The organism is Streptomyces marinisediminis, assembly GCF_026262575.1.
Taxonomy (GTDB): domain Bacteria; phylum Actinomycetota; class Actinomycetes; order Streptomycetales; family Streptomycetaceae; genus Streptomyces; species Streptomyces marinisediminis.
Genome location: NZ_JAPKFL010000001.1, coordinates 228,302 through 343,074, shown reverse-complemented (window position 1 = coordinate 343,074; position 114,773 = coordinate 228,302). Strand labels below are relative to the sequence as shown.

99 protein-coding genes, 3 tRNA genes and 2 pseudogenes (2 of these 104 running past the window's edge) are annotated in these 114,773 nt (G+C 74.3%); 25 read left to right on the top strand and 79 right to left on the bottom strand.

The features are described 5' to 3' along the window. The 7 genes from OSB71_RS01500 to dxr all read right to left on the bottom strand — a co-directional run. On the bottom strand, nt 1–295 hold the 5' portion of the coding sequence (locus tag OSB71_RS01500) for a GNAT family N-acetyltransferase (RefSeq protein ID WP_265943253.1). It extends 272 nt beyond the left edge of the window; 295 of the gene's 567 nt are visible here — the first part of the coding sequence; it begins with the start codon at nt 293–295; its stop codon lies beyond the left edge, outside the window. Between the two features lie 32 nt (nt 296–327). Continuing rightward, nucleotides 328–1,854, bottom strand: coding sequence for an FAD-dependent monooxygenase (locus tag OSB71_RS01495; RefSeq protein WP_265943251.1), 1,527 nt, complete (start codon nt 1,852–1,854; stop codon nt 328–330). Nucleotides 1,855–2,235: 381 nt separating this feature from the next. Then, the gene (locus tag OSB71_RS01490; protein ID WP_265943248.1) at nt 2,236–2,868 is read right to left on the bottom strand and encodes a TetR/AcrR family transcriptional regulator; all 633 of its coding nucleotides are present in this window, start codon (nt 2,866–2,868) and stop codon (nt 2,236–2,238) included. Between the two features lie 81 nt (nt 2,869–2,949). Continuing rightward, a complete protein-coding gene (locus OSB71_RS01485; protein ID WP_265943246.1) occupies nt 2,950–3,795 on the bottom strand; it encodes a GNAT family N-acetyltransferase in 846 nt (281 codons plus the stop codon). A 787-nt stretch (nt 3,796–4,582) separates the two neighbouring features. Further along, nucleotides 4,583–5,737: a flavodoxin-dependent (E)-4-hydroxy-3-methylbut-2-enyl-diphosphate synthase gene (gene ispG, locus OSB71_RS01480; RefSeq protein ID WP_265943244.1), complete on the bottom strand. Its 1,155-nt coding sequence runs from the start codon at nt 5,735–5,737 to the stop codon at nt 4,583–4,585. Nucleotides 5,738–5,885: 148 nt separating this feature from the next. After that, nucleotides 5,886–7,190 carry a M50 family metallopeptidase gene (locus OSB71_RS01475; protein WP_265943242.1) on the bottom strand — a complete coding sequence of 435 codons (1,305 nt, stop codon included), beginning with the start codon at nt 7,188–7,190 and terminating at the stop codon, nt 5,886–5,888. Continuing rightward, nucleotides 7,187–8,449 (bottom strand): 1-deoxy-D-xylulose-5-phosphate reductoisomerase, encoded by a 1,263-nt coding sequence (gene dxr, locus OSB71_RS01470; protein ID WP_265943240.1) that lies wholly within the window; start codon nt 8,447–8,449, stop codon nt 7,187–7,189. Before dxr ends, OSB71_RS01475 begins: the two co-directional genes overlap by 4 nt. 680 nt (nt 8,450–9,129) lie before the next feature. Here dxr and OSB71_RS01465 point away from each other — a divergent pair. The 6 genes from OSB71_RS01465 to OSB71_RS01440 all read left to right on the top strand — a co-directional run bounded on the left by OSB71_RS01465 (nt 9,130) and on the right by OSB71_RS01440 (nt 14,247). Continuing rightward, nucleotides 9,130–9,321 carry a DUF2795 domain-containing protein gene (locus tag OSB71_RS01465; RefSeq protein ID WP_265943238.1) on the top strand — a complete coding sequence of 64 codons (192 nt, stop codon included), beginning with the start codon at nt 9,130–9,132 and terminating at the stop codon, nt 9,319–9,321. A 204-nt stretch (nt 9,322–9,525) separates the two neighbouring features. Continuing rightward, nucleotides 9,526–9,981, top strand: coding sequence for a hypothetical protein (locus tag OSB71_RS01460; RefSeq protein ID WP_265943236.1), 456 nt, complete (start codon nt 9,526–9,528; stop codon nt 9,979–9,981). Nucleotides 9,982–9,997: 16 nt separating this feature from the next. Beyond that, on the top strand, nt 9,998–12,244 hold the full coding sequence (locus tag OSB71_RS01455) for a hypothetical protein (protein WP_265943234.1): 2,247 nt from the start codon (nt 9,998–10,000) through the stop codon (nt 12,242–12,244). Between the two features lie 8 nt (nt 12,245–12,252). Next, complete coding sequence (locus OSB71_RS01450; protein WP_265943232.1) at nt 12,253–12,774, top strand: hypothetical protein; 522 nt, start codon at nt 12,253–12,255, stop codon at nt 12,772–12,774. 215 nt (nt 12,775–12,989) lie between these two features. Next, a complete protein-coding gene (locus OSB71_RS01445) occupies nt 12,990–13,505 on the top strand; it encodes a hypothetical protein (RefSeq protein ID WP_265943230.1) in 516 nt (171 codons plus the stop codon). Nucleotides 13,506–13,713: 208 nt separating this feature from the next. Further along, nucleotides 13,714–14,247 carry a hypothetical protein gene (locus OSB71_RS01440; RefSeq protein ID WP_265943228.1) on the top strand — a complete coding sequence of 178 codons (534 nt, stop codon included), beginning with the start codon at nt 13,714–13,716 and terminating at the stop codon, nt 14,245–14,247. Nucleotides 14,248–14,923: 676 nt separating this feature from the next. On the opposite strand, the gene OSB71_RS01435 is transcribed toward OSB71_RS01440, so the two are convergent. Then, a complete protein-coding gene (locus OSB71_RS01435; protein ID WP_265943226.1) occupies nt 14,924–16,855 on the bottom strand; it encodes an acyl-CoA dehydrogenase family protein in 1,932 nt (643 codons plus the stop codon). Between the two features lie 259 nt (nt 16,856–17,114). Further along, nucleotides 17,115–18,569, bottom strand: a complete 1,455-nt coding sequence (locus OSB71_RS01430) for an aldehyde dehydrogenase family protein (protein ID WP_265943224.1) — start codon at nt 18,567–18,569, stop codon at nt 17,115–17,117. A gap of 239 nt (nt 18,570–18,808) precedes the next feature. Between OSB71_RS01430 and OSB71_RS01425 the strand changes: the two genes are divergently transcribed. Next, nucleotides 18,809–20,143, top strand: coding sequence for a M14 family metallopeptidase (locus OSB71_RS01425; protein ID WP_265943222.1), 1,335 nt, complete (start codon nt 18,809–18,811; stop codon nt 20,141–20,143). 336 nt (nt 20,144–20,479) lie between these two features. Here OSB71_RS01425 and OSB71_RS01420 read toward each other — a convergent pair whose 3' ends face one another. Together OSB71_RS01420 and OSB71_RS01415 are read right to left on the bottom strand one after the other, a co-directional pair. After that, entirely contained in the window at nt 20,480–22,120 is a 1,641-nt protein-coding gene (locus tag OSB71_RS01420) for a PucR family transcriptional regulator (RefSeq protein ID WP_265943363.1), read from the bottom strand. 100 nt (nt 22,121–22,220) lie between these two features. Further along, the gene (locus OSB71_RS01415) at nt 22,221–24,611 is read right to left on the bottom strand and encodes a type IV secretory system conjugative DNA transfer family protein (RefSeq protein WP_265943220.1); all 2,391 of its coding nucleotides are present in this window, start codon (nt 24,609–24,611) and stop codon (nt 22,221–22,223) included. 635 nt (nt 24,612–25,246) lie between these two features. Between OSB71_RS01415 and gabT the strand changes: the two genes are divergently transcribed. The 3 genes from gabT (at nt 25,247) to OSB71_RS01400 (ending at nt 29,581) form a co-directional block, all read left to right on the top strand. Then, nucleotides 25,247–26,617 (top strand): 4-aminobutyrate--2-oxoglutarate transaminase, encoded by a 1,371-nt coding sequence (gabT, locus tag OSB71_RS01410; protein WP_265943218.1) that lies wholly within the window; start codon nt 25,247–25,249, stop codon nt 26,615–26,617. 381 nt (nt 26,618–26,998) lie between these two features. Continuing rightward, nucleotides 26,999–27,700, top strand: coding sequence for a phosphatase PAP2 family protein (locus OSB71_RS01405; RefSeq protein ID WP_265943216.1), 702 nt, complete (start codon nt 26,999–27,001; stop codon nt 27,698–27,700). Between the two features lie 318 nt (nt 27,701–28,018). Further along, nucleotides 28,019–29,581 carry an APC family permease gene (locus OSB71_RS01400; RefSeq protein ID WP_416237172.1) on the top strand — a complete coding sequence of 521 codons (1,563 nt, stop codon included), beginning with the start codon at nt 28,019–28,021 and terminating at the stop codon, nt 29,579–29,581. Nucleotides 29,582–29,759: 178 nt separating this feature from the next. Here the strand turns inward: OSB71_RS01400 and OSB71_RS01395 are convergent, their stop codons facing one another. After that, entirely contained in the window at nt 29,760–30,560 is an 801-nt protein-coding gene (locus OSB71_RS01395; protein ID WP_265943214.1) for a DUF4190 domain-containing protein, read from the bottom strand. On the opposite strand from OSB71_RS01395, the gene OSB71_RS01390 reads away from it, so the two are divergent. Together OSB71_RS01390 and OSB71_RS01385 are read left to right on the top strand one after the other, a co-directional pair. Beyond that, the gene (locus tag OSB71_RS01390) at nt 30,559–31,740 is read left to right on the top strand and encodes an adenosine deaminase (RefSeq protein WP_416237171.1); all 1,182 of its coding nucleotides are present in this window, start codon (nt 30,559–30,561) and stop codon (nt 31,738–31,740) included. The genes OSB71_RS01395 and OSB71_RS01390 overlap by 2 nt on opposite strands. Nucleotides 31,741–32,048: 308 nt before the next feature. Then, nucleotides 32,049–33,125 carry a glutamate--cysteine ligase gene (locus OSB71_RS01385; RefSeq protein ID WP_265943210.1) on the top strand — a complete coding sequence of 359 codons (1,077 nt, stop codon included), beginning with the start codon at nt 32,049–32,051 and terminating at the stop codon, nt 33,123–33,125. Between the two features lie 136 nt (nt 33,126–33,261). Here OSB71_RS01385 and OSB71_RS01380 read toward each other — a convergent pair whose 3' ends face one another. Continuing rightward, nucleotides 33,262–34,695: a gamma-aminobutyraldehyde dehydrogenase gene (locus tag OSB71_RS01380; RefSeq protein WP_265943208.1), complete on the bottom strand. Its 1,434-nt coding sequence runs from the start codon at nt 34,693–34,695 to the stop codon at nt 33,262–33,264. A 174-nt stretch (nt 34,696–34,869) separates the two neighbouring features. Between OSB71_RS01380 and OSB71_RS01375 the strand changes: the two genes are divergently transcribed. The 3 genes from OSB71_RS01375 (at nt 34,870) to OSB71_RS01365 (ending at nt 37,628) form a co-directional block, all read left to right on the top strand. Continuing rightward, complete coding sequence (locus OSB71_RS01375) at nt 34,870–35,355, top strand: Lrp/AsnC family transcriptional regulator (protein WP_265943360.1); 486 nt, start codon at nt 34,870–34,872, stop codon at nt 35,353–35,355. Further along, a complete protein-coding gene (locus OSB71_RS01370) occupies nt 35,340–36,719 on the top strand; it encodes an aspartate aminotransferase family protein (protein WP_265943359.1) in 1,380 nt (459 codons plus the stop codon). The genes OSB71_RS01375 and OSB71_RS01370 overlap by 16 nt, the downstream gene beginning before the upstream one ends. Nucleotides 36,720–36,917: 198 nt before the next feature. Next, nucleotides 36,918–37,628 carry a hypothetical protein gene (locus OSB71_RS01365; RefSeq protein ID WP_265943206.1) on the top strand — a complete coding sequence of 237 codons (711 nt, stop codon included), beginning with the start codon at nt 36,918–36,920 and terminating at the stop codon, nt 37,626–37,628. A gap of 43 nt (nt 37,629–37,671) precedes the next feature. Here OSB71_RS01365 and OSB71_RS01360 read toward each other — a convergent pair whose 3' ends face one another. The 9 genes from OSB71_RS01360 to rpsB form a co-directional block, all read right to left on the bottom strand. Further along, nucleotides 37,672–38,712, bottom strand: a complete 1,041-nt coding sequence (locus tag OSB71_RS01360; RefSeq protein WP_265943203.1) for an ABC transporter ATP-binding protein — start codon at nt 38,710–38,712, stop codon at nt 37,672–37,674. Continuing rightward, nucleotides 38,713–40,326 (bottom strand): ABC transporter permease, encoded by a 1,614-nt coding sequence (locus OSB71_RS01355; RefSeq protein WP_265943201.1) that lies wholly within the window; start codon nt 40,324–40,326, stop codon nt 38,713–38,715. Between the two features lie 209 nt (nt 40,327–40,535). Next, complete coding sequence (locus tag OSB71_RS01350) at nt 40,536–41,609, bottom strand: thiamine ABC transporter substrate-binding protein (RefSeq protein ID WP_265943199.1); 1,074 nt, start codon at nt 41,607–41,609, stop codon at nt 40,536–40,538. A gap of 282 nt (nt 41,610–41,891) precedes the next feature. Beyond that, complete coding sequence (gene rlmN, locus OSB71_RS01345) at nt 41,892–42,998, bottom strand: dual-specificity RNA methyltransferase RlmN (RefSeq protein WP_265943197.1); 1,107 nt, start codon at nt 42,996–42,998, stop codon at nt 41,892–41,894. Nucleotides 42,999–43,083: 85 nt separating this feature from the next. Further along, nucleotides 43,084–44,208 (bottom strand): phosphatidate cytidylyltransferase, encoded by a 1,125-nt coding sequence (locus OSB71_RS01340; RefSeq protein ID WP_416237170.1) that lies wholly within the window; start codon nt 44,206–44,208, stop codon nt 43,084–43,086. Between the two features lie 32 nt (nt 44,209–44,240). After that, on the bottom strand, nt 44,241–44,798 hold the full coding sequence (frr, locus tag OSB71_RS01335) for a ribosome recycling factor (RefSeq protein WP_265943195.1): 558 nt from the start codon (nt 44,796–44,798) through the stop codon (nt 44,241–44,243). A gap of 73 nt (nt 44,799–44,871) precedes the next feature. Beyond that, on the bottom strand, nt 44,872–45,621 hold the full coding sequence (gene pyrH / locus OSB71_RS01330) for a UMP kinase (protein WP_265943194.1): 750 nt from the start codon (nt 45,619–45,621) through the stop codon (nt 44,872–44,874). 170 nt (nt 45,622–45,791) lie between these two features. Next, complete coding sequence (gene tsf, locus OSB71_RS01325; RefSeq protein WP_265943192.1) at nt 45,792–46,628, bottom strand: translation elongation factor Ts; 837 nt, start codon at nt 46,626–46,628, stop codon at nt 45,792–45,794. Nucleotides 46,629–46,800: 172 nt separating this feature from the next. Continuing rightward, nucleotides 46,801–47,718, bottom strand: coding sequence for a 30S ribosomal protein S2 (rpsB, locus tag OSB71_RS01320; protein WP_265943190.1), 918 nt, complete (start codon nt 47,716–47,718; stop codon nt 46,801–46,803). Nucleotides 47,719–48,022: 304 nt separating this feature from the next. Between rpsB and OSB71_RS01315 the strand changes: the two genes are divergently transcribed. Then, on the top strand, nt 48,023–48,634 hold the full coding sequence (locus OSB71_RS01315; RefSeq protein ID WP_265943188.1) for a murein hydrolase activator EnvC family protein: 612 nt from the start codon (nt 48,023–48,025) through the stop codon (nt 48,632–48,634). 102 nt (nt 48,635–48,736) lie between these two features. Here the strand turns inward: OSB71_RS01315 and OSB71_RS01310 are convergent, their stop codons facing one another. The 17 genes and pseudogenes from OSB71_RS01310 to proS all read right to left on the bottom strand — a co-directional run bounded on the left by OSB71_RS01310 (nt 48,737) and on the right by proS (nt 63,299). Next, nucleotides 48,737–49,294 carry a TetR/AcrR family transcriptional regulator gene (locus OSB71_RS01310; protein WP_265943357.1) on the bottom strand — a complete coding sequence of 186 codons (558 nt, stop codon included), beginning with the start codon at nt 49,292–49,294 and terminating at the stop codon, nt 48,737–48,739. A gap of 76 nt (nt 49,295–49,370) precedes the next feature. Beyond that, a complete protein-coding gene (gene whiG, locus OSB71_RS01305; protein ID WP_265943186.1) occupies nt 49,371–50,213 on the bottom strand; it encodes an RNA polymerase sigma factor WhiG in 843 nt (280 codons plus the stop codon). A 276-nt stretch (nt 50,214–50,489) separates the two neighbouring features. Beyond that, nucleotides 50,490–51,674, bottom strand: coding sequence for a DNA-processing protein DprA (gene dprA, locus OSB71_RS01300; RefSeq protein WP_416237169.1), 1,185 nt, complete (start codon nt 51,672–51,674; stop codon nt 50,490–50,492). Then, nucleotides 51,671–53,281, bottom strand: a complete 1,611-nt coding sequence (locus tag OSB71_RS01295) for a YifB family Mg chelatase-like AAA ATPase (protein WP_265943184.1) — start codon at nt 53,279–53,281, stop codon at nt 51,671–51,673. The genes dprA and OSB71_RS01295 overlap by 4 nt, the downstream gene beginning before the upstream one ends. Before the next feature lies 1 nt (nt 53,282). Continuing rightward, nucleotides 53,283–53,657, bottom strand: a complete 375-nt coding sequence (locus OSB71_RS01290; protein WP_265943182.1) for a YraN family protein — start codon at nt 53,655–53,657, stop codon at nt 53,283–53,285. Nucleotides 53,658–54,032: 375 nt separating this feature from the next. Further along, the gene (locus OSB71_RS01285) at nt 54,033–54,356 is read right to left on the bottom strand and encodes a DUF2469 domain-containing protein (protein WP_265943180.1); all 324 of its coding nucleotides are present in this window, start codon (nt 54,354–54,356) and stop codon (nt 54,033–54,035) included. Between the two features lie 39 nt (nt 54,357–54,395). After that, a complete protein-coding gene (gene lepB, locus OSB71_RS01280) occupies nt 54,396–55,124 on the bottom strand; it encodes a signal peptidase I (protein WP_265943178.1) in 729 nt (242 codons plus the stop codon). Between the two features lie 74 nt (nt 55,125–55,198). Continuing rightward, nucleotides 55,199–56,197, bottom strand: coding sequence for a signal peptidase I (gene lepB / locus OSB71_RS01275; RefSeq protein WP_265943354.1), 999 nt, complete (start codon nt 56,195–56,197; stop codon nt 55,199–55,201). A 283-nt stretch (nt 56,198–56,480) separates the two neighbouring features. Continuing rightward, nucleotides 56,481–56,957 (bottom strand): annotated as a pseudogene (gene lepB / locus OSB71_RS01270) (signal peptidase I); the annotation flags it as partial. A 199-nt stretch (nt 56,958–57,156) separates the two neighbouring features. Then, complete coding sequence (gene lepB, locus OSB71_RS01265) at nt 57,157–57,855, bottom strand: signal peptidase I (protein WP_265943176.1); 699 nt, start codon at nt 57,853–57,855, stop codon at nt 57,157–57,159. A gap of 144 nt (nt 57,856–57,999) precedes the next feature. Further along, nucleotides 58,000–58,350 (bottom strand): 50S ribosomal protein L19, encoded by a 351-nt coding sequence (gene rplS, locus OSB71_RS01260; RefSeq protein WP_265943174.1) that lies wholly within the window; start codon nt 58,348–58,350, stop codon nt 58,000–58,002. 128 nt (nt 58,351–58,478) lie between these two features. Beyond that, nucleotides 58,479–59,303, bottom strand: coding sequence for a tRNA (guanosine(37)-N1)-methyltransferase TrmD (gene trmD, locus OSB71_RS01255; protein ID WP_265943172.1), 825 nt, complete (start codon nt 59,301–59,303; stop codon nt 58,479–58,481). Further along, entirely contained in the window at nt 59,300–59,965 is a 666-nt protein-coding gene (gene rimM, locus OSB71_RS01250) for a ribosome maturation factor RimM (RefSeq protein WP_265943170.1), read from the bottom strand. Before rimM ends, trmD begins: the two co-directional genes overlap by 4 nt. Nucleotides 59,966–60,062: 97 nt before the next feature. Then, nucleotides 60,063–60,302: an RNA-binding protein gene (locus OSB71_RS01245; RefSeq protein ID WP_219091427.1), complete on the bottom strand. Its 240-nt coding sequence runs from the start codon at nt 60,300–60,302 to the stop codon at nt 60,063–60,065. Nucleotides 60,303–60,304: 2 nt separating this feature from the next. Beyond that, entirely contained in the window at nt 60,305–60,754 is a 450-nt protein-coding gene (gene rpsP, locus OSB71_RS01240; protein WP_265943167.1) for a 30S ribosomal protein S16, read from the bottom strand. A gap of 375 nt (nt 60,755–61,129) precedes the next feature. After that, nucleotides 61,130–61,720 carry a hypothetical protein gene (locus OSB71_RS01235; RefSeq protein WP_265943164.1) on the bottom strand — a complete coding sequence of 197 codons (591 nt, stop codon included), beginning with the start codon at nt 61,718–61,720 and terminating at the stop codon, nt 61,130–61,132. Nucleotides 61,721–61,883: 163 nt separating this feature from the next. After that, entirely contained in the window at nt 61,884–63,299 is a 1,416-nt protein-coding gene (gene proS, locus OSB71_RS01230; RefSeq protein ID WP_265943162.1) for a proline--tRNA ligase, read from the bottom strand. Between the two features lie 299 nt (nt 63,300–63,598). Here proS and OSB71_RS01225 point away from each other — a divergent pair, with 299 nt between their 5' ends. Next, nucleotides 63,599–64,381 carry a methyltransferase domain-containing protein gene (locus tag OSB71_RS01225; protein ID WP_265943160.1) on the top strand — a complete coding sequence of 261 codons (783 nt, stop codon included), beginning with the start codon at nt 63,599–63,601 and terminating at the stop codon, nt 64,379–64,381. A 215-nt stretch (nt 64,382–64,596) separates the two neighbouring features. On the opposite strand, the gene ffh is transcribed toward OSB71_RS01225, so the two are convergent. From ffh to nsdA, 5 genes are all read right to left on the bottom strand, one after another. Further along, nucleotides 64,597–66,171: a signal recognition particle protein gene (gene ffh, locus OSB71_RS01220; protein WP_265943158.1), complete on the bottom strand. Its 1,575-nt coding sequence runs from the start codon at nt 66,169–66,171 to the stop codon at nt 64,597–64,599. A 131-nt stretch (nt 66,172–66,302) separates the two neighbouring features. After that, complete coding sequence (locus OSB71_RS01215) at nt 66,303–68,831, bottom strand: [protein-PII] uridylyltransferase (RefSeq protein ID WP_265943156.1); 2,529 nt, start codon at nt 68,829–68,831, stop codon at nt 66,303–66,305. 106 nt (nt 68,832–68,937) lie between these two features. Beyond that, the gene (locus OSB71_RS01210; protein WP_265943154.1) at nt 68,938–69,276 is read right to left on the bottom strand and encodes a P-II family nitrogen regulator; all 339 of its coding nucleotides are present in this window, start codon (nt 69,274–69,276) and stop codon (nt 68,938–68,940) included. Further along, nucleotides 69,273–70,553, bottom strand: a complete 1,281-nt coding sequence (locus tag OSB71_RS01205) for an ammonium transporter (protein WP_265943152.1) — start codon at nt 70,551–70,553, stop codon at nt 69,273–69,275. Before OSB71_RS01205 ends, OSB71_RS01210 begins: the two co-directional genes overlap by 4 nt. A 489-nt stretch (nt 70,554–71,042) precedes the next feature. Continuing rightward, entirely contained in the window at nt 71,043–72,545 is a 1,503-nt protein-coding gene (gene nsdA / locus OSB71_RS01200) for a transcriptional repressor NsdA (RefSeq protein WP_265943150.1), read from the bottom strand. Between the two features lie 316 nt (nt 72,546–72,861). Between nsdA and OSB71_RS01195 the strand changes: the two genes are divergently transcribed. After that, complete coding sequence (locus tag OSB71_RS01195) at nt 72,862–73,545, top strand: bifunctional DNA primase/polymerase (RefSeq protein WP_265943148.1); 684 nt, start codon at nt 72,862–72,864, stop codon at nt 73,543–73,545. Between the two features lie 94 nt (nt 73,546–73,639). On the opposite strand, the gene ftsY is transcribed toward OSB71_RS01195, so the two are convergent. The 5 genes and pseudogenes from ftsY to OSB71_RS01170 form a co-directional block, all read right to left on the bottom strand. Next, on the bottom strand, nt 73,640–74,848 hold the full coding sequence (gene ftsY, locus OSB71_RS01190; RefSeq protein ID WP_265943146.1) for a signal recognition particle-docking protein FtsY: 1,209 nt from the start codon (nt 74,846–74,848) through the stop codon (nt 73,640–73,642). Between the two features lie 117 nt (nt 74,849–74,965). Next, nucleotides 74,966–76,387 (bottom strand): sugar porter family MFS transporter, encoded by a 1,422-nt coding sequence (locus OSB71_RS01185; protein ID WP_265943144.1) that lies wholly within the window; start codon nt 76,385–76,387, stop codon nt 74,966–74,968. Nucleotides 76,388–76,681: 294 nt separating this feature from the next. After that, on the bottom strand, nt 76,682–80,251 hold the full coding sequence (smc, locus tag OSB71_RS01180) for a chromosome segregation protein SMC (protein ID WP_265943142.1): 3,570 nt from the start codon (nt 80,249–80,251) through the stop codon (nt 76,682–76,684). 259 nt (nt 80,252–80,510) lie between these two features. Next, the gene (locus OSB71_RS01175) at nt 80,511–80,717 is read right to left on the bottom strand and encodes a hypothetical protein (RefSeq protein WP_265943140.1); all 207 of its coding nucleotides are present in this window, start codon (nt 80,715–80,717) and stop codon (nt 80,511–80,513) included. 329 nt (nt 80,718–81,046) lie between these two features. Continuing rightward, a pseudogene (locus OSB71_RS01170) lies at nt 81,047–81,322 on the bottom strand (acylphosphatase); the annotation flags it as partial. 306 nt (nt 81,323–81,628) lie between these two features. Between OSB71_RS01170 and OSB71_RS01165 the strand changes: the two are divergent. Beyond that, nucleotides 81,629–82,591: a CAP domain-containing protein gene (locus tag OSB71_RS01165; RefSeq protein ID WP_265943138.1), complete on the top strand. Its 963-nt coding sequence runs from the start codon at nt 81,629–81,631 to the stop codon at nt 82,589–82,591. Between the two features lie 100 nt (nt 82,592–82,691). On the opposite strand, the gene mutM is transcribed toward OSB71_RS01165, so the two are convergent. The 10 genes from mutM to OSB71_RS01115 form a co-directional block, all read right to left on the bottom strand. Continuing rightward, nucleotides 82,692–83,564 (bottom strand): bifunctional DNA-formamidopyrimidine glycosylase/DNA-(apurinic or apyrimidinic site) lyase, encoded by an 873-nt coding sequence (gene mutM / locus OSB71_RS01160; RefSeq protein WP_265943136.1) that lies wholly within the window; start codon nt 83,562–83,564, stop codon nt 82,692–82,694. Between the two features lie 125 nt (nt 83,565–83,689). Then, on the bottom strand, nt 83,690–84,520 hold the full coding sequence (gene rnc, locus OSB71_RS01155; protein ID WP_265943134.1) for a ribonuclease III: 831 nt from the start codon (nt 84,518–84,520) through the stop codon (nt 83,690–83,692). A gap of 19 nt (nt 84,521–84,539) precedes the next feature. Further along, nucleotides 84,540–84,713 (bottom strand): 50S ribosomal protein L32, encoded by a 174-nt coding sequence (rpmF, locus tag OSB71_RS01150; RefSeq protein ID WP_023527756.1) that lies wholly within the window; start codon nt 84,711–84,713, stop codon nt 84,540–84,542. A 2-nt stretch (nt 84,714–84,715) separates the two neighbouring features. Further along, nucleotides 84,716–85,318 (bottom strand): YceD family protein, encoded by a 603-nt coding sequence (locus tag OSB71_RS01145; RefSeq protein ID WP_265943128.1) that lies wholly within the window; start codon nt 85,316–85,318, stop codon nt 84,716–84,718. 263 nt (nt 85,319–85,581) lie between these two features. After that, the gene (locus OSB71_RS01140) at nt 85,582–86,808 is read right to left on the bottom strand and encodes a F0F1 ATP synthase subunit B (RefSeq protein ID WP_265943126.1); all 1,227 of its coding nucleotides are present in this window, start codon (nt 86,806–86,808) and stop codon (nt 85,582–85,584) included. 53 nt (nt 86,809–86,861) lie between these two features. After that, a complete protein-coding gene (gene coaD, locus OSB71_RS01135) occupies nt 86,862–87,338 on the bottom strand; it encodes a pantetheine-phosphate adenylyltransferase (RefSeq protein ID WP_265943352.1) in 477 nt (158 codons plus the stop codon). 26 nt (nt 87,339–87,364) lie between these two features. Beyond that, the gene (gene rsmD / locus OSB71_RS01130) at nt 87,365–87,949 is read right to left on the bottom strand and encodes a 16S rRNA (guanine(966)-N(2))-methyltransferase RsmD (protein ID WP_265943124.1); all 585 of its coding nucleotides are present in this window, start codon (nt 87,947–87,949) and stop codon (nt 87,365–87,367) included. 201 nt (nt 87,950–88,150) lie between these two features. Continuing rightward, nucleotides 88,151–88,669, bottom strand: coding sequence for a hypothetical protein (locus OSB71_RS01125; protein WP_265943122.1), 519 nt, complete (start codon nt 88,667–88,669; stop codon nt 88,151–88,153). 273 nt (nt 88,670–88,942) lie between these two features. Then, nucleotides 88,943–91,168 carry an ATP-dependent DNA helicase RecG gene (gene recG / locus OSB71_RS01120; RefSeq protein WP_265943120.1) on the bottom strand — a complete coding sequence of 742 codons (2,226 nt, stop codon included), beginning with the start codon at nt 91,166–91,168 and terminating at the stop codon, nt 88,943–88,945. A gap of 79 nt (nt 91,169–91,247) precedes the next feature. Then, on the bottom strand, nt 91,248–92,873 hold the full coding sequence (locus OSB71_RS01115) for a DAK2 domain-containing protein (RefSeq protein ID WP_265943118.1): 1,626 nt from the start codon (nt 92,871–92,873) through the stop codon (nt 91,248–91,250). 344 nt (nt 92,874–93,217) lie between these two features. Between OSB71_RS01115 and rpmB the strand changes: the two genes are divergently transcribed. After that, complete coding sequence (gene rpmB, locus OSB71_RS01110) at nt 93,218–93,403, top strand: 50S ribosomal protein L28 (protein WP_028426177.1); 186 nt, start codon at nt 93,218–93,220, stop codon at nt 93,401–93,403. Nucleotides 93,404–93,621: 218 nt separating this feature from the next. Here rpmB and thiD read toward each other — a convergent pair whose 3' ends face one another. Both thiD and OSB71_RS01100 read right to left on the bottom strand, forming a co-directional pair. Continuing rightward, nucleotides 93,622–94,410 carry a bifunctional hydroxymethylpyrimidine kinase/phosphomethylpyrimidine kinase gene (thiD, locus tag OSB71_RS01105; protein ID WP_265943111.1) on the bottom strand — a complete coding sequence of 263 codons (789 nt, stop codon included), beginning with the start codon at nt 94,408–94,410 and terminating at the stop codon, nt 93,622–93,624. Continuing rightward, nucleotides 94,407–95,369 (bottom strand): thiamine-phosphate kinase, encoded by a 963-nt coding sequence (locus OSB71_RS01100; protein ID WP_265943350.1) that lies wholly within the window; start codon nt 95,367–95,369, stop codon nt 94,407–94,409. The genes thiD and OSB71_RS01100 overlap by 4 nt, the downstream gene beginning before the upstream one ends. Nucleotides 95,370–95,497: 128 nt before the next feature. Here OSB71_RS01100 and OSB71_RS01095 point away from each other — a divergent pair, with 128 nt between their 5' ends. Together OSB71_RS01095 and OSB71_RS01090 are read left to right on the top strand one after the other, a co-directional pair. After that, nucleotides 95,498–95,731 (top strand): Lrp/AsnC family transcriptional regulator, encoded by a 234-nt coding sequence (locus OSB71_RS01095; RefSeq protein ID WP_265943109.1) that lies wholly within the window; start codon nt 95,498–95,500, stop codon nt 95,729–95,731. 19 nt (nt 95,732–95,750) lie between these two features. Then, nucleotides 95,751–96,236, top strand: coding sequence for a DUF3515 domain-containing protein (locus OSB71_RS01090; protein ID WP_265943107.1), 486 nt, complete (start codon nt 95,751–95,753; stop codon nt 96,234–96,236). A gap of 125 nt (nt 96,237–96,361) precedes the next feature. On the opposite strand, the gene OSB71_RS01085 is transcribed toward OSB71_RS01090, so the two are convergent. The 3 genes from OSB71_RS01085 to OSB71_RS01075 form a co-directional block, all read right to left on the bottom strand. Further along, complete coding sequence (locus tag OSB71_RS01085; RefSeq protein ID WP_265943105.1) at nt 96,362–97,516, bottom strand: D-alanine--D-alanine ligase family protein; 1,155 nt, start codon at nt 97,514–97,516, stop codon at nt 96,362–96,364. A 120-nt stretch (nt 97,517–97,636) separates the two neighbouring features. Further along, nucleotides 97,637–98,638, bottom strand: coding sequence for an NAD(P)H-dependent glycerol-3-phosphate dehydrogenase (locus OSB71_RS01080; protein WP_265943103.1), 1,002 nt, complete (start codon nt 98,636–98,638; stop codon nt 97,637–97,639). Next, on the bottom strand, nt 98,635–99,420 hold the full coding sequence (locus tag OSB71_RS01075; protein WP_265943101.1) for a lysophospholipid acyltransferase family protein: 786 nt from the start codon (nt 99,418–99,420) through the stop codon (nt 98,635–98,637). Before OSB71_RS01075 ends, OSB71_RS01080 begins: the two co-directional genes overlap by 4 nt. Before the next feature lie 175 nt (nt 99,421–99,595). Between OSB71_RS01075 and cofC the strand changes: the two genes are divergently transcribed. Beyond that, nucleotides 99,596–100,255 (top strand): 2-phospho-L-lactate guanylyltransferase, encoded by a 660-nt coding sequence (cofC, locus tag OSB71_RS01070; protein WP_265943096.1) that lies wholly within the window; start codon nt 99,596–99,598, stop codon nt 100,253–100,255. On the opposite strand, the gene OSB71_RS01065 is transcribed toward cofC, so the two are convergent. From OSB71_RS01065 to leuC, 5 genes are all read right to left on the bottom strand, one after another. Next, nucleotides 100,227–100,430, bottom strand: a complete 204-nt coding sequence (locus OSB71_RS01065; protein ID WP_265943093.1) for a hypothetical protein — start codon at nt 100,428–100,430, stop codon at nt 100,227–100,229. The two genes, cofC and OSB71_RS01065, sit on opposite strands and share 29 nt — an antisense overlap. A 231-nt stretch (nt 100,431–100,661) precedes the next feature. After that, a complete protein-coding gene (locus tag OSB71_RS01060; RefSeq protein ID WP_265943091.1) occupies nt 100,662–101,303 on the bottom strand; it encodes an HU family DNA-binding protein in 642 nt (213 codons plus the stop codon). Between the two features lie 126 nt (nt 101,304–101,429). Continuing rightward, nucleotides 101,430–101,654: an SCO5555 family protein gene (locus OSB71_RS01055; protein WP_265943089.1), complete on the bottom strand. Its 225-nt coding sequence runs from the start codon at nt 101,652–101,654 to the stop codon at nt 101,430–101,432. Between the two features lie 274 nt (nt 101,655–101,928). After that, nucleotides 101,929–102,522, bottom strand: coding sequence for a 3-isopropylmalate dehydratase small subunit (gene leuD / locus OSB71_RS01050; protein WP_265943087.1), 594 nt, complete (start codon nt 102,520–102,522; stop codon nt 101,929–101,931). Between the two features lie 3 nt (nt 102,523–102,525). Next, nucleotides 102,526–103,959 (bottom strand): 3-isopropylmalate dehydratase large subunit, encoded by a 1,434-nt coding sequence (leuC, locus tag OSB71_RS01045; RefSeq protein WP_265943085.1) that lies wholly within the window; start codon nt 103,957–103,959, stop codon nt 102,526–102,528. Nucleotides 103,960–104,110: 151 nt separating this feature from the next. Between leuC and ndgR the strand changes: the two genes are divergently transcribed. Further along, complete coding sequence (gene ndgR / locus OSB71_RS01040) at nt 104,111–104,836, top strand: IclR family transcriptional regulator NdgR (RefSeq protein WP_265943083.1); 726 nt, start codon at nt 104,111–104,113, stop codon at nt 104,834–104,836. Nucleotides 104,837–104,848: 12 nt separating this feature from the next. Here the strand turns inward: ndgR and OSB71_RS01035 are convergent, their stop codons facing one another. After that, nucleotides 104,849–105,346: a DUF4188 domain-containing protein gene (locus tag OSB71_RS01035; protein ID WP_265943081.1), complete on the bottom strand. Its 498-nt coding sequence runs from the start codon at nt 105,344–105,346 to the stop codon at nt 104,849–104,851. 165 nt (nt 105,347–105,511) lie between these two features. On the opposite strand from OSB71_RS01035, the gene OSB71_RS01030 reads away from it, so the two are divergent. Then, a complete protein-coding gene (locus tag OSB71_RS01030; protein WP_265943079.1) occupies nt 105,512–106,165 on the top strand; it encodes a MerR family transcriptional regulator in 654 nt (217 codons plus the stop codon). A 207-nt stretch (nt 106,166–106,372) separates the two neighbouring features. Here the strand turns inward: OSB71_RS01030 and OSB71_RS01025 are convergent. The 9 genes from OSB71_RS01025 to OSB71_RS00985 form a co-directional block, all read right to left on the bottom strand. Beyond that, nucleotides 106,373–106,445, bottom strand: a tRNA-Glu gene (locus tag OSB71_RS01025). 27 nt (nt 106,446–106,472) lie between these two features. Beyond that, nucleotides 106,473–106,545 (bottom strand) — tRNA-Glu (locus OSB71_RS01020). A 26-nt stretch (nt 106,546–106,571) separates the two neighbouring features. After that, nucleotides 106,572–106,643: transfer RNA gene (locus OSB71_RS01015), tRNA-Gln, on the bottom strand. Between the two features lie 505 nt (nt 106,644–107,148). Continuing rightward, nucleotides 107,149–108,657: a glutamate--tRNA ligase gene (gene gltX, locus OSB71_RS01010; RefSeq protein WP_265943077.1), complete on the bottom strand. Its 1,509-nt coding sequence runs from the start codon at nt 108,655–108,657 to the stop codon at nt 107,149–107,151. Beyond that, nucleotides 108,650–109,438: a fumarylacetoacetate hydrolase family protein gene (locus OSB71_RS01005; protein WP_265943075.1), complete on the bottom strand. Its 789-nt coding sequence runs from the start codon at nt 109,436–109,438 to the stop codon at nt 108,650–108,652. Before OSB71_RS01005 ends, gltX begins: the two co-directional genes overlap by 8 nt. Before the next feature lie 384 nt (nt 109,439–109,822). Next, on the bottom strand, nt 109,823–110,401 hold the full coding sequence (locus tag OSB71_RS01000) for a GTP-binding protein (RefSeq protein WP_265943073.1): 579 nt from the start codon (nt 110,399–110,401) through the stop codon (nt 109,823–109,825). Continuing rightward, the gene (locus tag OSB71_RS00995) at nt 110,382–110,948 is read right to left on the bottom strand and encodes a DUF742 domain-containing protein (protein WP_265943071.1); all 567 of its coding nucleotides are present in this window, start codon (nt 110,946–110,948) and stop codon (nt 110,382–110,384) included. Before OSB71_RS00995 ends, OSB71_RS01000 begins: the two co-directional genes overlap by 20 nt. 117 nt (nt 110,949–111,065) lie before the next feature. Then, nucleotides 111,066–111,479, bottom strand: a complete 414-nt coding sequence (locus tag OSB71_RS00990; RefSeq protein WP_265943348.1) for a roadblock/LC7 domain-containing protein — start codon at nt 111,477–111,479, stop codon at nt 111,066–111,068. 10 nt (nt 111,480–111,489) lie between these two features. Further along, a protein-coding gene (locus tag OSB71_RS00985) for a sensor histidine kinase (RefSeq protein WP_416237168.1) crosses the window boundary here: on the bottom strand, nt 111,490–114,773 show its 3' portion. The gene runs 217 nt beyond the window's last position; only the last 3,284 of its 3,501 coding nucleotides appear in the window; the start codon falls outside the window, past its right edge — the gene reads right to left on this strand; the stop codon is at nt 111,490–111,492.

The window sequence follows — 114,773 nt, the reverse complement described above, 5'->3', positions numbered from 1 at the left end:
TGGTGAAGGCGCCGTCCAGCCAGGCGTCGTGGCCCGCCCGGCGCAGGTAGGGCTCGACGACGGTCGACCACCACTGGGCCCGGTCGTTGGGCATGCCGTACACGAAGCCGACCAGCCGGCCGTCCGGGGTGAGGGCACCCAGGGAGCGGGCGCCCGGCGCCGTGAGGTGGCGCAGCACGATCGGGCGGCGGATGGCCACCTCGTCCTCGCTGAGCCCGAACGCGCGCGCCTGCACCGCCAGCGCCTCGTCCACCCGTCCGGCCAGGTCCAGCGCTTCCACCACCACGTCTGCCATGGTCCGAGCGTACGTCGGCGGCGTCGGCCGGATCAGTCCCCCGCGGCCTTCGGCGCTCCGGTCGGCGCCGCGCCCCAGCGGCGCGAGAGGGCGGCGACCGCGGCGGCGGCCCGCTCGCGGGGACCGGCCCAGGCGCAGTAGCCGTCGGGCCGCACCAGAATGGCCTCGCAGCGCGGCCACGGGCCCTCGGCCGCGCCGATCCGCCCGCGGACGACGGTGGTCAGGTCGTCCCACGGCGCGGGGAGCTCCACGGGGTCCCCCTCCCCCTGGTCGAGCAGGACGAACCGGCCGGCGCGCAGCGCGCGGTGCAGGTGCTCGTCCGCCCCGGAGGCGGTGCGCACGCTCAGGTCCGGGACGCGGTGCCCGGCGGTGCCCCGGGGGCTGTGCGGGTCGGCCGCACTGCGGTAGGCGACGGCGAGCCCGGAGAACTGCCGGACGGCGCGCCGGCGCAGGGCCGGGACGCCCGTGACCGCGGACAGGCCGGCCCAGCGGGCGAGGCGGGCGGGCGGCGCGCCGGAGGTGAGCAGCCGGGTGGCGCGGTCGGTGGCCGCGATGACGCCGGCGGCGACCGGGTACCGCTCCTCCTCGTAGGTGTCCAGCAGGCTCTCCGGCAGCGTGCCCCGGGCGACGGCGGCCAGCTTCCAGCCCAGGTTCACCGCGTCCGCGAGCCCGAGGTTCAGCCCCTGGCCGCCGAGCGGGGAGTGCACGTGGGCGGCGTCCCCGGCCAGGAGCACGCGGCCCCGGCGGTAGGCGGTGGCCTGACGCTCGTGGAGCCGGAAGCGGGACGTCCAGCGGGGCTCGCCCGGCGCGAGGTCGCGGCCGAAGAAGCCGGTCAGCGCCGTCCGCAGCTCCCCGGGCTCGACCGGGCGCTCCGACCAGCGCCCGGCGGGGTCGACGAGGGCCACCCGGTGCCAGCCGTCGCCGAAGGCGACGCACACCACCGCGCCCGCGCGCCCCACCTGGACGAGCAGGTCCTCCGGCGGCGGCGCCCCCAGCCGCACGTCGGCGACGACGATCGGGAACGGGTACGTCTCCCCCGCGAACCCGACGCCCATCGCCTCGCGGACGCGGCTCTTCGCGCCGTCGCAGCCGACCACCCAGGCGGCCCGCTCCTCCCACCGCCGGTCGCCGGACTCCAGCCGGCAGACCACCTCGTCCCCCTCCTGGGCGCAGCCGGTGAGCGTGACGCCCCGTTCGATCGTGACCCCGAGCTCCCGGGCCCGGGCCTCCAGGACCTCCTCCGTCTCGCCCTGCGGAAGAACCGTCACGTGCCGGTAGCGGCTGGGCAGCCGGCCCAGGTCGAGCGGTGAGTCGACCACGCTGACGCGCAGCTGGGGCACCACGTTGCCCCGCGCCAGCACGGTGTCGGCCAGCCCGCGCTGGTCGAGCAGCTCCATGGTGCGGGCTTGCAGGCCGAGGGCCCGGGACTCCCGGCTGCGGTGGGTACGGCGTTCGACGACCGTGCAGCGGACGCCGGCGAGCGCCAGTTCGCCGGCCAGGCACAGGCCGGTCGGCCCGGCTCCGGCGATGAGGACGTGCTCACCTCGGGTGGATGCCACGGGAGTGCTCCTCTCCAGGACGGGGGTCTCCGCGTCCTCTCGGCGCGGAAACTCACCACGTGATGAACTCTACAAGTGTTGAGTTTCCGGGGCAACAACCGGCACCGGGTCGGCCGGGTGGCGCCCGGCGCCATTCGGGGAGGCCGGCACGACGCCGGACACCGGGCGGCCGGCGCGCCCCGGAACCGGGGGTGGGCGGGCGCCGGTCTCAGGCGACGGGCAGCGACGAGCGGCGGGCACGGGCGGGGCGGCGCGCACGGCCGCTCAGGCGGCAGCCGCGAACCCGGAGACGGTGCCCGCCCGGCGCCCACGACGGGACCAGGCCCGTCGAGCGAGCGCGGTGGCAGGCGGCGCCCGCCGGGCAGGCGACGGGCGGCGGGCTCAGGCGTCGGGGGCGGGGCCGGGGAGGGGGCCGGTGAGGTAGCGCTGGAGCGTGGGGGCGACGGCCGCGACGACCTGGTCCGGGGACATCGCCGTCAGGGGCTCGACGCGGACCAGGTAGCGCGTCATCGCCAGCCCGACGAGCTGCGAGGCCACCAGCGACGCCCGCACCTCCGGCTCGTCCTTCCCCGCCGCCCGCGCGATGGGGGCGAGGACCTCCCCGGTGAGGAACTCGCGCAGCATCCGGGCCGCGGCCTCGTGCGAGACGGCCGAGCGCAGGATGCCGCGCATCTGCCGGGACGTCGGCTCGCCCTCCCAGAGCCCGAGGAACGCGCGCAGCAGCCGCTCCCCCGTGCCCCGCACCCCGCCGTCGAGCACCGCCGCGACGACGACCCGCGGGTGCAGCGCGTCGTGGATCGACGCCGTGAACAGCCCCTCCTTGGAGCCGAAGAAGTGGTGCACCAGGGCCGCGTCCACCCCGGCGTCCTGCGCGATCCCCCGGACCGAGGCCCCGCCGTAGCCCTGCTCAGCGAAGCGCGACTGGGCGGCCTGGAGGATCGCCTGCCGGCTCACGGTCGCACCGGGCCTGCGACCGGTGCGCTTGGGCGCGGCCCCGCGCTCGTCGGCAGCCACCGCGGGTCACCTCCGTGCGGGTCGACAAGGAATTCAACGGTACCGGACTTCAGCGGGCCGGACGCCGCCTCCGCCACCCGCTCAGAACAGCACGCTCATGAACGCGCCGACCTCGCGGAACCCCACCCGCCGGTAGGCGGCCCGGGCGGCGGTGTTGAAGTCGTTGACGTAGAGGCTGGCGACCGGTGCGAACTCGGCCAGCGCGAACCGCAGCACGGCCGCCATGCCCGGCACGGACAACCGCTCCCCGCGCCGCTCCGGGGCCACCCACACGCCCTGGATCTGGCAGGCCTCGGCGGTGACGGCGCCGATCTCCGCCTTGAACACCACCCTGCCGTCCTCGAACCGCGCGAAGGCCCGCCCGGAGCCGACCAGCTCGGCGACCCGCGCCTGGTAGACCAGGCCGCCGTCCCCGGCCAGCGGGGAGACGCCCACCTCCTCGGTGAACATCGCGACGCACGCGGGCAGCACGCTCTCCAGCTCGTCCTTGCGCACCCGGCGCACCCCGGGGTCCGGTGCCACCGTCGCGGAGGGCACCTCGGCCACCATCAGCGGCTGGTGGGCGCGGACCGCGCGGGCCGGGCCCCAGTGCGGCTCCAGGTGCCGCCAGAGCGCGGCGGTGGCGGTGGCGGGGCCGACGATCGACGAACACCGCCGACCCTGGCGGCGGGCCCGCTCGGCGAACGCCGCCACGGCCTCCGGCCCGGCGCACACGGGGACGAGGTTGGCGCCCGCGTAGCACAGCGAGGTCAGCCGTCCGCCGCTGTACCAGCCCCACATCTCCCCACCGAGCCGCCACGGGTCCAGCCCCGAGGCGCGCACCCGGGCGGCGACGAAGGCGTTGGCGACGGGTTCCCGGCCCAGCACGGCCAGCGCCTCGTCGAGATCCCCGGGCGTCAGTGGCCGGGTCGAAGTCGTCGTCAACACGTGCGAAAAGGTGCCTCACAGTGCGGGGCCCTGCCGGGGGCCGGGCCGGGAAACGAACCCTCACGGGGAGATTCTCCGCACTGTACCCCTGCCGGGCACCCCACCGCTCCCGGCCCGAACCAGCCACTCGCCTCGCTCGCCTGGGCGGGCGACGGGCGTCCCGCACGCCCCGCACGGCGCAACCGGCGCGTGCCGCACCGGCGTCCGCCCGCGCCCGCCCCCGGCGTGCGCCCCCGGCGTGCGCCGTCCCGGGCCCCACCGGTCCGCGACGCGCACGGCGCCCACTCGACCCGCTCGCACGCACAGGGCGGCGCGCCCCGGCTTCATGGTTCCGGGTGCGCCCAGCGCGCGGTGCTGCGGCCCACGAGACGGCGCGCCCGGCCCGGCACCCCGCGGAGGCGTCCGTCACGCCACGCCGCGGCCCACGGCGACCCACGGCAGGGCACAGGGGGCGGCGCGAGACGCGGCGCAGAGCGCGTGTGTGCCCCAGACACAGCGCGTGCAGCCCGCAACGCGCCGCGGAGCACACGCCCCGGCACAAGGACGCGCCCCGGCCCGCACCGCACGGCACAGAGCCGCGCCCCCCACGCACCCCAGGCACGGCACAGCGCACACGGCCCGCCGCACGCCGCGCGCGCCGCGCGGGCGAGGGCGCGCCTCCGCCCGCGCGGCGCGCGGCTCCGGGCCACGGGGCACGGCAAGCGCACGCCGACCGCGCGCGCGGCTCCGGGCGCGGCACCACCCGGCGCGGGTCGCCCCGTCGCGCCGCGCCGCCCGGCGCCGTGCGTCAGGCGACCGTGACCTCGGGCGGGCCGGAGGGCTCGCCCTCGGCCTCCATCGCCTCGGCGATCTTCATCGCCTCCTCGATCAGCGTCTCGACGATCTTCGACTCGGGCACCGTCTTGATGACCTCGCCCTTGACGAAGATCTGCCCCTTGCCGTTGCCGGAGGCGACGCCGAGGTCGGCCTCGCGCGCCTCACCGGGGCCGTTGACGACGCAGCCCATCACGGCGACGCGCAGCGGCACCTCCATGCCGGTGAGCCCGGCCGTCACCTCCTCGGCCAGCTTGTAGACGTCGACCTGGGCCCGGCCGCAGGAGGGGCAGGAGACGATCTCCAGCCCGCGCTCGCGCAGCCCGAGCGACTCCAGGATCTGGGCGCCGACCTTGACCTCCTCCACCGGCGGCGCGGAGAGGGAGACGCGGATGGTGTCGCCGATGCCCTCGCTGAGCAGCGCGCCGAAGGCGACGGCCGACTTGATGGTGCCCTGGAACGCGGGACCGGCCTCGGTGACGCCCAGGTGCAGCGGGTAGTCGCAGCGCTCGGCGAGCAGCCGGTAGGCGTTGACCATGACGACCGGGTCGTTGTGCTTGACGGAGATCTTGATGTCCCGGAAGCCGTGCTCCTCGAACAGCGAGCACTCCCACAGCGCGGACTCCACCAGCGCCTCCGGCGTCGCCTTGCCGTACTTGCGCAGCAGGCGCTGGTCCAGCGAGCCGGCGTTGACGCCGATGCGGATGGGCGTGCCGGTCTGGGACGCGGCGCGCGCGATCTCCTTGACCTTGTCGTCGAACTGCTTGATGTTGCCCGGGTTCACCCGCACCGCGGCGCAGCCCGCGTCGATCGCGGCGAACACGTACTTCGGCTGGAAGTGGATGTCGGCGATGACCGGGATCTGCGACTTGCGCGCGATGGTCGCCAGCGCGTCGGCGTCGTCCTGCGTCGGGCAGGCCACCCGCACGATCTGGCAGCCGGAGGCGGTCAGCTCGGCGATCTGCTGGAGCGTGGCGCCCACGTCCGAGGTGCGGGTGGTCGTCATCGACTGGACGGACACCGGCGCGTCCCCGCCGACGGCGACCGAGCCGACCTGGATCTGGCGGCTCGGGCGCCGCTCGGCGAGCTTGATCGGTACGGACGGCATTCCCAGCGCGATCGCTGTCATCTGGCGCAACCCCAAGGTGTGGTACTACGTGCCGAGATCGGCAGGCTCCAGCCCCGAGATTACGGCACGTAGCGCCCCCTCAGCACACCGAGCCCGGCGCTGCGCCCGAAGGGGGACAGCGCCGGGCCCAAACCCCGTGCGCTCCGCGCTACCCCGCGAGCCGGACCGGGTTCACCACGTCCGCGACGAGCACGAGCAGCGTGAAGCAGATGAACACCCCGGCCACCACGTAGGCGACGGGCATGAGCGTGGCCACGTCGAACGGGCCGGGGTCCGGACGCCGCAGCAGCTTGGCGGAGAACCGCCGCACCGACTCCCACAGCGCCCCGGCGACGTGCCCGCCGTCCAGCGGCAGCAGCGGCAGCATGTTGAACAGGAACAGCGACAGGTTGAACGCGGCCACCAGCAGGAGCATGATCGCCACGCGCTGGGTGGCCGGGATCTCCAGGGCGAAGATGTCCCCGCTGACCCGGGCGGCGCCGACCACGCCCACCGGCGAGTCCTGGGCGCGTTCGCCGCCGTTGAACGCGGCCTCCCACAGTCCCGGGATCTTGGACGGCACGGCGAGGAGCGCCTCGAAGCCGTCGGCCATCATCTCGCCCATGCGGTCCACGGCCTGCGGGAAGTCGTGCTGGACCACGCCCGTCGCGGGGGCGAAGCCCAGGAAGCTGGCGGTGACGTACTCGCCGACGACGTAGTTGCCCTGGTCGTCGATCCTGGTGACCTTGTTCTGGATCGGCTCGGCCGACAGGGTGAGGCGCTCGCCGTCGCGCAGGACGGTGAGCGTCACGGTGCCCTCGGCGTCGCGGATGCGCTGCTGGAGGTCGTCCCACCGGTCGATCTCGGCGCCGTTGAAGCCGACGATCTGGTCTCCGGCCCGCAGTCCGGCGGCGTTGGCCGGGGTGGGGGGCGCGTCCCGCGGGCAGGTGTCGGTGGACGCGTCGGCGGCCACGACGCACTCCGAGACGGTGCTGACCGTCGTCGTCGTGGTGTTCATGCCGAACGTCATCAGCACGCCGAGGAAGATCGCCACGGCCAGGATCAGGTTCATGAACGGCCCGGCGAACATCACGATCACGCGCTTCCACGGCTTGCGCGTGTAGAACAGCCGCTTCTCGTCGCCCGGGCGCAGCTCCTCGTAGGCCGCGGCGCGGGCGTCCTCGATCATGCCGCGGAACGGCGAGGTGGAGCGCTGGCGCAGTTTGCCGTCGTCACCGGGCGGGAACATGCCGATCATGCGGATGTAGCCGCCGAGCGGGATCGCCTTGATGCCGTACTCGGTCTCGCCCCTGCGCCGGGAGAAGAGCGTCGGGCCGAAGCCGACCATGTACTGCGGCACGCGGATGCCGAACATCTTCGCCGTGCTCAGGTGGCCCAGCTCGTGCCAGGCGATCGAGAACAGCAGGCCGAAGACGAAGACGACTATCCCCAGGATGGTCATGAGTGCCGTCATGCGCGGGCCTCCGCTGTCGTGGTCCGGTGCTGTGCCGCCAGCTCGCGGGCGCGTGCGCGCGCCCACGTCTCCGCGTCGAGGACGGCGTCCAGCGTCAGGTCCGCCTCGGACGGACGGCCGTGCTCCTCGACCACAGCCGCCACCGTATCCATGATGGCGGGGAACGGCAGCCTGCCGGAGAGGAAGGCCTCCACGCTCTCCTCGTTGGCGGCGTTGTAGACGGCCGGGGCGGTGCCGCCCAGCGCGCCGACGTGCGCGGCCAGCTCCACCGCCGGGAAGGCCCGCGCGTCCAGTGGGTGGAAGTCCCAGCTCATGGCCCGCGTCCAGTCGAAGACGGGGCCGGCGTCCGGCACCCGCCGGGGCCAGCCGAGCGCGAGGGCGATCGGCAGCCGCATGTCCGGGGGGCCGCACTGGGCGAGGGTGGAGCCGTCGGTGAACTCCACCATCGAGTGGATCGCCGACTGCGGGTGGACGACCACCTGGATGCGCTCGAACGGGACGTCGTAGAGCAGGTGGGCCTCGATGACCTCGAGCCCCTTGTTGACGAGCGTCGCCGAGTTGACCGTGATCACCGGGCCCATCGCCCAGGTGGGGTGGGCGAGCGCCTCCTTCGGGGTGACGTGCGCCAGCTCCGCGCGCGTGCGCCCGCGGAACGGACCACCCGAAGCGGTGACGAGCAGCTTGCGCACCTCGCGCCGCGCGCCCCCCATCAGCGCCTGGAACAGCGCCGAGTGCTCGGAGTCGACGGGGATGATCTGACCCGGCCTGGCCACCGCCTTCACCAGCGGGCCGCCCACGATCAGCGACTCCTTGTTGGCCAGCGCCAGCAGGCGCCCGGCCTCCAGCGCGGCGAGGGTGGGACGCAGGCCGATGGAACCGGTGATGCCGTTGAGCACGGTGTGGCACGGCGAGCCGGCCAGCTCCGTGGCGGCGTCCGGCCCGGCCAGCACCTCGGGGATCGGCTCCCCCGGGCCGTACTCCGCGCGCAGCGCCTGCCGCAGCTCCGGGGCCTTGTCCGCCTGGGCGATGGCCACGGTGCGGACCTGCAGGCGGTGCGCCTGACCCGCGAGCAGCCCGATCCGGCCCCCGTGCGCGGACAGCCCCGTCACCCGCAGGCGCTCCGGGTTGGCCAGCACCACGTCGATGGCCTGCGTTCCGATCGACCCCGTCGACCCGAGGATCACCACGTCCCGTGGCCCCTCGTCCGTACCGTGCTCCACGGGGTAGCTGACATGCGGGTCAGCGAGCATCTCCGTCATGCCCCCATTGTGTCCGCTGGACGAGACGCGGTGGACGCCGCCTCCGCCTCGCCCCCGCACCCGGCTCCGCCCACCGCCACGGGACGCGCGCCCCGGGTGCCGGCCACCGCCCCGGCGCGGGTGCCGCCGTCCCCCCGGCGGTGGGCCCACGTCTCCTCGCCTTCGCGTGGCCCGGGGGGGGAGGAGAGGCCGCCAGCCGAGAGACGCCGCTCACGCCGCTGGACAGGCGCGGCCCCGAAAGGGTGTAAGGCGCGCGGTGTGCCCTCGACGCGTGAGGTGCCGCCGCGCTGAGCCCCGCCACGCGCACGCAGCGGTCAGCGGGCTTTCGGCCGGAGGGGAAGGAGGGCCTCCGGCGCCGGCCGGCGAGCCGAGCACCGACGCGGCGACCACGCGGTGCCGCTCCAGCCGCAGCGCCGGGGACGGCGACCGGGTGCACGCGGCGCCCCGGGCGTCACGAGGCGACGGCGCCGGGCTCCACGGCGTGGGGGCGGAGCCGTACTGCGCCGCGCGGGACGCTGCCGGGCGGGCCCGCGTCACGGCCTGCGCGGGGACCGGCTGGCGGCAGGGACCAGGGCGCCCGCGGTCACCCGAGTGGACCAGGCGCCGGTTTTCCGGGCGGAGGCCCGGGTACCCCCGGCTTCCGTCCGCCCGCACCCGGGGCGGCGGGACAGGAGAAGACTATGGCGCAGCCCAACCCCATCGATCTGCAGAAGGCCCTCAAGGGCGTGGAGTACCCGTCCTCGCGGGACGAGCTGGTGAAGAAGGCCAAGGACAACGGCGCCGACAAGGGCCTCGTCGACCAGATCTCCCAGCTCAAGGAGAACTCCTTCGACGGCCCCGACAAGGTGCAGAAGGCCGTCTTCGACCAGTAGCCCGCACCCCGCGACCCAGCGCGAGCGCCCGGCACCCCGCCGCGGCGCTCGCCGCGCGTCCGGCGGCGGACCCCGGGCCCCTCCAGGGCTCCCACCTGGCCGGAAACCGCCGCTCCACGCCGTCGGCGCCGAGACCACGTCCCCACCTGCTGGTAACTTCACGCTCGCACAGCGTGGCGAGCCAAGGGGAGGGGCGCGGGACACGTGTCGTTCGACGACGAGTGGGCGCGGGCGAGCGCCGCCGCGGCGGAGAAGAACCAGACCGCCATGCGGCTGAACACGCTGGACCCCGGCGGAGGCACCCACGGCGGGCCGCACGACCTGGTCGTCCGCCAGGATGACCTCGGGGCCGTCGGCAACGCCGCCTTCGCACTCTTCCAGCGGTTCGACAGGGACGGCGACGTCGCCTCGGAGTCCACCGCGAAGGCCGGCCGCACGCTGGACTCGCACGGCTTCGACCTCGGCCGCGGCCTCACCATGACGGCGGGTGTATGGAACAGCCAGCGCACGGCGCTCCTGCAGGCCTGCGCGCACATCTCCAACCACCTGGACTACACCAAGCAGCGCCACGCCGAGGACGAGGCCGAGATCGAGGCGGTCATGCGCAGGCGCGACGGCTCCGCGTCCCCGATCGCCTGGCTCGACCGCGAGTTCCGGTGAGGCGACCGTGGCCAAAGTGACGTACACGGACCTGCGCGAAGTCCCCCTGACCACCCTGAGCCACGCGGTGGACGACTGGAAGGACATGGTCGACCGCCTCGGCACGCTGGACGACGCCGCACGGGACGACATGCTCGCCAAGTCGGAACGCGCGGAGTGGGCCGGAGTCAACGCCACCGTCACCCGCGAGTTCGTGCGGAAGACGGCGAAGGAGTTCGGCGACGCGCTCGCCGAGGCCCGCAGCGTCTACAACGTGCTCAACGAGACGTACACGGATCTCTCCGGCCTTCAGTCCGACCTCAGGACCGTCGCGCGGGAGGCCGGATCGAGCAGCGTGCGCATCACCGACAACGGCGATGGCACGGTGACCTGCAGCGCCGCACTGACCGGCCCTTACACGGACGAGGCCCTCAAGGCGTGCGAGGCTGACGCCAAGGGGTTCCAGAAACGCATCAACGACGTGCTCAGCCGCGCCGAGGAGATCGACACCACCGCCGCCCAGGCCCTGCGCCGGAGCTACGGCGGCGCGGACATGTACAACTTCGGCCACACCGAGTACGACTCCCTCGACCACGCCGAGGCCGAACGAGCACTGGAACTGGCCGCGCTCGGCCCGAAGATGACCGACCGGCAGCTCGCTGAGTTCAACCGCCTCGTGAAGTACAACGGCACCGAACCCGACGGCGAGTTCGCCACCCGCTTCTACAAGGGGCTCGGCGGCCCGAAGGAGTCGCTGGAGTTCTACGCGCGGATGGTGCGCGACGATCCGCACGAGGCGAGCGAGACCCGCACCAAGGCCCTCGCCGAGATGCAGCGCAACCTGGGCCACACCCTGGCCAACGCCACGGAGCCGGACGCCCCGCCCGGCCTGGACGGCCCCAAGCACCACCTGCCCGAAAGCTGGAGCGAGGAGTTCCGCAGGCTGGGCACGCAGCAGATCGAGCTGAGCACGACCTACGCCCACGAGAACCCCTACGGCTACCAGGTCCTCGGCGGCCTCCTCCGCTACGGCGACTACGACCCGGGCTTCCTGAACCCGATCGCCGAGCACGTCGTCCAGCTCCACGACACGAACCCCTCGCTCTTCGCCCGGAACGCCCCGCTCACGGACGACCCCCTGGGCTTCAACCCCTCCGGCGACCTCGGCAGCGGCTTCGTCCCCCTGACCAGCGTCCTGGAGGCCCTCGGCAACAGCCCGGAGGCCGCGGAACGCTTCTTCACCGACCCCCCGACCGCCTACCGCGAAGACGGCACCCCCGCCCCGAAGGGCACCCTGGGGTTCGACAACTACTTCGATCTCATGGCGAACAAGGACTTCCACTGGCCGGCCGACCAGGCATCCGAAGCCCTGTTCAACGACAGCCTCGACCACGGCCCCGACGCCTTCGGCCACGCCCTCGAAGCCGCCACCACCGGCCGCCCCCACGACGCTGACCTCACCGCGGGAGCGCCTTGGCACTCCGCCGACGCCGCACAGCTCACCCAAAGGATCGTCGAGATGTTCGGCAGTCAGCCCGCACTTATCGACGACGGAGCCCCTTTGGCCGCACTCCGCGACAGTTTCGGCGAGATGACCTCTGACTACATGCCCGACTTCCAGCGTGTCATGTACATGGGCCAGACGGGCGATACATCGACCTATCCACCCTTTGGCAGCGCAGCATCGTTCGATCCGTCCAAGGCTCAGAACTTTTTGTCCGTCGTCGGCAAGGAGCCTGACGCCTACGGAGCCATCACCAACGCGCAACAAGCTTATACCGGGGTCTTGGTGGATCAGGCACTCAACGGACCTTCGAAGTCTACGCTGGACATGAATGACCGAGTAACCAACGCGGTCACCTCGGGCTCCGTTATCGCGGGCATCATGAGCGAGGCACGAGCCAATTCAGCCTACGAGTCACACGAGGAATTCGTAAAAGCAACCCAGGAAAAAGCGAAATGGACAGAACGCATCATCGGAGGAGCTGCGGGACTCATTCCCGTAGCCGGAGAGCCGATTGGCTGGATCGTCGAAGAAGTGACGAACAGCGTTGTCGAGAAGGCAGAAAAAGACAGTCTTAACGAAGCCAAAGAAAAGGGCGACGCGGATTACAACAGCGGTCGCCATGGGACCATTTCAGCAGCAGAACTTGCTGTCGATCGCGCCGCCCGGAGCAATGCAAACATCAATGAGGACACTCTGCGCGATCTCAAAACCAGCGCCCGAGTTGCGGCGGGAGACAGCTTCAACACTGGAGCCGCTTGGAACGAGGGTGGACAGTGAAGTGCTCCATGGCCAAAGTGCTGGCATCGGTGTCCTTGTTGATCCTCGTCACCGCCGCGTGTTCCGCCCAGCGCGAGTACGCGCTTCCCGATGACTTGTGTGGGATTCCAGTGCCGACGGAGCTCATGAAACCGTTCCTGCCAGCCGGTGACACGCTAGAACAGCAGGAAACGGAAAGTTTCGGGGGCGGCATGCTGTACGGCTGCAGTCTCATCGTCGACAGGTCAGCGACCCTCACCGTGCGAGGCCAGTGGCGAGATACTGGCTTCACCGTGCAGGACGCCGCAGCGGAGAAACTCGTCCACAGGCCCGACCGGCCACGAGGAAGCAGCCACGCCGTGTGGAACACGGGGGCTGCCGCAGTGCTCTCCTGTCGAAACCAAGAGAAAGAGGCTCACTCGTATTCTGTCATTCTCGCCACCCCGCATCCCGATAAGGAAGAGACCGAGCAACACAAGGACGCACTCCTGCGGTTCATCGACGTATACAGTGAGGCCCTGGTCGACAGTTTGCCTTGCGCCGAGAAGTGACGCTCATCACCACAGCGGCAGGCCAGGTAGATGACGAAAGGCCCTGCCCTACCTCTTTCTCTGAGTGGCAGCCCCCTGTGCGCGGCGAAGAATCGCGACACGGCATGCGAATACTTCCTGCCATGAGATCTCTGCGGAGCCCCTGTGGAAACTGAGCTACTCAAGTCACCCGTAGCCGGCGCCCAGCCGAATTCCTGGAGGACACACTGAGAGCAATGCTCCGCTCAGTTCTTGGATTGTCAGCCATTTCGATAGTCGTTCTCGGCTGTAGCGAACAGAGGCAGTACGAGATTCCACGCAGTTTGTGCGGAAGCACTGTAGAGCACAGGCTTGTCACACCGTTCTTGCCTCCCGGAGAAGAATTAGCCCAAGAAGAAAGAACGAGCAACCGGAAAGGGTTGCGAGGGTGCGGACTGCGCGTCGACAACGTCACCGTTTTGTACGCAGATGTCAAGCCGCACGAGAAGAACGTGACGCCCACCGAAGTCGCGAAGCGGCTGCTCGCCTTCAACGTAGAAGAGCTGCCCGGGAAGAACGCGGCTATGTGGGACACGGGCGCAGCCACTGTTTTCTCTTGCATGGACGAGAACAACCAGAAAAAGCAGTACTCACTCGTCATCGAAGCGTCCCACCCGCAAGATGAAGACGCGCGGAAGAAGGCATTGAGCGATTTTCTACCGCACTACCTGAAGGCGGTACGCGAGGCCACGTGCACGCACGCGCGACCTTGAATCGTGCGCCAGGGTTGCGCCGGGAGATCGCGTCGGGATCACGAGCGAGGCACGCGCAAACTCGGAGTGCGCGTAGCACGAAAAGCACATGGAACCCGCGCAAGATAACGGCAAGTGTGTGGAGCGCCTCGCGCGACTTCACGATAAGCGCGCAGGGCGCGGCCGGGGACAGCTTCAATACAGGGGCGTCTTGGGAAGAGGGCGGACAGTGAAGCTTCGGCGTTCGGCTCTTTCCGTAGTCGGCGCGGCAGCTCTTCTTGCTGTCAGCGCCTGCGGAGGACAGCGTGACTACGCACTTCCGGAGGACCTTTGCGGGGTGCCGGTGAAGGGCGCCCTCATCGATCCCTTCCTGCCGCCGGGTGAAACACTGAGGCAAGTGGAATCCGATGGCTACGGAGATGGGTTGCACTACGGTTGCACGCTTTTCGTCGACGACGTGGGACCCCTGCTCGTCCGAGGGCAGTGGAGAGAAGAGGGATTCACCGTTGAGGACGCGGCGGAGGAGAGACTCGTACACAGCCCGGACATGGTCGCCGATGGGCGGTACGCCGTGTGGAGAAGCGGGGCCGCAGTTGTTGTCCCATGCCGCAACGAGCAGAGGGGGGCCGCGCTGTACTCGATCGCTCTCCGCACCTCCGGGCCCGAAGAGGGAGAAGTCGAGGAGTACAAAGGTGCCATGGTTGAGCTTCTTGGCGCGTACAGCGAGGCGTTCGTCGCAACCCTGCCGTGCGAAGGGAAGTGAGCTTCACTGGCCCGGACGGGCTCCCGGGTGAGAAAGGCGTGGCGGCGAAGGCCGGAAACACCGTTCGTGCCGCTCTCAGGAAGGCGGAACGCAAAATACCTGCGTGGCGAACTGACCGGTACTCACGTTGCTTCGCCAGGCTCCTGTCCCGAGGCTCCTGTCCCGCCGCTCACACCCGAACCCATACCTCTCACCAGAAGAACGCGTCTCGTTGCGGCGAATGCTGGTCTGGCGGTTTCTTCGGCTGCGGAGCAATGAGACCTTCTTCGCTCGCCTGCACTGGCGCTGGCGCTCCTGAGCACCGCCCGCGGAAAGCAACAGGAATACGAGACGCCCCGGAGCATCTGCGACCTGCCCGTTCAGCCGGAAACTATCGGACCGTTCCTCCGCTCCAGAGGACACACTGGTGGAAGAAAAGCGGACCGGCAACGTAGCTGGGCTTGAGCGGTGTGGGTTGCACGTAGGCAACGTGACCGTCCTCCGAGCTGACGTTCAGCCCGTCGAACACCCCTTGTCCCCCGCCGCCGTAGCTGAAAAGCCCCTTGTTTTCGACGTGGAGGAACTGCCCGGTGAGGACGTTGCCCCTGTGGGACAGCGGCGCCTCTGCTGCGGCCGCAGGAGGGTGGTGGGTGCGGTGCTGCCCTGGTTCGGTGACCAGGGCAGCACCGGGCGGGGGTCAGGGGATGGGGCGGTGGAGGTTGTCGTGGGGGGTGGGGGGCGGGGTGGTGGAGGCGATCCAGGGGCCGTCGGTGGAGGGGTCGGTGATGCCGGCTTCGAGCCAGGTGTAGGCGCCGTCGAGGACGCCGCGGACGACCTTGTGGTCGAGGTCGTCGGTGTTCTTCCACAGGCGGGTGAAGAGTTCCTCGACGCGCAGCCGGGACTGGTGGCAGAAGGCGTCGGCGAGCTGGTGGGCCTCGCGGCCGTGGTCGTTGTCCTGGGAGAGCTTCTCGGCGCGGACGCAGGCGGCGCTCATCGCGAAGAGTTCGGCGCCGATGTCGACGATCCGGCCGAGGAAGCCCTGTTTGGACTCCATCTTCCCCTGCCAGCGCGACATGGCGTAGAAGGTGGCGCGGGCGAGCCGGCGGGAGTGCCGCTCGACGTAGCGCAGGTGTTCGGCGAGCGGGCCGAAGTCGCTGTAGGCGTGCGGGAGTTGGCCGGGCCCGGCCAGGAGGCGGGGGAGCCAGCGGGCGTAGAAGCCGCCGGCGCGGGCGCCGGCCCTGGCCTTGTCGGCGAGCGCCTTCTCCGGGTCGATGAGGTCTCCGGCGGCCTTGAGGTGGGCGTCGACCGCCTCGCGGGCGATGAGCAGGTGCATGATCTCCGTGGAGCCCTCGAAGATGCGGTTGATGCGCAGGTCCCGCAGCATCTGTTCGGCGGGGACGCCGCGTTCGCCGCGGGCGGCGAGGGAGTCGGCCGTCTCGTAGCCGCGTCCGCCGCGGATCTGCACGAGTTCGTCGGCCATGAGCCAGGCCATCTCGGAGCCGTAGAGCTTGGCGAGCGCGGCCTCGATGCGGATGTCGTTGCGTTCCTCGTCGGCCATCTGGGAGGAGAGGTCGAGGACGGCCTCGAGGGCGAAGGTGGTGGCGGCGATGAAGGACATCTTGGCGCCGACGGCCTCGTGCCGGGCCACCGGTTTGCCCCACTGCACGCGCTCGGCCGACCACTCGCGGGCGATCTTCAGGCACCACTTGCCGGCGCCGACGCACAGTGCGGGCAGGGACAGGCGGCCGGTGTTGAGCGTGGTGAGCGCGATCTTCAGGCCGGCGCCCTCTCCGCCGACGAGGTTGGCGGCCGGGACGCGCACCTGGTGGAAGCGGGTGACGCCGTTCTCGATGCCGCGCAGGCCCATGAACCGGTTGCGGTTCTCCACGGTGATGCCCGGGGAGTCGGCCTCGACGACGAACGCGCTGATGCCGCCGGGGTGGCCGTCGGACTCCGGTACCCGGGCCATGACGACGAGCAGGTCGGCGATGACCCCGTTGGTGGTCCACAGCTTGACGCCGTCGAGCAGGTAGTCGTCGCCGTCGGGCGTCGCGGTGGTGGCCAGCCGCGCGGGGTCGGAGCCGACGTCGGGCTCGGTGAGCAGGAAGGCGGAGATGTCGGTGGTGGCGCAGCGCGGGAGGAAGCGGTCGCGCTGCTCCTGGGTGCCGAAGGCCTTCAGCGGCTGCGGGACGCCGATCGACTGGTGCGCCGAGAGCAGGGCGCCGATGGCGGGGCTGGCCGAACCGGCCAGGGCGAGCGCCTTGTTGTAGTAGAGCTGGCTCAGGCCCAGACCGCCGTACCGGGTGTCGATCTTCATGCCGAGTGCGCCGAGTTCGCGCAGTCCGGCCACGACCTCGTCGGGGATGCGGGCCTCGCGTTCGATGAGGCCGCCGTCCACCCGCGTCTCGCAGAAGTCGCGCAGGGCGGCGAGGAACTCTTCGCCGCGGCGGACGCTGTCGGCGTCGGGCCGCGGGTGGGGGTGGACGAGGTCGAGGCGGAAGCGGCCGAGGAAGAGCTCCTTGGCGAAGCTCGGCTTGCGCCAGTCCTGTTCGCGCGCGGCCTCGGCCACGTCGCGCGCCTCGCGTTCGGAGACGTCGCGGGGGCTGGAGCTGGAGGGTGCGGCGGACATCGGCTCACCTCGTCGGGTCGCAGGGTTCCCGGTCGCCTACCGGCCGGTGCTACTGAGGCGTATGTACCCGATTCGGTGTGTTCATGCGGGAGGCGCCGCAGGTTGTGGTCCGAACGGCGGGCGCGGGGCGACCGCGGCCCGCGCGGCCCGTGCGCCCACCCGGCGTCGCCCGGTGTCCCGTGCCCGCCGCGTCCCACCCGCCGCCCGCCCACCCGCCGCGCGGGCGGGTGGCGGGCGGGCGCCGGTGGGGCGGTGCCGGTTACAGGTCGAGGCCGGTGAGGACGAGGACGCGCTCGTAGGTGTAGTCCTCCATGGCGAACCGCACGCCCTCACGGCCGACGCCGGACTGCTTGGCACCGCCGTAGGGCATCTGGTCCGCGCGGTAGGAGGGCACGTCGCCGACGATGACGCCGCCGACCTCCAGCGCGCGGTGGGCGCGGAAGGCGGCCTGCACGTCGTGCGTGAACACGCCCGCCTGGAGGCCGTACTTGGAGTTGTTGGCCGCCGCGAAGGCGGCCTCCTCGCCCTCGACCCGGGTGAAGCTCATGACGGGCCCGAAGACCTCCTCGCAGCCGAGCTGGGTGTCGGCCGGGACGTTCTCCAGCACGGTCGGCGCGAAGGTGGCGCCGTCGCGCTTGCCACCGGTGAGCAGGCGGGCCCCGGCGTCGACGGCCTCGTTCACCCAGGACTCCACGCGCTGTGCGGCGGCCTCGTTCACCAGCGGGCCGACGTCCGTGGCCGCGTCGGAGGGGTCGCCCACGCCCAGCGCCTCGACGGCCGCGACGACCTTGGGCACCAGCCGGTCGTACACGGCGGCGTCGGCGATGACGCGCTGCACGGAGATGCAGGACTGCCCGCCCTGGTAGTTGGAGAAGGTGGCGATGCGCTGCGCGGCCCAGTCCAGGTCCGCCTCGGAGCCGTAGTCGCCCAGCACGACGGCCGCGCCGTTGCCGCCGAGCTCCAGGGTGACGCGCTTGCGCGGCACGGAGTCGAGGATGGCGAAGCCGACCGGCTCGCTGCCGGTGAAGGAGATGACGGGCAGCCGCTCGTCCTGGACGAGAGCGGGCATCTTCTCGTTGGCGACCGGCAGCACCGACCAGGAGCCGGCGGGCAGCTCGGTCTCGGCCAGCAGCTCGCCGAGGAGGAGCGCGGACAGCGGGGTGGCGGGGGCGGGCTTGAGGATGATCGGCGTGCCGACGGCGATCGCGGGGGCCACCTTGTGGGCGCACAGGTTCAGCGGGAAGTTGAACGGCGCGATGCCGAGGACGGGGCCGTGCGGGAAGCGGCGGGTGAGCGCCAGGCGGCCGACGCCGCCCGCGTCGGAGTCCAGGCGCTGGACCTCGCCGCCGTTGAAGCGGCGGGCCTCGTCGGCGGCCCACCGGAAGACGGACACGCACCGGCCGACCTCGCCGCGGGCCCATTTGACGGGCTTGCCGTTCTCGGCGGAGATGAGCTGGGCGATCTCCTCGGCCCGCTCGCCCAGGCGGCGCACCACGTGGTCGAGCGCGGCGGCGCGGACGTGGGCGGGGGTGGCGGAGAACTCGGCCGTGGCGGCGGCGGCCGCGGCGACCGCCTCCTCGACCTGCGCGTCGGTGGGCACGCCGGCCCGGCCGACGGTCCGGCCGTCCCAGGGGGAGGTGACCTCAAGGGTGTCGTCACCGGTCGCCTCGCGGCCGGCGAGCCAGAACGGGTGCGTGGAAGTCGCTGTGGTCACTGCGAGTACCGGCCTTCCGGATCGTCATGGAACGGGTCGATGAACGGGTGGGTGGACGAAAGCCACGGTAGGGGCAGCGCGACGCGGGGTGTCTTGTCCGGCGCGGCGTAGTGGGCGCGCGTGTCGCTCCGCTTCGTCAGGGATCCGCGTTGGTCATTGACCTAGGCATGTCAGCGCGTCAGGATGGCGCCGCACAGCGCTACCCCCACCGTCTCGTTCTGGACACCCCAGGAGATTCGATGCGCCTGACCAAAGCCGGCAGGTGGACCACCTCCACCGCCGCACTCATCGCCCTCGCCCTGGCCGTACCGCTCGGTGCGCAGGCGACCGCCTCCACCGCGGGCGGCGCGGACAGCGCCACCCCGCGCACGGCGGCCGCCTCGCCCGCGGACCGGCAGACCCAACGGCAGTACGAGATCAGCGGCGTCAGCACGCCCGCCGAACGGACCGCGGTGACGCGGCTGGGCACGGCGATCGACGAGGTCCGCGCGGACTCCGTCGTCGTCACCGCCAGCACCGCGGAGGCCGCGCGGCTCAAGCAGCACGGCTACCGGATCACCCCGCTGACCGCCGCCGCCGAGGAGACCGTGCACGCGCAGGGCCCCTCGGACTACCACAGCTACGCCCAGACCATGGCGGCCGTGGACCGGTTCGTGCGGCAGTACCCGCAGCTGATGACCAAGAAGGTCATCGGGAAGTCCTACCAGGGCCGGGACATCGTCGCCGTCAAGGTGAGCGACAACGCCGCCAGGGACGAGGACGAGCCCGAGGTCCTGTTCACCCACAACATCCACGCCCGCGAACACCTGACGGCCGAGATGGCCCTGTACGCCCTGGAGGAGTTCGGCAGCCGCTACGGCAGCGACCGGGAGGTCACCTCGCTGCTCGACAGCCGGGAGCTGTGGATCGTGCCGGTGCTCAACCCGGACGGCAAGGTCTACGACATGGAGTCCGGCCAGTTCCGGATGTGGCGCAAGAACCGCCAGCCGGCGGGCTGGGGCTACGTCGGCACCGACCTGAACCGGAACTTCCCCTACCAGTGGGGCTGCTGCGGCGGCTCCTCCGGCTCGCCGTACTCGGAGACCTACCGGGGCAGCAGCCCGGGTTCGGCCCCGGAGACCAAGGTCATCACCGACTTCGTGCGCAGCCGGGTCGTCGGCGGTGAGCAGCAGATCACCGCGCACATCGACTGGCACACCTACAGCGAGCTGGTGCTGTGGCCCTACGGCTACACCTACAGCGACACCGCGCCCGGCCTGGACCGGGACGACGCGGCCGCCTTCCGCGCCGTGGGCACCGCGATGGCGCGCAGCAACGGGTACACCCCGCAGCAGTCCAGCGACCTGTACATCACCGACGGTGGCTTCAACGACTGGATGTGGGCCGACCAGGGCATCTTCTCGTACACCTTCGAGATGTACCCGCGCTCCAGCAGCGGGGGCGGCTTCTACCCGCCGGGCAGCGTCATCGACCGGGAGACCTCCCGCAACCGCGAGGCGATGCTGATCCTGCTGGAGAACGCGGACTGCATGTACCGCTCGATCGGCAAGGAGCAGCAGTACTGCACGCAGTGACGCCCGGCGACGGCTCGGGCGGACGGCCGCCGGGCCGGTGACGGAGCGCGCGGGGGCGGACCCACCGGGTCCGCCCCCGTCGGCCCGTCCGGGGCCGGGAGCGCGCGGACCCGGCGTGCCGGACGCACCCGGCGCGCCGGACCCCGGCAGGTCGCAGCCCGACCCGTCCACCGCCCCGCCGCGTCCACCACCAGGCCGCGTCCACCGCCAGGCCGCGCCGGACGCCCGGCGCCCGTCCCCCCGTCCGGCCCCGGGCCGCGCCCGGCGCCGCAGCCCGCCGCGCGCCCCGGGGGCGTCCGGGCGTCCCCCGGGTCGCGCGCCGCGGCGTCCGCGGGGTCAGCGGCGGTCCGCCGGGGGCGCGGGGGCGGTCTTCAGGGCGAGCCAGAGCTCCATGCGCACGTCCGGATCGTCCAGGGAGCGGCCGAGTATCTCCTCCACGCGCCGCATCCGGTAGCGCAGGGTGTGCCGGTGCACGCCCAGGTCGGCCGCCGCGGCGTCCCACTGGCCGTGCCGGGACAGCCAGGCGCGCAGCGAGGCCACCAGGTCGCCCCGGCCGCTGGCGTCGTGCTCGCGCAGGGGCCGCAGCACGCCGTCGGCGAACGCCCGCACCGCGTCGTCGGCCAGCAGTGGCAGCACCGAACCGGCGGCCATCTCCTCGTGCTCCACCAGCGCGGCGCCGCGCCGCCGGGCCACCGACAGCGCCTGCTCGGCCTGCTTGAAGGCGGTGGCGGTGGCGGAGATGCCGGTCGGGGCGGAGACGCCGACGGCGACCGGCCCCTCCCCCTCACCCCCGGCCGTGCGCACCTGCTCGGCGCAGGCGGCGATCGCGGCGCCGCCGTCCACCGCGAGCACCACCAGCCGGGCGCCGTCGGGCACCGCGAGCACCGACTCGCCGCTGCGCGCGGCGGCGGCCTCCACCGCGTCGGCGAGCGCGGCCAGCGGCTCCGGGGCGGCGCCGGAGCCTTCACCGGCGCGCGGGCCCGACCCGCGCGCGGCGCTCTTCGCGGCGCCGTTGCCGAAGGTCCGCTCGGCGACGGCCAGGCGCAGCGGGACGTCCAGCAGTCCGCCGTAGAGCGTGCCCGCGACGGCGCGGGCGTGCTCGGCCTCACCGGCCATCAGCATGCGCAGCACCGCGCCGCCCAGGCGCTGTTCGGCCTCCTGGAGCGCGCGGGAGCGCTCGGTGGTCAGCGTCAGCAGGGCGATCGCGGAGTTGACGGCGTAGCGCTCGGCGGTGCCGGGCGGCGCGCCCGTGCCGACGGCGAGGACGGCCCGGATGCGGCGGCCGGAGCCGATGGACTGGAGCTCCACCCGGTCGTCGGCGTCCTCGGCGGCCGCGGGGGCGCTGACCACGGCGCTGGCCGGGGCCGGCCGGTCGCGCAGCCGCTCCACGTCGGCGGTGAGCCGCCCGGCGCGGCGCGCCGCCCACGCCGGAGCGGCGGCGACGAGCGCCCCGGAGACGTCGAACAGGGCCGCCCAGCCGCGCACGTGGGCGGCGAGCCGGCCCAGCAGCGCGGTGGGCCCCTCGGCGGCGAGGGCGGCCCGGGTCAGCTCCCGCTGGGCCTCGAACCCGGCGGTCACCGAGCGGTACTGCTCGGCGGCGATGGCCGCGGACACCGCCTTGGTGATCGCGATGAACGGGGTGCGCCGGGGCACTTCCAGGAGCGGGAAGTCGGCGGCGCGGGCCGCGTCGACAAGGGCGTCCGGCACCCGCTCGTAGTTGACCCCGGCGGCGAAGCCGAGGCCGACCACGCCGGCGCGGGTCAGCCGCCGCACGTAGCGGCGCATCGCCGCCGGGTCCTCGGCGTCCAGCTTCATCGCCGTGACGAGCAGCAGTTCCCCGCCGTCGAGGTACGGGACCGGGTCCTCCAGCTCGCTGACCTGCGCCCAGCGGACGGGCACGTCCAGCCGGTCCGACCCGGTCAGGACGGCCAGCTTCAGCGCCGAGTGCTGGACGAGGCTGCGGAGTGTGGGCTGCATGGCGGCGGACCCGTTCTGCGGCCTGCTGCGGCCGTCGACTGCGGAGGACAACATGGCTGGTTTTAGCCGTAGAGTAGCGCGGCCGTCCCCCGCATGCGCCTCACTGTACAGGGCCGGTGTCTCCGAGGCGGGCCAGTACGGGCGGCCCGGCCGCCCCGGTGACGGAGGTGACCGAGAGCACGGCGTGGCCCGGCGGGACCTGGTGGGCCAGGTCGGACGCGGACCACCGCTCGCGGCGCTCCCGGCGCACCGTCACCGACGTGGTGGTGGCCCGCACGCCGGTGAACGCGGAGCGCACCGCGCGCAGTCCGCGGCGCAGGGTGCCGCCGGAGAAGTCGGGGTTGCGGGTGACGGACTCCGCCTCCACCCACTCCTGGCCCCACGCCTGGGCGAAGACCTCGCCGTCCCACGTGGTGACCCCGGCCAGCGACACCTTGCAGCCGACGGTGCCCAACAGCGCCGTGCGCAGCTCACGCGGCACGTCGTCCAGCGTGCGCAGGGCCAGCAGGACGCCGGCGTTGGCCGAGCGCAGCCGCCGCAGCCCGCGCACCGCGTCGGCGGTGACGGTGTGCTCGGCGTCGTCCAGGACCAGGCAGGCGAAGCGCGAGCGGTCCTCGCGCGCGGTGACGGCGGCGGTGAACTGGGCCAGCACCAGGCGGGCGAGGATGCGCGACGCCTCGGCGTGGCCGCGCTCGGGCAGGTCCACGCGCACCCGCAGCGGGTGCTCCAGCGCGCGCAGGGAGAACGGGTGCGGCCCGCTGCCCGGCGGCGCGCTGCCGAAGAAGCCGTCGAAGGCCGGGCGCAGCAGCACGGCGATGCGGTCGGCCAGCAGGGCGCCGACGTCGTCGGGGCGCCCGGCGCCGCGGGTGCGCGCGTCCAGCTCCCGCTGCTGGCCGAACTCCCCGGCGGCGTCCAGCGCTTCGCGCAGCGCGGCGACGGCGACGGGGTTGCCGTCGAGCAGGTCGCGCAGGGCGCGCAGGGCGGGGAAGCGGCCGTGGGCGGCCTGGTAGGGCCCGAGCACCTGGGCGAGCGCGGCCGCCGCCGCCCGCCCGGTGCGCTGGGCGCCCTCGCGGCGGTCGTCGGCGTCCGGGCCGAGCAGGGCCTCGGTGAGCAGGGCGGCGGCCTCGTCGGGGTCGGTGCTGCCGCCGTAGGGGTCGAGGTCGTGGGTGGAGCGCGGGTCGCCGGGGCGCACGACGACGTCGAAGGCGTCGTCGGGGGCGAGCGCGGCGCGGGCGGTGCCGACGGCGACGACGGCGGCCTGGCCGGTCAGTGCCCGCAGGCACAGCGCCTCGACGGCCGGGCGCACGATGCGGCCGGTCTTGCCCGAACCGGGCGGCCCGACGGCCAGCAGGGAGGTGCCCAGCAGCGACGGGTCCAGGGCGAGCGCGCAGCCGCGGAACCGGTAGGGGTTGCGCCGGTCGTCCACGGCCGCCCCGATGCGCACCTGGCCGGTCAGCACGTCGTGCCGCGCCGTGCGCACGGGCAGGTCGCGGGCCCGGGAGGGGTGGGCGAACGCGGCGGCGCCCTGGTCGAGCACGGCGCGGGCGAAGCCGGGCAGCGCGTCGGGCCGGGCGCGTGCCCCGTGCCACGCCCGTTCCACGCGCACGTAGTCCAGGTCGGTGGCGCGCCCGGAGTGCACGTCGGCGGTGAGCCGGTCGGCGGCGTCGGCGAGGCCGGCCGCGCGCAGTTCCGGCCACTCCTCCAGGCGGGCCCGCGGATCGCGCTCGGGCATCGGCGTCCAGGGCCGCCCGGCCTCCGGCGTGCCCTGGGCACGGCGCCGCAGCAGCGCGCGCCAGCCGCCGACCCGGGCGGCGAGAACCAGCAGGGCGAGGGTGAACAGCGCGTAGTAGACGTTGTAGGCGACGACGTACGGCGTGATCTCCACCGGCTCCCGCCAGCCGGTCGGCGTCAGCCACTTCAGGGGGGCCAGCCAGAACGTCCAGCCGCCGGCGCTGAAGCACAGCGCCCACACCACGGCGGCCCCCAGCAGCGCGGTGAGGGCGCGGCGGTGGCGGCGCGGCGGGACGAGCAGGCGCCGGGCGCGCGCGGCCCGGCGGCGCCAGCGCTCGGGCGCGTACCGGTGCCCCACCCGCGCCCAGCGGCCGGACCGCGCGGCGAGCCAGACCATCGGGGCGAGCAGCAGGACGTCCACCGCGTAGGAGAGCAGCAGGGTCAGGAACGCCGAACCGCCGCCGTCGTACCAGGAGCTGGGCAGGGCCGCGTAGACCCAGCCGACGAACGGCAGGTACTCGTTCAGCGTGAGCGAGGCCGCCAGCAGCAGGCAGACCAGCGCCAGCAGCGCGCCCCCCAGGAGCTGGCGCTCGGGCAGCTCCTCGGGTTCGTCGGCCGGACGCGGCTGGTGGCCGTAGCGCCAGACGCCGGGCTCCGCCTCGGGGCGCGGGGTGCGCAACCAGGCGACCAGGGGCGCGGTGGCGCGCGGTGCCTGCCGGGGCAGCGGCGGCGCCGCGGGAGGCGGCGGTACGACGGGCACCTCCGCGCTCCCCCGCCACCCCGCGCCCGACCCGCCACCGGGTGGCGCGGCCCCGGGCGGGGTGCTCCCGGGCGGTGCGGCCCCGGGCGGGGTGCTCCCGGGCGGTGCGGCCCCGTGCCGCCCGTCCCCCGGCGCGCCGCCGCCGTACGGACCGCCCGCGGGCGCGCCGCCGCCCCGCGCGCCGCCGGGGTACGCGCCGCCCGCGGGCGCGCTGCCGCCGTGCACACCGCCGCCCGGAGCGCCGCCGCCGAAGCGGGCGTCACCGCGTGGTGGGCCCGGGTTCCGGGCGGCTCCGTGCCGTCCGCCGCCGACGCCGCCCGCGCTGCCGTCCGCGCTCATCTGCCGCTCCGCCCCCTGCTCGCCCGGGTGTCGTGCCGTCAACACTGCGTTCGCGGCCCCAATCTAGACCCTCGCGCCGTGCGCCCGTGCGGTCTCGCGTCCCCCGCGGACGCACGGGCCGGGCACTCCGGCGGGCCCCGGCCGGGACCTGTCCGCCGTGGCCAACACGCCCTGCCGACTTTTACGCAGCGGTGCATGTCCCGCCCGTGTCGCTGGCCCTAGCCTGCGAGGAGCGGACCACACCTTCTCCCCCCTTTCTTCCGATTTCCCTCCCCATCCACACCAAGGAGAGCGCGATGACCTCTACCACCCCGCAGTCCGCCCAGACCGGGGGCCCGGCGCTCCCGCAGGAGCGCCGCGTCGTGACCGCGATCCCGGGCCCGAAGTCGCAGGAGCTGCACGCGCGCAAGCAGGCGGCGGTGGCGGACGGCGTCGGCAACGTGCTACCGGTCTACGTACGGCGGGCCGGTGGCGGCGTCATCGAGGACGTCGACGGCAACTCCCTGATCGACTTCGGCTCCGGCATCGCCGTGACGTCCGTCGGCAACAGCGCGGAGGCCGTCGTGCGCCGGGCCACCGAGCAGCTCGCCGACTACACGCACACCTGCTTCATGGTGACGCCGTACGAGCCGTACGTGGCCGTCGCCGAGGCCCTGGCCGAGCTCACCCCGGGCGACCACGCCAAGAAGTCCGCGCTGTTCAACTCCGGCGCCGAGGCGGTGGAGAACGCGGTCAAGATCGCCCGCGCGTACACCAAGCGGCAGGCCGTCGTCGTCTTCGACCACGGCTACCACGGCCGCACCAACCTCACGATGGCGCTCACGTCGAAGAACATGCCGTACAAGCACGGCTTCGGCCCGTTCGCGCCCGAGGTGTACCGGGTGCCGGTCGCCTACCCCTACCGCTGGCCGACCGGCCCGGACAACTGCGCGGAGGAGGCCGCGGCCCAGGCGATCGACCAGATCGGCAAGCAGGTCGGCGCGGAGAACGTGGCTGCCGTCGTCATCGAGCCGGTGCTCGGCGAGGGCGGCTTCATCGAGCCCGCCAAGGGCTTCCTGCCGCGCATCGCGGAGTTCGCCAGGGACAACGGCATCGTCTTCGTCGCCGACGAGATCCAGTCGGGCTTCTGCCGCACCGGCCAGTGGTTCGCGTGCGAGGACGAGGGCGTCGTCCCCGACCTCATCACCACCGCCAAGGGCATCGCGGGCGGCCTGCCGCTCGCGGCCGTCACCGGGCGCGCGGAGATCATGGACGCGGCGCACTCCGGCGGTCTGGGCGGCACCTACGGCGGCAACCCGGTGGCCTGCGCCGCCGCGCTGGGTGCCATCGAGACGATGCGGGAGCTGGACCTGAACGCGCGGGCCCGGCGCATCGAGGAGGTCATGAAGCCCCGGCTGGCCAAGATGGCCGAGAACCACCCGGCCGTCGGCGACGTCCGCGGCCGCGGGGCGATGATCGCCATCGAGCTGGTCAGGCCCGGCACCAAGGAGCCGGACACCGAGCTGACCGGCAAGCTCGCCGCCGCCTGCCACCAGGCCGGCCTGCTCATCCTGACCACCGGCACCTACGGCAACGTCGTGCGCTTCCTGCCGCCCCTGGTCATCGGCGAGGACCTGCTCACCGAGGGCCTGGACGTCCTGGAGAACGCCCTCGCCGAGCTGGCCTGACCGGCCGCGGACCGGCACCGGGGACGCCGGACCGCGCCGGACCGCCCGCGGCCCCCGGGGCGGCCCGGTGAAGGAGATGTGGGAGGGCGATGGCCGTTCGGTCATCGCCCTCCCGCCGTCCGTGGCCGTGCCGTACGGTCGGCGGTGGATGGACGCACCACCCGGCCCGCACGGGACTGCGGGCACCACCGGCTCCACGGCCGCCGCCGCGGGGCCCGGCCGCACGCACCCGTGTGCGGCGCTCCGATCGGACCGCCGTGCGCCCCAGGCCCCCCGGGGCGCGCGGTGACCGGTCCTCAGCACGGCCGTCCGGGAATACTCCCCCCTGTTCCCGGACGGCCGTCCCCCTTCCGGCTCCTGCTCGCCGCCGCCCTCCTGGCGGTGTTCTCCGTACTGACGTGGCAGGTCGTGACCGACGGTCGGCTGCGGGACGCCGACGAGCGGCTGGCCGCCGCCCTCCGGCAGCCGGACCCGGCCGCGCCGGGGGCGGACGGCGGGCTCGCGGAGTTCGCCGCCGACCTCGGGCACTGGTACGTGGCCGTACCGGCGCTGCTGCCGGTCCTCGGCCACGCCTGGTGGCGGAGCCGGCGCCCCGGGCCGCTCCTGGCGGTCGTGGGCGCGATGACCGCCGTCCCCCTGCTGGTGGCACCGCTGAAGGCGCTGGTGGACCGGGTGGGACCGCTGGGCGGCCAGGGGTACTACCCCTCCGGGCACACCGCGACGGCCGTGGTCGCCTACGGCGCGGTCGCGCTCCTGCTGCTGCCGCACCTGCGCGGACGCGCGGCGCGGTCCGCACTGGTAATCCCGGTCTGCGCCGTGGTGGCCGGGGTCGGCGCGGGGTTGGTGCGGCGCGGCTACCACTGGCCGCTGGACGTCGCCGCGAGCTGGTGCCTGGGCGGCCTGCTGCTGCTCGCCGTCGCGGCGGTGACGCGGCGGACGAGCGGATTCCGTGTCCCGCGGCGCGGGCGGGGGTCCGCGCCGGACGGTGTCGCCCACCCGGTTCCCCGCTCCCCCACCGCCTGCCGGACGGCGGCGCGACCGGCCCGCCGCGCGGGCTCGACGGGGCCCGGGCGGCGCGGCTGACGGCCCCCGCGGGGAGCCGGGGGCCCACACGGGCGGGGTGGCGCGGCGCGGTGGCGCGCCGTGCCGTGCCGTGCCGGCGGGGGCCGTACCGTGGTTGCGGAAAGTAGTCGGGGAAATTCTCCCCGGCCGGCAAACCGGACACCCTGCGATTACCGCATGACGGAAGCGACGGCGTCACGCCGTCGCTTCATCCGGTGACCACCCGCCTAAACCTTGCGAAGAACGGAAAGTTCGGGCGTCAGCCACGTGAATGCAAGGCGTCGCACGAGTGAGCGGAGAACGACGGGTGCGGATACAGCACGCTATACCGTCCGGGGCATGGCTCAGCTCGTCAACCGGCGCCCGGCCGGAGGGATGGCAGACGGCGCCGCGTCGCAGGACATCAGGTCCAAGGGGCTCCACAGGAACTCCGTCGGACTCCTCGGCAGCGCCGTCATCGGTCTGTCCACCGTCGCCCCCGTGTACTGCCTCACCAGCACCCTCGGGCCCACCGTGGGCGAGGTGGGGCCGCAGACGCCCGCCGTCTTCCTCGCCGGGTTCCTGCCGATGCTCCTGGTCGCCTTCGCCTACCGGGAGCTCAACCGCGCGGTGCCCGACTGCGGCACCTCCTTCACCTGGACGGTCAAGGCGCTCGGCCCGCGCATCGGCTGGATGACGGGCTGGGGCCTGGTCGTCGCCACGGTGATCGTGCTGTCGAACCTCGCGGGTGTGGCCGCCGAGTTCTTCTACCTGCTGCTCGGCGAGCTCACCGGGAGCGCGGCGGTGGTGCGCTTCGGGGAGTCGACGCCCGGGCACGTCGCGACCGTGCTGGTCTTCATCGCCGCCGCCACCGCCATCAGCTACCGGGGCATGACGGCCACCAAGTGGTTCCAGTACTCGCTGGTGACGCTCCAGATGGCGGTGCTGGCCCTGTTCGTCGTCATGGCCTTCGCCAAGGCGGGCGAGGGCGCCCCGGCCACCGCCCCGGCGCCCGACTTCTCGCTGTCCTGGCTGGACCCGACCGCCGTCGGCTCCTTCAGCGCCTTCACGGCCGGCCTGTCCCTGTCGATCTTCATCTACTGGGGCTGGGACACGAGCCTGACGGTCAACGAGGAGACCACCGGCAGCGCCCGCACCCCGGGCCGGGCCGCGATGATCTCCATCGTGGTGCTGGTCTGCTCCTACGTGCTCACGGCCGTCGCCGCGCTGAAGTTCTCCGGCACCGGCACCGTGGGGCTGGGCCTGGGCAACCCGGCCACCGCCGACAACGTCTTCGCCGCCCTGGCCGACCCCGTGCTCGGCCCGCTCGGCGCGCTGCTCTTCCTCGCCGTCGTCGCCTCCGCCGCCGCCAGCCTCCAGACGACCTTCCTGCCCGCCGCCCGCACGATGCTCGCCATGAGCACCTACCAGGCGTTTCCCGCCTCCTTCGCCGCCGTGCACCCCAGGCACCGGACCCCGGGCCGGGCGACGGTCGCGGCGGGCGCGGCCACCGGCCTGTTCTACGCGGTGATGACGCTCGTCAGCGAGAACGTGCTGATCGACACGATCTACGCGCTGGGCCTGATGATCTGCTTCTACTACGCGCTGACCGCCTTCGCCTGCGTGTGGTACTTCCGGGCCGACCTGCGGCGCGGCGTGCGCGACGCGCTGACCAAGGGCGTGCTGCCGCTGCTGGGCGGCGTGCTGCTGACGGCCGTGTTCGGCAAGACGCTGGTGGACATGTGGGACCCGGCCTACGGCACCGGCAGCTCGATCGCGGGGGTGGGCAGCGTCTTCGTCATCGGCGTCGGCCTGCTCCTGGCGGGCGGGGTGTGCATGCTCCTCATGCAGCGCCGCAGCCCCGCCTTCTTCCGCGGCGAGGTGCTGCACCGCTCGACGCCGCCGCTGGTGGCCGACGACTGACCCGGCCGCCGGAGGCGCGGTACCCGGCCGCAGCACCGGGGTGCCGCGCCCCGGCGCTGCGGGCGGGCCGCACGCCGCGCGCCGGACGGGCGGCACCGTGGCCGCGGGCGCGACGGAGCCCGGACGTCGCCGCACAGCGACGCGGCCGGCGCGCCGGGGCGGGCGGAGCCCGGTTCGGCTACCGCGGGCCGGTGGCGAGGGGCGCGGTGGCGGTGGTGGCGCCGTAGCCGTCCTCGTACCGGTACTCCGGCTCCTCCTCGTCGAAGCCGCCGGAGAGCCCGATGAGGAGCAGGGTCACGAACAGCGCCGAGAGCACCGTGCCGATGATGCCCAGGACGAGCCCGGCCGTGGCCTGCCCGGAGCCGTGCGCCGCACCGCGGTCGACGCGCTTGCGCGCGGCCACCGCCAGCCCGATCGCGACCGGGCAGCAGACGATGCCGACGAAGCCGCCCCAGATGGTGATCGACAGCGCCGTGCCGACGATGCCCAGCACCATCGCCGCCGTGCAGATGCCGCTGGTGGGCGGGGTCGCGGGCGGCGCCCAGCCCGCTACGGGGTAGCCGCCGTAGCCGTACCGCGGCGGCGCGTACGGATGCGCGGCGTGCGGGTGCGGGTGCGGGGCGTGCGGGTGCGCGGCGTAGGGGTGTCCGTGGCCGTAGCCGCCGACGGGCGGCGCCGGTGCCGGGGGCGGAGGCGGCGGGGAGGGCGCGGGCGGCACCGGCGGCACGGCGGAACCGGCGCCCTTGGTGAGCGAGGGGGACGGCCGGGGCGGGGGCGGAGCGAGGGGAGCGGTCAGGGTGGGCTGCTCGGCGACCGGGGCCGACGGCAGGGCGTCCCCGGGCCCGCGCCCCGGCGGCGCCCACGGGTCCTCGGCCGGCGGCGCCCACGGGTCCGTGCGCCCGGCCGACCCGGGCGCGGAGGGCACCGGACCGTTCCGCGCCTCCCGCGCGCCGTCGCCGTCCGTAGCGTCCTGCGTCATGCCGCCTCCGTTCGCGTGGTTCACCCATCGTAGGTGCCCTGCCCACGGCTCCCTCTACGATGGCGGGCGGTCCGCCAGGGCCGAGGCACACCGGAGGTTTCCCTTGTCAGAACCGACCGATCTGACCGTCCCGCAGGAGCTGTCCGACTTCATCGCCGGACTGCCGAAGGCGGAGCTGCACGTCCACCACGTGGGTTCGGCCTCGCCGCGCATCGTCGCCGAGCTCGCCGCCCGCCACCCGGACGCGAGGGTCCCGGCCGATCAGGAGGCGCTCGCCGAGTTCTTCACCTTCCGCGACTTCGCCCACTTCGTCGAGATCTACCTCTCCGTCGTCGACCTGATCCGCGACGCCGAGGACGTGCGCCTGCTCACCTACGAGGTCGCGCGCGAGATGGCGGGGCAGAGCATCCGGTACGCGGAGCTGACCGTCACGCCGTTCAGCTCCGTCCGGCGCGGCATCCCCGAGCAGGCCTTCATGGAGGCCATCGAGGACGCCCGCAAGGCGGCCGCCGCCGAGCTGGGCGTCACGCTGCGCTGGTGCTTCGACATCCCCGGCGAGGCGGGTCTGGAGGCGGCCGAGGAGACGGCGCGCCTGGCCTGCGACCTGCGCCCCGAGGGCCTGGTCTCCTTCGGTCTGGGCGGCCCGGAGATCGGCGTGCCGCGCCCGCAGTTCAAGCCCTACTTCGACCGCGCCATCGCGGCGGGCCTGCGCAGCGTGCCGCACGCGGGCGAAACGACGGGCCCGGAGACGATCTGGGACGCCCTCACCCACCTGCGCGCCGAGCGCATCGGCCACGGCACCAGCGCCCCGCAGGACCCGCGCCTGCTGGAACACCTCGCCGAGCGGCGCATCCCGCTGGAGGTGTGCCCGACGTCGAACATCGCCACGCGCGCGGTGCCGGTCCTGGACCAGCACCCGGTGCGCGAGATGGTGGACGCCGGGGTGCTCGTGACCATCAACAGCGACGACCCGCCGATGTTCGGCACCGACCTGAACACCGAGTACGCCATCGCCGCGCGCCTGCTGGGCCTCGACGCGGCCGGGCTCGCGGGGCTGGCGAGGAACGGCGTCGAGGCCTCGTTCCTGGAGGCGCCGGCGAAGGCGGCCCTCACCGCGGAGATCGACGCCTACCTCTCGTCCTACCTCGCCTCCCACACGCCGGAGCTGCCCACACCGTAGGGGCACCGCCCACACCGGAGGGACGGCCGACGGCCCGGCGCCCCGCGCCCCTTACGGGCCCGGCCTTCGCCGCCCCGCCCCTCCGCGGCACCGGTCGGCCCGCCCGCGACCCACCGGCCCGGGGCGCCCCGCGCCGCCGGGCGCGGTGCGATGGCCGCCGCCCCGGCCTTGCGGCGCCCGTCGCACCCGTCCCGCGCACCCGCCGGATTGGTCCGCCGCTCGCGGGGAAGGCGGCAGGTCACACCAGGGTGAACGGGTGGACCGGCGGCTCCCGGGCGGGGCGCGACCGGCAGGCTGAGGGGCTGCGGATGCGAAGCGTGGGCGTAGAGGAAGAACTGCTGCTCGTGGACCCGGACACCGGGGAGCCGCAGGACGTCTCCGGAGCCGCGCTCGCCTACGCCGAGGACGACACCCGGCTGGAGAAGGAGTTGCAGCGCGAGCAACTGGAGACCGGGACCCGGCCCCGGACGACCATGGCCGAGCTGGCCGAGGAGGTCCGCAGGTGGCGCGCCGAGGCGGCGCGGCGGGCCGGTCAGGCGGGCGCGGCGGTGGCGGCGCTGGGGACCTCGCCGCTGCGCGTGGAGCCCTCGGTGAGCGCCGGCGAGCGCTACCGGTGGCTGCGCGAGGAGTTCCGCATGACCGCCGAGGAGCAGTTGACGTGCGGCTGCCACGTGCACGTCGGCGTCGCCTCCGAGGCGGAGGGCGTGGCCGTGCTGGACCGGGTGCGGCCGTGGCTGGCGCCGCTCGTGGCGCTCAGCGCCAACTCGCCGTTCTGGCAGGGGCGGGACAGCGGCCACGACAGCTACCGGACGCAGGTGTGGGGGCGGTGGCCCTCCTCGGGCCCCACCCCGCTGTTCGGCGACCCGGAGGCCTACCACGCGACGGTGGCGGCCATGCTGGACACCGGCTCCCTGCTCGACCAGGGCATGGTCTACTTCGACGCCCGGCTCTCCCGGAACTACCCGACCGTGGAGGTGCGGGTGGCGGACGTCTGCCTGGACAGCGCGGACACCGTCCTCCTCGCGGCGCTCGTGCGGGGCCTGGTGGAGACGGCCGCACGGCAGTGGCGCGCGGGCGAGCCGCCGGCGCCCGTGGGGGCCGAGGTGCTGCGGCTGGCGTCCTGGCGGGCGGCCCGCTCGGGGCTGACCGGCACGCTCGTGCACCCGCTGACCCGGCGCGCCGCCCCCGCCGGGACGGTGGTGGCGGCCCTGGTCGACCACGTGGCCGACGCGCTGGCCGACGCCGGGGACCTGGCGCTGGTCAAGGACGGGGTGGGCGCGGTGCTCGGCCGGGGCAACGGCGCGCGGCGCCAGCGCGCGGTCCGCGAGCGCGGCGGCGACCTGCGCGACGTCGTGGCCGACGCGGTCGAGCGCACCCTCGCCTGATCTCCGGCCCCGCGCCCGCCTGGCGGTCGGTGCCACGCACCCCGGCCCCGTCCTCGCCGTAAGGCCGGGAGGACGGGGCCGGGGTGCGCGCCGGTGCGTGCGTCGGGCCGGGCGCGGGAGCACGCCCGGCGCCGGCTCACAGCGCGGTCATCACGTGCTTCACCCGCGTGTAGTCGTCGAAGCCGTACGAGGAGAGGTCCTTGCCGTAGCCGGACTTCTTGAACCCGCCGTGCGGCATCTCCGCCACCAGCGGGATGTGCGTGTTGATCCACACGCAGCCGAAGTCCAGCGCCTTGGACAGCCGCATCGCGCGCCCGTGGTCGGTCGTCCACACCGAGGAGGCCAGGGCGTACTCCACCCCGTTGGCCCACCGCACGGCCTGGTCCTCGTCGCCGAAGCGCTGCACGGTGATGACCGGGCCGAAGACCTCGTTCTGGATGATCTCGTCGTCCTGCCGCAGCCCGGAGACGACGGTGGGGGCGAAGAAGTACCCCTTGTCGCCGACGCGCTCGCCGCCGGCCTCGACCTTGGCGTGCGCCGGGAGGCGGTCGATGAAGCCCTGCACCTTCTCCAGGTGGACGGGGTTGTTCAGCGGGCCGTAGAAGCAGTCCTCGTCGGTGACGTCACCGGTCTTGACCTCGGCGGCCGCCTTGGCGAGCGCGGAGACGAACTCGTCGTGGACGCTGTCGTGCACCAGCACGCGGGTGGCGGCGGTGCAGTCCTGCCCGGCGTTGAAGAAGCCGCCGTCGCGGATGCCCTCGACGGCCGCCGGGATGTCGGCGTCGCCGAAGACGAGGACGGGGGCCTTGCCGCCCAGCTCCAGGTGGACGCGCTTGACGTCCTTGGCGGCGCTGGCCGCCACCTCCATGCCCGCCCGGACCGAGCCGGTGATGGAGGCCATGGCCGGGGTGGGGTGCTCGACCATGCGGCGGCCGGTGTCCCGGTCCCCGCAGACGACGTTGAAGACGCCCTTGGGCAGAATCGAGCCCATGACTTCGGCCAGGAAGACGGCCGACGCGGGGGTGGTGTCCGCGGGCTTGAGTACCACGGTGTTGCCCGCGGCGATGGCCGGGGCGAACTTCCACACCGCCATCATCATGGGGTAGTTCCACGGCGCCACCTGGGCGCAGACGCCGACGGGCTCGCGGCGCACGAAGGACGTCATGCCGTCCATGTACTCGCCCGCCGACTTGCCCTCCAGCATGCGGGCGGCGCCCGCGAAGAACCGGATCTGGTCGAGCATCATCGGCAGTTCCTCGTGCCGGGTCAGCTCCAGCGGCTTGCCGGTGTTCTGGCACTCGACGGCCAGCAGCTCGTCCGCCCGGGCCTCCAGGGCGTCGGCGACCTTCAGCAGCGCGAGCTGCCGGGTGCCGGGGGTGGCGTCGCGCCAGGCCGGGAACGCCGACTCCGCGGCGGCCATGGCCGCGTCGACGTCGGCGGCGGACGAGAGCGCGGCGAGCGCGTACGGCTCGCCGGTCGTCGGGTCGACCACCTCCGTGGTCCGCCCGTCCGCGGCGTCCCGGAACTCGCCGTCGATGTAGTTGCGCAGCCGACGCAGCTCGGTGGTCACGTCAACACCCTCCTGCTCCGTTGTCCGATGGGTGAGATACCCACCCTAACCGGCTCTCTCACGTTTTCAACAGGGCCACTGTGCGCCAACCACGGAATCAGTCGCCACATGGCTGATCCACAACGAAAAACACCGCTGTCGGCTTGCATGACCGCCGAGACCTCGTGCACAGTGATGCTCGTGGCTCGTGATGAGAAGAAACCGAACGGCGGAGTGACGATCGACGCCGTCTCCCTGGCCATCATCGAACAGCTCCAGGAGGACGGCCGGCGGCCGTACGCCGCCATCGGCAAGGCCGTCGGCCTGTCGGAAGCGGCCGTGCGCCAGCGCGTCCAGAAGCTGCAGGACCAGGGCGTCATGCAGATCGTCGCGGTCACCGATCCGCTGACCGTCGGCCTGCTGCGGCAGGCCATGGTGGGCATCAACGTCGAAGGGGACCTCGAGCCGGTGGCCGACGCGCTCGCCGAGCTGGAGGAGGTCGCCTACGTCGTGGTCACGGCGGGCTCCTTCGACCTCATCGTCGAAATCGTCTGCGAGGACGACGAGCACCTGCTCGAGATGATCAACAAGCGGATCCGGACGCTGCCCGGCGTCCGCTCCACCGAGAGCTTCGTCTACCTCAAGCTGCGCAAGCAGACCTACACCTGGGGAACTCGATAACCGTGAGCAAGGACCTCTCCCGTACCGCGTACGACCACCTGTGGATGCACTTCACCCGCATGTCGTCGTACGAGAACGCCCCCGTGCCGACCATCGTGCGCGGTGAGGGCACCTACGTCTACGACGACCAGGGCAAGCAGTACCTCGACGGGCTCGCCGGGCTGTTCGTCGTCCAGGCCGGGCACGGCCGCACCGAGCTGGCCGAGGCCGCCGCGAAGCAGGCGGCCGAGCTCGCCTTCTTCCCCGTGTGGTCCTACGCCCACCCCAGGGCCGTCGAACTCGCCGAGCGGCTCGCCCACCACGCCCCGGGCGATCTGAACAAGGTGTTCTTCACCACCGGCGGCGGCGAGGCGGTGGAGACCGCCTGGAAGCTGGCCAAGCAGTACCACAAGCTCACCGGCAACCCCACCAAGTACAAGGTGATCTCCCGCGCCGTCGCCTACCACGGCACCCCGCAGGGCGCGCTGTCCATCACCGGCCTGCCGGCCCTCAAGGCCCCCTTCGAGCCGCTGGTGCCCGGCGCGTACAAGGTGCCCAACACCAACATCTACCGCGCCCCGATCCACGGCGACGACCCGGAGGCCTTCGGCCGCTGGGCCGCCGACCAGATCGAGCAGCAGATCCTCTTCGAGGGCCCGGAGACGGTCGCCGCCGTCTTCCTGGAGCCGGTGCAGAACGCCGGCGGCTGCTTCCCACCGCCGCCCGGCTACTTCCAGCGCGTGCGCGAGATCTGCGACCAGTACGGCGTGCTGCTCGTCTCCGACGAGGTCATCTGCGCCTTCGGACGGCTGGGCACGCTCTTCGCGTGCGACAAGTTCGGCTACGTGCCCGACATCATCACCTGCGCCAAGGGCATGACCTCGGGCTACTCCCCCATCGGCGCGGCGATCGTCTCCGACCGCCTGGCCGAGCCCTTCTACCGGGGCGACAACACCTTCCTGCACGGCTACACCTTCGGCGGCCACCCGGTCTCGGCGGCGGTGGCCCTGGCCAACCTCGACATCTTCGAGCGCGAGGGACTCAACCAGCACGTGCTGGACCACGAGGACGCCTTCCGCGCCACCCTGAGCAAGCTGCTCGACCTGCCGATCGTCGGCGACGTGCGCGGCAACGGCTTCTTCTACGGCATCGAGCTGGTGAAGGACAAGGCCACCAAGGAGTCCTTCGACGACGAGGAGACCGAGCGCGTCCTGTACGGCTATCTCTCCAAGGCGCTCTACGACAACGGCCTGTACTGCCGTGCCGACGACCGCGGTGACCCGGTCGTGCAGCTCGCACCGCCGCTGATCTCCGACCAGAGCACGTTCGACGAGATCGAGCAGAAGCTGCGCACCGTGCTCACCGAGGCGTGGACCAAGCTCTGACCCCACCCCGCCCCGCGCCCTTCGCGCCCCGCCCCCGGCCCCGGCCGCCGGGGTGCGGGGCCGGCCGGCGGGCCGGGGACGCCCTCGCCGCCGGGCCCCGGCCGACCGACGCCCGGACGCACCGGGCTCCCCGGGCCCCGCGCCGGGCGCCGGCCCACCGCCCCGTGCCCCCGCCACCGTGCGGTGCCGTGCGGTGGCGTGCGGTGCGGGAGGCCACCGCGCGCCGCTGCGGCCCTCACCCTGCTGCTCGTCGCCCCGGCCGTGACGGCGGTGGCGTGCGCGCTGGCCCCGCGCCGCGCAGCCGACCGCCGCGCCGCCCCGGCCCCGCCCGACGCGCCGGAGCCCACCGGGCCCCCCGTGCCCGCCGGTCTGTCCAACGGGGCCGCGCTCGTGGGCCTGGGCCTCGCGCTGGAGACGTACGCGGCCGGGGCCGCCGGGGCTCCGGTCCCGCTGCCCGGCGCCGGGGCGGACCCGGGCGCCGGGGTCTTCGCCGGGTGGCCGCTCACCGCCCTCGGACTGGTGCTGGCCGGGCCCGGGCTCACCCGGCTCGCCGGGCGGGCGCTCACGGCGTTCCGGCCCGGCGCGGTGCGGCTGCTGGCCGGGCGCGTGCTCCAGGAGAAGGCCGCGCACCTCGCCCCGCCTCTGGGCGTGCTGTGCGCCACCGTCTGCGGCCTCATCGCCGCGCTCACCCTCTACGGCCCCGACCGCCCGTTCGGGCCGCTGACCGTGCTCGGCGGCGGCATCGTGCTGGCGTGCGCGGTGACCGGGGTGCTGACGGCGGTGGCCGGCGCCCGCTCCGCGCTGGCCCCCACCCGGCAGGCGCTCGCCCAGCCGGGCGCGGCCGTCGCCGTGCTGGCGCCGGTGACCTGGGGCGTGGCCGTGCTGGCCGCCCTGCCGCTGGCGCGCTGAGCGCGGCGGCCGACCGGACGGGCCAGGCGGGCGACCGGGCGTGTCAGGCGGGCGGCAGCCGGACGACGTCGGCCGCGTCGAAGCCGACCGCCACCCGCTCGCCCACCTCGGGGGCCGAACGCAGCGGGCAGGCGGCCTCGGCCCGGGGTCCGCGCGCCATGTCCAAAAGCACCACCACGTGGTCGCCGCGGAACGTGCGGGCCGCCACCGTGCCGGTGAGCCCGCCGCCGTCGGCGTCCCGCGGCTCACCCAGCCGCACCCCGGCCGGGCGCACCAGCACCGAGCACGGTCCCGGCGGCGTGCCCGGGGGCAGCGGCACCGGACCCCACGGGGTGTCGGCGGCCGCGCCCCGCGCGGTGCCGGGCACCACGTTGTCGAAGCCGAGGAACCGGGCGACGAACGGGGAGGCGGGGCGCTCCCAGACCTGCACCGGGGTGCCGCTCTGCGCGATGCGCCCCTCGGCCATGATGACGACCCGGTCGGCCAGCGCGAACGCCTCGCTGTGGTCGTGCGTGACGGCCAGCACCGTGGTGCCCAGCCGGTCGAAGAGCTGGCGCAGCTCCACCACCAGGCGCTCGCGCAGGCCCCGGTCGAGCTGGCCCAGCGGCTCGTCCAGCATCAGCAGGCCCGGCTCCGGCGCCAGCGCGCGGGCCAGCGCGACGCGCTGCTGCTCGCCGCCGGAGAGCGAGGCCACCGCGCGCCGCCCAGCGCCGGGCAGCCCGACCAGCTCCAGCAGCTCCGTCACCCGCTCCCGGGCCGCCGCCTTCCCGACCCCGCGCACGCGCAGCCCGAAGGCGACGTTCCCGGCCACGTCGCGCTGGGGGAAGAGCTGGTGGTCCTGGAACATCAGCCCCACCCCGCGCCGGTGCGCCGGCACCCGTGCCACGTCGCGCCCGGCCAGCAGCACCCGGCCCGCGTCGACCGGCCGCAGCCCGGCCACCGCGCGCAGCAGCGTGGACTTGCCGCTGCCGCTGGGGCCGAGCACGCACACCGTCTCGCCTTCGGCCACCGCCAGGTCGACGCCGTCGAGCGCGGTGTGGCCGCCGAAGCGCACGGTCAGGCCGGTCACGTCCAGGGACGCCATCTAGAACTCCCCCGCGCGGTGGGTGCGGACGCACTCCAGGGCCAGCAGGCTGGCGGCGCACACCAGCATCAGGATCGTGCTGAGCGCCATCGCCTGACCGTAGTTCAGCTCCCCGGCCCGGCCGAGGAACTGGGTGACGGCGACCGGCAGGGTGGGCTCGTCGCCGCGCGCGATGAAGACGGTCGCGCCGAACTCGCCCAGCGAGACGGCGAACGCGAACCCCGCGGCCACGGCCAGCGCCCGGCGCACCATCGGCAGGTCCACCTCGCGCCAGGCCCGCAGCGGCGAGGCGCCGAGCACCGCGGCGGCCTCCCGCAGCCGCTCGTCCACCGCGCGCAGCACCGGCAGCATCGTGCGGACGACGAACGGCACGCCCACCAGCGCCTGCGCGAGCGGCACGAGCAGCCAGGCCGAGCGCAGGTCCAGCGGCGGCTCGTCCAGCGCGATGAGGAACCCGAACCCGACGGTGACCGCCGAGGTGCCCAGCGGGAGCATCAGCAGCGCGTCGAAGCCACGCACCAGCCGCCCGGCGCGCCGGGTGAGCGCGGCGGCCGCCAGCCCCCCGACGACGACGGCGATCAGTGTGGCCACGGCGGCGTACCGCAGGGACGTGCCGACGGCCGCGAGCGGGGCGACGGCGAAGCCGGAGGCCGCGTCCGGCGCGGCGGCCAGCGCCCGGTAGAAGTCCAGACCGTAGCCGTCCGGACCGGCCAGCGAGCGTTCGACGAGGACCGCCAGCGGCAGCAGGAGCAGCCCGGCGATGAGCACGAGCTGCGAGCCCAGCAGCGTCCACTGGGCGGCGCCGCGCGGCCGGCGCGCGGTGCGCCCGGCGTCCACCAGCCGCAGCGCGCCCTCGCGGCGGCGCACCGTCCGGGCGTGCACGGCCAGCAGCGCGGTGACGGCGGCGAACTGCAGGCAGGTCAGGACGGCGGCGGTGGGCAGGTCGAGGAAGTGGGCGGTCTGCCGGTAGATCTCCACCTCCAGCGTGACGTACCGGGCGCCGCCGAGCACCTCGATGACGCCGAAGGAGGTGAAGGTGAACAGGAAGACCATGAGCGCGGCGGCGGCGACCGCGGGCGCCAGCGCGGGCAGGGTCACCCGTCGCCAGGCGGCCAGCCGGGAGGCGCCGAGCATGCGCGCGGCCTCCTCCTGGCCCGGGTCGAGCTGCCCCCACAGGCCGCCCACGGTGCGCACGACCACGGCGTAGTTGAAGAAGACGTGGGCGAGCAGGATCGCCCACAGGGAGGTGTCCAGCCGCACCCCCCAGGCCTCGTCCAGCAGCCCGTCGCGCCCGAGGAGCGCGAGGAAGGCGGAGCCGACGACGACGGTCGGCAGCACGAACGGCACGGTCACCACCGCGCGCAGGAGCCGCTTGCCGGGGAAGTCGAAGCGGGCGAAGACGTAGGCGCCGGGCAGGGCGAGCGCCAGCGTCAGCGCGGTGGACGCGGCCGCCTGGCCGACGGTGAAGCCCACGACCTGGGCCGTCACCGGGTCGGTGAGCACCTCGCGGGCGTGGCCGAGGTCCCACTGCCCGTCCGGGCGCAGGCCCCGCGCGACGATGGCGGCCACCGGGTAGCCGAAGAAGAGGGCGAAGAACGCCACGGGGACGGCCATCAGCGCCGGTCGCACCGCGCGCCCCCGCGCCCGGCCCGGCACGGCGGGGCGGCGGCCGGGGCGGCGGCCGCCGGGTCCCGCGGGCCCCGGTCCGCCGGGCCCGTCGGCCGGCGCCCGCCGCGCGGCCGGCCGGTGTGGCGTCCACCGGCGGGCGGCCGTCCGGCGCCCGGCCGCGCGCCCTCCGGCGGACCGCGGTGCGGCGCGCCGCGTCAGCGCATCAGCGATGACCACTGCTCGATCCACCGCTCCCGGTGCGCGTCGATCTTCTCGGGCGCCACGCGGTGCGGCTCGGGCACCTCGGCGCCGTACCGGGTGAAGACCTCCGGCAGTTCGGCGTCCTCGCGCACCGGGCGGACGAACATGTTCAGCGGGATGTCCTCCTGGAAGGCGGGGCTGAGCATGAAGTCCAGCAGCGCCTTGCCGCCCTCGGGGTTGGCCGCGCCGTCCAGCAGCCCGGCGAACTCGGTCTGCTGGAAGCAGGTGCCGGTGGCGACGCCGGTCGGCGCCTGCCCGGGGTTGTCCTCGGTGCCGTAGTACACCTCGGCCGGCGGGCTGGAGGCGTAGGAGACGACCAGCGGGCGGTCGCCGTCCCGGCCGGCGGCGGAGGCGCTGAAGTGGTCGTTGTACGCCTGTTCCCAGCCCTCGGTGCGCAGGACGCCGTTGGCCTTGAGGTCCTCCCAGTAGTCGCGCCAGCCGGCCTCGCCGAAGGCGCCGACGGTCGCCAGGAGGAAGGCCAGGCCCGGCGAGGAGGTGGCGGGGTTCTGCACGACGAGCAGGTCCTTGTACGCCGGGTCGGTGAGGTCGCGCAGGGTCTGCGGCGGCTCGACGCCCCGGTCCGCGAAGTAGGCGCGGTCGTAGTTGACGCACACCTCGCCGGTGTCGATCGGCGTCACCCGGTGCTGCTCGGGGTCCAGGCGCACCTCCTGGGGCACCCGGTCCAGGCCCTCGGCCCGGTGGGGCGTGAAGACGTCGGCCTCCAGCGCCTTGGAGAGCATGGTGTTGTCGACGCCGAAGAGGACGTCGCCCTCGGGGTTGCCCGCGCTGAGGATGGCCTTGTTGACCGCCACGCCGGCGTCACCGCTCTTGATCAGCCGGACCTCGTAGCCGGTCTCCTCGGTGAACCGGTCCAGCACGTCGTCCGACACCAGGAAGGACTCGTGCGTCACCAGGGTGACCGTCCGGTCCCCGTCCGCCGAGCCGCCGTCGCCGGAGCCGCCGCAGCCCGCCAGCAGGGCGGTGCCGACCGCGGCGGCCAGGACGCCGCGGTAAGTGGTGCGCTTCATGTGCCGCCTTCGGATACGGGCGCAAGGCAGCACGAGAGCGGACTTCCGAACTTCCTACCCGGCATGACCCGGGCGAGGTTCGAGGGTCTGCGGTCCCCTGCCGTGCGAGGCGGGTACCGCACTCTCAGCGCTGCGCGCTCCCCTGTCGGATGATTATTCGTATGTTCGGACGATACCAGGGCCGACGTGCGGCCCCGCGGCCTCCCCCGGACGGGCCCGCCGCCCGACCACCGCCGGCTGGCGCACCCGCCCTACCGCCCGCCTACCGCTCGCTACCGCCGCCTACCGCTCGCCCGCGGCGAGCTGGCCGCACGCGCCGTCGATCTCCTGGCCCCGGGTGTCGCGCACCGTGACCGGCACCCCGTGCAGCTCCAGCGCGCGGACGAACTCCCGCTCGTCCTCGGGCCGCGACGCGGTCCACTTCGAACCCGGGGTGGGGTTGAGCGGGATGAGGTTGACGTGCACCCGCTTGTTCTTGAGCAGCCGGCCCAGCAGATCGGCGCGCCACGCCTGGTCGTTGATGTCCCGGATCAGCGCGTACTCGATGGACACCCGGCGCCCGGAGGCCGCCGCGTACTCCCACGCCGCGTCCAGCACCTCGCGCACCTTCCAGCGGGTGTTGACCGGCACGAGGGTGTCACGCAGCTCGTCGTCGGGGGCGTGCAGGGAGACCGCCAGGCGGCACTTGAACCCCTCGCCCGCGAGCCGGTGGATCGCCGGCACCAGCCCCACCGTGGAGACGGTGATGCCGCGCTGGCTGAGCCCGAGCCCGTCCGGGGCCGGGTCCGTCAGCCGCCGGATCGCGCCGACGACGCGCTGGTAGTTGGCCAGCGGCTCACCCATGCCCATGAAGACGATGTTGGACAGCCGCGCCGGACCGCCGGGCACCTCACCGTCCCGCAGCGCCCGCATGCCGTCCACGATCTGGTGCACGATCTCCGCGGTGGACAGGTTGCGGTCGAGCCCCGCCTGGCCGGTGGCGCAGAACGGGCAGTTCATACCGCACCCCGCCTGCGAGGAGATGCACATGGTGACGCGGTCGGGGTAGCGCATCAGCACCGACTCCACCAGCGTCCCGTCGTGCAGCCGCCACAGCGTCTTGCGCGTCGCCCCGTCGTCGCAGGCGATGTGGCGCACGACGCTCATCAGGTCCGGCAGCAGCTCGGCCGCGAGCTTCTCGCGGGCGGTGGCGGGGATGTCCGTCCACTCGGCGGGGTCGTGCGCGAACCGGCCGAAGTAGTGCTGCGAGAGCTGCTTCGCCCGGAACGGCTTCTCCCCGATCCCGGCCACCGCCTCCTTGCGCTGGGCGGGATCGAGATCGGCGAGGTGCCGCGGCGGCCTCTTGGCCCCCCGCGGCGCGACAAAGGTCAGTTCTCCAGGCGCAGGCATAACCTCACCAGTGTCGCAGATGCGCGGTGCGTTCCGTGCCGGGCGGCCGGGGGGGCGTCGGAGCGGGCCGTGCCGGAGGCGGAGGTCAGCTCGCGCCGACGAACAGGACCAGCAGGAGCCAGACGACCGGTGCCGTGGGCAGCAGGGAGTCGAGGCGGTCCATGATGCCGCCGTGACCGGGCAGGAGGCGGCCCATGTCCTTGATCCCCAGATCCCGCTTGATCATGGACTCGCCCAGATCCCCGAGGGTGGCGCTGGCGGCGACGGCCAGGCCCAGCACCAGGCCCTGCCACCACACGCCGCCGTCGATGAGGAAGTGCGTGCACAGCGCGCCGGCCGCCATGGCGAAGCCGACGGCGCCCACCAGGCCCTCGCGGGTCTTCCCCGGGCTGATGCGCGGCGCGAGCTTGCGCCTGCCGAAGCGGTAGCCCACGGCGTAGGCGCCGGTGTCGCTGACCACGGTCAGCAGCAGGAACGTCAGCACGCGCAGCGAGCCGTCGTCGGCCGCGAGCATCAGCGCGACGAAGGTGGCCAGGAAGGGGACGTAGAAGGCGGCGAAGACCCCGGCCGTGACGTCCCTGAGGTAGTCGTGCGGGGACTGCGCCATCCGCCACAGCAGGACGCCGAGGCAGGTCAGCGCCATCACCGTCCACGCGGCCTCCGCGCCCCGCAGGTATCCGGCCACGACCATCACCGCGCCGCCCGCGGCCAGCGGCACCAGCGGCGCGCGGACGCCCCGGCGCTCCCGCAGGCGCGTGGTCAGCTCCCACAGGCCCACCACGACCGCCGCCACGATGACGGCGACGAAGACGTCCTTGACCCAGAACAGGGAGGCGAGGATGACGGCACCGAGGCCGACACCGACCGCTATCGCCGCGCCCAGGTCTCGCCCGCCCCGCTTCGCGCGCCCCGGCGGCGAAGCGGGCACGGGACTGGCGGGCGCGGCGCCCGGGCCCGGGTCTCCGGGTGGCAGGGGCGCGCCGCCGTGCTGCCGACCCTCCGGCCGCGGGCCGAAGCGGTCGCCGTGCTCCTCCTGGTCGCCGCCGTCGGCGTCGGACGCGATGGGCATAGGCCGAGTCTGCGCCGTGTCGCGGACCTCGTGTGCGGGACCCGCCGACGGGCGGGGTGCCGGACCGGGCCGAAAGGCGTATCCGGTCGGCGAGGACGCCGGCGGGGAGGCACCCGCGGCGCCCCAGGGTGAGTCGTTCACTGGAATTCGCAGCCCTAACCGTGAAGACGCCGTCAGACCTTGAGCAGCTCGGCTTCCTTGTGCTTGAGCAGCTCGTCGACCTGGGCGACGTACTTCGAGGTGGTCTCGTCGAGGTCCTTCTCGCCGCGGCGCCCCTCGTCCTCGCCGATGTCCCCGTCCTTGACCGCCTTGTCGATGGCCTCCTTCGCCTTGCGGCGCGAGCTGCGGATGGCGACCTTCGCGTCCTCGGCCTTGGCCTTGGCGACCTTGATGTACTGCTTGCGCCGGTCCTCGGTCAGCTCCGGGAAGACCACCCGGATGATGCTGCCGTCGTTCGACGGGTTGACGCCCAGGTCGGAGTCGCGGATGGCCTGCTCGATGTTGCGCAGGGCGCCCTTGTCGAACGGCGTCACGACCGCCATGCGCGGCTCGGGGACCGAGAAGGACGCCAACTGGTTGATCGGCGTCATGGCCCCGTAGTAGTCGGCCACGATCTTGTTGAACATCGCCGGGTGCGCACGGCCGGTGCGGATCGCGGCGAAGTCCTCCTTGGCGACCACGACCGTCTTCTCCATCTTCTCCTCGGCTTCGAGGAGGGTCTCTTCGATCACCACGTGCTCCTGGTTCGATGAATTGAGCGGGAATGAGCGTTGTTCACCTGGACGACGCCGGGAGGCGCCTGCCTCAGCCGCGGTTGCTCTGGCTGCTGACCAGCGTGCCGATCTTCTCACCCTGGACGGCCCGCGCGATATTCCCCTCGGCGAGCAGTTCGAAGACGAGGATGGGCAGCTTGTTGTCCCGGCACAGGGTGATGGCGGTCATGTCGGCGACCTTCAGGTCGCGGGTGATGACCTCGTCGTAGGTCAACGCGTCGAACTTCACCGCGTCACGGTTCTTGGCCGGGTCGGAGTCGTAGACGCCGTCGACGCCGTTCTTCCCCATCAGCATGGCCTCGGCGTGAATCTCCAGGGCCCGCTGCGCCGCGGTGGTGTCGGTGGAGAAGTACGGCATGCCCATGCCCGCGCCGAAGATGACGACGCGGCCCTTCTCCAGGTGGCGGATGGCGCGCAGCGGGATGTACGGCTCGGCGACCTGGCCCATGGTGATCGCCGTCTGCACGCGCGAGTCGATGCCCTCCTTCTCCAGGAAGTCCTGGAGGGCGAGGCAGTTCATGACGGTGCCGAGCATGCCCATGTAGTCGGAACGGGCCCGGTCCATCCCGCGCTGCTGGAGCTCGGCACCGCGGAAGAAGTTCCCACCGCCGATGACGACGGCGATCTGCGCACCGTCCCGGACGACGGAGGCGATCTCACGGGCGATCTTGTGCACGATGTCGGGATCGACGCCGAGGCCGCCACCACCCGAGAAGGCCTCACCGGAGAGCTTCAGCAGAAAACGGCGGGGAACGTCTGGGTCGGTTTCGGTCCTGCTCATGAAGATCTCCTCGTGCACGTACGGCTCTACACCAGGAGGCCATTGCCCGGAACGGCGGTTCCCCGTGGCAATGGCCTCCTCGGCGCGGCTCGGCTTTGCTGCCGTGTGCCCGACCCTATCCGGGGGCGGGCCCTGGGGCCCGCCCCGAAGAGGACGCGCCCTGACGTGGCTCAGGCGCCGACGCGGAACCGGGCGAAGCGCTGCACCGTGACGCCGGCCTCGTCCAGCACCTTCTGGACCGACTTCTTGTTGTCCTTCGCGAACGGCTGGTCCAGGAGGCAGTTCTCCTTGAAGAAGCCGTTCACCCGGCCCTCGACGATCTTCGGCAGGGCGGCCTCCGGCTTGCCCTCCTCCTTCGCGGTGGCCTCGGCGACGCGGCGCTCGTTCTCCACCGTCTCGGCCGGGACGTCCTCACGGGAGAGGAACTTCGGCGCGAAGGCGGCGACGTGCTGCGCGACGTCCTTGGCGACCTCGGCGTTCTCCTGGTCGAGCTGCACGAGCACGCCCACCTGCGGCGGCAGGTCCGGGTTGGTGCGGTGCAGGTAGGTGGCGACGAAGCCGCCGGAGAACTGCGCGAAGCGGTCCAGGACGATCTTCTCGCCCAGCTCGGCGTTCTTCTCGTCCACGTACGCCTGGACGGTCTTGCCGCTCTCGATCTCCGAGGCCAGCAGCGCGGCGGTGTCGGCCGGGGAGGTGGCGGCGATGTGCTCGGCGACGGCGGTGACGGCGGCCTGGAACTTGTCACCCTTGGCGACGAAGTCCGTCTCGCACTTCAGCTCGACCAGCACGCCGGAGGCCTTGTCGTCGGCGATGAGCGCCGTGACCGCGCCGTTCTCGGCGGTGCGGGACTCGCGCTTGGCGACACCCTTCTGGCCCTTGACGCGCAGGATCTCCACGGCCTTGTCGACGTTGCCCTCGGCCTCGTCGAGCGCCTTCTTGCAGTCCATCATGCCGGCGCCGGTGAGCTCCCGGAGCTTCTTGACGTCGGCGGCGGTGTAGTTCGCCATGGGGTGAATCTCTTCCCGGAATGTCGATGAGGTGGTGTCGAGCCCCAGGTCGAGCACGGAGCGCCGATCGGGGTCGATCGAAGTGTGGGTGCGGGCGCACGGCGGGGCGGCGCGCTGGGCGCCGCTCCCGCCGTGCGTCCGGTGGCGCTGGGGTGGTGCGCCGGGACGGGCGTCAGGCCTGCTCGGCCGGGGCCTCCGGCTGCGCCTGCTCGGCGGGCTGCTCCGCCGGCTGCTCGGCGGCCTGCTGCTCGGCCGGGGCCTCGCTCTTGGCCTCGTCCTGGGCTTCGGCCTTGGCCTCGGCGGGCTTCTCGCCACCCGCCAGGAGGTCGCGCTCCCACTCCGGCAGCGGCTCGGCGGTCTTCTGCTCCGCCGCCGCGCCGCCCTTGCCCTCGGCCGCACCGGAACGGGCGATGAGGCCCTCGGCGACGGCGTCGGCGATCACCCGGGTGAGCAGGGTGACGGAGCGGATCGCGTCGTCGTTGCCCGGAATCTTGTAGTCGACCTCGTCCGGGTCGCAGTTGGTGTCCAGGATCGCGACGACCGGGATGTTGAGCTTGCGCGCCTCGCCGACGGCGATGTGCTCCTTCTTGGTGTCCACGATCCAGACGGCGCTGGGCACCTTCTGCATGTCGCGGATACCGCCGAGGGTCTTCTCCAGCTTCGCCTTCTCGCGGGAGAGGACGAGCAGCTCCTTCTTGGTGAGGCCGGAGGCGGCCACGTCCTCGAAGTCGATCTGCTCCAGCTCCTTGAGGCGCTGCAGCCGCTTGTGGACGGTCGAGAAGTTCGTCAGCATGCCGCCGAGCCAGCGCTGGTTGACGAACGGCATGCCCACGCGCGTCGCCTGCTCGGCGATGGCCTCCTGGGCCTGCTTCTTGGTGCCGACGAACATGACGGTGCCGCCGTGGGCCACCGTCTCCTTGACGAACTCGTAGGCGCGGTCGATGTACGACAGCGACTGGAGCAGGTCGATGATGTAGATGCCGTTGCGCTCGGTGAAGATGAAGCGCTTCATCTTCGGGTTCCAGCGGCGGGTCTGGTGCCCGAAGTGGACGCCGCTCTCCAGCAGCTCCCGCATCGTGACGACGGCCATGGCCGTTCTCCTTGGTGTGTACTCGGTTGTCGGCGACGGCCGGCGGCCGGCGCCCCTGACGCCCCTGACACGTCGTACCTGCCGTCCGCCGGTGTCCACGGAGGTGGCGGGCGGTACGTCAGGACCGAGATACGCGGCCGCCCGACGGGGGGCGGCGGGGCGTGCGAAGTCGACCCGGTGACCCGGGCCGCCAGCAGAAGTGTACGGGACCGCACGCAGGGCGAGCGACACGCGCGGTTGTGCACAACCGGTGAGTAGTCCACAGGCTCCGGTGCGTTGCGGCGGGGGACGGCACGCTGGTCCCATGCTGATCCCGCTCACCGCGCTGCTGTGCCTCCTCGCGCTCGCAGCCGCACCCCGTGCCGCGCCCCCCGCCGCACCCACCGCCGCGCCGCTCGCCGTGCGCGCCGCCGGCTCGACCGCTGCGCCCGTCGCCGTGCCCGCCGCGGAGCCGGTCTGGCCGTTGGCCGGCGGTTCCGTGGTGCGGGAGTTCGCACCGCCCGCGGTGCGCTGGGCGCCGGGACACCGCGGGGTGGACGTGCTCGGCCGCCCGGGGCTGCCGGTGCGCTCGGTGGCCGACGGCCGGGTGGTGTTCGCCGGCGTGCTGGCCGGCCGGGGCGTGGTGTCCGTCGCGCTCGACGGCCCCCCGGCCGGTCACCGGGTGACGTACGAACCGCTGGCCCCGGCGGTGGCGGAGGGCGACCGGGTGCGCCCCGGGGACGTGCTGGGCGCCCTCGCGGCCGAGGGCTCCCACTGCGCGCCCCGGGTCTGCCTGCACTGGGGCCTGCGCGTGGGCCCGGCCTACGAGGACCCGCTGTCGCTGCTGGCGTCCGGACCCTCGGTGCTCCTGCCGGTCACCGGCGTACCGCTGCCCCACCCGCCCCGGGCCGGGCCGGGCGACCGCACGGGGAGGTGACACCGCCCTCGCCGAGCGGATGAGCGCCGGACGACGGGCGACAGGCGACGGGGCCGCCGGGCGGACAGCCGGTGTGCGCCGCGCGGGCGTGCGCCGGGGTGCCTACGCCGTGAGCCCGCGCAGAGCCATCGCGACGGCGGCGTCCGTCACCGCGGCCGGGTCCTCCGCCGCCCCCAGCTCGATGCGGCGCACCGCCGCGTCGACCACGCCCTGCAGCAGCATCGCCCCGAGCCGGGGCTCGGGGTGCCCGAGTGCCTCGATCGCCTCCACGATCAGCGCGACGAGCCCACCGTGGGCGGCGCGGATCTTCTCCCGCGCGCCCTCGTCCAGCTCACCGGCGGAGATGGCCACCACCGCGCGGTGCCGACGGTCGCCCACCAGGGCGAGCTGCCGCCGGACGTAGGCCTCGATCTTCGCCTCGGGGGTCGGGGCGTCGGCCAGGGCCGCTTCCACCTCGGCGGCCCACACGGGGAAGTCGACGGCGCACAGCTCCTCGACGACCGCGGCGCGGGAGCGGAAGTACTCGTAGACCGAGGAGCGGGCCAGCCCGGTGCGCTCGGCGAGGGCGGGGAAGGTGAGGGCGTCGGTGCCACCCTCCGAGAGCAGCGTGCGCGCCGCTTCCAGCAGGGCCTGTCGCTGCATGGTCCGGTGCTCGGCCACGGTGGCCGCTCGAATCCTGGGCACGCCTCCCACGATAGGCCCTCGCTCCGAGCACGTCAGGCGGCGGAGGGACGATTCAGCGCCCCACTTCGGCGAGCTTGGCCCGCAGTTGCAGCACGGACTTGGTGTGGATCTGGCTGACCCGGCTCTCGGTGACACCGAGCACCTCACCGATCTCGGCGAGCGTCAGCCCCTCGTAGTAGTAGAGGGTGACCACCGTCTTCTCCCGCTCCGGCAGCGTGTTGACGGCCCGGGCGAGCAGGCGGCGCAGCTCCCGGTCCTCGGCCACCTCCACCGGGTCGTCCGCCGCGGTGTCCTCCAGGGTGTCCATGAGGCTGAGCCGGCTGCCGCCCTCCCCGCCGACGTTGAGCAGCTCCTCCAGGGCGACGACGTTGGCCAGCGAGTGCTGGCTGAAGACGGCGTGCAGCTCCTCGACGGCGATGCCCATGTCGGCGGCGACCTCGCTCTCGCTGGGCGTGCGGCGCAGCCGCGCCTCCAGGGAGGCGTAGCAGCGCTCCACCGCGCGGAACTTCTGCCGGACCGAGCGGGGGATCCAGTCCAGCGCCCGCAGCTCGTCGATCATCGCCCCCCGGATGCGGCTGATGGCGTACGTCTCGAACTTGATGGACCGCCCCGGGTCGAACTTCTCGATCGCGTCGATGAGCCCGAAGACGCCGGAGGAGACGAAGTCGGCCTGCTCCACGTTGGCGGGCAGCCCCACGCTGACGCGGCCGGCCACGTACTTCACCAGCGGCGAGTAGTGCAGGATGAGCTGCTCCCGCAGCCGTCCGTCACCGGTGTCCTTGTACGACCGCCACAGCTCGTCCAGCGTGCTGGGGGCGGCGGGCCGCGTCCGCGCACCGGCCGCGGCGCGCGGTGCCGCGACGGTGCGGGAGGACCCGGACGTGTGGTGGGGCATGCGTGACCTGGAGCCGTTCTGCTGTGAGCGGGGCCGCCGGATACGACGATCGAGCGGAATGCGGGAGGGAGGGGGAACTTCGCGAGCGTAGCGTGAGCGTGCGGTCGCATCGGGCTATGAACAGCCGATGCGGTATGCGCAGATACGTTCTTCGGCCCGCACCCCCGTGGTACGGCTCCGCCGCGCGTCCGCCCCGCACGCCCGCGCCGCTATCCGCCATTCAGCCGCCATGGGCTCACCCTTTCACTCGGTCATGGCAGGTCAAGCACCGATCGGTCACCTGTCGGGGTGTCTTCGCCGCGGGGACGTCAATTGCCAGCGGTCCCCCGTGCCGTGGACGAACCCGAGGGAGCGCAGTTCGCCCAGCAGCCCCCTGGTCCGTTTCTCGGGGGTGCCCGAGGCCCGGGCCAGCCAGGCGACGCCGACCGCCTCGCGCGCGGGGAGTGCCTCCAGCACCCGGGCGGCGGCCGGACGCAGCAGGTCCCGGGGCACCGCAGGACCGGACGGCTGCGGCGCCAGCTCACCGATGGCGCCAACCAGCTCGATCACCTCGGCCGCGTTCGTCACCACCTGCGCCCCCTCGCGCAGCAGCCGGTGCACGCCGGCCGAGAGCCCGGAGGTGACCGGGCCGGGCACGCCCATCGTCTGGCGGCCCAGCCGGTCCGCCCAGCGGGCCGTGACCAAGGAGCCGCTGCGCACCTGGGCCTCCACGACGACGGTGCCGCGGGTCAGGGCGGCGATGACCCGGTTGCGCAGGACGAACCGGGGTCGCGTGGGGTGCTCGCCGGGCGCCAGCTCGGCCAGCAGCAGCCCCGCCTCGGCGATGCGGTCGATGAGTCGGCTGTTGCCCGGCGGGTAGGCCCGGTCGACGCCGCAGGCGAGCACCCCCACGGTGACGCCGCCGACTGCGAGCGCGCCGCGGTGGGCCGCGCCGTCCACCCCGTACGCGGCGCCGGAGACCACCGTCCACCCCCGTTCGGCCAGCTCGGCGCCGAGCACGGAGGCGACGTGGGAGCCGTACTCGGTGCAGGCCCGGGCGCCGACCACGGCGACGGAGCGCAGCGCGGCCAGCCGCAGCGCGCCGGCGCCCCGCGCCCACAGGCCCACCGGCCGGGCCGCCTGGAGGTCATCGAGCTGGCGCGGCCAGTCCCGGTCCCCGGGGCACAGGAAGCGGCCGCCCAGGTCGGTGACGGCGGTGAGGTCGGCCTCCGGGCGGGCCGCCGCCGCCCGCAGCCGCAGCCCGGCCCAGCGCTGCGGGCTCGCCCCGGGCAGCGGCCGTTCCCCGGCGAGCGCCCGCACCGTCTCCACCGGCCCCAGGCGGTCGAGCCAGCCGCCGACGAGCGCGTCCCCGGGCTCGACCGTGCGGCTGAGCGCCACCCGGGCGAGCCGTTCGTCCCACCCGGGGCCACCGGTGGACTCCCCCGGGTCCGTGCCCGGGGCGGGGGCCGCCGTGCCGCTCACCGCCGGGCTCCGGCCAGGGCGGAGCCCCGGGCCACGCCGGTGCGCAGGTGCAGCGCGCAGTCGACGTCCTCGGCGGTGGGCCGGGGGCGCCCGGCGAGGTCGGCCGCCGTCCAGGCCACGCGCAGCACTCGGTCAAGACCGCGCGCGGTGAGCAGCCCGCGCTCCATGTCGGCCTCCGCCCGTTGCAGCGCCCCCGGGGTGACCGGCCAGCGGGTGCGCAGCTCGTGCCCGGGCACCTCGCTGTTGGTCCGCCAGGGCAGCTCCGCGTACCGGGCGGCGGCGCGCTCGCGGGCGGCGAGCACCCGGGCGGCGACGGTGGCGGTGTCCTCCGTGTCGCGCCCGGCCGCGAGCAGCTCCGCCCGGCCGACCGGCTCGACCGTGACCCGCAGGTCCACCCGGTCGAGCAGCGGGCCGGACAGCCGGGCGCGGTAGCGGCGCACCGACGACGGACGGCACTCGCAGCCGCCGCTCGCTGTGCCGTGCCGACCGCACGGGCAGGGATTGGCGGCCAGGACGAGCAGCACGCGCGCGGGCATCCGCAGCATGCCCTGGGCCCTGGCCACCACCACGTGGCCGCACTCCAGGGGCTGCCGCAGCGCGTCCAGCACCCGGGCGCTGCACTCGGCGGCCTCGTCGAGAAAGAGGACGCCGTGGTGGGCGAGGGAGACCGCGCCGGGGCGGGGCAGTCCGGTGCCGCCGCCGATGAGCGCCGCCATGCTCGCGGAGTGGTGCGGCGCGCAGTAGGGGGGCCGGGAGACCAGCGGCTGGCCGGGCGGCAGGACCCCGGCCACGGAGTGCACGGCCGTCGCCTCCAGCGACTCGGTGGCCGTGAGCTCGGGCAGCAGCCCGGGCAGCCGCTCGGCGAGCATGGTCTTGCCCGCGCCCGGAGGCCCCTTGAGGAACAGGTGGTGGCGCCCGGCCGCCGCGATCTCCAGGGCGCGCCGGGCGGCCGCCTGTCCCGCGACCTCCGCGAGATCCACCGGGTGGGCGAGCCCCGGCGGGCCGGTGCCCAGCCCCGCGCCGGGCACGGCGAGTCCGGCCAGCGCCAGGTCGGGGGCTCCCTCGTCCTCGGCGGCCACCTCCTGTGGCACCGGCTCGTCGGCCAGCACGGCGATGAGCTGGCGCAGGGTGCGCACCCCGAGCACCGCCACGTCGGGTACCAGGCGCGCCTCGGAGACCGTCTGCTCGGGGACGACCACCTGTCGGTAGCCCGCGTCGGCGGCGGCCAGGACGGCGGGCAGCACCCCGCGCACCGGGCGCACCCGGCCGTCCAGGCCGAGTTCGCCGATCAGCATGACCCCGGCGAGCCGCCGCACGTCGATCCGCTCCGTCGCGCCGAGGACGGCGCACGCCACCGCGAGGTCGAAGCCCGAGCCGCCCTTCGGCACGGCGGCCGGGCTCAGCCCCACGGTGAGTTTCATATGCGGCCAGTCGACACCGGAGTTGACCACGGCGGCGCGGACCCTGTCCCGGCTTTCCGTCAGGGACTTGTCGGGCAGCCCGATCAGGGTGAACGTGGCGACGCCGGGTTCGAGGTCGGCCTGGACCTCCACCAGCACGCCTTCCACCCCGACGAGCGCCACCGAGCAGGCGCGGGCGAAAGCCATGTCAGGCCACCCCCCGCGCGTGCTCGACCACCGGGGCGCCGCGCCGGGGCAGCACCACGCCCACCACGTCGATCCGGACCCCGCCGGCCGGTGGTCTGCCGTAGCGCGTCAGCCAGCGCTCGCTCAGCCAGCGCGCGGCCAGCCGCCGCAGCCGCGCGGCCTTGCGCGGCGTCACGGCCGCCATCGGGTGCTCGTAGCCGCCCCCGCTGCGCGTCTTCACCTCGCAGACCACCAGGGCGTCGCCCTGCCGGGCCACGATGTCGATCTCCCCGTCCCGGCACCGCCAGTTGCGGTCCAGCACGGCCATGCCGGCCTCGCGCAGCCTGCGGGCGGCCACGTCCTCGCCGTACCGGCCCAGCGCTTCACGTGCGTTCATCACGTCCACCTCCGCGCCCGACTCTGGCCGCCCGGACGGAAAAAAGTGGATCTTGGTGGAAACCGGTGGACAACCCTCCGGCTGTGGACAACTGCGCCACCCGTGTGGGCTACCCCTCGCCACCGCTCCCGTCGGCTGGCCACACCGGGCGGAGGCGGAGCGTGGTCCGACCGCGTCCGCCGGAAGCGCGGGAGGTGCGGGAGGCGCGGGAGGCACAGGGAGACCGCGCCCGCCCGCCGGAAACGTGGCCCGCCGCTCCCGCCGCTCCCCTCGGCCGACCGCCGCCGGCCGGACCGTCCGGCCGGACCGTGCCGGTCGCACCGGCCGACCGCACCGGCGGGCCCGCCGGCCGCCCGCTCCGGGCCCTCGCGTCGCCTAGCCGTTGAAGCCGGAGTCCTCCGGGAGACTGAGGTCGCTCTTGTTGAGCTCCTCGATGTTCACGTCTTTGAAGGTGAGCACCCGGACCTGCTTGACGAAGCGGGCGGGCCGGTACATGTCCCACACCCAGGCGTCCGCCATGGAGACCTCGAAGAACACCTCGCCCTGGACGGAGTGCACCTGCATCTCGTAGTCGTTGGTGAGGTAGAAGCGCCGCTCGGTTTCGATCACGTACTTGAACAGGCCGACGACGTCCCGGTACTCCCGGTAGAGCTTCAGCTCCATCTCGGTCTCGTACTTTTCGAGGTCCTCGGCGCTCATGGCATGTTCCCCTTCAGCCGTGCGTCCCCCCATTGTGCGTCAGTGCCGCCGACCCCGTCCGGCGCGCCGCGCGACGGGGCCGTAGGCGGCCCCGCCCAGGATGAGCACGGCGCCCACGACGGCCGCCGCGAGCTGGACGGGCAGCGGCCCGGTGTCCGAGACGCCGCCGGGCAGCCCGGCGAAGCCCGCGGGACGCTCGACGAGCCCGGCCGCACCGGGCGGCCAGGCCAGGGCGTCGACGCGGGCCCGGACCGCCTCGCGCGGCACCGCGCCCTGGCTCTCGCCGCCCAGGAGGCTGCGGGAGTCCATCGAGTGACGGCGGTTGTCGCCGAGCAGGAAGAGCGAGTCATCGGGCACCCGGGCGGTGAAGTCGCTCACCGAGGCCGGCCCGGGACCGGAGCGGTAGGGCTCGGGCACCGGCGTCCCGTTCACCGACAGGCGGCCTTCGGCGTCGCAGCAGACGACCTCGTCCCCGCCGACGCCGATGACGCGCTTGGCCACCGGCAGGTCGCCCCACGTCGGGTCCGCGAAGACGACGATGTCGCCCCGGCGCACCTCCGCGCCCTCGATCCGCTCGGCCAGCACCCGGTCGCCGGCGTTGATGGTGGGCGCCATCGAGTCCGTCGGCACCGCGTAGGGCCGGTACAGCACCACGGCCCAGGCGAAGGAGCCGACGAGCAGGACGCAGCCGACGGCCACGGCGATCGAGGAGGCGACGCGGCCGGGGCCGCCGCGCGAGGCCGCCGTGTTCGTCGCCGTCGTGCTCACGCGCTGCTCCCTGCTCGGTTCCGTCGGGTGGGCCCTCCCCCGGGGCGCACCCTACCGGCGGTAGCCCGAACGGGTCAGCCCCGCGTCGCGGGCTCGGCGGCGGCCCGCAGCCGACGGCGCCAGAGCACCAGGGGCACGGCGCCGACGAGACCGAGGGCGGCCGGAGCCGCGGCGGACAGCTCGTCGTAGGCGTCCGGCACCGACAGGGCGCCCCAGCGGTCCACCGGCCAGGCCCGGACCACCGCGCGCCCCACCACGTCGTCGACCGGCACGGCGCCGCCCGCGGGGCCGTCCATGTGGTAGCGCGAGTCCTGCGAGTTCTGCCGGTGGTCGCCCAGCACCCAGAGGTGGTCGTCGGGCACCTCCAGGGGGCCGAAGGGGCGGTCGCCGCACGGCGTGTTCCCCGGGTAGAGGTAGGACGACTCGTCCAGCGGCTCCCCGTTGACGGTCACCTGGCCGCCGCGGCGGCACTCCACGGTGTCGCCCGCGACGCCCACGACGCGCTTGATCAGGTTCTGCTGGTCGGCCGAGGGCATCAGGCCCACCCAGCTCAGCGCCTGCTGGAAGGCGTTCGGCTCCGGCGGGGGGAAGTCGAGCCAGCCGCCCGGGTCGTTGAAGACGACCACCTCACCGCGCTCGGGCTCGGCGCCGAACCAGGGCGTCAGCTTGTCCACCAGCACCCGGTCGCCGCGCTGGAGGGTGTTCTGCATCGAGTCCGAGGGGATGGAGAACGCCTGGAGCAAGAACGTCTTGATCACCAGGGCGAGCACCAGGGCGATGGCGATGAGCAGGGGCAGCTCCTTCCAGAAGGAGCGCTGCTTGCTGCCGCCCCGGCGCGGCCCGTCGCCGTCGGCCCCGCCGCCGTCGTCACCGCCGCCGTCACCTCCGGTGTGGGAGCCGGGCCCGGCGCTGCCGCCGCCCGGGGCCGCCTCAGCCGCGCCGGGCCCGGCCGCGGGCTCGCCGGCGCGCTCCCCGGGCCGCTCGCCGACCGGGCCCGCGACCCGCTCGTCGTCCTGCCCCGGCCGCCGCTCCGGCTCTTCTCCACCGGACCCCGACCGGGCGCCGACCGCCACGTCCCCCACGCTCTCTCCTCACGCTGTGCCGCCGCCCGTCCGTCGCCCGGAGCAGGCCTGCCACTCCCATAACGAGCGTGAGTTCCGCAGGGCTCGGGGCGGGCGTGAAATTGTGCCTGTGTTCGCTCGCCGCGGGGGCGCGCGCCTCGGCACCACCGGCCGGGGTGCCCGCCTCCGGTACCGAAGCGTACGTGCCCGGCTCGTCCAGCCGCGTCCAGTGCGCCACGGGCCAGGCGATCACCACGGCCTCGCCCACCACCAGGTCCGCCGGAACCGTGCCCTGGCCGGGGCCGTCGAGGTGGTAGCGGGAGTCGGCGGAGTTCGACCGGTGGTCGCCCATCACGAAGTACCGGTCCCGCGGCACGGTCACGTCGAAGGCGATGTCGGACGGCTTGCCGTCGGGGTGGAGGTAGGGCTCGTCGAGGGGCGTGCCGTTCACCGTGACCCGGCCGTCCTCGTCGCAGCACACCACCCGGTCGCCGCCGACGCCGACGACGCGCTTGATCAGGTCCTGCTCGTCGGCCGAGGGCAGCAGGCCGATGAACGTCAGGAACGCCTTGCCCTGCTTGATCACCGGCGGGTCGTCGGCCGGGACGGTCTGCCGCTGCTCCTCCAACCAGCCGCCCGGGTCCTGGAAGACGATGACGTCGCCCCGGGCGGGCTCGGCCCCGAACCAGGGCGTGAGCTTGTCCACGAGCACCCGGTCGTCGATGCGGATGGTCTGCTCCATGGAACCGGAGGGGATGACGAACGCCTGCACCAGAAAGGTCTTCAGCACCAGCGCGATGAGCAGGGCGACGCCGACCAGCAGCGGGATCTCCTTGGTCGCCGACAGCCGCCGGCGGCGTGTGAGCCGCTTGGCCGCGCGGCGCCGGGCCGCCCGGCCCTCCCCCACCGGGGCGTGCTCGGCGGTGCGGAGTTCACCGGCCGCCCGGGTCGCGGAGCGTGGCCGCCCCCGCCTACCCACGGGCGCCCCGCAGGCCCGCCCAGCGGCTGGGCGGCCAGCCGATCCAGTCCACCCGGCCGATGACGTCCCCGGCCGCCACGGTGCCGCCGCCGGGACGGCCCAGGTGGTCGCGGGAGTCGCTGGAGACGGCGCGGTGGTCGCCCATGAGCCACAGCCGGCCCTCGGGCACGACGATGTCGAAGGCCACGGACGAGGCGCGCTCGGCACCGCCCTCGGGGTGCAGGTAGTCCTCCGCCAGCGGCGTCCCGTTCACCTCGATCCTCCCCCGCGCGTCGCAGCAGGTGACCCTGTCCCCGCCCACCCCGACGACGCGCTTGACGTAGTCGCTCCCGGGCGGGTCGGTCACCCCCAGGGCCGACCCCGTGGTGCGCAGGAACCGCGTGAGCGGGCCCCGCGCGGTGCCCTCAGCGGCGAACGTACCCGTTCCGTCGAACACCACAACGTCCCCGCGCCGTGGTTCGTTGCCGAAACGGTACGCGAGCTTGTTCACCAGGACCCGGTCGCCGGACTCCAGCGTGTGCTCCATGGACCCGCTGGTGATCACGTACGGCCGCACCACGAAGGCGCTGACGGCGAGCAGCGCGGTGAGCACGGCCCCCGCCCACAGCGCCACCGGCCGGGCCCGCGCCCGCAGGAGGCGCCCGGCGCGCGCCGCCGCACGGCGGGCCGGGGTACGGAGGGTGTCCTTCATGGCTGCTTTCCGGGGCTCGGCGGCGGGGCTGCCGCTGAGCCTAACCGGCGGCAACGACGCGGCGGCCGGGCCGCATCCGCGAGGGGATGGGCCCGGCCGCCGGGGGTCCGTCGTCGGGGCGTCGGGGCGTCGGCGCGTCGCCGCTCAGCGCTCGCGCTTCTCCTTGATCTTGGCCGCCTTGCCGCGCAGCTCGCGCAGGTAGTACAGCTTGGCGCGGCGCACCTGGCCGCGGGTGACGACGTCGATCTTCTCCACGACCGGGGTGTGGACCGGGAAGGTGCGCTCGACGCCGACGCCGTAGCTCACCTTGCGGACGGTGAACGTCTCGCGCAGGCCGGAGCCCTGGCGGCGGATGACCACGCCCTTGAACTGCTGGACGCGGGAGCGGTTGCCCTCGATGACGCGGACGTGGACGTCGACGGTGTCACCGGGGCGGAAGGCCGGGATGTCGCTGCGCAGCGACGCGGCGTCGACGCTGTCGAGAAGCTGGGACATGCTCGTCTGCTTTCTTCGCCGGTGCCACAGGTCAACGGCGGAAAAGGGGTGGATGGTTCGTGCGGCGCGGCGGGTCGGGCGTCGGTCCCCCTGTGGCAGGGTCACCCGTCCGGCCGTGGGCCAGCCGCCTATTCTTCCACGGGCCCGGCGGCCTGCCCAAATCGGCCGTCCTCCCCGACCGACCAGCCCAGCTCGGCGAGCGTGCGCAGGTCGTGCCGGTCCAGCTCCGCGGGGTCGCAGCGCCGGACGAGGTCGGGCCGGTGCCGCGCGGTGCGGGCCAGCGCCTCGTCGCGGCGCCACCGGGCGATCTTCCCGTGGTGCCCGCTCGCGAGGACCTCGGGCACCGGGCGGTCGCGCCAGCGCGGCGGCTTGGTGTAGACGGGGCCCTCCAGCAGATTGGCCATGGCCCCGGCCGCGAAGGAGTCGTCCCGGTGGGACTCGGCGTTGCCGAGCACGCCGGGCAGCAGCCGGGCGATGGCCTCGACCATCACCAGCACCGGGGCCTCGCCGCCGGCCAGCACGTAGTCGCCGATGGAGAGCTCGCGCACGTCGTAGCGCTCGCCGTACTCGTCGATGACGCGGCGGTCGATGCCCTCGTAGCGGGCCGGGGTGAACACCAGCCAGGGGCGGCCGGACAGCTCGGTGGCCTCCTCCTGGGTGAAGGGCCGCCCGCTGGGCGTGGGCACGACGATGACCGGCGGTTCGCCCAGCCCTGCCTCCCGCCCCGCGTCGACCACCGCGTCCAGGGCCTCGCCCCACGGCTCGGGCTTCATCACCATGCCGGGGCCGCCGCCGTAGGGCGTGTCGTCGACGGTGTGGTGCCGGTCGTGGGTCCAGGTGCGCAGGTCGTGCACGTGGACGTCGAGCCGTCCCCGGGCGCGGGCCTTGCCGACGAGCGAGAGATCCAGTGGCTCCAGGTACTCGGGGAAGATCGTGACGACGTCGAGCCTCACCGGGGGCCGCCCCCGGCCGCGCCGCGCGACTCCGCGCCGCCGTCGCCATCCGCGCCGCCGTCGCCATCCGCGCCGCCGTCGCCGTCACGCTCCGCGCCGCCGTCCGGGCGGGGGCCGGGCACCTCCTGCGCGGCGTCCTCGGCGTCCTCCGGCAGCTCGTCCAGGAGGCCGGGCGGCGGGTCGACGACGGCGCGCTGCTCCGCCAGGTCGATCTCGGGGACGATCTCCGCCACGAAGGGGATCAGGGCCTCGCCCCCCGCCGGGCGCCGCACCACGAGCAGGTCCTGCGCGGGCAGGTGGGCGACCTCGGCGATCCGGCCGACGTGCGTGCCGTCCCGGGTGACCACGTCGAGGTCGATGAGCTGGTGGTCGTAGAACTCCTCGGGGTCCTCCGGAAGCTCCTCCGGGTCGACCTCGGCGATGAGGAGCGTGTTGCGCAGCGCCTCGGCGGCGGTGCGGTCCGCGACGCCGGTGAAGCGCAGCAGCAGACGACCGCTGTGCACGCGTCCGCTCTCGATGGTCAGCGGCCCGGCGGCGGCCGGTTCCGTCGCCAGCACCGCGCCGGGGGCGAGCCGCAGCTCCGGCTCGTCGGTGCGCACCTCGACGGTGACCTCGCCCTTGATGCCGTGGGCGCGGCCGATCCGCGCGACTACCAATTCCACGTGCCGTCCTTCGTTCCCCGGTGTCTTGCTCGGTCGATCGCACGCGGGCCGGGAACGGCGCTGCCGTTCCCGGCCCGTGCCGGTGCGGTGTCCTCGCTCAGTGGACGGCGTCGACGTCGACCAGGTCGACGCGGATGCCCCGGCCACCGAGCGCCCCCACGACGGTGCGCAGGGAGCGGGCGGTGCGGCCGTTGCGGCCGATCACTTTGCCGAGGTCGTCGGGGTGGACCCGCACCTCGAGAACGCGCCCGCGGCGCAGGTTGCGCGAGGCGACCTGCACCTCTTCGGGATGCTCGACGATGCCCTTGACCAGATGTTCGAGGGCCTCTTCCAGCATGCTCAGGCCTCGGTGGACTCGGCGGGCGAGGCGGCGGCCTCGGCGTCGGCACCCTTGTCGGCCTTGTCGGCCTTCTTCGCCTTCGGGGTGATCGCCTCACCCTTGGGCTCGTCGCCGGAGTCCTTGGCGGCGGCCTCGAAGAGCGCCTTCTTGTCGGCCTTCGGCTCGGCGACCTTCATCGGCTCCGGGGCGGGAAGGCCCTTGAACTTCTGCCAGTCGCCGGTGACCTTGAGGATCGCCAGCACGGGCTCGGTCGGCTGCGCGCCGACACCCAGCCAGTACTGGGCGCGCTCGCTGTCGACCTCGATGCGGGAGGGGTTCTGCACCGGGTGGTACAGGCCGATCTCCTCGATGGCGCGGCCGTCCCGGCGAGTGCGGGAGTCGGCGACGATGATGCGGTAGTGAGGCGAACGGATCTTGCCCAGACGCTTCAGCTTGATCTTGACTGCCACGGGTGTGGTGTCTCCTGGTCTTGACGGGGTGGGCACGGCGGAACGCCACGTGGGGTGGTGGGACCGGGGCGCCCGGTGGACGCGTCAGCCGGAGGAGAGAGGGTCCGCACGGCTGTCGAGTTCAGCGGACCATTCTGCCACACGCCTCGCGCGTCCCGGTCCGCCGGGGCGGGCACCGGGCCGGGGGCGTGGGAGGGAGCGCACCGGATGCGCCCACCCGCCCCTGGGGACGGGCGGATGGGTCGGTGGTGGTGTCGGTGTCGGTGTCGGTGTCGGTGCCGAACCGGTGTGCGTCAGCGTCATCGGTGCTGAGCCGGTGGGGGAAACGGCAGGCGAGGGGGGTCCGCCGTTTCGGGTGGCCTGCGCAGTCCGGCCTCAGCCCACGGCCATCACCTCGGGGATGCGGAACTGCTTGCCGCAGGCACCGCACATGATCGGCGCCTGGGCGAGCACCGAGGGGACGACGCGGACGTTGCGCCCGCAGTCGCAGACGGCCTTGACCCGTACCCCGCCGCCTGAGGAGCCGTGGCGGGCGGCCGGACCGCGGAAGGAGCGGCCCGTGTCGGTGCGGGTGGCCGCCGTGTGGGCGCGGAGGGCACGCTGTAGCCGCTCGGCCGTCGCGCGGTAGCGCTTGCGCGCCAGCGGCGTCAGCGTGACGAGCGAGAATCCGCTGCTCGGATGCGGCTCCTCGACGTGCTCCAGGCCCATCTCCTCGGCGATCGCCAGGAAACGGCGGTTGTGGTATCGGCCTGCCCGCGAGGTGTCACGGACGCCGCGCGCGGCGGCGACTCCGTGGACGGCCTCGTGCAGCAGGCGCTCGAAGGAGAGCTCCGCGCCACAGGCGGACGAGGACTCTCCGATCAGCGATTCCGGTGCGGCCAGGTCCGGCAGCTCCGCGTGGTGGCGCTGAATGTCAGCCCACGCGGTGGCCAGCTCGGCGGCGAGAACTGGTGGTGTCGTGCTCACGTCGTGAACAACGAGCCGGGCGGGTGAAGTGTTCCGATTCCGGGGCCATTCGAAATATTTTGCACGTACCAGTCAGTTCCGGCCGTTCGTCCTGCGACGCGCGGGCGCGTACGGGCGTTGTGCGTGCCCGTACGCGCAACCGAACCCCGCGTCCGGGTGCGTCTCAGTACGCGCGGGCGACGATCGCCACCGTGCCGGGGGCGTCGTCCGACGTGGGCACGGAGCCGTCCTCGGCCACCAGGCAGCGCACGCTCACGGCCTGCTCGGCGAGGCGGGCCTCGCCCTGCGGGCCGAGGTCCGCCCACGGGATGCGGGCCCAGCCGCCGGCGGTGGCGGCCTCGGCGGCCTCCTCGACGGTCCGCACGTCGGCGGTGTTCGCCTCGCGTCGCTCGCGGGACTCGCGCAGCAGCAGCGCCTGGTCCTCTTCCAGCACCTTCGGCAGCACCTCGGCCAGCGCGTCGAGCCGGACCGGCTCCTTGCCGCCGGGGATGCGGCGGGCCAGCATCGCCGTGCCGTTCTCCAGGTCGCGCGGACCGACCTCCACCCGCACGGGGACGCCCTTGAGCTCCCAGTCCACCGCGCGGCGGCCGAAGGGGGTGTCGGTGCGGTCGTCGACCTGGACGCGCACGCCCGCCGCCGCGAGCCGGTCGCCGATCTCGCGGACCGCGGCCAGCACGGCGTCGTCGCCCTTGATCGCGAGCACCACGGCCTGGACGTGCGCGAGCCGCGGCGGCACCCGGAGCCCGTTGTCGTCGCCGTGCGTCATGATGAGGCCGCCGACCATGCGGGTCGACACGCCCCACGACGTCTGCCACACCAGCTCGCGCTCGCCGTCCCCGGAGAGGTACCGGGTGTCGAAGGCGCGGGCGAAGTTCTGGCCCAGCTCGTGGCTGGTGCCCATCTGGAGGGCCTTGCCGTCCCGCATCATCGACTCGAGCGTGAGCGTGTTGATCGCTCCGGCGAAGCGCTCCTGCGGGGTCTTGCGGCCGAGGACGACGTCGATGCCGAGGACGTTGAGCATGAAGTCGGCGTAGACATCGCGGTGGATGCGGGCGGCGTACTCCCGCGCGTCCTCGTACGTCGCGTGGGCGGTGTGGCCCTCCTGCCAGAGGAACTCACTCGTTCGGAGGAAGATGCGGGGACGCATTTCCCAGCGCACGACGTTCGCCCACTGGTTGATCAGGAGCGGCAGGTCGCGGTAGCTCTGCACCCACTTCGAGAAGTACTCGTTGATGACGGTCTCGGAGGTGGGCCGGACGACGATGGGCTCCTCCAGCTCCTTGCCACCGCCGTGGGTGACCACCGCGAGCTCCGGCGCGAAGCCCTCCACGTGCTCGGCTTCCCGGGTCAGGTACGACTGCGGGATGAACAGGGGGAAGTAGGCGTTCTGGGCGCCCGCCGCCTTGATCCGGGCGTCCATCTCCTGCTGCATCCGCTCCCAGAGCCCGTAGCCGTACGGCCGGATGACCATGGTGCCGCGCACCGGCCCGTTGTCGGCCAGCTCGGCCTTGTTGATCAGGTCCTGGTACCAGCGCGGGAAGTCGTCCGCCTGGGGCGTGAGTACGGGAGCCTTTGCCATGGCGGGCATGTTACGGCGGCCCGCCGCCAAAGCGTGAATCGATACCCCGCACCGCCGCACCGCGGTGTCTCACCGCGCCGCGCGGGGTTCACCCGGCACGGCCGGAAGGGGTGCTCCGCTCCGCCCCGTCCACTGGACGCGGGCGGCGATCGGGAGTTCCCTGGCATGAGGACGCGGCTCCCGTGGGGGCAGGAGCGGCCCACCCGGGGAGCGGGCGACGGCCCGGGACCACGGCAGTACGACAAGCCGACGACGGACACGCGGACCGGATAGGGGCGCCTGTGATGACAGCTACGTTCATGCCTCAGCACCTCCCTCGCGCAGCCCGTGACTGGGCGGAGATCCAGGAGCGCATGCTCGTGCCGCTCTACGAGGCGGTCTACGACCGGCTGGAGGTCGGGCCGCACACCCGGCTGCTCGGGCTCGGCTGCGGCTCCGGGCTGGCCCTGCTGCTGGCGGCCGGCCGCGGGGCGGAGGTGACCGGCCTGGACACCGACGAGCACCGGCTCGCCTTGGCGCGGGCCCGGCTGCTCGGCGAGCCGCAGCGGGGTGGGCGGCCCTACGCGGTGCGGCTGGCGCACGGCGAGCCGGCCGCGCGCGCGGCCCGGCCGGAGGGCGCCCCGTACAACCTCGTCACCGCGTTCGACGCACGGCCGCGCGCGGCCACCCTGTCCGCCGCCGCGCGGCACGCCGAGCGCGGCAGCACCGTCGTCCTGGCCGACTGGGGCCCGGCCGAGCGCTGCGCCGCCGCCCCGGCCCTGCGCATCGCGGCGCGGCTCGCCGAGCCGCTCCACCACGGGGCGTGCTGGCAGCCGCGCGGGCGCGACGACCTGGAGAACCTCGCCCGGCAGGCCGGGCTGAGCCCGGACGGCTCCGGCCGGGTGTCCTGCCCGTTCGGCTACGCCGACCTGGACAGCGCCGTGCGCGGACTGCTGTCCACGGGGTTCTACGCGGCGGCGGTGCGGGCGACGGACGAGGGGCAGGTGCGCAAGGAGCTGGCCGAGACGCTGCACCCGCACGTGCGCGCCGACGGCACGGTGTGGCTGCCGAACCTCTTCCGGTACGTGATCGCCCGCGTGTAGGCACGCGGGCGGGCGCGGCGGCTGCCCGGGGCGGACGCGCCCCGGGCGACGGGCCCCGCCGGAGCCCCGGCCCGGGAGCGGCGCACGGCGCCCCCGCACCCGGGCCGCGCCGCCCAACGGGCCGCCTTCCGCACCCGGGCGACCCCGCGTGCCGGCCCGCGCCGCGCGTCCCGCGCACCCGGGCCGCGCCGCGCGTCCCGGGTGCGCGGGCCGCGTCACTTCGGCGGCAGCAGGTCCCGGAACTCCTTGGGCAGCTCGAAGTCCCCCGCGTCCTGGCCCGCGCCGGGCAGGCCGAAGGCGTTGCCGCCGTCACCGCCGTCCCCGCCCTCCCGGCGGGCCGCGGCGGCCTGCTCCTCCTGGCGGCGCTTCATCGGGTTGCCGGACTGCCGCTTGCCCTTGGCCTTCTTCTGCTGCTTGCCCTTCTTCTTCGTTCCGCCGCCCGCGCCCGGCATCCCCGGCATGCCGGGCATCCCGGGCATGCCGCCGCCCTGGGCCATGCGCGACATCATCTTGCGGGCCTCGAAGAACCGCTCCACCAGCGACTTGACCGCGCTGACGTCCACCCCGGAGCCGCGGGCGATGCGCGCGCGCCGCGAGCCGTTGATGATCGTCGGGTCGTGGCGCTCGCCGGGCGTCATGGACTTGATGATCGCGGCGGTGCGGTCGACGTCGCGCTCGTCCAGGTTGTTGATCTGGTCCTTGATCTGGCCCATGCCCGGCATCATGCCGAGCAGCTTGGAGATCGAGCCCATCTTCCTGACCTGCTCCATCTGGGCCAGGAAGTCGTCGAGGGTGAACTCCTTGGGGCCCTTCGCCAGCTTGGCGGCCATCTTCTCGGCCTCTTGCTGGCTGAAGGTCTGCTCGGCCTTCTCGATGAGGCTGAGGACGTCGCCCATGCCGAGGATGCGCGAGGCCATCCGGTCGGGGTGGAAGGCGTCGAACTCGTCCAGCTTCTCGCCGTTGGAGGCGAACATGATCTTGCGCCCGGTGACGTGGGCGATGGAGAGCGCCGCACCACCGCGCGCGTCGCCGTCGAGCTTGGACAGCACGACGCCGTCGAAGCCGACGCCGTCCCGGAACGCCTCGGCGGTGTGGACGGCGTCCTGACCGATCATGGCGTCGACGACGAACAGCACCTCGTCCGGGCTGACCGCGTCCCGGATGTCGGCGGCCTGCCGCATCATCTCCTGGTCGATGCCCAGGCGGCCGGCGGTGTCGACGATGACGATGTCGTGCTGCTTGGTCCGGGCGTACTGGATCGAGTCCGTGGCGACCCGCACCGGGTCGCCGACGCCGTTGCCGGGCTCCGGGGCGTAGACGCCGACGCCCGCGCGCTCGGCGACGACGCTGAGCTGGCCGACGGCGTTGGGACGCTGGAGGTCGCAGGCCACCAGCAGCGGCGTGTGGCCCTTGCTCTTCAGCCACCTGCCGAGCTTGCCGGCCAGCGTGGTCTTGCCGGCGCCCTGGAGGCCGGCGAGCATGATCACCGTCGGCGGCTGCTTGGCGAAGCGGAGCTGCCGCGCCTCACCGCCGAGGATGCCGACCAGCTCGTCGTTGACGATCTTGATGACCTGCTGGGCCGGGTTGAGCGCCTTGGAGACCTCGGCGCCCAGCGCCCGCTCCTTGACCTGCTTGATGAACGCCCGCACGACGGGCAGCGCGACGTCGGCCTCCAGCAGTGCGATGCGGATCTCGCGCGCCGTGGCGTCGATGTCCGCCTCGCTCAAGCGGCCCTTGCCCCTGAGGTTCTTGAAGGTTGCTGCGAGGCGATCGGAGAGAGTGTCGAACACGGCGGTCGCGAATCCTCACGTACATCGGTGCCGGCGGTCGGACGTACCGCGGTGTCCCGGCTGGACCGACGGTCCCAGCGGGGGCGTCGCGGCACGCATCGCCCAAGGGTATCCGCCCGCCGGGGGTCCGGTCAGCCGCCCAGGGCGCACTGGAGCGCGCGGGCCAGCTCGGCGGCGTCCGCGCGGGGCAGCGGTGCACCGTCGGGAGCGGTGACGTAGAAGGCGTCCACGGCGTCGGCGCCCCGGGTGCTGACGTGCGCGCTGCGGACGGTCACGCCCGCTTCCTCCAGGGCCCGTCCGATGCGGTGGAGCAGGCCGGAGGCGTCCCGGGCGCGCACCTCGACGACGGTGGCCCGCCGCGAGCCGTCCGGCGCGACGGTGACGCGCGGGGGCGGGGCCTGGGCGCCGCGCCCCCGGTTCCGGTAGGCCCGCTCGCGCTCGGCCAGCTTGGCGGGGACGTCCAGCGTGCCGGCCAGGGCCCGTTTGAGGTCGGCCCGCAGCCGGTCGGCCGCGGGCAGCGAGCCGTACTCGGCCGCGACGCGCCAGGTCAGCAGCAGCACGGGCCCGCCGCCCGCCGGGTGGGCACCGCGCAGCTCCGCCGAGCGGACGGTGAGGCGGTGCAGGGCGAGCACCCCGGCGACGGCGGACAGCGCGCGGGGGTGCTCCGGCAGCGCGACGAGCAGTTCGACGCCGAGGGGCGCGCCCGCCGCACCGGCCCCGTCGGCCGTGCCGTGCACGCCGTGCGCGCCGTCCGCCCCGCGGCGTCCGCCGGTGGCGTTCGCGGACGCCGCGGCGGCCTGCCCGGCGGCGCGCGGGCCCTCCTCCGGCCGCGCGTGCAGCGCCAAGACCGGTCCGTCGGCGCGGGAGGCCGCCGCGGCCAGGCGCTGCGCCCGCGCCCCGGGCCGGGCCGCCGGCGCGGGGAGCGGCTCGCCGGCGAGGACGGCGGCGACGCGCCCGGCGAGGTCGGTGACCAGCCGGTCCCGCCACGGGGACCAGGCGGCGGGGCCGGTGGCCAGCGCGTCCGCCTCGGTCACCGCGTGCAGCAGCTCCAGCGTGCCGACGTCACCGACGGCCGCGGCGACGGCGGTGACCGTGGCCGGGTCGTCCAGGTCGCGGCGCGTGGCGGTGTGGACCAGGAGCAGGTGGTGGCGCACGAGCGCGGCCAGCACGGCGGTGTCGGCCGGACCGAAGCCCATGCGGGCGGCCGTGTCGCGGGCGATGGTCTCCCCCACGACGCAGTGGTCGCCGGGCCAGCCCTTGCCGATGTCGTGCAGCAGCGCGCCGACCAGCAGCAGGTCCGGCCGCCGCACCCGGCGGGTGAGCGCCGCGGCCCGCACCGCGGTCTCGACCAGGTGGCGGTCCACGGTCCAGCGGTGCACGGGGTTGCGCTGCGGGCGGCAGCGGACCCGCTCCCAGTCCGGCAGCAGCGCGGCCACCAGCCCCTCGGCCTCCAGCGCCTCCCACACCCCCACCGCGGCCGGACCGGCGCCGAGCAGGGTGACCAGCAGTTCGCGGGCCTCGGCCGGCCAGGGCACCGGGAGCGGCGCGGCCTCCCGGGCGAGCCGCCGCGCGGTGGCGGGCGCGAGCGGCAACCCGGCCCGCGCGGCGGCCGCGGCGGCGCGCAGCACCAGGCACGGGTCGCGTTCGGGACGGGCGGTGCGGGCGAGCACCGCCTCGCCGTCCTGTTCCACCACGCCCTCGGCCAGCGGCGTGCGCTCGGGCGCGCCGCGCCGGGCGACCCGGCCGCCGGTCAGGGCGCGCGGCCCGCGCCCGGCGGTGCGGGAGCGCAGCACGCGGTCCACCTCGCGCCAGGTGACGTCCTGGGCGTAGGTGATCGTGCGGGCCGCCTCGTAGACCCGGCGCAGCAGGGCGTCGGCGCCGTGCACGCCGAGCGCGCGCGCCACCTGGTCCTGGTCCTGGAGCGCGAGCCGGTCGGTGGCACGGCCGGTGGTCAGGTGCAGGGCGTCGCGGGCGTCCAGCAGGGTGGCGCGGGCGGCGGCCAGGCCCGCGCGGGGCGCGTCGGCCAGCCAGGACGCGGCCACCGCGCGCAGGGCGGTCACGTCGCGCAGGCCGCCGCGGGCCTCCTTGACGTCGGGTTCGAGGAGGTACCGCGCCTCGCCGTGGCGCTCGGCGCGCGCGCGGCCCAGTGCCCGCAGCTCCGGCAGGCGGCGCGGGGCCTGCGCGCGCCACTGGGCGAGCAGTTCGGTGCGCAGGACGGCGGTGAGCCCGGCGTCCCCGGCGACGTGCCGGGCGTCCAGCAGTCCGAGCTGGGCCTTGAGGTCGTCGGCGGCGGTCCGCCGCGCCTCGGCCACGGTGCGCACGGCGTGGTCGAGGTCGAGGCCCTGGTCCCACACCGGGTACCACAGGCCGTCGGCCAGGGCCGCCAGCTCCGCCGCCGCGCGGGCGCCGTCGTGCAGGAGCAGCACGTCCAGGTCGCTGCGGGGCGAGAGCTCGCCGCGTCCGTACCCGCCCACGGCGACGAGGGCGACGCCGGTGGGGGCGCGCCCGCCGCCCGCCCGGGCGAGCAGACCCGCGAGCCAGGTGTCGGTGAGCGTGGCCAGGGCGGCGCGGCGGTGCCCGCCGGACGCGGTGCCGCGCAGCAGGCGCAGGCGGGCCGCGGCGTACCCCGCGGCGGGCTGGGGCTGGGTCTCCGCCGTCATGTGCGCTCCCGTCGTCTGCTGCGTGGGTGGCCGCGGTGTGGGCGGCACGCGGGGCCGGGGCGCCGGGGCGGTCGGCCGTGTGCGCCGCCCCGGCGGGCCCGGCCGGCTAGAGGGCGTCCGGGCCGCGCTCCCCGGTGCGGACGCGGACGGCCGTGTCCACGGGGACGGTCCACACCTTGCCGTCGCCGATCTTCCCGGTGCGGGACGCCTTGACGACGACCTCCACGAGCTGTTCGGCGTCGTCGTCGTCCACCAGGACCTCGATACGGATTTTCGGCACCAGGTCGACGGTGTACTCCGCGCCCCGGTAGACCTCGGTGTGGCCGCGCTGCCGCCCGTAGCCACTGGCCTCGGTGACGGTGAGGCCGTGCACGCCGAACGCGTGCAGGGCGTCCTTGACCTCGTCCAGCCGGTGCGGCTTGACGACCGCGGTGATCAGCTTCATGCGTCGACCTTCCTGCCTTCCGATGCGGTGGGGGTGGTCCGGGCGGCCGCCGGGGTGGGCGTCCCGCCGGCCGACGAGGTGCCGGCCTGGCTGAAGTCGTAGGCCGTCTCCGCGTGGAAGGCCCGGTCGACGCCGGTGACCTCGTCGTCCGCACTGGCCCGCAGGCCCATCGTGACGTCGACGAGCTTGGCCAGCAGCCAGGTCACCACGAAGGTGAACGCCATCACCGCGAAGGCGCCCAGGGCCTGCTTGCCGAACTGGGTGAGACCGCCGCCCTCGGTCGCCAGGAAGCCGACCATCAGGGTGCCGACGAGGCCGCCGACGAGGTGCACGCCGACGACGTCGAGGGAGTCGTCGTAGCCGAGCCGGAACTTCCAGTTCACGGCCCAGGAGCAGGCCGCGCCGGCGACCAGGCCGATCGCGATGGCGCCGAAGGCGTTGACGGAGGCGCCGGCCGGGGTGATGGCGACGAGTCCGGCGATGGCGCCGGAGGCCGCGCCGAGCGTGGTGAACGCGCCGTGCCTGAGCCGCTCGTACAGCAGCCAGCCCAGGACGGCCGCGCCGGTGGCGACCTGGGTGTTGAGCGCCATGTTCGCCGCCGTGCCGTCGGCGGCCAGCGCCGACCCGGCGTTGAAGCCGAACCAGCCGAACCACAGCAGCCCCGCGCCCAGCAGGACCAGCGGCAGGTTGTGCGGGCGCATCGGCTCCTTCGGGAAGCCGATCCGCCTGCCGACCACCAGGACGGCGGCCAGCGCGCCGACGCCCGCGTTGATGTGGACGGCGGTGCCGCCGGCGAAGTCGATGACGCCCATCTCGAACAGCCAGCCGCCCTCGGCCCACACCCAGTGCGCCACGGGGAAGTAGACGACGCTGACCCACAGGGCGAGGAACACCGCCCACGCGCTGAACCTCACCCGGTCGGCGAGCGCCCCGCTCATCAGGGCCGGGGCGAGGACGGCGAACATCATCTGGAACAGGACGAAGGCGAACACCGGGATGCCCTCGTCACCACCGGTCAGGGTGTCGGCCCCGAGGCCGCCGAGGCCGACGTGCTCCAGGCCGCCGATGAGCCCGGCGGTGTCGCCGCCGAACGCCAGCGAGTAGCCGAACAGGACGTACAGGACGCTGACGATGCCCAGTGCGATGAAGCTCATCATCAGCATGTTGAGGGCGCTCTTCACGCGGACCATGCCACCGTAGAAGAACGCCAGCCCAGGGGTCATCAGCATGACCAGCGCTGCGCTGATCAGGACGAAAGCGGTATCCGCGCCGTTCAATGTGGACGTCTCCTCGAGTCACGACCCGTGCGGCGGATCTGGGGGCTTGGGAAGGCCCCAGACTGCTCAAGCCCCGTTTCCGGTGGCGCCGCGCGCCGTTTCGGCGCCGTGACGGGTGGGCCGGGCGTGTTACGCGCGGATGAACGCCGCTCCGGGCGGCCCGGACCGCGGGCGCCGCTCGCCGGGGACGGCGGCGTCCGCACCGGCGCCCCGTTCGTCGGTGGACCGCCGCCGCGTGATCGGCCGTCGCCCACCGCGGCCCCCCGCCCCGGCGGGCCCACCGGACGGGCGGCCCGCCCCGGCGGCCGACGCCGCGGTGGACCCACGCCCGTCGGCCGCACACCGCGGCGGGATCAAGCCCGCCCACCACACGCCGCGGTGGACTCGCACCCGCCCACCACACACCGCGGGGCGGGTCCACACCTCCACCCGCCCCGCCGCGTCCCGGCGACCGCGCACCGGGCCGTGGCCACACACCACGCCGTGGCCTCACACCGCCGTGGCCTCCGCGGCGGGCAGCTCGCCCGGCAGCCGCTCGGCCAGGGCGACGACCCGGGCCACGTCCCCGTACTCGCGGCGGGCGTTGGCCACCGTCTTGCGGATGCGGGTGTTGACCCGCTCCGAGCGCAGCCGCTGGGCCACCGCGATCGCCTCCTCGGCCCGGACCGCGCACTGCTCGGGCTCCTTCTGGAGCAGGTGGACGGTGGCCAGCCCCACCAGGTTCAGCGCGTAGCTGCGGTGGTGGCCCTGCTCCCCCGCGCACTCCTGGGCGAACAGCCGCACCGCCTTCTCCATCGGCTCCTGGGCGAGACTGGCGTAGGTGTGGCTGCGCCCGGCGACGTAGGCCAGGTCCCGGTAGGAGTGGGCGTTCTCGGCGTTCAGCTCGGCCTCGGAGAAGAAGGTGATCCAGTGCGGGTCCCCGTCGTGCGCCGGGTCGGTCTCGGCGTAGGTCTCGTCGGCCAGCTTCACCGCGCGGTGGCACTGCTTGGGCTGGCCCAGGTTGGCGTACGCGCGGGCCTCCATCGCGTAGAGCATCGCCTGGGTGCGGGGCGTCGCGCCGTCCCGGCTGCCGTACTGGGCGAGGTGGAGCAGTTCCAGCGCGTCGTCGGGGCGGCCGAGGTGGATCATCTGACGGGCCATGTTGGACAGCACGTACGAGCCGAACGGGCGGTCCCCGGCCTCCTTGGCCGCGTGCAGGGCGAGGACGAAGTACTTCTGCGCGGTGGGCTGGATGCCGACGTCGTAGCTCATCCACCCGGCCAGCTCCGCGAGCTGGGCGGTGACGGAGAACAGGCGGCGGCGCATCTCGGCGTCGCGCGCCTCCTGGAGCAGATCGGTGACCTCGTGGAGCTGCCCGACGACGGCCTTGCGCCGCAGGCCGCCCCCGCACTGGGCGTCCCACTCGCGGAACATGCGCGTGGTGTCCTCCAGCATCGCCAGCTCCGGCGAGGAGAGGGCCAGGGGACGCGACGCGCCGCCCTGGGCGGGCCCACCGGGCTCGGCGGGTACCCCCGGGGCGGGCACCAGCCAGCGCTGCATGGGCTCGATGAGCGCGGGGCCGGCCGACATCGCCAGCGAGGTGCCGAGGTAGCCGCGGCGGCCGAGCATCAGGTCGCTGCGGGAGAACTCGCTGATCAGCTCGGCGGTCTGCGGCCCGGCCCACGGCAGGTCGATGCCGGAGGCGCCCGCGCTCTGCCGGGGCTGGCGCAGCCCCAGCTCCTCGACGGCCACGACGCAGCCGAACCGCTGGGAGAACAGCTCCGAGAGGATGCGGGGAATCGGTTCGCGCGGCTGCTCCCCGTCCAGCCAGCGCCGCACCCGGGAGGTGTCGGTGCTCACGTGGTGTGCGCCCATCTCGCGGGCCCGGCGGTTGACCTGCCGGGCCAGCTCGCCCTTCGACCAGCCGCTGCGGGCGAACCACGAGCCCAGCCGTTCGTTCGGCCGCTTGTCAGTGGTTCCGGTCGTTGCGCCACTGCTTGCGTTGCCGCCCACGAGTTGGCCCCCTATGTCCTGACACGGCCGCGAGCCATGCCCCCGTCATACTCACAGCCGTGTGGTCTGCACGGTCACTGCGTGCACCGAAAGTAATCCGGCGATCACCGTCGCGGCGAGGACCTTCGCACAATCGCCACCATTCGCCACCCCCGCGCCAGAACCTATCGGCGCCCTCGTTCGCTATCACTTGGCATACGGACATCACCACCCGGTCGGGTGACGCGTGGCGGGGGCGCGCGAACAGGTGACCGCGCTGCGTATCCGGGCCTGCGAGCGGCGTAACCATCGGCCCGGCGGACCCGTTGGAGGGGGTATGGGCTTCACGATCGGCGGCATGCGGGAGTTCCGGGAACTGCGGCTGACCGCGCGCCGCGGTCGGCGGCACGGCAGGAGCGCCGCGGGTACGGCCGTGGCCGAGTACACCGGTCTGTGGGGCTGGGCGGTCGTCCCGGGCACGCGCGCGCTGGGCGGGCCCGGCGGCGCCGAGTGCTCCTGCGGCTCGCCGGTGTGCCCCGCGCCCGGCGCGCATCCGCTGGACGCCACGCTGGAGGTTCCGGCGGGCGCGACGCTGCGGGAGGCGAGCGAGGCGTGGAGCCGGGTTCCCGGCGCGGCGCTGCTGCTGCCCACGGGGCGCACGTTCGACGTCTTGGAGGTGGCCGAGGAGGCCGGCCGCCGGGCGCTGGTGCGGCTGGAGCGGATGGGGCTGCCCGTCGGCCCGGTCGCCGTCGCGCCGCACGGACGCGCGTGGTTCCTGGTCGCGCCGGGCGCGGCGGCGGAGCTGCCGCGCCTGCTGTACCGGCTGGGCTGGGACGACTCCGGGCTGGACCTGCGCTGTCTGGGCCAGGGCGAGCACATCACCGCGCCGCCCTCCGACTTCGGCGGGCTGGGGGCGGTGCGGTGGCTGCGGCCGCCGACGCTGGACGCGGCGGGCGCGCGACCGCCGCAGGCCCGACTGCTCCTGGGCACCCTGGCCGCGCTGGCCCGCCCCCGCGTGTGACGACGCGGGGCGGACCCCGCGCGCCCCGCCCCGCGTGGGCCGTCCGCGGGCAGGCGCGCCCCGGGCCCCGGCAGGCCCCCGCCCGGGAGCCGCCCTAGTCGCCGAGGAGGGCGTCGACGAAGGCCTCGGGCTCGAACGGGGCCAGGTCGTCCGGGCCCTCGCCCAGACCGATGAGCTTCACGGGGACGCCCAGCTCGCGCTGGACGGAGACGACGATGCCGCCCTTGGCCGTGCCGTCGAGCTTGGTCAGCACGATGCCGGTGATGTCGACGACCTCGGCGAAGACGCGGGCCTGCACGAGCCCGTTCTGCCCCGTGGTGGCGTCGAGCACGAGCAGCACCTCGTCCACCGGGCCCTGCTTCTCGACGACGCGCTTGACCTTGCCCAGCTCGTCCATGAGCCCGGTCTTGGTGTGCAGCCGCCCCGCGGTGTCGACGAGCACCACGTCGGCGCCCTCGGCGGTGCCCTCCTTGACGGCGTCGAAGGCGACGGAGGCGGGGTCGCCGGCCTCCGGGCCGCGCACGGTGCGCGCACCGACCCGCTCGCCCCAGGTCTGCAGTTGGTCGGCGGCGGCGGCGCGGAAGGTGTCGGCGGCGCCGAGGACCACGGACTTCCCGTCGGCGACGAGGACCCGGGCGAGCTTGCCGGTGGTGGTCGTCTTCCCGGTGCCGTTGACGCCGACGACGAGCACGACGCCGGGCCGGTCCGCCGCGCCGGAGGTCTCGGTGTGCACGGTGCGGTCCAGGTCGGGCCCGACGAGCGTCAGCAGCTCCTCGCGCAGCAGGGTGCGCAGCTCCTCGGGGCTGCGGGTGCCCAGGACGCGCACGCGCTCCCGGAGCCGTTCGACCAGCTCCTGGGTCGAGGCGACGCCGACGTCGGCGGTGAGCAGCGTGTCCTCGATCTCCTCCCAGGTGTCTTCGTCCAGGTGGTCCCGGGAGAGCAGGGACAGCAGGCCCTTGCCGAGGGTGGTCTGGGAGCGGGAGAGCCGGGCCCGGAGCCGCACGAGGCGGCCGGCGGAGGGCTCGGGCGTCTCCAGCTCCACGGCGGGCGGCGCCGGTTCCTCGATGACCGGCGGGGCCTCGGTGACCCCGGGCAGCCCCACCTCGTCGATGGTGCGCCCGGGCGCCTCGGGCGTGCCCTCGGCCTCCTCGCCCACGTGGGGCTCGGTCGGCGGAGCGGTGATCGTCGGCGCGCCGGACTCCGGGGGCGGCACCTCCTTCTTGCGGCGCCCGCTGACCACGAGCCCGCTGATGGCGCCGAGGACGACCACGGCGATGACGACGAGGAGGATGACGATTTCCATGGGTTTCCTAGGGTCGGAGTCGCGGGCCTGACCAGTATCGGCCATCGGCCCGGCACAGCGCCGCCCCGGCTCGGGGCGAGCCGGGGCGGCGGTGCGGAGAGGGGCGGCGGGGTCGGGTTAGCCCATCTCCTCCAACGCCTTGCCCTTCGTCTCCGGCACCCACTTGAGGATGAACGGGATGGAGAGCACGGCGAAGACGGTGTAGATCACGTAGGAACCGGACAGGTTCCAGCCGGACAGCGACGGGAAGCTGGCGGTGATCAGCCAGTTGGTGACCCACTGCGCGCCCGCCGCCACACCGAGCGCGGCGGCTCGCATGCGGTTGGGGAACATCTCGCCGAGCAGCACCCAGACGACGACGCCCCACGAGAGCGCGAAGAAGAGCACGAACGAGTGGGCGGCGAGGAGGGCGACGGTGCCCTGCGCGTCGGGCAGGGTGACGTCCTCGCCCACGCCCGTCTTGAACGAGAACGCCCAGGCCAGCACGGCCAGGGAGACCGACATGCCGACCGAGCCGATGAGCGCGAGCGGCTTGCGGCCGAGGCGGTCCACCAGGACCATCGCGATCACGGTGCCCACGATGTTGATGATCGAGGTGGTGAAGGAGTAGAAGAACGAGCCGGTCGGGTCGATGCCGACGGACTGCCACAGCGAGGAGCTGTAGTAGAAGATCACGTTGATGCCGACGAGCTGCTGGAACACCGACAGGCCGATGCCGACCCAGACGATGGGCAGCAGCCCGAACCGGCCGCCGGTGAGGTCCTTCAGGCTCGGCTTGCGCTCGCGGCGCATCTGGGCGGCGATGCGGGAGACCTCGGCGGCCACGTCGGTGCGGGCGGGCTCGACCTGGGTGAGCACGGCCTGGGCGTCCTCGGTGCGCCCCTGGGCCACCAGGTAGCGCGGGGACTCGGGGATGCGCAGGGCGAGCAGGCCGTAGACGAGGGCGGGCAGCACCTCCACGCCCAGCATGACCTGCCACGCCTCCAGGCCGAGCAGGTCGCCGCGCTGGTCGCCGTCGGCCAGGGTGAGCAGGCCGAAGTTCACCAGTTGCGAGGTCGCGATGCCCAGCACGATCGCGGCCTGCTGGAAGGAGGCCAGCCGTCCCCGGTACGCGGCCGGGGCCACCTCGGCGATGTAGGCGGGGGCGATGACGGACGCCATGCCGATGGCGAAGCCGCCCAGCACACGCCAGGCGGCCAGGTCCCACAGGCTGAACGGCAGCATGGAGCCGATCGCGCTCAGGGCGAAGGACAGGGCGGCGAGCTGCATGACGCGCAGCCGCCCGAGCCGGTCGGCCAGCCGCCCTGCGACCATGGCGCCCAGTGCGGCGCCGAGCAGCGCGATGGCGATGACCGCGCCCAGGGTGGCGTCGCCCACGGCGAACCTGCCCCGGACGCCCTCGACGGCGCCGTTGATGACGGCGCTGTCGTAGCCGAAGAGGAAGCCGCCCATGGCGGCGGACGCGGCGATGAAGATGACGAAGGTGAGCTTCGGGGGCCGTCCGGTGGCTCCCGGTGTCTCCTGCTCGGTGCGGGTCACGGTGGTCTCCTGCGGGGCCCGGCGACGGTGCCGGGGTGGGGGTAGCCGCCCTCCCCGGCGGCGCCTACCTGACCGCGCGCCACCGGCTGAACGAAAGAGCGACCTCGCACGAGACTATGCATTCACATGTCGAAGTCAATACCCTGTGATGAACGGGTCTCTCCCTACCGCCTCCGCCCAAGGATTCAGATAGTTAAGTATGGCGGCGGGCCGTGCGGGCGCTCGTCCCCGCGGGCGGCCGCCAAGGGGCCCCGCGGGAGCCGCCGGTGGGCCCCGGGCGGCCGTCGGCGGGCCTCACGCCAGGCGCTGGCTGATCACCTTCGAGACGCCGTCCCCCTGCATGGAGACGCCGTAGAGCGCGTCGGCGACCTCCATCGTGCGCTTCTGGTGCGTGATGACGATGAGCTGCGAGCTCTCCTGGAGCTCCTTCATGATCCGGATCAGCCGCTGGAGGTTGGTGTCGTCCAGCGCGGCCTCCACCTCGTCCATCACGTAGAACGGGCTGGGCCGCGCCTTGAAGATCGACACGAGCAGGGCGACGGCGGTCAGCGACCGCTCGCCCCCCGACAGCAGCGACAGGCGCTTGACCTTCTTGCCGGGCGGCCGGGCCTCGACGTCGACGCCGGTGGTGAGCATGTCCTCCGGGTCGGTGAGCACCAGGCGGCCGTCGCCGCCGGGGAAGAGCCGCGCGAAGACGCCCTCGAACTGGCGGGCGGTGTCGTGGAACGCCTCGGTGAACACCTGCCGCACCCGCTCGTCGACGTCGCGGACCACCTGGAGCAGATCCGCGCGCGTCTTCTTCAGGTCGTCGAGCTGCTCGCTGAGGAACTGGTGGCGCTCCTCCAGCGCGGCGAACTCCTCCAGCGCCAGCGGGTTGACCTTGCCCAGCTTCTGGTAGGCCCGCTCCGCGGCCCGGAGCCGCTTCTCCTGCTCGGCGCGGTCGAAGGGCACCGGGCGGTTGCGCGGGTGCTCCGGGTCCTGTGGCAGCTCCTCGCCCTCGGCGGGCGGGGACGGCGGCACCGGCTGGTCGGGCCCGTACTCGGCCACCAGCACGCCCGGCTCGACGCCCAGCTCCTCCAGGGCCCGGTGCTGGAGCTGTTCGACGCGCAGGCGCTTCTCGGCGCCGAGCACCTCGCCGCGGTGCACCGAGTCGGTGAGCTTGTCCAGCTCCGCGGACAGCTCCCGGCCCCGGGCGCGGGCGGCCGTCAGCGCGCTGTCGCGCTCGGCCCGGGCCCGCTCGGCCTCCGCGCGCTCCTCCTCGGCGCGGCCGAGGGAGACCTCCACGTGCGCCAGCACCTGCCGGGCGCCGTCGGCCACCGCGGCGGCGACCTCGGCCTCGTGCCGCAGCCGGGCCCGCCGCCGCTCGGCGCGGGCCCGGGCCTCCCGCTCCGCGCGGGCGGCCCGGTCCAGGCCGTCGGCCCGCCCGGCGAGCGCCTTCACCCGCTCCTCGTGGGTGCGCACCTGGAGCCGGGCCTCCATCTCCGTCTGCCGGGCGTTGGCGCCGTCGGCGGCGAGCCGGTCGCGCACGGCGGTGTCGGGCTCCTCCAGTCCGTCGGCCGCCTCCTGCGCCACCTCCAGCCGCTCGGACAGCTCGGCGGCGTGCGCGGTGGCCCGCACGAGCGACTCCTCGGCCCGCGCCACGGCGCTCTCGCAGCGCTCCGCCTCCTCGGCCGCCCCCCTGGCCTGGCCGGACAGACGCCCGAGCCGGGCGGCGACGGCCGACTTCTCCCGGTCGGCCGTGCTGCGCCGCCGGCCCAGCTCCTCCACCGCGGCCGCGCACTCCCCCCGCCGCGCCGCCGCCCGCTCCCGGGCCCGGCCGAGTTCGGCGCAGCGCGCGTCCAGACGCTCCAGCGCGGCGCCCGCCTCGTCCACCGCGGCCTGCGTCTCCAGCAGGCTCGGCGCGCCGGCCGAACCGCCGTGCGCGACGTGCGCGCCGAGCAGGTCGCCCTCGGCCGTCACGGCGGTCAGCTCCGGCCGCCGGCGCACCAGGTCCTCGGCGTCCGCCAGGGTGTCGACGACGACGACGCGGTGCAGCAGCCGCCGCACGGCGGGCAGCAGCTCCTGCGGGCCGCGCACCAGCGCCGCGGCGGCCGGCTCGGGGGCGGTCGGCTCCGCGGCGGCCCCGGCGGGGTCCGGCGCGCCCCCCACGAGCAGGACGGCGCGTCCGCCGTCCTGCTTGCGCAGCAGCCGCAGCGCCTCGGCCGCGGCGCCGGGCCCGGCGACGGCGACCGCGTCGGCCGCGGCGCCCAGCGCGGCGGCGACGGGCACCTCGTAACCGGGGTGGACGCTCAGGAGTTCGGCGGCCGGCCCGAGCAGGCCGGTGAGCCGGTCGCGGGCCGCCAGGAGCGCGCCGGTGCCGTCCTTGCGGCGCAGACCGAGGGCGAGCGCGTCCCGGCGGGCGGCGGTGGCCGCCCGCTCCCGCTCGGCGTCGGAGAGCGCGTCCCGGGCGGCGTTCAGCGCGCTCTCGGCGTCCGCGAGTTCGGCGCGGGCCGCCTCGTGCCGGGCGGCGAGCTCGGCGTCGCCCTCGTCCATGCCGCCCACCTCGGCGCGCAGGGCCTCGTACTCCTCCTGCGCGGCGGCGGCCCGCGCGGTGGCGTCGTCCCGGGCGGCGCTCAGCCGGTCGATCTCGGCCTGCGCGGAGGCGGCCTTGCTCCGGGCCGCGCTCGCCTGCCCGCCCAGCCGCGCCAGCTCCTCGCGGCGCTGGGCGATCTCGCGGGCGGCGTCCTTGAGGGCGCGTTCCTCGTCGGCCAGCCGGCGCTCCAGCTCGGCCCGGTGGTCCGCGGTGTCCTCCAGGGCGCGGCTCGCGGCCTCCAGCGCGGCTTCGAGCTCGGCCTCCTGCTCCCGGACGCGGTCGGCCTCGCGCTCCAGCTCCTCCGGGTCGCGGCCCCGGCGCTCCTCGGGCGGCGCGGCGCGGGCGCTGGTGACCCGGGCGTCGGCCAGGCTGATCGTGCCGCGCACCCGCTCGGCCAGCTGGGACAGCTCGTACCAGGTCTGCTGGGCCCGCGTCAGCCGCGGCGTCAGGCGCCGCACCTGCTCTTCGAGGGCGTGCTCGTGGCGCTGTGCCTCGGCCAGCGCCGCCTCGGCGGCGTCCTTGCGCTCCTTGAGCGCCGCCTCGTCGGCGATCTCGGCCCGCAGCGCGCTCTCCAACGCCACCAGGTCGTCGGCGAGCAGCCGCAGCCGGGCGTCGCGCAGGTCGGCCTGGATGACGGCGGCCCGGCGCGCCGCGGCGGCCTGCCGGCCCAGCGGTTTGAGCTGGCGGCGTAGCTCGTCGGTGAGGTCCTGCACACGGGCGAGGTTGGCCTGCATCGCGTCCAGCTTCCGCAGCGCCTTCTCCTTGCGCTTGCGGTGCTTGAGCACCCCGGCGGCCTCCTCGATGAAGGCCCGGCGGCCGGTGGGGTCGGCGTGCAGGACGCCGTCGAGCTGGCCCTGCCCGACGATGACGTGCATCTCGCGGCCGATGCCGGAGTCCGACAGCAGCTCCTGGATGTCCAGCAGCCGGCAGGTGTCCCCGTTGATCTGGTACTCGCTGCCGCCGTTGCGGAACATGATCCGCGTGATGGTGACCTCGGCGTACTCGATGGGCAGCGCGCCGTCGGCGTTGTCGATGGTGAGCGAGACCTCGGCGCGGCCGAGGGCGGGGCGCCCGTGGGGGCCCGCCGTGCCGGCGAAGATGACGTCCTCCATCTTCCCGCCGCGCAGCGACTTCGCCCCCTGCTCCCCCATCACCCACGACAGCGCGTCCACGACGTTGGACTTGCCGGAGCCGTTCGGGCCGACCACGCACGTGATGCCGGGCTCGAAGCGCAGCGTGGTGGCGGATGCGAAGGACTTGAACCCTCGCAGGGTGAGGCTCTTGAGGTGCACGGCGGGTGACTTTACCGGGGCGGCGCGGTTTCACGACGGAAGGCGCAGGGCACATCACTCGGTATACGAGAGCGCGCTCGGTGAGCGGGCGCCGCGCTCGGTGACACGCAGCGGGACGAGCGGCGGCCTCCGGCCGGAAGGGCGTCAGGGGAGGGCGGTACGGCGGCTCCGAGGGGGCCACATGACGAAGGGACGCCGAAGCGTCCCTCGCAGTTCTGCACTCGGTGAGCTACGCGCGCTCACCCGCCCGGTGTCCGGGTCAGGTGAGAGCCGGCTCGCCGTGGGAGACGTCGATGCTCTCGAGCAACGAGTCGCCGTGATGACGGGCGGCGGTCAGCGCGTCGTTCTCGGCCTGCATCCGGATGAGCTCGGACTCCAGGTCCTGAACGCGCTGCTGAAGCCGTCGCATCTCGGCGAGGACTCGGGGGTCGGAGCCGCCGACGTAACCGAGAAGCGCCTTTGCCATGATGGATGGTCCTCCACACTGAGTGACCGACCGCAGCGGTGGTGGGTCGTGAGTGATGTGTTCTGGACACCCGCGAACGCCTGCTCTGCGTACGGTTTCGCACGGCCGAACTGCCAAGGTGCGCGGGGCTTCAAGCGTCTCACCAAAAGTGACGACGGTCAACACGATCACACGCAGTGTGGGCGGACGGCCCGGCTCGGACGGCGGTGTGTGCGCCGGAGCGGGGCCCCGCGGGTGCGCGGACCACAGTGGATCACTCGCAGCGCAGCCTTGCATGTCAGCCGCCGTTTGGCAACCAGTTGCCGCGATACCGCCGACCCGTCCCGTGGTCAGCGGATCTCGAAGTCGGGGTAGCCGCCGCGCGGGGTGTCCCAGATTTCCGTGACCCCTGTCACCTCGCCCGGCGTGTCGTCGCCGCGCAGCCAGTCCAGCAGCGCGGCGCACCGCTCGCGCGGCCCCTCGGCGAGCACCTGCACGCGGCCGTCCCCCAGGTTGGTGGCGAAGCCGGTCAGGCCGCCGATGCGCAGCGCGTTCGCCCGGGTGTACCAGCGGAAGCCCACGCCCTGCACCCGGCCGCGCACCCACGCCGTCATCCGCGCATCGTCCCGCCCCGCGCTCCCCGCCTCCGCCGCCGCGCCCGCCGCCGTTCCCCCGGCCGGGCCCGTGGCCGTCCCGGCCGGGGGCGCCGCCGCGTCCCCCGCCGTGCCCGTCGTCGGGCTCGCCGCCGCGTCCCCGGCCTCCCGTGGGCCGCCCGGCGCGTCGTTTCCCGCTGTGCTCATGTGACGCACGCTATCCGGGGATTTCCCGCCGCCGCACTTCCGCTCCGCACGCCATGGCGTAGATTCCCCCCGAACAAGCCTCACTCGAACGGGTGAGGCACGATGTCGTCGACCACGTGAGGACAGCGAGAGATGGGCCGCCACCGACGCGCACACCGCGCTCCCGTCGTGCACGACCCCGCGCTGCACTCCGCCACCGAGGACTCCCGGGCCTCCCACCGCGGGCGCCGCCGCGTGCCGGTGCGGACGGGACTGCTGGGCATATCGGCGGCCGCGGCCGTCGGCACGGTGGCCGTCACCAGCGGGCTCGTCCCCGGCCCCGGCTCACTCGGCGGCACGGACGACCCCGCCTCGACGGTGCGGGCCGACGCCACGCCCAGCTTCCCCGCCCCGAGCACCCGGTCCGACGCCGCGCAGGACCGCGAGGAGCGCGCGGCCAGCCGCGACGAACAGCGCGCCGAACCCGGGGCGACGCCCTCCCCGTCGAGGAAACCCACCGGCGAGGACGCCGCACGGGCCTCCGCGGACCCGGCCGACCGGGGCGGCGCGCCGGAGGAGGACGCGGCCTCCGGCACCGGCGGCGGGAACGGCGGCGAGCGGCCGGAGAGCTCCGCGCCCCCCGCGAGCACCCCGCCGGCGGCCCCGACGCCCGTCCGACCCGCCCCCGAGCCGACCCCCGACAATCCCGCTCCCACCCCTCCGGGGGACGACGGCGCGCACTCGGCGACCGAGGCCCGCGTCCTCACCCTGGTCAACCAGGAGCGGGCCCGGGCCGGGTGCCAACCGCTCCGCGCGGACGCCGCCCTGGCCGGGCTCGCCGGCGACCACAGCCGGGACATGGCCGAGCGCGGCTACTTCTCCCACACCGACCCGGAGGGCCGCAGCCCCTTCGACCGGGCCGCGGAGGCGGGCGTGCGGCACATGGGCGGCGAGAACATCGCCCGCGGGCAGGCCACCCCGGAGGCCGTCATGGAGGCGTGGATGAACAGCCCCGGTCACCGGGCGAACATCGTGAACTGCGACTTCACTACCCTGGGCGTCGGTGTGCACAACGGCGACGGCGGCCCCTGGTGGACCCAGGCCTTCGGCTACTGATCCGACCGCCGCTCACACCCCGCGCCGCTGACGGGGCCCGGCCGACGGGCCCACGAGGTGAACCGCGCCCCACTCGGCGCACCGCCCGGTGGGCGGCCGGTCAGCGGGGGCGGGGCGGGCGCTGGCAGCGCGGGCAGAAGTAACTGGAGCGGTTCATCCAGGCGCGGCGGCGCAGCGGGGTGCCGCAGCGCCGGCAGGGCTCCTCCTCGCGTCCGTAGGCGTCCAGCGAGCGGTCGAAGTAACCGGATTCGCCGTTCACGTTGACGTAGAGGCTGTCGAAGCTCGTCCCGCCGACCGCCAGCGCCGCCGTCATCACCGCGCGCACGTGCTCCAGCAGCTCGCGGGTGCGCGGCCGGGTGAGGGTGGCGGTCGGCCGGTCGTAGTGCAACCGGGCGCGCCACAGCGCCTCGTCCGCGTAGATGTTGCCGACACCGCTGATGAGCGACTGGTCCAGCAGGGCGCGCTTGAGCGTGGTGCGCCGGGCGCGCAGCGCGGTGTGGAAGGCGTCGTCGTCGAACGCCGGGTCCAGCGGGTCGCGGGCGATGTGCGCGATGACGTCGGGCAGGCCCTCGGCGGTGACCGGGTGGACCGACAGCCCGCCGAACGTGCGCTGGTCGACGAAGCGCAGCTCACCCTCGCCCGCGTCGGCGAACGCGACGCGCACCCGCAGATGCCGCTCGTCCGGCGCGCCGACGGGCTGGACCAGGAGCTGGCCGCTCATCCCCAGGTGCGCGAGCACCGCGGACCCGGAGGGCTCGCCGTCCTCGGCGGCCAGGGGCAGCCACAGGTACTTCCCGCGCCGCTGCACGGGGCCGACGCGGTGCCCGGCGAGCCGGGCGGCGAAGTCGGCCGCCCCGGCCGCGTGCCGGCGCACCGCCCGCGGGTGCAACACGGTGACCAGCTCGACCGTCCGCCCGCTGACCCACCGGTCCAGCCCGCGCCGGACGACCTCGACCTCAGGCAACTCGGGCACGCCCCGCCCCTCCCGTTTCCCGCTCGCTTCCGGCGCGCCGCGCACCCCGGTGGACGGCGGACCGCCCACCGAGCGGGCGGGCGGGGCAGGGCGCGCCGCCCTGCCCCGCCCGCCCGCACCGGGTGCTACACGCTGCGGTCCGCGCTCTCGCGCACCGGGGCGGCCTCGGCCTCGCCCGCCGCCTCGGTTCCGGCGGTGGGAGGGGCGGAGTCGCCCCCCGCGTCCGCCGCCGCGCGGATCTCGCGCCAGGCCGTCTCGGCGGCCTGCTGTTCGGCTTCCTTCTTGCTGCGGCCGGTGCCGGTGCCGTACGCGACACCACCGACGCGGGCAGCAGCCGTGAAGGTCTTCTCGTGGTCCGGGCCGGTCTCGGTCACCACGTACTCGGGCACGCCCAACCCCTCGGCGGCGGTCAGTTCCTGGAGGCTGGTCTTCCAGTCCAGGCCCGCGCCCAGCCCCGCCGACTTCTCGATCAGCGGGTCGAAGAGCCGGTGCACCAGCTTCTCCGCCGCCGTCAGTCCCTGGTCGAGGTAGACGGCGCCGATGACCGCCTCCAGGGTGTCGGCCAGGATCGACGCCTTGTTCCGGCCGCCGGTGCCCTCCTCGCCCCGCCCGAGGCGGACGAACGAGCCCAGTTCCAGACCGCGTGCGACCTCGGCCAGCGCCCGGGAGTTGACGACCGCCGCCCGCAACTTGGCGAGCTGGCCCTCGGGCAGCTCCGGGTGCGAGCGGTAGAGCGTGTCCGTCACCACGAGGCCCAGGACCGAGTCGCCGAGGAACTCCAAACGCTCGTTCGTCGGCAGCCCGCCGTTCTCGTACGCGAAGCTGCGGTGCGTCAGCGCACGCGTCAGAAGGGCGGACTCAAGCTGGTACCCGAGCCGCCCTTCCAGAAGCGTGTGGGACGAGGCCGCATCCACCAGACCCGCCGTTGCCCCCGTGGGCTTGCTGGCGTCTGACATGGAGCCTGTCACCCGCCGATCAGACCTCGAGGACCTGACGCTTGTTGTAGGTGCCGCAGCTCGGGCACGCGATGTGCTGCTGCTTCGGCTCCTGGCAGCGCTCGCACTTGACCAGGGTGGGGACCGCAGCCTTCCACTGCGACCGGCGGTGGCGCGTGTTGCTGCGCGACATCTTCCGCTTGGGAACGGCCACGGCTACTTCTCCTGCTTCTCGTCGGCACCGGGTGCGGTGCCGTCCACGTTGTCCTTCTCGCCGTGGCGGATGTCCTCGGCGAGTCCCTCCAGGGCCGCCCACCGGATGTCGACGGCCTCGTCGTGCTGGTGGTCGGGATCGTCCGCGAGCCGGGCGCCGCACCGGGGGCAGAGCCCCGGGCAGTCCTCCTGGCACACGGGCTGCATGGGCAGTGAGAGCACCACCGCGTCCCGCAGCACCGGTTCGAGGTCGAACAGGTCGCCCTCGAGGTTGAGCGTGTCGTCCTCGTCCTCGGCGTCGTCACCGGTGTCCGTGAAACGGCTCCGGTCGTCGGCGTCGGGGTAGGAGAACAGCTCCTGGAAGTCCGCCTCGCATTCCTGCTCCAGCGGCTCCAGACACCTTACGCACTCCCCCGTCAGCGGCGCACGCGCGCTCCCCGTGACGAGCACGCCCTCCATGACCGCCTCCAGGCGGAGGTCCAGGTCCACCTGGGCTCCCTCCGGCACGCCGATGACCTCGGTGCCGAGGTCCTTCGGAGCGTCCACGGTGCGGGAGAGCCGCTTCATGGCACCCGGACGCCGACCCAGCTCGCGTGTGTCGAACACGAGCGGGGCGCGGGGGTCGAGGGGGGCGTTCAGGGCTTCCTGCTTTCGTCTCGAACGGCTGCGGTGGTTCCGGGCAGCCGGAAAGGCGGGCGTCGGTGCGACCGAAACGTCAGCTTACTTCACCGGGCCCGCTTCGCCCAATTCGGCGAAGCCGCAGGTGGCCGACGCCGCCCGGGCCCGCTCCGCGGGCGTCGGCACCGGTCCGCGGCCGTCCGGCACCGGCTCCAAAGCGGCCCGGGGCCGACGGGTCGCTCCGGGCCGGCTCAGCCGCCCTGCTCGTAGCGGCGGAGCTGCTCCATGTCGATCATGCTGGTGTCGAACAGGCTGGTCTCGTCCAGGGCCGGGGCGGCCTGGGGCTGCTGCTCGTACGGCGACGGCTGCGGCGGGTACCCCTGGTGCTGGGCGTAGGCCGCGTCGGGGGCGTACGCCGGATCGGCCGCGTACGGGTCCGCGTAGGGCTGCGGGTAGTCGGCGTAGGAGCCGGGCTGGGGCGGATAGGCCTGCTGGGGGTAGTCGTAGGTCTCCCCCGGGCCGCCGGCCTCCTGCCGGCCGTAGGCGTCCTGGACCTGACCGTAGGCGTCCTGACCCTGGCCGTAGGCGTCCCGGCCGTGGGCGCCCTGGCCGTGGGTGTCCTGCCCCTGGCCGTAGGACTGCCGGCCGTAGGACTGCTCGTACGCGGCGGCGGGTGCGTACGGGGCGGGCTCGGGCGGGGCCTGGGCGGGGGTGCGCGGCTGCGGCGGTGCGGGCTGCTCCGCCTGCGGATCGGCGAGCCCGGCGAGGTAGTCGGCGTCGCTGACGTGCACCCGGTGGTGGCCTTCGGCCCCCGCCTCGTCCTGGGCGGCGATGTGGGCGCCGAGCTCGTCGATCGGCCGGTGGCCGCCGAGCTTGCTGCGCCCGCGGCCCACGGCGCTGAGCGTCTTGGTCAGCACCGCCTCGAACGCCTGGAACTGGGTCTCGACGTAGGCGTCCGCCCGCTCGCGCAGCTCGCGCGGGTCGGCGACGCGCTCGGGGGCGCCGCCGTCGTCACCGTGGTCGTCGGCGTCCGGGGCGCGGCCCAGCAGCTTGTCCTTGCCGCGACCCACGGAGTCGATGGTCTTGCTCAGCACGACCTCGAAGTTGGCCAGCTTGCTGTCGACGTAGTCGTCCGCCTCGGCGCGGATGCGGTCCGCCTCCTGCCGCGCCTCGGCCACGATGCGGTCGGCCTCCTGCTGGGAGCGGCGGGCGACCTCGGTGCCGGAGACCAGGGAGCCGCGCTCGGAGTGCGCGGCGTCGATGATGCGCCGGGCCTCCTGCTGCGCCTCGGCGACCATCTGCTCGCGGCCCCCGAGGAGCTCGCGGGCCTCGGCGAGCGAGCCGGGCAGGGCTTCGCGCAACTCCTCCAGCAGCGCGAGCAGTTCGGCCCGGTTGACCACGCAGGAGGCGGACATGGGCATGGAGCGGGCGCTGCGGACCGCCGCGACGATGTCGTCGAGTCTTGACTGTACGTCCACGCAGGCGACTGTACGGCCCGGGACGCCGGACGCGACAGTCGACCGGGCGGCCGTCAGCGGGCCCGGCGGCTGCCGAGGGCGGCGGACACCTGCGGCGGCACCAGGTGCGAGACGTCGCCGCCCCAGGTGGCGACCTCTTTGACCAGGCTGGAGGAGAGGAAGCTGTAGGTGGGGTTCGTCGGCACGAAGAGCGTCTCGACGCCGGAGAGGCCGTTGTTCATCTGCGCCATCTGCAACTCGTAGTCGAAGTCGCTGACGGCGCGCAGCCCCTTGACGATGGCCGGGATGTCGCGCTGCTTGCAGAAGTCCACCAGCAGCCCGTGGTACGCCTCGACCTGCACGTTGCCGAACTCGGCCGTGACCGCCTCGATCAGCTCGATACGTTCCTCGACGGTGAACATCCCCTGCTTGTTCTTGTTGATCATCACGGCCACGTGCACCACGTCGTAGAGCTTGGTGGCCCGGGCGATGATGTCGAGGTGCCCATTGGTGATGGGGTCGAAGGACCCCGGACAGACGGCGCGGCGCACTGGCGTTTCCTCGCTCTCGGAGCTGGTCATGACGCGTCGGTGACTTCTGGCTGAGCGGCGCGACCGTACCAGAGCGTTCCCTCCCCGTAACGGCGGGACCGCAGCGCCGTGAACCCCTCCGGCCAGCGGAATCCGCCACCGCGGGTGCTCCGCTCCACGGTGACGAGCGCACGCTCGGCAAGCCACCCCCCGCTGCCGAGTGTGAGCAGGATCTCGCGCAGCGCGTCGTCGCCGAGGACGTAGGGCGGGTCGAGGAAGACGACGTCGTAGGGCGCGTCCGGGGCCGCGGCGACGACCTGCTCGGCCCGCCCGGTGCGCACCTCCGCTCCCGGCAGGCCCAGTTCGCGCACGTTCTGCCGGATCGTGCGGGCGGCACGCGCGTCGCACTCCACGAGCAGCACGTGCGCGGCGCCCCGGGAGAGCGCTTCCAGGCCGACGGCGCCCGAGCCGCCGTACAGGTCCAGCACCCGCAGGCCGGCCCAGCCGCCGAGCTGGGACTCCCAACTGGAGAACAGACCCTCCCTGGCCCGGTCGGAGGTGGGCCGAGTGCCCTGCCCTGGTGGCACGGCGAGCCGCCGGCCGCCTGCGGCTCCGGCGATGACGCGGGTCATGGGCGCGAGGTCCTTACGTCGCTGCGGACGGCGCGGGCGGACACCCGGCCGTCTCCACGATAGGCCGGGCCCCGCACGGGGCCCGGCCGGGCTCTGGGCCGACCGGGTCACCGCGGCCGGACTCCGGGCGCGCCCCGGGGCCGGGCGGGCCGGGGAGCCGCGCCGCCAAACTCCCCTCGGCCGGCCCGGCCCCGGCCCCGCTCAGCCGCCCGCGGCCTCCTTCGCCGCGCCCACCAGCGCCGGGGACGCGTAGCGGGACCACGACAGGCAGCCGTCGGGCGGGCAGTGCTCGGGGCGCCGCGGGTCGTGCCCGAGCTCGCGGAGCTTGGTGCGCACGGAGTCGGGGGTGCGGCCGAAGCGGGCGGCTATGCGGGCGATGGTCTCGCCCGCGTGGAAGCGGCGCGTCAGGTCCTCCTCGTGGGCGGGGACCCAGGGGGCACCGTGCCCGGGGAAGAGTTCGCGCAGCACGTCGCGGTCCGGGATGGGCTCGGCGACGTCGGCGGCGAGGGCGAGGGCACGCAGCGCGCGGTTGACGGCGATGCGCAGGGCCGGGACGTCGGCCAGCGGCAGGGTGAGCGCCCCGGAGGCGAGCGGGGTGTCGGGGGTGGACTCGTGCCAGCCGGTGAGGCCCAGCGTCACGGTGGCGTCGTCGTCGCTGGCCAGCTCGATGCGGAAGACCTTGTCCCCCAGCGGGAGTTCGTTGATGTGCCGGAATGCCATGAAGAGCCCCCAAATCGTCCGGGTCCCGCCGATCCCTCACGGATCGGCTCGGACTGGCCCTATTCTCCCAGCCACCACTGACAGTCGACCGGGCACCGGCCGGGGCGTCGGCCGAACCGGGACGGGCGTTGGACGGCCGCTGCCGGGGCGACGGGTGGCCGCGGCGGGCCGGGGCCGGGCACGGGCGGAACGGGCGGAACGGCCCCGCCGAACGGGACGGGGGACGAGGGCGGGGCGAATGCCGGGGCGGGGGCCGAAGCTGGGGGCGGGGCCTCAGCCCTTGTCGAGATAGCTCTCGCGCTCCGCGTCGAGCAGGGCGTCCAGCGCGGTGCGCAGCTCCGGGTGGCGCTCCAGCGCCGGGTCGTCGGTGACGACGGCGGTGGCCTCGGCGCGGGCCTCGGCGATCACGTCCTCGTCCTCGATGACGGCCAGCATCCGCAGGCTGGTGCGGGCCCCGGACTGGGCCTGGCCCAGCACGTCGCCCTCACGGCGCTGTTCGAGGTCGATGCGGGACAGCTCGAAGCCGTCCTGCGTGGCGGCCACCGCGTCCAGCCGGGCGCGCGCGGGGCCGCCCTCGGGCGCCTCGGTGACCAGCAGGCACAGCCCGGGCGCCGACCCGCGGCCCACCCGGCCGCGTAGCTGGTGGAGCTGGGAGACGCCGAACCGGTCGGCGTCCATGATCACCATGGCCGTGGCGTTGGGCACGTTGACGCCGACCTCGATCACGGTGGTGGCGACCAGGACGTCCACCTCCCCGGCGGCGAAGCGGCGCATGACGTCGTCCTTCGCGTCCGGCGCCAGCCGGCCGTGCAGCACCTCCACCCGCAGCCCGGCCAGCGGCCCGGCGGCCAGCTCGGCGGCGACGTCGAGCACGGCCAGCGGGGGCCGCCGCTCCGCGCCGTCCGCGCCCTCGTCCCCGGCGTCCCGTGCCGCCCCGGCGTCCCCCGCGGTGGCGGGCTCGTCGTCCCCGATGCGCGGGCACACCACGTACGCCTGGTGGCCGCCCGCCACCTCCTCGCGCACCCGCTCCCAGGCGCGGGCGAGGAAGTGCGGCTTGTCCGCCGCCGGGACCACGTGGCTGGCGATGGGCGACCGGCCGGCCGGGAGCTGGTCGAGCACCGACGTCTCCAGGTCGCCGAAGACGGTCATGGCCACGGTGCGCGGGATCGGCGTCGCCGTCATGACCAGCAGGTGCGGGGGCTGCCTGCCCTTGGCGCGCAGGGCGTCGCGCTGCTCGACGCCGAAGCGGTGCTGTTCGTCCACGACGACCAGCCCCAGGTCGTGGAAGCGCACCTTGTCCTCGATGAGCGCGTGCGTGCCGATGACGAGGCCGGCCTCGCCGGTGGCCAGGTCCAGCAGCGCCTGGCGGCGGGCGGTGGCCCCCATGGAGCCGGTCAGCAGCACCACCTTGGTGCCGTGGTCCGCGCCGCCGAGCATGCCGCCCTCGGCCAGTTCGCCCATCATCTCCACGACGGAGCGGTGGTGCTGCTGGGCGAGCACCTCGGTGGGCGCGAGGAGCGCGGCCTGCCCGCCGGCGTCCACGACCGCGAGCATGGCCCGCAGCGCGACCATCGTCTTGCCCGAGCCCACCTCGCCCTGGAGCAGCCGGTGCATGGGGTGGGCGGTGGCCAGGTCGGCGAAGATCTCGCCGCTGACCCGGCGCTGGCCCTCGGTGAGCGTGAACGGCAGCCGGGCGTCGAAGGCGGCGAGGATGCCGTCGTCGGACGGGGTGCGCGGCACGGCCGGCAGCCGCGCCTCGTTCGCGCGGCGGCGCGCCAGCGCGAGCTGGAGGACGAACGCCTCGTCCCACTTGAGCCGGGCCCGGGCGGCGTGCACCTCGGCCCAGGACACCGGTCGGTGCACCGCGCGCAGCGCCTCGCCCAGCGGGAGCAGCCCGCGCCCCTCGCGCAGCGGGACGGGCAGCGGGTCGGCCAGACCCGCCCAGCCGATCGCCTCCATGGAGGTGAGGACGGTGGCCACCGCCTGCTCGATCTTCCAGGAGTTGAGCTGCTTGACGGCCGGGTAGAGCGGGAGCAGCGCACCGGCGAACTCGCGCACCTCCTCCTGGCCGCTGTCCTCGTCGAGCAGCTTGTAGTCGGGGTGGGCGAGCTGGAGCCTGCGGTTGAAGACCGAGACCTTGCCGGCGAACATCCCGCGCCGGCCGGGCAGCAGCTTCTTCTCGTGCGCGTAGGCGCCGCGGCCGAAGAAGACCAGTTGCAGCCGGCCGCTGCCGTCGGTCAGCGTGACCTCCAGGCGCTGGCCCCGGCCGCGGTTGAAGGTGAGCATCCGGGCGTCGGCGACCTGCGCGACGACGGTGACGTGCTCGTCCAGCGGCAGTTCCGCCAGCCGCGTCAGCTCCCCGCGCTCGGCGTAGCGGCGCGGGTAGTGGTGCAGCAGGTCCCCGACGGTGTGCAGGTCGAGGTGGTCGGCCAGCACCTTCGCCGTGGTGCCGCCGACCGTCTTCTTCAGTGGCTCGGCCAGAGCCGACACGGTCTCCATCGCGGTGCCCATCCTGCCGCACGGCGGTGACAGCGGGAGCGCGGGACGCACCGCGCGGTCCCTCCCGCGCTCCGGCGGCCTACTCCACGCCGATCAGCAGGGGCGAGGGCTGCCGCCCGGTGTAGACGAGGGTGTCCACGCCCAGGTGGGCGCCGCGCACCCGCTCCCGGAGCCGTTCGGCGAGCCCGTCCGGCGCGCCCGTCCCGACGACGAGGGTGACCAGCTCCCCGCCGGCGGCCAGCATGCGGTCGACCACCGCGACCGCGGCGGCGGTGAGGTCGTCGTCGATGAGCGCGACGTCGCCGTCGATGAGCCCGAGCACGTCCCCGGCCTGGCAGACGCCCTGGGTCGTCCACGAGCGCCGCTCGGCGACCGTCACCTCCGCGTACCGGGTGGCCCCGGCGGCCGAGGTCATGGCGACCACGTCCTCGTCGAAGCGGCGCTCGGCGTCGTGCACCGCCAGCGCCGCCAGCGACTGCACCGGCGAGCGGGCCGGGATGATCGCCACCCGCACGTCCTCGGCCCGGGCCTGTTCGGCGGCGGCCGCGGCGGCGTGCCGGAGCTCGGGGCCGCCGAGCAGGAGCACGACCTCCCGCGCGTGCGCCCGGCGCACCGCCGCGAGCAGCTCGCCGCTGCCCGGCGGCTCCTCCGGGTGGACGGTGACCGGGGTGGCCCCGGCCGACGCGCAGAGCCGGGCCAGTCCCTCGCCGGGCACGACGGCCACCACGGCGCGCCCGGTGCGCTCGGCGGCGGGCCGCGGCGGCGCGAGGTGGGTGACGCGCACCCGGTGCGGGCGTCCGGCCTCGATGCCCGCCTCGACGGCGGCGCCCGCGTCGTCGACGTGCACGTGCACGTGCCACAGCCCGTCCCCGCCGACGACGACGAGGGAGTCGCCCAGGGCCGCCAGCCGCGCCCGGAGGCGGTCCACGGCGGGCCCGGGCGCGTCCAGCAGGTAGATGACCTCGTACGCGGGGCCCGTCGGGGGCGCGGGGTGCGGCGCGCAGGGGTCGGCGGGCGGGCGGGCCGCCGCCGGGTCGGCGTCCCCCTCCGGCGGGCCCACGGCGGGCGCCGGTATCCCGGCCGGGGCGGCGGGCGGACGCGGCGGGCGTTCCCCGGTGAGGGCGGCCAGCAGCGCGTCGAGGACGGTCACCAGACCGTAGCCGCCGGCGTCCACCACGCCGCGCCGGGCGAGCTGCGGGAGCTGACCGGGGGTGCGCGCCAGGGCCGCGCGGGCCCCCGCGCAGGCCGCGCGGGCCACGGCCGCGTCGTCGCCCTCGGCGCGCGCGGCGGCCTCGGCGGCGGCCTCGGCGACGGTCAGGATGGTGCCCTCCACCGGGTGGGCCACCGCCTGCCGGGCCAGGCGGGCCGCGCCGGCGAGCGCGTCCCGCAGGCCGCCGCCCGCGCCGAGCTCCTGGGCCACCCCGCGCAGCAGTTGGGCGAGGATGGTGCCGGAGTTGCCCCGGGCGCCCAGCAGGGCGCCGTGCGCCATCGCGCCGACGGCCTCGCGCAGCGTGGGCTCACCCGCGCAGGCCGCCTCCACGGCCTGCGCTGCGGACTCGACGGTGAGGTAGAGGTTGGTGCCCGTGTCGGCGTCCGCGACCGGGTAGACGTTGATGGCGTCGATCGTCTCCCGGGCGCCGCCCAGGGCGTCGAGCGCCCCGGCGCACCAGGCGCGGACCGCGGCGGCGTCGAGCGTGTGCGGCACGGGCGGCGCACCTCCTGTTCAGCGGCGTTCGGCGGCGTTCGGCGGCGTCCAGCGGCGCTCGGCGGCCGTGCGGCGGCGCTCGGCGTGCGGCGAGCCGGTGGTGAAGCTGTGGCGATCCCCGCAGGGTAGCGGCAGGCCGGGCCGGGGGCGGGCCAGGACGTACCGGGCGCGGGGGCCGGGCGGCGGGGCGGGCGGCCCTGATTTCGGGGTGGACCGGCAGCCGTTGTATGCTGCTCCGGTTGCCTGACGTTCGAGTCGGGCGCCGACTCCCTGGCACACGAACTCCACGCGAGCCGCGCGGCCAGGACCCACCGTACGTGAATCTGAAGTCTTTGGAGTGTCCCGTGGCTGCCAACTGCGACGTCTGCGGCAAGGGGCCGGGCTTCGGCAACAGCATCTCCCACTCGCACCGCCGCACCCCGCGTCGCTGGAACCCCAACATCCAGCGCGTGCGTGCCGTGGTCGGTCGGACGCCGAAGCGGCTCAACGTCTGCACCTCGTGCATCAAGGCCGGCAAGGTCTCGCGCTGACCCCGCCGGGCGTCAGCAGACCCCAGCAGGCGTTCACCGCGCAGGCCGGTCCCGGCTTGTCCGCCGAGCCCCGTGGCCCTCGGGCCATGGGGCTCGTTCGCATGCTCGCACGCGGGCGGTCCCCGGGCCGCCGCCGGTGGAACGGCGGTCCGGGGACCGGCCGATAGGGCCGGGGTCGGCCGATACAGGCCGATACAGGCCGATACAGGCCGATACAGCTAGCGTCGGCGCCAGGCGTGGTCGACGGGGCCGATGCCCCCGCCCAGGGCGAACCCGGCGGCGATGGCCCCGGTGACGTAGTCCTTGGCGGCGGCCGCCGCGGCCGGGACGTCGGCGCCCTTGGCCAGCTCGGCGGCGATCGCGCTCGCCAGCGTGCAGCCCGTGCCGTGGGTGTGCCGGTTCGGGTGGCGCGGCGCCCGCAGCCAGTGCTCCTCGTGGCCGTCGGTGAGCAGGTCGGTGGCCTCGCCGGACAGGTGGCCGCCCTTGATCAGCGCCCAGCGCGGCCCGTACCGCAGCACCGCGTCGGCCGCCTCGCGCATCTCCCGCGGGGAGGTCACCCGCACGCCGGTGAGCTGGACCACTTCGTCCAGGTTGGGCGTCGCCACCGTGGCGCGCGGGAGCAGTTCGGTGCGCACCGCGTCCAGCGCGGAGGCCGCCAGGAGTGCGTCCCCGTGCTTGGAGACGCCCACCGGGTCGACGACCACGGGCACGGCCACGCCGGTCAGCAGCTCGGCGACGGTGTGCACCAGCTCGGCCGTGGCCAGCATGCCGGTCTTGACGGCCTGCACCCCGATGTCGTCCACGACGCTGCGGAACTGGGCGCGGACGGCGTCGGCGGGCAGCTCCCAGGCGCCCTGCACGCCGAGCGAGTTCTGCGCGGTGACGGCCGTCAGCACGCTCATGCCGTGCGTGCCGAGCGCCATCATGGTCTTCAGGTCGGCCTGGATGCCGGCGCCGCCGCCGGAGTCCGAGCCGGCGACGGTCAGGACGCGCGCGGGCGCGGTCATGTCTCTCCTCCGAAGTGGTCCCAGCCCCCGGCCGCGGCCCAGGGGGCGCCGTTCACCGTGACGCGCGGCTCGGCCGCCGGGTGCAGCACCTCGCCCACGACGCGCCAGCGTGCGGGCAGCTTGCGGTGGGCCGGGAACGTCGCCACGATCGCGTGGTCCTCGCCGCCGGTGAGCACCCACTGCATCGGGTCGACGCCGACGGCCTGGCCGATGTCGTGCATCTGCGCGGGGACGTCGAACGCCTCGGTGCACAGGTCGATGCGGACCTTGCTGGCCTGCGCGATGTGCCCGAGGTCGGCCACCAGGCCGTCGCTGACGTCCGTCATGGCGGTGGCGCCGAGGCCGGCGGCGGCCGGGCCCGCGTGGTAGGGCGGCTCGGGACGCCGGTGCGCCTCCACGAAGGCCCGCGGCGAGCGGAAGCCCCGCTGCAGGATCGCCCACCCGGCCGCCGACCAGCCCAGCCAGCCGGTGACGGCCACCACGTCGCCGGGGTGCGCGCCGCCGCGCGTGACCGGCTCGCGCCCCTGGAGGTCGCCCAGCGCCGTGATGGCCACGGTGATCGTCTCGCCCCGGACGACGTCCCCGCCCACGACGGCGGCCCCGGCGACCTGGCTCTCGTCCCGCAGGCCGTCCATCAGCTCGGCCGGCCAGGTGGCGGGCAGCTCGGCGGGCACCACCAGGCCGAGCAGGAGCGCGGTGGGGGCGGCGCCCATGGCGGCGATGTCCGCCAGGTTCTGCGCGGCCGCCTTGCGGCCGACGTCGTAGGCCGTCGACCAGTCCCGGCGGAAGTGGTGCCCTTCCAGCAGCAGGTCCGTCGTGGCGACGACCCGCCGGTCGGGGGCGCTGACCACCGCGGCGTCGTCACCGGGGCCGATCCGCACGGCCGGGGTGGCGGTGATCCGGGAGGTCAGCTCCCGGATCAGGCCGAACTCCCCCAGCTCTCCGACCGTCCCGCCCACCGGCGTCTCCCCTCCGCTGGTACTCAGCATCTGTCTGCCCCTTCACAATGCTCGCCGCTGGTGGGGGCGACGCGGTACCGTGGCGTCCCCTCCCACTCCATGATCCTCGAAGCCGCCCTGGAGGTTCCGTGGTACAGGCGTACATCCTGGTCCAGACCGAGGTCGGCAAGGCCTCGGCCGTGGCCGCGGTGATCTCCGAACTGCCCGGCGTCGTGCAGGCCGACGACGTGACCGGGCCGTACGACGTCATCGTGCGCGCACAGGCCGAGACGGTCGACGAGCTCGGCCGGCTCGTCGTGGCCGAAGTGCAGCGCGTGGACGGCATCACGCGCACGCTGACCTGCCCGGTCGTCCACCTGTAGCCCCCCGTATGCTCGCGGCGTGAGTCGTCTTCCCCGCGCCGTTCCCGCGGCGTTCGCCGGGGCCCTCGCCCTGGCGGCCGCCGCCTGCTCCGGCTCCGCGTCCGGCCCCGCCGTGCCCAGCCCCTCCGCCGCCGCCACCGGGCCCTGCCGGCAGCTCGCCGAGGCACTGCCCGAGCGGGTGGACGGCCAGGACCGCGGCACGACCTCGCCGCGCTCGCCGTACACCGCGCGGTGGGGCGACCCCGGCATCGACCTGCGCTGCGGTGTGCCCCGCCCCGAACGGCTGACGCCCGGGAGTGAACACTACAACCCCACCGCGGACGCGGTCGTCGTGAACGACGTCGAGTGGCTGCTGGAGGAGCGGGAGGACGGCTACCGCTTCACGACGGTCGGCCGCACGGCGTTCGTGGAGGTGACCGTGCCGGGTGCGTACGCGCCGGAGGTCAACGTGCTCACCGACCTGGCCGCGCCGGTGCGCGAGGCGGTCCCGCGGGCCCCGCTGTAGTCCCGAGGGCCACGCAGCACTCCCGAAGACCCCGCGGCGGTTTCGCAGGCCACGCCCGGCGGCGCCCCGCGCGGCCCGGCCCGCCGTCCGGGCGGGGCCGCTCCGGGCGGGGCCGGTGGCGTGCGTCAGCGCAGGCCCGTGGGGCGGTGCAGCGCGGACTGGATGAGCCGGTCGACGAGTTCGGGGTAGGAGACGCCCGACTCCTGCCACATGCGCGGGTACATCGAGATCGGCGTGAAGCCCGGCATCGTGTTGATCTCGTTGATGACGAACCCGCCGTCGTCCGTCAGGAAGAAGTCCGCGCGGACCAGGCCCTCGCAGGAGGCCGCCTCGAAGGCGAGCACGGCCAGGCGCCGCACCTCCGCCGTCTCCCGCGGGGTCAGCGGCGCGGGGACGATGCCGGTGGCCGAGTCGATGTACTTGGCCTCGAAGTCGTAGAAGTCGTGGCTGGAGACGGGCGGGATCTCGGCCGGGACGCTGGCCTGCGGCCCGTCGCCGAACTCCAGCACGCCGCACTCGATCTCCCGGCCGCGCAGCGTCGCCTCGACGATGACCTTCGGGTCGTGGCGGCGGGCCTCCTCGACCGCATCCTCCAGTCCGGTGATGTCCCCGACCTTGGAGATGCCCATGGAGGAGCCCGCGCGCGCGGGCTTGACGAAGACCGGCCAGCCGTGGTCGGCGGCGAAGTCGACGACCTTCTTGCGGGCGGCCGTCCGGCCCTGCTCCCACTCGCGCGGGCGGATGACCGTGTACGGGCCGACGGGCAGGCCGAAGGAGGCGAAGACCCGCTTCATGTACTCCTTGTCCATGCCCACCGCGGAGGACAGCACGCCCGAGCCCACGTACGGCACGCCGGACAGCTCCAGCAGGCCCTGCAGGGTGCCGTCCTCGCCGTAGGGGCCGTGCAGGACGGGGAAGACGACGTCCACCTCGCCCAGGGCCTTGGGGACCACGCCGGGCTCGGTGTAGACCACCTCCCGGCTGGCCGGGTCGACGGGGAGGACGACACCGCCGGGCGACTCCGCGAGCGCGTCGACGCTGGGCAGCTCGCGGTCGGTGATCGCCATGCGGTCGGGCGCGTCGGCGGTCAGCGCCCAGCGGCCGTCCACGGTGATGCCGATGGGCAGCACGTCGTACTTCTCACGGTCGATGGCGCGCAGCACGGCGCCGGCCGTGAGGACCGAGATGCCGTGCTCGGAGCTGCGGCCGCCGAAGACGACGGCGACGCGCGGCTTGCGCGGCGGGCGGACGGCGGAGCTGGGGTTCTCTGGCGTGCTCATCGCGTCGAGATTACCGGCTGCCCCGCGCGGGGCGCAGCCGCCGCCCCGGCCCGGGCCAGCCGACGCCCCGCCCGGGCCAGCCGACGCCCCCGCCCGGGCTAGCCGACGCCCCCGCCCGGGCTAGCCGCCCTCGGCCTTGGCGCTGCGCCCCATCAGCTCCTTGAGCGCCACCAGCGGCGGCTTGCCCTGGTGGACGATGCCCACCACGGTCTCGGTGATCGGCGTCTCCACGCCGTGCCGCCGCGCCAGGTCGAGCACCGACCGGCACGACTTCACGCCCTCGGCCGTCTGCCGGGTGACGGCGATCGTCTCCTCCAGGGTCATGCCGCGGCCCAGGTTGGTGCCGAAGGTGTGGTTGCGCGACAGCGGCGAGGAGCAGGTGGCGACGAGGTCGCCCAGTCCCGCCAGTCCGGCGAAGGTGGCCTGGTCGGCGCCGAGGGCCGCGCCCAGGCGGGCCGTCTCGGCGAGGCCGCGGGTGATGAGGGAGGCCTTGGCGTTGTCGCCGAGCCCCATGCCGTCGGCGATGCCCACGGCGAGCCCGATGACGTTCTTCACCGCGCCCCCCAGCTCGCAGCCCACCACGTCGGTGTTGGTGTAGGGGCGGAAGTACGGGGTGTGGCACGCCTTCTGGAGCCGCTGGGCGACCTGTTCGTCCACGCAGGCCACGACGGACGCGGCGGGCCGGCGCGCGGCGATCTCCTTGGCGAGATTGGGCCCGGAGAGGACCGCGACCCGCTCGGCGCCGACCCCGGTCACCTCCTGGACGACCTCGCTCATGCGCTTGGTGCTGCCCAGCTCGACGCCCTTCATCAGCGACACCAGCACGGTGCCGGGCGCCAGCAGCGGCGTCCACCGGGCCAGGTTCTCGCGCAGGGTCTGCGACGGCACGGCCAGGACCGTGAACTCGGCGTCGCGGGCGGCCTCGGCCGGGTCGGTGGTGGCCCGCAGGCGGGTGGGGAGCTCGACCCCTGGCAGGTAGTCGGGGTTGGTGTGCGTGGTGTTGACGGCCTCGGCCAGCTCCGGGCGGCGCCCCCACAGGGTCACCTCGCAGCCCGCGTCGGCGAGCACCATGCCGAAGGCGGTGCCCCAGGAGCCGGTACCGAAGACGGCTGCCCTGGTCACGCGTTCTCCTCCTCGGCGGCCGGCGCACCGCGGCCGCGCTCGGCCGTCCGCCGTGCGGCACGCGCCCGCGCCGCGGCCTTGCGCTGGTCGTAGCGCTCGGCGGGCGCGGGCTCCCCGCGGACCTCGGCGAGCTGGGCGGTGACGGCGTCCATAATCGTCTCCGTCGCCCCGCGCAGCACCTCACTGGTGAGCTCCTTGCCGTAGAAGCGGCTCAGGTCCACCGGCGGCCCCGCCTGCACGCGCAGCGTCTTGCGGGGGAAGAGCCGCACCCGCCGGGACCTGGCGTACGGCGGCACGGCCTCGTGCGCGCCCCACTGGGCGACGGGGATGACGGGGGCCCGGGTGAGCAGGGCGACGCGGGCGGCGCCGGTCTTGCCCTCCATCGGCCACAGGTCCGGGTCGCGGGTGAGGGTGCCCTCGGGGTAGAACGCCACGCACTCGCCCTGGTTGACGGCCTCCACCGCCGCCCGGAACGCGCCGACGGCGTCGGTGGACTCGCGGTAGACCGGGATCTGGCCGGTTCCGCGCATCACGGCACCGACGAAGCCGCTGCCGAAGAGGCTGTTCTTGGCGAGGAAGCGCGGCACGCGTCCGGTGTTGTACTGGTAGTGCGCGTAGGAGAGCGGGTCCAGGTAGGAATTGTGGTTCACCGCGACGATGAATCCACCCTCCCGGGGAATGTGCTCCACTCCGCGCCAGTCGCGCTTGAAGAAGGTGAGCAGTGCCGGTTTGGCGATGACCGCCGCCAAGCGGTACCAGAACCCGATCTTTCGGCGGGACACCGGAACACCATCTCCTCTTGCTGCTGCTCTCACCCTGCTCGCCCCGGCCGAAGCTCGCCGCGCCGGACGGCGGGGGGCTGGCGGGCGGGGACAACCGCACAAGTGTGGCCCTGGGCGGCGACGCTGTCGAGGACACCGTAACCCCGGGCCCCGGGGCCGGGTGAGAATGGGCCCGATGCTGGGTGAGACGACGAGCGGTGCGCGGGCGGGCTGGTCCCTGCTCGTTCCGCTGAAGCCGCTGGAGCGGGCCAAGAGCAGGCTGTCCACGACCTCGGGCGAAGCGCTGCGGCCACGCCTGGCGCTCGCCTTCGCCCTGGACACGGTCAGCGCCGCGCTGGCCTGTCCACTGGTGCGCGATGTGGTGGTTGTCACCAACGACCGGCGCGCGCGGCGGGAGCTCGCCGCGCTGGGGGCGCGGGTGCTGCCGGACGTCCCGGACGACGGCCTGAACGCGGCGCTCGCCCACGGCGCCGCGACGCTGCGGGCGCGCTCGCCCCGCGCGGCGGTGGCGGCGCTCAACGCCGACCTGCCGGCACTGCGCACGGTGGAATTGACGCGGGTGCTGGGAGCGGCGGCGCAATTCCCCCGCGCTTTTCTGCCGGACGCGGCGGGAATCGGTACGACGTTCCTCTCGGCCGGGCCGGCGCGAAAATTGGCCCCCGCCTTCGGTGCGGATTCGCGGCGCCGCCACCAGGCCTCCGGGGCGCGGGAACTGGCGTTGCGCGGGGTGGACAGCGTGCGCCGGGACGTGGACACCGGCGCCGACCTGGCCGCCGCCCGGGCGCTGGGGCTGGGGCGCCACACGCTCACAGTGTCTGCAGCGTCACCAGCGTGATGCTGCCGTCCGCTCCGCCCCCCTCGGTCTCGATGCGCACCCGCTGGCCGGGGCGCAGCAGCCGCAGGCCACCCGCGTCGAAGGCGGGCGCGTCGAAGGGCACGGGCGTGCCGTCGTCCAGCAGCACGCTGCCCGTGCGGGTCTGCGGATCGTAGGTGTACGCGGTGGCCTGCATGGGGCAGAGCCTACGGCCTGCGCGCGACCGGGCAGGTGCGGCCCGCACGACCCACGCGCACCGCAGGTACCGCGCGGCTCGCACGGCCCCCTGCGGCTCGGGAAGGCCGCGCCGCCGGGGAGGCCGCGGGCGGACACGGAGGCCGCCCGCCGCCGCGGGCCCGGCCCACGGGCCCGAACGGCCGCGGGCCGGGCTCCCCCGAGGGGCCCGGCCCGACCGCACGGCCCGCGCTCACCGGTTGCGGGTGGTCTTCTTGGCAGTGGTCTTGCGGGCGCTGGTCTTGCGGGCGGGCGCCTTCTTCGCGGTGCTCTTCTTGGCCGGGGCCTTCTTGGCGGTGGTCTTCTTCGCCGCGGACTTCTTCGCGGCCTGGGTGCCCGTGGACTTCTTCGCCGCGGACTTCGCCGGCGCCGACTTCTTCGCCGTGGACTTCTGCGCCGCCGCCTTCGTCGGCGCGGACTTCTTCGCGGGGGCGGACTTCTTGGCCGCGGTCGCCTTCTTGGTGGCGGCCTTCTTGGTGGTGGCCTTCTTGGTGGCCGTGCCGCCCGAGAGGCTGCCCTTGGGGGCCTTCTTGACCGCGACGTCGTTCTTGGGGAGCTTCTTCGCCCCGCTCACCAGATCCTTGAAACCCTGGCCCGCGCGGAAGCGCGGCACCGCGGTCTTCTTGACGCGCACGCGCTCGCCGGTCTGCGGGTTGCGGGCGTAGCGGGCGGGGCGCTCGACCTTCTCGAACGAGCCGAAACCGGTGACCGAGACGCGCTCGCCCGCACACACGGTGCGGACAATCGCGTCCAGTACGTGATCGACCGCGTCCGCGGCCTGCTGGCGGCCGCCCAGCTTGTCTTGGATTGCTTCAACGAGCTGCGCCTTGTTCACGTCTTCCCCTTCGGAGGCATTGCCGGAACGAATGTGTTCAAGCCTTTTCGCACGGTAGGCAGATATATACCGCAAATCAAACACGAAACGGGCTAATCACCCTTGTGCCGCAACGAGTCTGCCGGGTCATGCAGAAGGGAAGCGGCGGCCGTCGATCTCCTCCATCAGCCGTTCGAGCCGCTGCGCCGCCGAGGCCAGGTCGTGCTTCGCCGCGGCCGTGATGACGAGCAGCTTCCGGACGAGCGCCTCCCGTTCGCCCTCCGGGACTTGCAGTGCGCGCACCTTGGCGTGCGCTTCCTTCAGCCGGTCGGCGACGAGACCGTACAGAGCCAGTTCGTCGTCGCCTTCCATGCACCGATTGTGCCATCTGGGGGGAGTTGTCGCCTCAGGAGGCGTCAACGCGCCGTCCGGCGCAACCAGTGCGGTTCCAGCCACACAGGCTACCTTTCCAGCCAACTGGCGCGTCAACCGGTGTACTTCAAACCGCCCAAAACGTGGCGTGGCGACGGAAAACGCAGTGCCCCCGTTCCGGAGAACGGGGGCACTGCGTTGCTGCGAACGGGGACCCGGGGCCACGGCACCGGCCCGGTTCAGCGCCGGATTCAGCGCGGATTCAGCCGGCGCATCAGGCCACCTGCGTGCGCGGTTTGAACGACGGGCGGAGCGCCTCGTAGGCGGCGACGGCGTCCTCGTTCTGGAGCGTGATGCTGATGTCGTCCAGGCCCTTCAGCAGCCGCCAGCGGGCGTTCTCGTCCAGCTCGAAGTCTGCCTCGACACCGGGCGCGAGCACCTTGCGCGCCACCAGGTCCACGGTGACCTCCGCCGTGGGGTCCGTCTCGGCCAGCTCCCACAGCCGGTCGACCACCGGCTGCGGCAGGACGACCGTGAGCAGGCCGTTCTTCAGCGAATTGCCCCGGAAGATGTCCGCGAAGCGCGAGGAGATCACGGCCTTGAAGCCGTAGTTCTGCAGCGCCCAGACGGCGTGCTCCCGGGAGGAGCCGGTTCCGAAGTCGGGCCCGGCGACCAGGACCGTGGCGCCCCGCCGCTCCGGCTGGTTGAGGACGAATGCCTCGTCCTTGCGCCAGGCCTCGAACAGCCCGTCCTCGAAGCCGTCCCTGGTGACCTTCTTCAGCCAGTGGGCGGGGATGATCTGGTCGGTGTCCACGTTGCTGCGGCGCAGCGGGACGACCCGACCGGTGTGCGTGGTGAAGGCTTCCATGGTTCAGACTCCCGCGGGCACGGCGTGGTCGGCGACATCGGACAGGTCGGCCGGTGAGGCCAGGTGGCCCAGCACCGCCGTGGCGGCGGCCACCGGGGGCGAGACCAGGTGGGTGCGCCCGCCCTTGCCCTGACGGCCCTCGAAGTTGCGGTTGGAGGTGGACGCCGAGCGCTCCCCCGGCGCGAGTTGGTCGGGGTTCATCCCCAGGCACATCGAGCACCCGGCGTGCCGCCACTCGGCACCCGCCGCGGTGAACACCTGGTCCAGCCCCTCCTCCACCGCCTGCAGCGCCACGCGTACGGAGCCGGGCACGACCAGCATCCGCACGCCGTCGGCCACCTGGCGGCCCTCCAGCACGGCGGCGGCCGAGCGCAGGTCCTCGATGCGGCCGTTGGTGCAGGAGCCGACGAACACCGTGTCCACGGCGATGTCGCGCAGCGGCTGCCCCGCGGACAGGCCCATGTACTCCAGCGCCTTCTCCGCCGCGTACCGCTCGCTGGGGTCGTCGAAGGTGGCGGGCTCGGGCACCGCGGCCGACAGCGGCGCGCCCTGGCCGGGGTTGGTGCCCCAGGTGACGAACGGCGCCAGTTCGGCGGCCTCGATGACCACCTCGTGGTCGAACACCGCGTCGTCGTCCGTGCGCAGCGTGCGCCAGTACTCCACGGCCGCGTCCCACTCAGGGCCCTCGGGGGCGTGCGGGCGGCCCTGGAGGTAGGCGAACGTGGTCTCGTCCGGAGCGATCATGCCCGCCCGGGCGCCGGCCTCGATGGACATGTTGCAGATGGTCATCCGCGCTTCCATCGACAGCTTCTCGATGGCCTCACCGCGGTACTCCAGCACGTAGCCCTGGCCTCCGCCGGTGCCGATACGCGCGATGACGGCCAGGATCAGGTCCTTGGCGGTGACGTCGGCCGGCAGCTCGCCGTTGACGGTGACCGCCATCGTGCGGAACGGGGCCAGCGGCAGCGTCTGGGTGGCCAGCACGTGCTCCACCTGGCTGGTGCCGATGCCGAAGGCCAGCGCGCCGAAGGCGCCGTGCGTGGAGGTGTGGCTGTCGCCGCAGACCACCGTCGTCCCCGGCTGCGTCAGCCCGAGCTGCGGTCCCACGACGTGGACGACGCCCTGCTCGACGTCGCCCAGCGGGTGCAGCCGCACGCCGAAGTCCGCGCAGTTCTTCCGCAGGGTTTCGAGCTGGGTGCGCGAGACCGGGTCGGCGATGGGCTTGTCGATGTCGAGGGTGGGGGTGTTGTGGTCCTCGGTCGCGATGGTGAGATCCGTGCGACGCACCTGCCGACCGTTCTTGCGCAGCCCGTCGAAGGCCTGCGGGCTGGTCACCTCGTGCAGCAGGTGCAGGTCGATGTAGAGCAGGTCCGGCTCTCCCTCAGCACGCCGGACGACGTGGTCGTCCCAGACCTTTTCCGCGAGTGTCCGTCCCATCGCTATCCCTCCGGCCGGCCACGCCGCCGACCACATCTAGAGACCTCGCCCCACCCGTTCGACTCCCCGGGTGGCGGCCGTCACCCCAGCGTGGCGGGTTTCGCGCCGGATTGAACTTGCGTTTCGTAATGTGAGACGCGAGTATCGACGCATGGACAACTCTAGCGGCGCCTCAAGTGGTGTGGGCGTTCTCGACAAGGCAGCTCTGGTACTGAGCGCTCTGGAGTCCGGTCCGGCCACGCTGGCCGGGCTGGTGGGCGCTACCGGCCTGGCGCGCCCCACGGCGCACCGGCTCGCGGTGGCCCTGGAGCACCACCGCTTCGTGGCCCGGGACATGCAGGGCCGGTTCATACTCGGGCCCCGGCTGTCCGAGCTGGCCGCGGCGGCCGGGGAGGACCGCCTGCTGGCCTCGGCCGGGCCCGTGCTGACGCACCTGCGCGACGTCACCGGGGAGAGCGCGCAGCTCTACCGCCGCCAGGGCGACATGCGGATCTGCGTGGCCGCGGCCGAGCGCCTGTCCGGCCTGCGCGACACCGTGCCCGTCGGCTCCACCCTGCCCATGAAGGCCGGGTCCGCCGCTCAGATCCTGATGGCCTGGGAGGAGCCCGAGCGGTTGCACCGGGGCCTCCAGGGCGCCCGCTTCACCGCCACCGCCCTCTCCGGCGTGCGGCGCCGCGGCTGGGCGCAGTCGGTCGGCGAGCGGGAACCGGGGGTCGCGTCCGTCTCCGCGCCGGTACGCGGACCGTCCAACCGCGTCGTCGCCGCCGTCTCGGTCTCCGGGCCCATCGAGCGCCTGACGCGGCACCCGGGACGGATGCACGCGCAGGCGATCGTCGACGCCGCCAACCGCCTCTCCGACGCCCTGCGCCGCGGCTGAACCGGACGCTTCTCAGGGCTGGGGCCGACGCGCCCGGTGCAGCCGGTCGGCCGCGCGCTCACCGCGCCGCCCGACCGGGACGACACCCGTGGCCGCCCCCAGCCCCGAGGGCGGCATCCAGGCGTACACCGACTCGTGGGCGCCCGCCGGGACCACGTACGTCTCGTGCCAGATGCCCACGGCGCCCCCACCCTCGCGTATCCCCCGGTTGAACGCCGCCCACGCCGGACGGTGCGCCCTCTCCGGCGCCGACGCGTAGGCGAGCAGCTCCTCGGGTGACGACCAGTACTGGATGACGGTGAACAGCCGCGGCCCGCCGACCAGGAGCCGGTAGCCCAGCAGGCCGCCGCCCTCCCGGCTCAGCTCCCGGAGCATCCTCGGCATCGCCACGAACGCCGGCCACCAGCTCCGCACGTGCCGGAACCGGTTGATGCGCATGCCGATGAGGAACACCGTGACCTCCCCCTCGGCCGCCGCCGTCGTCCGCCCGTCGATGACCTTCTGTCGCATCTCGCCCCCATGGTGTGTGTTGCCCTCGCGACCCGTGCCGTGTTGGAGAGCCCCGCTATCCGACTCTTGGATAGTGTCACTCTCCCACGGGCGCGGCAAGGGCTCCGAAGGGTGAACCGCGGACCTGCGCGTGGACGGGACCCCGCCACGGCGGAGAATCGCGGCATGCGACTGGCGGAACTGAGCGCACTGAGCGGCGTGCCCACGGCGACGATCAAGTACTACCTGCGCGAAGGTCTGCTGCCCCCCGGGGAGCGGGTCTCCGCCACCCAGGCCGAGTACGGCGAGGAGCACGTGCGCCGACTCGGGCTCGTGCGCGCTCTCATCCAGGTCGGACGCGTGCCCGTGGCCACCGCGCGGCAGGTGCTCGCGGCCGTCGAGGACGACTCCGTGGACCTCACCACCCGGCTCGGCACGGCCGTCGAGGCGCTCCCGCGCGGCCCGGAGCCGACCGCCGGCGCCGAGGTGCTGCGGACGGCGGAGCGGACCGCCTCCGCGCTGCTGGAACGCCTGGGCTGGCACCGGGCGGCCTCCGAAAGCGCCGCGTACGGCATGCTCGTGTCCGCCCTCACCACCCTGCTGGAGCTCGGCTACCCCTGCGACGTCGACCGTCTGCTGCCCTACGGCGAGCTGGCCGGAGACCTCGCGGTGCACGACATCGACCTCATCGAGCAGTTCCAGGCGCCCACGACGCGCCTGGAGGCCGCCGTGGCGCTCACGGTGCTGTACGAGCCGGTCCTGCTCAGCCTGCGCCGCATGGCGCACGCCGAGGAGTCCACCCGGCGCTTCACCGACGCCGCCCCGGAAGCCGGTGGCTGAACGCGCGGGGACGGGGGCCGCGGCGCCCGGCCCTCACGGCACCCGGCGCCGCGGCCCCCGGCGCCGGCAGGGCCCGGCCCAGGTCGACGGCGAGCGACGGCGTGGGCGGACGGGACGGGCGGGCTGGCCGGGCTGGGCGGGACGGGGGAGAACCCGATAACGCGGAAAGCCCCGCACCACAAGAGTGCGGGGCTTTCCGTGATCGAGTACCCCCGACCGGATTCGAACCGGCGCTACCGCCTTGAGAGGGCGGCGTGCTAGGCCGCTACACAACGGGGGCCCCAGCATGACCCTGGAAAGGGCCGAGTACCCCCGACCGGATTCGAACCGGCGCTACCGCCTTGAGAGGGCGGCGTGCTAGGCCGCTACACAACGGGGGCATCGATCTGGCTGAGAACAGATCGCGCTGGGGTACCAGGACTCGAACCTAGACTAACTGAACCAGAATCAGTCGTGCTGCCAATTACACCATACCCCACCAGAATTCAACCCCCGGCTGGGAGCTTCGTTCGGGTGGCCGCCTCCCGGTGGTCCGGCCTTCCGGCCCGCCCCGTTCGGCGACAGGAAGAACATTACCCGATCGACGACGGTGCTCCAAAACGGGTTGGGCCCGCCCCGCACGGGACGGACGGCCCGGCGACGCACGCCGGCCCCGGAAACCACGGGGCTTCCGGGGCCGGTGGGGTGCACGAGACGGGCGGGCCGGCACCCGAGCCGGCACCCGGAGCGGGCGGGCCGACGCCCGACGCGTGGGCGCACGCGCGAGCGACACCCGCACGCCCCGCGCGCCCGCGTCGTGCCGCGCACGCCCGCCCGCGTCGGGACACGTGCCCGGCAGGCGCCGACACCCAGGCCCCGTCCGCTGGGGCCCACACCCGCGCCCCAGCACTCCGTCGCCCGGCGCCCGTCGCCTTCGCCGCCGCCAGTCGCCGCCGCCCGACGCACGCCGCCGTCCGCCGCCGTCCGTCGCCGCCGTGCGGGCGTCAGCTCTCCGGCTGGGCCGCGAGCTTGGCCAGGGCGGTGTCGACCCGGTCCAGCGTGCGGGCGCGGCCGAGGAGTTCCAGCGACTCGAACAGCGGCAGGCCGACCGTGCGGCCGGTGACGGCCACCCGCAGCGGCGCCTGCGCCTTGCCGAGCTTCAGCCCGTGCGCCTCGCCCGCCGCCAGCACGGCCTCCTTCAGCGGCTCCGCGCGCCAGGCGTCACCCGCCAGGTCCGACAGCCGGGAGTGGATGCTGCGCAGCACGTCCCCGGCGCCGGGCTTCATCGCCTTCGCCCAGGACGCCTCGTCGGACACCGGCTCGTCGAGGAAGAGGAAGTCGACGTTGGCGGTGATGTCGGAGAGCACGGTCAGGCGCGTCTGGGCCAGCGGGGCGAGCGCGGCGAAGGCGGCCGGGTCGAACGCCTCGGGCCGCCAGGGCGCGTAGGGCTCGCGCAGCCACGGCGCACAGGCCGCGGTGAAGTCCTCGACGGACAGTTCGCGCAGGTGGGTGGCGTTGATCGCCTCGGCCTTCTTCAAGTCGAAGCGTGCCGGGTTGGCGTTGACGGCCGTGATCTCGAAGGCCTCCACCATCTCCGGCATGGAGAAGATGTCGCGGTCCTCGGCGATCGACCACCCGAGCAGGGACAGGTAGTTCAGCAGGCCTTCGGGCAGGAAGCCGCGCTCGCGGTAGAGGTTGAGCGAGGACTCCGGCTGCCGCTTGGAGAGCTTCTTGTTCCCCTCCCCCATGACGTAGGGCAGGTGTCCGAACTCCGGTACCGTGCCCTTGCCGACGCCGATCTCGGCCAGCGCCCGGTACAGCGCGATCTGGCGCGGCGTGGAGGACAGCAGGTCCTCGCCGCGCAGCACGTGGGTGATCTCCATCAGCGCGTCGTCGACGGGGTTGACCAGCGTGTAGAGCGGGGCGCCGTTCGCCCGGACGATGCCGAAGTCCGGCACGTTCTCGGGCTGGAAGGTGAGGTCGCCGCGGACCAGGTCGGTGAAGGTGATCGCCTCGTCGGGCATCCGGAACCGGACGATGGAGGTGCGGCCCTCCGCCTCGTACGCGGCCCGCCGCTCGTCGGGGAGGTCGCGGCACAGCCCGTCGTAGCCGGAGGGGCGCCCCGCCGCCCGGGCGGCCTCGCGGCGGGCGTCCAGCTCCTCGGTGGTGCAGTAGCAGCGGTAGGCGTGGCCGGCCGCGAGGAGCCGCTCGGCCACGTCGGCGTAGAGCTCCATGCGCTGGGACTGGCGGTAGGGGGCGTGCGGGCCGCCGACCTCGGGGCCCTCGTCCCAGTCGAGGCCGAGCCAGCGCATCGCGTCGAGCAACTGCTCGTAGGACTCCTCGGAGTCGCGCGCGGCGTCGGTGTCCTCGATGCGGAACACCAGGGTGCCGCCGTGGTGGCGGGCGAACGCCCAGTTGAACAGGGCGGTGCGGACCATGCCCACGTGGGGGTTGCCGGTCGGCGAGGGACAGAAACGGACCCGGACGTCCGCCGGGTTTGCTGCGCTAGCCACGCTTGATCACCTTGTTGGTGAGAGTGCCGATGCCTTCGATGGTGACGGCGACCTCGTCGCCGACGTTGAGCGGGCCGACGCCCGCGGGGGTGCCGGTGAGGATGACGTCGCCGGGCAGCAGCGTCATGGCCTCCGAGACGTGCACGACCAGGTCCGCCACCGAGCGCACCATCTCGCCGGTGCGGCCGAGCTGGCGCTGCTCGCCGTTGACCGTGCAGGAGACGGTGACGTTCGCGGGGTCCAGGTCCGTCTCCACCCACGGGCCGAGCGGGCAGGAGCCGTCGAAGCCCTTGGCCCGCGCCCACTGCTCCTCACGCCGCTGCACGTCGCGCGCGGTGAGGTCGTTGGCGCAGGTGTAGCCGAGGACGACCTCGGGAACGCGTTCGCGCGGCACCTGGTGGCACAGGCGGCCGATGACGACGGCCAGCTCCGCCTCGTGGTGCAGCTCGGCGCTGAACGCGGGGTAGGTCACCGGGTCCCCCGGCCCGCTCACCGACGTCGACGGCTTGAGGAAGACGACGGGGGTGTCGGGGACGGTGTTGCCCAGCTCCTCGGCGTGCTCGGCGTAGTTGCGGCCGACGGCGACGACCTTGCTGGGCAGGACGGGGGCGAGGAGGCGCACCTGGCTGACGGGGACCTTCTGGCCCGAACGCTCGAACTCGCCGAAGGGGTGGCCCTTGATGATGTCGAGCACGGGACCGGACGCCTCGACGCCGGATTCCCCCTCCTCTACCACGCCGAAGCCGACGGTGCCGTCGATGGAGAATCTGGCGATGCGCACGGTTGCCCTTCACAAGCGTCGCGGACGGTGACGCTCCAGCGTATCCGCTGGCACCGGCCCGACCGGCACGGGCCGGTGCCGGCGTCCCCGGTCCGGCCGCGGCAAGGGGGCGGCGCCACTCCCCCGGCGCGCGCCCGCGGCCTGTCCCGGGCCGCCGCCGCGCCGGGCCGCCGCGCCCGGGCCACCCCTGCCGGGCCACCGCGTCGGGCGCTTCCGGCTGGGACGCGGCGCCCGGCGCGCCGTCCGCCCCCCGCACGTCGGACGCGGACGGCGCGCCGGGGCCGGCGGTGGCACGGCGGACACCGGCCGGGCGCCGTCCGCGACCCGTCGCCGGGCGGGGCCGGGACGCGGGGGCCCCGGCGTGTCCCTGGCCGCCGGGCCGGGCTAGCGGAGCCGGGCCATCAGGGCGTGCTCGACGAGGGTGATCAGCGCGCTCTTGGCGTCGCCCCGGTGCCGGGCGTCCGTGGTGATGATGGGGGTGTCCGGGCCGATCTGGAGGGCCTCGCGGACCTCGTCGGGGCTGTAGGGCTGGTGGCCGTCGAAGCCGTTGAGCGCGATGACGAACGGCAGGCCGCTGTTCTCGAAGTAGTCCACCGCCGGGAAGCAGTCCGCCAGCCGGCGGGTGTCGACCAGCACCACCGCACCGATCGCACCGCGCACCAGGTCGTCCCACATGAACCAGAACCGGTCCTGCCCCGGCGTCCCGAACAGGTACAGGATCAGGTCCTGGTCGAGGGTGATGCGGCCGAAGTCCATCGCCACCGTCGTGGTGGTCTTGTCACCGGTGTGGGTGAGGTCGTCGATCCCGGCCGACGCGGAGGTCATGACGGCTTCGGTGCGCAGTGGATTGATCTCCGACACGGCGCCCACGAAGGTCGTCTTGCCCACCCCGAACCCACCGGCCACCACGATCTTCGCGGAGGTGGTGGAGCGGGCGGCACCGCTAGAGCTTGCGAAGTCCACTGAGCACCCTTTCGAGCAGTGTCACGTCTGGCTGACCACCGGCGGTCTCGTCGCCGCCGGGCTGTTGGATGGCGACGAGCCCGGCCTCGGCGAGGTCGGCGACGAGGATTCGGGCGACGCCAAGCGGAATGGAGAGCAGCGCGGAGACCTCGGCGACCGACTTGATCTCGTAGCACAGGCGGCAGATCCGCTGGTGCTCGGGGAGCTGGCCCTGGAGACGCGAGGCGTCCGCCGTGGTCTGTACCAGTGCCTCGATGGCGAGCTGGTAGCGCGGGCGCGTGCGGCCGCCGGTCATGGCGTACGGACGCACCAGGGGGTGCGGCTGGCCGCCGCCCGCCTCGCCGCCGTCGTCCTGTGCGGGCGGGGCCGGGGCGGGACGCGGCCGGGGCGGCCGCTGTTGGTGCGCGGGCGGCTGCGGGGACCGCGGCGGCTGCGCGGCCTGGCGCTGCTGGTGGCTCGGCGTGGAGGGGAAGTTGTACCGCTGGTAGGCGTAGTCGTCCGGCGTCTGCTGCTCGTTGCCGTACGGACCGCCTTGGGGCGTTGTCACGTTTCCTCCTCCAACTGCCGTATACGGAGACCGCCGCTTGGTCCCCCGGGGGTCGCGGCGGGCCCGCGTCCGAGAACCTTACGGCGCGGGGCGCCCGCTGCGCACTGTGCCGGGTTGCTAGTTGAGAAGACTGCCCTGCAGCTCGGCGCGGAGGTCCGGCGTCAGTACGGTACCGGCCCGGTCCACGAGCAGGGCCATCTCGTAGCCGACCAGGCCGATGTCGGCGTCGGGGTGGGCGAGCACCGCCAGCGACGAGCCGTCGGAGACGGCCATGATGAACAGGAAGCCCCGCTCCATCTCCACCACGGTCTGGTTCACCGGCCCGCCCTCGAAAATCCGGGACGCGCCCTGGGTCAGCGAGGACAGCCCCGAGGCCACCGCCGCCAACTGGTCGGCACGGTCGCGTGGAAACCCCTCGGACATCGCCAGGAGGAGACCGTCGGCGGAGACGACGACGGTGTGGGATACCCCCGGGGTGTTCTCCACGAAGTTAGTGATCAACCAGTTCAGGTTCTGCGCCGCCTGGCTCATCGGGCTCACACTAACGCTCCTGCTCGTAGCTGCTGCCGGGGTGGAAACCCGGTCGGTCGGTCTGCGGGGGCCCCGCGGTGGCGCCCCGCCCCCGGCGTACGCCGCGGTGCAGGTTGCTCAGCCTGCCGCGCACGTCCTCCGGGGCCCGGGAGACCTGCGGGCCTCCCTGGTCCGTCTGCTCCGCGGTCCCTTCGACGAGGTTCGCCCTGGGCACCCGTCGCGGCAGGCCGGAGGAGGTGATCCCGCCGGCCTTGGGGTCGCGCAGCCGTTCCGCCCGCTGCCACCGGTCGTCGTTCGCCGAACTCCACGGGCCCGCCTCCGAGTCCGGAGCCGGCTCCTGCGGAGCGGACGCCGCCCCGTGGTCCGGCCGGCCCGGGGCCTGGGGGGCGGCCGGTGCCTGCGCGGCCGGGGACGGCCGGTGCTGCTGCGGTGCCGGGGCGCCGTCGGCCGGCCGGGTCCGCTTCTCGCGGCGGGGCAGGCCCGCGCCGGTGAGGGAGCCGGTGCCGAAGGCACCCGAACGGTCGAAGGCTACGCGATCTTCGCCCGCCGCGGGAGAGATCCGGTCCGCCGCGGAGCCGGGCCCCGCCTCGCCGCCCGGCCGGGCCTCGGGGCCGGGCTGTGCGGGCGTCTCGTAGGAGCCCTGGTCCGGGAACCCGCTCTGCTCGGTCCCGGTGTGCGGGGGCCGACCGTGGTCGGCGGGGCGCGGGTACTCGCCGGTGTCGTAGCCGGACGCGGGGTGCTCCTGCCCGGACTGCTCCTGCGGGCCGTAGCCGCCCTGCGGGTAGGACTCCTGCGCGTAGGACTCCGGGGGGTAGGACCCCTGGGGGTAGGACTCCCCGGCGTGGGGCTCCCGCGGGTAGGCGTCCTGGCCGTAGGCGGCGCCGTGCTCGGGGCCGTCCGTGCCGTACCCGTCCTGCGCGTACCCGTCCCCGCCGTAGGCGTCCGGACGGTAACCGCCGTCCTGGGCGTAACCGCCGTCCTGCCCGTAGCCGCCGTCCTGCCCGTAACCACCGTCCTGGACGTAGCCACCGTCCTGCCCCGGCTGCCGGTCCTGGGCGGCGTACCCGGGGTCGTACGCGGGTCGGCCGGTGCCGAAGGGGTCCGGCGGGGCGCCGAAGGGCGTCTGGCCGGTGTCGCCGCTCGCGTCCGGGACGGCGGTCTCCCGGCCCCCGGTGTCCCCGGTGCCCCCGGTGTCCTCGTCCCGCGGCGCGGGGCCCTCCCCGCCGGCCGGGGCGCGGTGCCCCGGGTCGAGGGAGGAGACGTCGTCGGGCACGCTGACCGCGCCGGCGTACGGGGAGTCGTCGAAGCCCAGCTCCGCGGCGGTGGTGCCGTCCTGGCCGAAGGCGGGCTGGTCGGAGGTGGCCTCCGGCATCCGGCGGGAGACGGTGAAGTCGTCCTCCATCATGGCCTCGCCGCCGCCACCGTGGGTGATCGCCTCCGGCAGCATCACCAGCGAGGTGGTGCCCGCCTGCTCGCCCGACGGGCGCAACTGCACGCGGATGCCGTGCCGGTCGGAGAGGCGGCCGACCACGAACAGGCCCATGCGCTGGGAGATCGCCACGTCGACGGTGGGCGGGTTGGCGAGCTTGTGGTTGATGTCGGCGAAGTCCTCGGCCGTCAGCCCGATGCCCTTGTCGTGGATCTCGATCATCACCCGGCCGTCGGGCAGCCGCGTCGCGGTGACCCTGACCTTGGTCTGCGGCGAGGAGAACGACGTGGCGTTCTCCAGCAGCTCGGCCAGCAGGTGCACCAGGTCGGTGACGACGGAGCCGTGGATGTCGCTCTCCGGCACCCCGCTGATCTCGATGCGCTCGTACTGCTCCACCTCCGAGGAGGCGGCGCGCAACACGTCCACCAGCGGCACCGGCTGGTTCCAGCGGCGCCCCGGCTCCTGCCCGGCGAGGACGAGGAGGTTCTCGCCGTTGCGCCGCATGCGGGTGGCCAGGTGGTCGAGCTTGAACAGGCTGTCGAGCTGGTCCGGGTCGGCCTCGCTGTTCTCCAGGGCGGTGATGAGGCCGAGCTGCCGCTCGATGAGGCCCTGGTTGCGGCTGGAGAGGTTGGTGAAGATCGCGTTGACGTTGCCCCGCAGGAGCGCCTGTTCGGCGGCGAGCCGCACGGCCTCCCGGTGCACCTGGTCGAACGCGCGGGCGACCTCGCCGATCTCGTCGCGGCTGTCGATCGGGATGGGTTCGACCTCGGTGTCCACGCGTCCCGGATCGGTGCGCGAGAGCTGGTCGACGAGCATCGGCAGGCGCTGTTCGGCCACGTCGAAGGCGGCCGTGCGCAGGCGGTTCATGGACTTGCTCATCGAGCGGGCCATCAAGGCGGCGATGACGAAGGCCAGCAGGAGTGCGACGAGCACGACGAGGGAGTTGACGATCGCCTCGGTCCTGGCGTCGGCCGCGATGTCCCGCGACTCCTCCAGCGCCCGGTCGGCCAGGTCCTCCTCGACGCCGCGGTAGACGTCGAACTTGGCGGTGGCCGCCTGGTGCCAGGTCTCCGGGGTGATGCCGCGCTCGGCCAGTTCCTCGGGCCCGGCGCCGGAACCGATGAGCCGCACCATCTCGTCCATCGCGGGTGGGGCGACGTAGTCGCGCCCGGCGGCCTCGGCGGCGGCCTCCGCCTCCTCCGCCTCCCGCGCGGCGCGCTCCCGCAGCGCCTCCAGCTCGCTGGTCAGGCGCTGCACGTCCGCTTCGGTGCCGGCGTTCTGGTACTCGCTGAGGGCGATGCGTTCCAGATACGCGTAGGAGGTGAAGTTGAGGACCTGCTGCTGCTTGTCCTCCTCGCCCGGCCCGGGGGCGACGAGCAGGTGGGTGCCGATGGCGCGGGTGAGGGACTCGGCGGCCTTGGACAGCGAGATGGCGTAGACGGTGCGGCCGTAGGAGGTGATGTTCTCGGTGCCCAGGCCCAGCTCGTTGGCGAGGTTCATGAGCGGGTGCTGGACCTCGGTGTAGCCGAGCTCGGTCTCGACGCCGCCGAGCTCGTCGCCGTAGGCGTTCTCGCGCAGCGGGCCGAGCCGGGGCTCCACCTCGCGGATGGCCCGCAGGCGCCGCTCCAGGCTGGGGGTCCGGGGGGCGGACTCGGCGGCCCGGTCGAACTCCTGCTTGGCGGCGTCGGTGGCGCGGCGGGCGTCCTCGACCTCGGCGGCGTCCTCGTCGCCGGCGAGGAGGGGCGCGGCCGTGCGGTCGCGCTCGTCGAGGAGGGCGTGGCCGTACGCGGCGGCCGCGCGGACCAGCTCGGCGGTGGCCTCGGCGTCCTGGGCGTCGCCCAGCGTCTCGACGGAGCTCTGCACGC

Excerpts from the sequence above, each read along its gene's own strand:
- rpsB (WP_265943190.1), bottom strand. The coding sequence starts at position 47,718 with ATGGCCGTCGTCACGATGCGGGAGCTGCTGGAGAGCGGCGTCCACTTC.
- dxr (WP_265943240.1), bottom strand. The coding sequence starts at position 8,449 with ATGACGGAGATGCTCGCTGACCCGCATGTCAGCTACCCCGTGGAGCAC.
- OSB71_RS01375 (WP_265943360.1), top strand. The coding sequence starts at position 34,870 with ATGCTCGTGGCTCGTGATGAGAAGAAACCGAACGGCGGAGTGACGATC.
- OSB71_RS01125 (WP_265943122.1), bottom strand. The coding sequence starts at position 88,669 with ATGGCATTCCGGCACATCAACGAACTCCCGCTGGGGGACAAGGTCTTC.
- whiG (WP_265943186.1), bottom strand. The coding sequence starts at position 50,213 with ATGCCCCACCACACGTCCGGGTCCTCCCGCACCGTCGCGGCACCGCGC.
- OSB71_RS01400 (WP_416237172.1), top strand. The coding sequence starts at position 28,019 with ATGGCTCAGCTCGTCAACCGGCGCCCGGCCGGAGGGATGGCAGACGGC.
- OSB71_RS01395 (WP_265943214.1), bottom strand. The coding sequence starts at position 30,560 with ATGACGCAGGACGCTACGGACGGCGACGGCGCGCGGGAGGCGCGGAAC.
- OSB71_RS01475 (WP_265943242.1), bottom strand. The coding sequence starts at position 7,190 with ATGACGGCACTCATGACCATCCTGGGGATAGTCGTCTTCGTCTTCGGC.
- OSB71_RS01195 (WP_265943148.1), top strand. The coding sequence starts at position 72,862 with ATGGGCTTCACGATCGGCGGCATGCGGGAGTTCCGGGAACTGCGGCTG.
- leuD (WP_265943087.1), bottom strand. The coding sequence starts at position 102,522 with ATGGAAGCCTTCACCACGCACACCGGTCGGGTCGTCCCGCTGCGCCGC.
- tsf (WP_265943192.1), bottom strand. The coding sequence starts at position 46,628 with ATGGCGAACTACACCGCCGCCGACGTCAAGAAGCTCCGGGAGCTCACC.
- OSB71_RS01225 (WP_265943160.1), top strand. The coding sequence starts at position 63,599 with ATGCCTCAGCACCTCCCTCGCGCAGCCCGTGACTGGGCGGAGATCCAG.
- leuC (WP_265943085.1), bottom strand. The coding sequence starts at position 103,959 with ATGGGACGGACACTCGCGGAAAAGGTCTGGGACGACCACGTCGTCCGG.
- OSB71_RS01295 (WP_265943184.1), bottom strand. The coding sequence starts at position 53,281 with ATGGCTTTCGCCCGCGCCTGCTCGGTGGCGCTCGTCGGGGTGGAAGGC.
- OSB71_RS00990 (WP_265943348.1), bottom strand. The coding sequence starts at position 111,479 with ATGAGCCAGGCGGCGCAGAACCTGAACTGGTTGATCACTAACTTCGTG.
- OSB71_RS01165 (WP_265943138.1), top strand. The coding sequence starts at position 81,629 with ATGGGCCGCCACCGACGCGCACACCGCGCTCCCGTCGTGCACGACCCC.
- OSB71_RS01420 (WP_265943363.1), bottom strand. The coding sequence starts at position 22,120 with ATGCAGCCCACACTCCGCAGCCTCGTCCAGCACTCGGCGCTGAAGCTG.
- proS (WP_265943162.1), bottom strand. The coding sequence starts at position 63,299 with ATGGCAAAGGCTCCCGTACTCACGCCCCAGGCGGACGACTTCCCGCGC.
- OSB71_RS01285 (WP_265943180.1), bottom strand. The coding sequence starts at position 54,356 with ATGAGCGCCGAGGACCTCGAAAAGTACGAGACCGAGATGGAGCTGAAG.
- recG (WP_265943120.1), bottom strand. The coding sequence starts at position 91,168 with ATGGAGACCGTGTCGGCTCTGGCCGAGCCACTGAAGAAGACGGTCGGC.
- OSB71_RS01210 (WP_265943154.1), bottom strand. The coding sequence starts at position 69,276 with ATGAAGCTGATCACCGCGGTCGTCAAGCCGCACCGGCTGGACGAGGTC.
- OSB71_RS01290 (WP_265943182.1), bottom strand. The coding sequence starts at position 53,657 with ATGAACGCACGTGAAGCGCTGGGCCGGTACGGCGAGGACGTGGCCGCC.
- OSB71_RS01030 (WP_265943079.1), top strand. The coding sequence starts at position 105,512 with ATGCGACTGGCGGAACTGAGCGCACTGAGCGGCGTGCCCACGGCGACG.
- ndgR (WP_265943083.1), top strand. The coding sequence starts at position 104,111 with ATGGACAACTCTAGCGGCGCCTCAAGTGGTGTGGGCGTTCTCGACAAG.
- OSB71_RS01065 (WP_265943093.1), bottom strand. The coding sequence starts at position 100,430 with ATGCAGGCCACCGCGTACACCTACGATCCGCAGACCCGCACGGGCAGC.
- OSB71_RS01425 (WP_265943222.1), top strand. The coding sequence starts at position 18,809 with ATGCGCCTGACCAAAGCCGGCAGGTGGACCACCTCCACCGCCGCACTC.
- rsmD (WP_265943124.1), bottom strand. The coding sequence starts at position 87,949 with ATGACCCGCGTCATCGCCGGAGCCGCAGGCGGCCGGCGGCTCGCCGTG.
- pyrH (WP_265943194.1), bottom strand. The coding sequence starts at position 45,621 with ATGAGCAGGACCGAAACCGACCCAGACGTTCCCCGCCGTTTTCTGCTG.
- OSB71_RS01465 (WP_265943238.1), top strand. The coding sequence starts at position 9,130 with ATGGCGCAGCCCAACCCCATCGATCTGCAGAAGGCCCTCAAGGGCGTG.
- OSB71_RS01360 (WP_265943203.1), bottom strand. The coding sequence starts at position 38,712 with ATGGCGTCCCTGGACGTGACCGGCCTGACCGTGCGCTTCGGCGGCCAC.
- OSB71_RS01450 (WP_265943232.1), top strand. The coding sequence starts at position 12,253 with ATGGCCAAAGTGCTGGCATCGGTGTCCTTGTTGATCCTCGTCACCGCC.
- ftsY (WP_265943146.1), bottom strand. The coding sequence starts at position 74,848 with ATGGAAATCGTCATCCTCCTCGTCGTCATCGCCGTGGTCGTCCTCGGC.
- cofC (WP_265943096.1), top strand. The coding sequence starts at position 99,596 with ATGCTGGGTGAGACGACGAGCGGTGCGCGGGCGGGCTGGTCCCTGCTC.
- OSB71_RS01385 (WP_265943210.1), top strand. The coding sequence starts at position 32,049 with ATGCGAAGCGTGGGCGTAGAGGAAGAACTGCTGCTCGTGGACCCGGAC.
- OSB71_RS01445 (WP_265943230.1), top strand. The coding sequence starts at position 12,990 with ATGCTCCGCTCAGTTCTTGGATTGTCAGCCATTTCGATAGTCGTTCTC.
- thiD (WP_265943111.1), bottom strand. The coding sequence starts at position 94,410 with ATGACCGCGCCCGCGCGCGTCCTGACCGTCGCCGGCTCGGACTCCGGC.
- OSB71_RS01315 (WP_265943188.1), top strand. The coding sequence starts at position 48,023 with ATGCTGATCCCGCTCACCGCGCTGCTGTGCCTCCTCGCGCTCGCAGCC.
- ispG (WP_265943244.1), bottom strand. The coding sequence starts at position 5,737 with ATGACAGCGATCGCGCTGGGAATGCCGTCCGTACCGATCAAGCTCGCC.
- OSB71_RS01175 (WP_265943140.1), bottom strand. The coding sequence starts at position 80,717 with ATGGCAAAGGCGCTTCTCGGTTACGTCGGCGGCTCCGACCCCCGAGTC.
- OSB71_RS01350 (WP_265943199.1), bottom strand. The coding sequence starts at position 41,609 with ATGAAGCGCACCACTTACCGCGGCGTCCTGGCCGCCGCGGTCGGCACC.
- OSB71_RS01085 (WP_265943105.1), bottom strand. The coding sequence starts at position 97,516 with ATGAGCACGCCAGAGAACCCCAGCTCCGCCGTCCGCCCGCCGCGCAAG.
- rplS (WP_265943174.1), bottom strand. The coding sequence starts at position 58,350 with ATGTCCCAGCTTCTCGACAGCGTCGACGCCGCGTCGCTGCGCAGCGAC.
- OSB71_RS01245 (WP_219091427.1), bottom strand. The coding sequence starts at position 60,302 with ATGCTGGAAGAGGCCCTCGAACATCTGGTCAAGGGCATCGTCGAGCAT.
- OSB71_RS01390 (WP_416237171.1), top strand. The coding sequence starts at position 30,559 with ATGCCGCCTCCGTTCGCGTGGTTCACCCATCGTAGGTGCCCTGCCCAC.
- rnc (WP_265943134.1), bottom strand. The coding sequence starts at position 84,520 with ATGTCAGACGCCAGCAAGCCCACGGGGGCAACGGCGGGTCTGGTGGAT.
- lepB (WP_265943176.1), bottom strand. The coding sequence starts at position 57,855 with ATGAAGGACACCCTCCGTACCCCGGCCCGCCGTGCGGCGGCGCGCGCC.
- OSB71_RS01035 (WP_265943081.1), bottom strand. The coding sequence starts at position 105,346 with ATGCGACAGAAGGTCATCGACGGGCGGACGACGGCGGCGGCCGAGGGG.
- OSB71_RS01355 (WP_265943201.1), bottom strand. The coding sequence starts at position 40,326 with ATGGCCGTCCCCGTGGCGTTCTTCGCCCTCTTCTTCGGCTACCCGGTG.
- OSB71_RS01435 (WP_265943226.1), bottom strand. The coding sequence starts at position 16,855 with ATGTCCGCCGCACCCTCCAGCTCCAGCCCCCGCGACGTCTCCGAACGC.
- OSB71_RS01055 (WP_265943089.1), bottom strand. The coding sequence starts at position 101,654 with ATGGAAGGCGACGACGAACTGGCTCTGTACGGTCTCGTCGCCGACCGG.
- OSB71_RS01215 (WP_265943156.1), bottom strand. The coding sequence starts at position 68,831 with ATGACGGCGGAGACCCAGCCCCAGCCCGCCGCGGGGTACGCCGCGGCC.
- gabT (WP_265943218.1), top strand. The coding sequence starts at position 25,247 with ATGACCTCTACCACCCCGCAGTCCGCCCAGACCGGGGGCCCGGCGCTC.
- rlmN (WP_265943197.1), bottom strand. The coding sequence starts at position 42,998 with ATGCCTGCGCCTGGAGAACTGACCTTTGTCGCGCCGCGGGGGGCCAAG.